Origin of the sequence: Massilimicrobiota sp. SW1139 (assembly GCF_012027715.1) — a bacterium.
Taxonomy (GTDB): domain Bacteria; phylum Bacillota_I; class Bacilli_A; order Erysipelotrichales; family Coprobacillaceae; genus Allocoprobacillus; species Allocoprobacillus merdigallinarum.
Genome location: NZ_SJOR01000008.1, coordinates 1 through 97,145, shown reverse-complemented (window position 1 = coordinate 97,145; position 97,145 = coordinate 1). Strand labels below are relative to the sequence as shown.

The 97,145-nt window shown below is 31.3% G+C and carries 108 protein-coding genes and 3 pseudogenes; 22 read left to right on the top strand and 89 right to left on the bottom strand.

Going from position 1 to position 97,145, the window contains the following annotated elements; all coding sequences use genetic code 11:
• Positions 1-298 precede the first annotated feature (298 nt).
• Positions 299-1,993 carry a phospho-sugar mutase gene (locus E0K96_RS06495; RefSeq protein WP_168082024.1) on the bottom strand — a complete coding sequence of 565 codons (1,695 nt, stop codon included), beginning with the start codon at positions 1,991-1,993 and terminating at the stop codon, positions 299-301.
• A 240-nt stretch (positions 1,994-2,233) separates the two neighbouring features.
• Between E0K96_RS06495 and E0K96_RS12105 the strand changes: the two genes are divergently transcribed.
• Complete coding sequence (locus tag E0K96_RS12105) at positions 2,234-2,953, top strand: metallophosphoesterase (protein WP_206080628.1); 720 nt, start codon at positions 2,234-2,236, stop codon at positions 2,951-2,953.
• 19 nt (positions 2,954-2,972) lie between these two features.
• Here the strand turns inward: E0K96_RS12105 and ybaK are convergent, their stop codons facing one another.
• A complete protein-coding gene (gene ybaK / locus E0K96_RS06485; RefSeq protein WP_168082022.1) occupies positions 2,973-3,446 on the bottom strand; it encodes a Cys-tRNA(Pro) deacylase in 474 nt (157 codons plus the stop codon).
• Positions 3,447-3,456: 10 nt separating this feature from the next.
• Positions 3,457-4,632 (bottom strand): MalY/PatB family protein, encoded by a 1,176-nt coding sequence (locus E0K96_RS06480; RefSeq protein WP_168082020.1) that lies wholly within the window; start codon positions 4,630-4,632, stop codon positions 3,457-3,459.
• A gap of 307 nt (positions 4,633-4,939) precedes the next feature.
• Between E0K96_RS06480 and E0K96_RS06475 the strand changes: the two genes are divergently transcribed.
• The 5 genes from E0K96_RS06475 to E0K96_RS06455 all read left to right on the top strand — a co-directional run bounded on the left by E0K96_RS06475 (position 4,940) and on the right by E0K96_RS06455 (position 9,758).
• Positions 4,940-5,527: an HD domain-containing protein gene (locus tag E0K96_RS06475; protein ID WP_087305473.1), complete on the top strand. Its 588-nt coding sequence runs from the start codon at positions 4,940-4,942 to the stop codon at positions 5,525-5,527.
• 112 nt (positions 5,528-5,639) lie between these two features.
• Positions 5,640-6,329 (top strand): TVP38/TMEM64 family protein, encoded by a 690-nt coding sequence (locus E0K96_RS06470; protein WP_206080626.1) that lies wholly within the window; start codon positions 5,640-5,642, stop codon positions 6,327-6,329.
• 74 nt (positions 6,330-6,403) lie between these two features.
• Positions 6,404-7,111 (top strand): response regulator transcription factor, encoded by a 708-nt coding sequence (locus E0K96_RS06465; protein WP_087244864.1) that lies wholly within the window; start codon positions 6,404-6,406, stop codon positions 7,109-7,111.
• A gap of 2 nt (positions 7,112-7,113) precedes the next feature.
• On the top strand, positions 7,114-9,228 hold the full coding sequence (locus E0K96_RS06460; protein ID WP_168082018.1) for a sensor histidine kinase: 2,115 nt from the start codon (positions 7,114-7,116) through the stop codon (positions 9,226-9,228).
• Between the two features lie 107 nt (positions 9,229-9,335).
• Entirely contained in the window at positions 9,336-9,758 is a 423-nt protein-coding gene (locus E0K96_RS06455) for a DUF2871 domain-containing protein (protein WP_168082016.1), read from the top strand.
• 9 nt (positions 9,759-9,767) lie between these two features.
• On the opposite strand, the gene E0K96_RS06450 is transcribed toward E0K96_RS06455, so the two are convergent.
• Positions 9,768-10,772 carry a YeiH family protein gene (locus E0K96_RS06450; protein WP_168082014.1) on the bottom strand — a complete coding sequence of 335 codons (1,005 nt, stop codon included), beginning with the start codon at positions 10,770-10,772 and terminating at the stop codon, positions 9,768-9,770.
• A 113-nt stretch (positions 10,773-10,885) separates the two neighbouring features.
• Here E0K96_RS06450 and E0K96_RS06445 point away from each other — a divergent pair, with 113 nt between their 5' ends.
• Together E0K96_RS06445 and E0K96_RS06440 are read left to right on the top strand one after the other, a co-directional pair.
• Entirely contained in the window at positions 10,886-11,752 is an 867-nt protein-coding gene (locus E0K96_RS06445; protein ID WP_087304978.1) for a LysR family transcriptional regulator, read from the top strand.
• A gap of 14 nt (positions 11,753-11,766) precedes the next feature.
• The gene (locus E0K96_RS06440) at positions 11,767-12,021 is read left to right on the top strand and encodes a DUF1294 domain-containing protein (RefSeq protein WP_240924455.1); all 255 of its coding nucleotides are present in this window, start codon (positions 11,767-11,769) and stop codon (positions 12,019-12,021) included.
• On the opposite strand, the gene E0K96_RS06435 is transcribed toward E0K96_RS06440, so the two are convergent.
• From E0K96_RS06435 to E0K96_RS06395, 9 genes are all read right to left on the bottom strand, one after another.
• On the bottom strand, positions 12,016-12,360 hold the full coding sequence (locus E0K96_RS06435; RefSeq protein ID WP_168082010.1) for a SpoVG family protein: 345 nt from the start codon (positions 12,358-12,360) through the stop codon (positions 12,016-12,018). The genes E0K96_RS06440 and E0K96_RS06435 overlap by 6 nt on opposite strands.
• Before the next feature lie 27 nt (positions 12,361-12,387).
• Entirely contained in the window at positions 12,388-12,966 is a 579-nt protein-coding gene (locus E0K96_RS06430) for a GrpB family protein (protein WP_168082008.1), read from the bottom strand.
• A gap of 117 nt (positions 12,967-13,083) precedes the next feature.
• Entirely contained in the window at positions 13,084-14,679 is a 1,596-nt protein-coding gene (locus tag E0K96_RS06425; protein ID WP_168082006.1) for a hypothetical protein, read from the bottom strand.
• A complete protein-coding gene (locus E0K96_RS06420) occupies positions 14,660-15,388 on the bottom strand; it encodes an ABC transporter ATP-binding protein (RefSeq protein WP_168082004.1) in 729 nt (242 codons plus the stop codon). The genes E0K96_RS06425 and E0K96_RS06420 overlap by 20 nt, the downstream gene beginning before the upstream one ends.
• Positions 15,389-15,458: 70 nt before the next feature.
• Positions 15,459-16,100, bottom strand: a complete 642-nt coding sequence (locus E0K96_RS06415; RefSeq protein WP_168082002.1) for an SdpI family protein — start codon at positions 16,098-16,100, stop codon at positions 15,459-15,461.
• Entirely contained in the window at positions 16,097-16,366 is a 270-nt protein-coding gene (locus tag E0K96_RS06410; RefSeq protein ID WP_087296879.1) for an autorepressor SdpR family transcription factor, read from the bottom strand. The genes E0K96_RS06415 and E0K96_RS06410 overlap by 4 nt, the downstream gene beginning before the upstream one ends.
• Before the next feature lie 130 nt (positions 16,367-16,496).
• Entirely contained in the window at positions 16,497-16,766 is a 270-nt protein-coding gene (locus tag E0K96_RS06405) for a phosphocarrier protein HPr (protein ID WP_087244851.1), read from the bottom strand.
• A gap of 196 nt (positions 16,767-16,962) precedes the next feature.
• Positions 16,963-18,015 (bottom strand): class I SAM-dependent methyltransferase, encoded by a 1,053-nt coding sequence (locus E0K96_RS06400; RefSeq protein ID WP_240924454.1) that lies wholly within the window; start codon positions 18,013-18,015, stop codon positions 16,963-16,965.
• Between the two features lie 9 nt (positions 18,016-18,024).
• Entirely contained in the window at positions 18,025-19,530 is a 1,506-nt protein-coding gene (locus E0K96_RS06395; RefSeq protein WP_168082000.1) for a WG repeat-containing protein, read from the bottom strand.
• A gap of 104 nt (positions 19,531-19,634) precedes the next feature.
• Between E0K96_RS06395 and E0K96_RS06390 the strand changes: the two genes are divergently transcribed.
• Entirely contained in the window at positions 19,635-20,174 is a 540-nt protein-coding gene (locus E0K96_RS06390) for a nitroreductase family protein (RefSeq protein ID WP_168081998.1), read from the top strand.
• Between the two features lie 77 nt (positions 20,175-20,251).
• Here E0K96_RS06390 and E0K96_RS06385 read toward each other — a convergent pair whose 3' ends face one another.
• From E0K96_RS06385 to E0K96_RS06330, 12 genes are all read right to left on the bottom strand, one after another.
• On the bottom strand, positions 20,252-20,470 hold the full coding sequence (locus tag E0K96_RS06385; protein WP_087244848.1) for a DUF6465 family protein: 219 nt from the start codon (positions 20,468-20,470) through the stop codon (positions 20,252-20,254).
• Positions 20,471-20,820: 350 nt separating this feature from the next.
• Positions 20,821-22,644 carry a translational GTPase TypA gene (gene typA / locus E0K96_RS06380; protein ID WP_168081996.1) on the bottom strand — a complete coding sequence of 608 codons (1,824 nt, stop codon included), beginning with the start codon at positions 22,642-22,644 and terminating at the stop codon, positions 20,821-20,823.
• Between the two features lie 107 nt (positions 22,645-22,751).
• Positions 22,752-23,486 (bottom strand): alpha/beta hydrolase family protein, encoded by a 735-nt coding sequence (locus E0K96_RS06375; protein WP_168081994.1) that lies wholly within the window; start codon positions 23,484-23,486, stop codon positions 22,752-22,754.
• Positions 23,487-23,499: 13 nt separating this feature from the next.
• On the bottom strand, positions 23,500-24,147 hold the full coding sequence (locus tag E0K96_RS06370; protein ID WP_168081992.1) for an SGNH/GDSL hydrolase family protein: 648 nt from the start codon (positions 24,145-24,147) through the stop codon (positions 23,500-23,502).
• A gap of 371 nt (positions 24,148-24,518) precedes the next feature.
• Positions 24,519-24,833, bottom strand: a complete 315-nt coding sequence (locus E0K96_RS06365; RefSeq protein ID WP_168081990.1) for a branched-chain amino acid transporter permease — start codon at positions 24,831-24,833, stop codon at positions 24,519-24,521.
• Positions 24,815-25,501, bottom strand: a complete 687-nt coding sequence (locus E0K96_RS06360) for an AzlC family ABC transporter permease (protein ID WP_168081988.1) — start codon at positions 25,499-25,501, stop codon at positions 24,815-24,817. The genes E0K96_RS06365 and E0K96_RS06360 overlap by 19 nt, the downstream gene beginning before the upstream one ends.
• 208 nt (positions 25,502-25,709) lie before the next feature.
• Positions 25,710-27,350, bottom strand: a complete 1,641-nt coding sequence (gene treC / locus E0K96_RS06355) for an alpha,alpha-phosphotrehalase (RefSeq protein ID WP_479684535.1) — start codon at positions 27,348-27,350, stop codon at positions 25,710-25,712.
• Positions 27,347-29,230 (bottom strand): PTS system trehalose-specific EIIBC component, encoded by a 1,884-nt coding sequence (treP, locus tag E0K96_RS06350; protein WP_168081986.1) that lies wholly within the window; start codon positions 29,228-29,230, stop codon positions 27,347-27,349. The genes treC and treP overlap by 4 nt, the downstream gene beginning before the upstream one ends.
• 150 nt (positions 29,231-29,380) lie before the next feature.
• A complete protein-coding gene (gene treR, locus E0K96_RS06345) occupies positions 29,381-30,094 on the bottom strand; it encodes a trehalose operon repressor (RefSeq protein ID WP_168081984.1) in 714 nt (237 codons plus the stop codon).
• A complete protein-coding gene (locus E0K96_RS06340; RefSeq protein WP_168081983.1) occupies positions 30,084-30,740 on the bottom strand; it encodes an HAD family hydrolase in 657 nt (218 codons plus the stop codon). The genes treR and E0K96_RS06340 overlap by 11 nt, the downstream gene beginning before the upstream one ends.
• A gap of 168 nt (positions 30,741-30,908) precedes the next feature.
• Entirely contained in the window at positions 30,909-31,214 is a 306-nt protein-coding gene (locus E0K96_RS06335) for a pyrimidine dimer DNA glycosylase/endonuclease V (RefSeq protein WP_168081981.1), read from the bottom strand.
• Positions 31,215-31,397: 183 nt separating this feature from the next.
• Positions 31,398-31,988 (bottom strand): thymidine kinase, encoded by a 591-nt coding sequence (locus E0K96_RS06330; protein ID WP_087244838.1) that lies wholly within the window; start codon positions 31,986-31,988, stop codon positions 31,398-31,400.
• A gap of 237 nt (positions 31,989-32,225) precedes the next feature.
• Here E0K96_RS06330 and E0K96_RS06325 point away from each other — a divergent pair, with 237 nt between their 5' ends.
• The gene (locus E0K96_RS06325) at positions 32,226-32,612 is read left to right on the top strand and encodes a hypothetical protein (RefSeq protein WP_087244837.1); all 387 of its coding nucleotides are present in this window, start codon (positions 32,226-32,228) and stop codon (positions 32,610-32,612) included.
• A 207-nt stretch (positions 32,613-32,819) separates the two neighbouring features.
• On the opposite strand, the pseudogene E0K96_RS12170 reads toward E0K96_RS06325, so the two are convergent.
• The 3 genes and pseudogenes from E0K96_RS12170 to E0K96_RS06310 all read right to left on the bottom strand — a co-directional run.
• Positions 32,820-33,119: pseudogene (locus E0K96_RS12170) on the bottom strand (GNAT family N-acetyltransferase); the annotation flags it as partial.
• A gap of 76 nt (positions 33,120-33,195) precedes the next feature.
• Positions 33,196-33,573 carry a DUF3592 domain-containing protein gene (locus tag E0K96_RS06315; RefSeq protein WP_168081979.1) on the bottom strand — a complete coding sequence of 126 codons (378 nt, stop codon included), beginning with the start codon at positions 33,571-33,573 and terminating at the stop codon, positions 33,196-33,198.
• 21 nt (positions 33,574-33,594) lie between these two features.
• Positions 33,595-34,482: a LysR family transcriptional regulator gene (locus tag E0K96_RS06310; RefSeq protein ID WP_168081977.1), complete on the bottom strand. Its 888-nt coding sequence runs from the start codon at positions 34,480-34,482 to the stop codon at positions 33,595-33,597.
• A 130-nt stretch (positions 34,483-34,612) separates the two neighbouring features.
• Between E0K96_RS06310 and E0K96_RS06305 the strand changes: the two genes are divergently transcribed.
• Positions 34,613-35,350: an SDR family oxidoreductase gene (locus E0K96_RS06305; RefSeq protein ID WP_168081975.1), complete on the top strand. Its 738-nt coding sequence runs from the start codon at positions 34,613-34,615 to the stop codon at positions 35,348-35,350.
• 51 nt (positions 35,351-35,401) lie between these two features.
• On the opposite strand, the gene E0K96_RS06300 is transcribed toward E0K96_RS06305, so the two are convergent.
• The 24 genes from E0K96_RS06300 to E0K96_RS06180 all read right to left on the bottom strand — a co-directional run bounded on the left by E0K96_RS06300 (position 35,402) and on the right by E0K96_RS06180 (position 56,386).
• A complete protein-coding gene (locus E0K96_RS06300; RefSeq protein ID WP_168081973.1) occupies positions 35,402-35,683 on the bottom strand; it encodes a hypothetical protein in 282 nt (93 codons plus the stop codon).
• 2 nt (positions 35,684-35,685) lie between these two features.
• Positions 35,686-36,237: a GNAT family N-acetyltransferase gene (locus E0K96_RS06295; protein WP_168081971.1), complete on the bottom strand. Its 552-nt coding sequence runs from the start codon at positions 36,235-36,237 to the stop codon at positions 35,686-35,688.
• A gap of 70 nt (positions 36,238-36,307) precedes the next feature.
• Positions 36,308-37,678, bottom strand: coding sequence for a replicative DNA helicase (gene dnaB / locus E0K96_RS06290; protein WP_087244835.1), 1,371 nt, complete (start codon positions 37,676-37,678; stop codon positions 36,308-36,310).
• A gap of 12 nt (positions 37,679-37,690) precedes the next feature.
• Positions 37,691-38,137 carry a 50S ribosomal protein L9 gene (gene rplI, locus E0K96_RS06285; RefSeq protein ID WP_168081969.1) on the bottom strand — a complete coding sequence of 149 codons (447 nt, stop codon included), beginning with the start codon at positions 38,135-38,137 and terminating at the stop codon, positions 37,691-37,693.
• Complete coding sequence (locus tag E0K96_RS06280; protein WP_168081967.1) at positions 38,137-40,101, bottom strand: GGDEF domain-containing protein; 1,965 nt, start codon at positions 40,099-40,101, stop codon at positions 38,137-38,139. Before E0K96_RS06280 ends, rplI begins: the two co-directional genes overlap by 1 nt.
• A gap of 11 nt (positions 40,102-40,112) precedes the next feature.
• The gene (locus E0K96_RS06275; protein ID WP_168081965.1) at positions 40,113-41,024 is read right to left on the bottom strand and encodes a DUF2232 domain-containing protein; all 912 of its coding nucleotides are present in this window, start codon (positions 41,022-41,024) and stop codon (positions 40,113-40,115) included.
• A gap of 72 nt (positions 41,025-41,096) precedes the next feature.
• Positions 41,097-41,861 (bottom strand): HAD family hydrolase, encoded by a 765-nt coding sequence (locus tag E0K96_RS06270; protein WP_168081963.1) that lies wholly within the window; start codon positions 41,859-41,861, stop codon positions 41,097-41,099.
• A 2-nt stretch (positions 41,862-41,863) separates the two neighbouring features.
• Entirely contained in the window at positions 41,864-42,349 is a 486-nt protein-coding gene (locus tag E0K96_RS06265) for an NAD(+) diphosphatase (RefSeq protein ID WP_168081961.1), read from the bottom strand.
• Between the two features lie 60 nt (positions 42,350-42,409).
• Complete coding sequence (locus E0K96_RS06260) at positions 42,410-42,946, bottom strand: flavodoxin family protein (protein ID WP_168081959.1); 537 nt, start codon at positions 42,944-42,946, stop codon at positions 42,410-42,412.
• 210 nt (positions 42,947-43,156) lie between these two features.
• Complete coding sequence (locus tag E0K96_RS06255) at positions 43,157-43,903, bottom strand: carboxymuconolactone decarboxylase family protein (RefSeq protein WP_168081957.1); 747 nt, start codon at positions 43,901-43,903, stop codon at positions 43,157-43,159.
• Between the two features lie 126 nt (positions 43,904-44,029).
• The gene (locus E0K96_RS06250) at positions 44,030-44,914 is read right to left on the bottom strand and encodes a LysR family transcriptional regulator (protein WP_168081955.1); all 885 of its coding nucleotides are present in this window, start codon (positions 44,912-44,914) and stop codon (positions 44,030-44,032) included.
• A 220-nt stretch (positions 44,915-45,134) separates the two neighbouring features.
• Positions 45,135-45,641, bottom strand: coding sequence for a flavodoxin (locus tag E0K96_RS06240; RefSeq protein WP_168081953.1), 507 nt, complete (start codon positions 45,639-45,641; stop codon positions 45,135-45,137).
• Positions 45,642-45,644: 3 nt separating this feature from the next.
• The gene (locus tag E0K96_RS06235) at positions 45,645-46,625 is read right to left on the bottom strand and encodes an aldo/keto reductase (RefSeq protein ID WP_168081951.1); all 981 of its coding nucleotides are present in this window, start codon (positions 46,623-46,625) and stop codon (positions 45,645-45,647) included.
• Between the two features lie 3 nt (positions 46,626-46,628).
• Positions 46,629-47,462, bottom strand: coding sequence for an SDR family oxidoreductase (locus E0K96_RS06230; RefSeq protein ID WP_087298306.1), 834 nt, complete (start codon positions 47,460-47,462; stop codon positions 46,629-46,631).
• Positions 47,463-47,474: 12 nt separating this feature from the next.
• Complete coding sequence (locus E0K96_RS06225) at positions 47,475-48,656, bottom strand: iron-containing alcohol dehydrogenase (protein ID WP_168081949.1); 1,182 nt, start codon at positions 48,654-48,656, stop codon at positions 47,475-47,477.
• Between the two features lie 114 nt (positions 48,657-48,770).
• Positions 48,771-49,364 carry a recombinase family protein gene (locus E0K96_RS06220; RefSeq protein WP_168081947.1) on the bottom strand — a complete coding sequence of 198 codons (594 nt, stop codon included), beginning with the start codon at positions 49,362-49,364 and terminating at the stop codon, positions 48,771-48,773.
• Between the two features lie 144 nt (positions 49,365-49,508).
• The gene (locus E0K96_RS06215; RefSeq protein ID WP_168081945.1) at positions 49,509-50,309 is read right to left on the bottom strand and encodes an SDR family oxidoreductase; all 801 of its coding nucleotides are present in this window, start codon (positions 50,307-50,309) and stop codon (positions 49,509-49,511) included.
• 12 nt (positions 50,310-50,321) lie between these two features.
• On the bottom strand, positions 50,322-51,047 hold the full coding sequence (locus E0K96_RS06210; protein WP_168081943.1) for a sulfite exporter TauE/SafE family protein: 726 nt from the start codon (positions 51,045-51,047) through the stop codon (positions 50,322-50,324).
• Between the two features lie 129 nt (positions 51,048-51,176).
• A complete protein-coding gene (locus tag E0K96_RS06205) occupies positions 51,177-52,589 on the bottom strand; it encodes a 6-phospho-beta-glucosidase (RefSeq protein WP_168081941.1) in 1,413 nt (470 codons plus the stop codon).
• 101 nt (positions 52,590-52,690) lie between these two features.
• Positions 52,691-53,596 (bottom strand): MurR/RpiR family transcriptional regulator, encoded by a 906-nt coding sequence (locus tag E0K96_RS06200; protein ID WP_168081939.1) that lies wholly within the window; start codon positions 53,594-53,596, stop codon positions 52,691-52,693.
• A 55-nt stretch (positions 53,597-53,651) separates the two neighbouring features.
• The gene (locus E0K96_RS06195; RefSeq protein ID WP_168081937.1) at positions 53,652-54,302 is read right to left on the bottom strand and encodes a YoaK family protein; all 651 of its coding nucleotides are present in this window, start codon (positions 54,300-54,302) and stop codon (positions 53,652-53,654) included.
• Positions 54,303-54,377: 75 nt separating this feature from the next.
• Complete coding sequence (locus E0K96_RS06190) at positions 54,378-55,148, bottom strand: MurR/RpiR family transcriptional regulator (protein ID WP_168081935.1); 771 nt, start codon at positions 55,146-55,148, stop codon at positions 54,378-54,380.
• A gap of 16 nt (positions 55,149-55,164) precedes the next feature.
• Positions 55,165-55,719 (bottom strand): DJ-1 family glyoxalase III, encoded by a 555-nt coding sequence (locus tag E0K96_RS06185; RefSeq protein WP_168081933.1) that lies wholly within the window; start codon positions 55,717-55,719, stop codon positions 55,165-55,167.
• A gap of 1 nt (position 55,720) precedes the next feature.
• Positions 55,721-56,386 (bottom strand): DJ-1 family glyoxalase III, encoded by a 666-nt coding sequence (locus E0K96_RS06180; protein WP_240924451.1) that lies wholly within the window; start codon positions 56,384-56,386, stop codon positions 55,721-55,723.
• 18 nt (positions 56,387-56,404) lie between these two features.
• On the opposite strand from E0K96_RS06180, the gene E0K96_RS06175 reads away from it, so the two are divergent.
• Positions 56,405-57,850 carry an IS91 family transposase gene (locus tag E0K96_RS06175; RefSeq protein WP_370519885.1) on the top strand — a complete coding sequence of 482 codons (1,446 nt, stop codon included), beginning with the start codon at positions 56,405-56,407 and terminating at the stop codon, positions 57,848-57,850.
• Positions 57,771-58,037, top strand: a complete 267-nt coding sequence (locus E0K96_RS06170; RefSeq protein ID WP_168081929.1) for a hypothetical protein — start codon at positions 57,771-57,773, stop codon at positions 58,035-58,037. The genes E0K96_RS06175 and E0K96_RS06170 overlap by 80 nt, the downstream gene beginning before the upstream one ends.
• A gap of 171 nt (positions 58,038-58,208) precedes the next feature.
• On the opposite strand, the gene E0K96_RS06165 is transcribed toward E0K96_RS06170, so the two are convergent.
• Together E0K96_RS06165 and E0K96_RS12340 are read right to left on the bottom strand one after the other, a co-directional pair.
• Entirely contained in the window at positions 58,209-58,616 is a 408-nt protein-coding gene (locus E0K96_RS06165) for a hypothetical protein (protein ID WP_087297525.1), read from the bottom strand.
• A 1-nt stretch (position 58,617) separates the two neighbouring features.
• Positions 58,618-59,406 (bottom strand): annotated as a pseudogene (locus tag E0K96_RS12340) (amidase domain-containing protein).
• A 423-nt stretch (positions 59,407-59,829) separates the two neighbouring features.
• Between E0K96_RS12340 and E0K96_RS06150 the strand changes: the two are divergent.
• Entirely contained in the window at positions 59,830-60,123 is a 294-nt protein-coding gene (locus E0K96_RS06150) for a hypothetical protein (protein WP_087244274.1), read from the top strand.
• A gap of 33 nt (positions 60,124-60,156) precedes the next feature.
• Here E0K96_RS06150 and E0K96_RS06145 read toward each other — a convergent pair whose 3' ends face one another.
• The 8 genes from E0K96_RS06145 to E0K96_RS06110 form a co-directional block, all read right to left on the bottom strand.
• Positions 60,157-61,158: a DUF362 domain-containing protein gene (locus E0K96_RS06145; protein WP_168081925.1), complete on the bottom strand. Its 1,002-nt coding sequence runs from the start codon at positions 61,156-61,158 to the stop codon at positions 60,157-60,159.
• A 112-nt stretch (positions 61,159-61,270) separates the two neighbouring features.
• The gene (locus E0K96_RS06140) at positions 61,271-61,900 is read right to left on the bottom strand and encodes an NAD(P)-dependent oxidoreductase (RefSeq protein ID WP_087297523.1); all 630 of its coding nucleotides are present in this window, start codon (positions 61,898-61,900) and stop codon (positions 61,271-61,273) included.
• Between the two features lie 129 nt (positions 61,901-62,029).
• Positions 62,030-62,836, bottom strand: a complete 807-nt coding sequence (locus E0K96_RS06135; RefSeq protein ID WP_129739082.1) for a Cof-type HAD-IIB family hydrolase — start codon at positions 62,834-62,836, stop codon at positions 62,030-62,032.
• A gap of 45 nt (positions 62,837-62,881) precedes the next feature.
• A complete protein-coding gene (locus E0K96_RS06130) occupies positions 62,882-63,148 on the bottom strand; it encodes a hypothetical protein (protein ID WP_087297521.1) in 267 nt (88 codons plus the stop codon).
• Positions 63,149-63,165: 17 nt separating this feature from the next.
• Positions 63,166-63,999 (bottom strand): PTS system mannose/fructose/sorbose family transporter subunit IID, encoded by an 834-nt coding sequence (locus E0K96_RS06125; RefSeq protein ID WP_168081923.1) that lies wholly within the window; start codon positions 63,997-63,999, stop codon positions 63,166-63,168.
• Position 64,000: 1 nt separating this feature from the next.
• Complete coding sequence (locus E0K96_RS06120) at positions 64,001-64,843, bottom strand: PTS mannose/fructose/sorbose/N-acetylgalactosamine transporter subunit IIC (RefSeq protein ID WP_168081921.1); 843 nt, start codon at positions 64,841-64,843, stop codon at positions 64,001-64,003.
• A gap of 25 nt (positions 64,844-64,868) precedes the next feature.
• The gene (locus tag E0K96_RS06115; RefSeq protein WP_087304355.1) at positions 64,869-65,360 is read right to left on the bottom strand and encodes a PTS sugar transporter subunit IIB; all 492 of its coding nucleotides are present in this window, start codon (positions 65,358-65,360) and stop codon (positions 64,869-64,871) included.
• Positions 65,361-65,374: 14 nt separating this feature from the next.
• Positions 65,375-65,797 (bottom strand): PTS sugar transporter subunit IIA, encoded by a 423-nt coding sequence (locus E0K96_RS06110; protein ID WP_087244266.1) that lies wholly within the window; start codon positions 65,795-65,797, stop codon positions 65,375-65,377.
• A gap of 410 nt (positions 65,798-66,207) precedes the next feature.
• Between E0K96_RS06110 and E0K96_RS06105 the strand changes: the two genes are divergently transcribed.
• The 3 genes from E0K96_RS06105 to E0K96_RS06095 are packed head-to-tail and all read left to right on the top strand — an operon-like array spanning position 66,208 to position 67,279.
• Positions 66,208-66,369 (top strand): DUF3990 domain-containing protein, encoded by a 162-nt coding sequence (locus E0K96_RS06105; RefSeq protein WP_206080620.1) that lies wholly within the window; start codon positions 66,208-66,210, stop codon positions 66,367-66,369.
• Between the two features lie 6 nt (positions 66,370-66,375).
• The gene (locus E0K96_RS06100; protein WP_168081919.1) at positions 66,376-66,792 is read left to right on the top strand and encodes a hypothetical protein; all 417 of its coding nucleotides are present in this window, start codon (positions 66,376-66,378) and stop codon (positions 66,790-66,792) included.
• A gap of 1 nt (position 66,793) precedes the next feature.
• Positions 66,794-67,279: an NADAR family protein gene (locus E0K96_RS06095; RefSeq protein WP_168081917.1), complete on the top strand. Its 486-nt coding sequence runs from the start codon at positions 66,794-66,796 to the stop codon at positions 67,277-67,279.
• A 143-nt stretch (positions 67,280-67,422) separates the two neighbouring features.
• On the opposite strand, the gene E0K96_RS06090 is transcribed toward E0K96_RS06095, so the two are convergent.
• The 7 genes from E0K96_RS06090 to E0K96_RS06060 form a co-directional block, all read right to left on the bottom strand.
• The gene (locus tag E0K96_RS06090; protein ID WP_206080618.1) at positions 67,423-68,709 is read right to left on the bottom strand and encodes an ABC transporter substrate-binding protein; all 1,287 of its coding nucleotides are present in this window, start codon (positions 68,707-68,709) and stop codon (positions 67,423-67,425) included.
• Positions 68,702-69,376, bottom strand: a complete 675-nt coding sequence (locus tag E0K96_RS06085) for a response regulator transcription factor (RefSeq protein WP_087244262.1) — start codon at positions 69,374-69,376, stop codon at positions 68,702-68,704. Before E0K96_RS06085 ends, E0K96_RS06090 begins: the two co-directional genes overlap by 8 nt.
• Positions 69,377-69,396: 20 nt before the next feature.
• Positions 69,397-70,686 carry a sensor histidine kinase gene (locus tag E0K96_RS06080; RefSeq protein ID WP_168081915.1) on the bottom strand — a complete coding sequence of 430 codons (1,290 nt, stop codon included), beginning with the start codon at positions 70,684-70,686 and terminating at the stop codon, positions 69,397-69,399.
• A complete protein-coding gene (locus E0K96_RS06075) occupies positions 70,686-71,639 on the bottom strand; it encodes a sugar ABC transporter substrate-binding protein (protein WP_168081913.1) in 954 nt (317 codons plus the stop codon). Before E0K96_RS06075 ends, E0K96_RS06080 begins: the two co-directional genes overlap by 1 nt.
• A gap of 144 nt (positions 71,640-71,783) precedes the next feature.
• Positions 71,784-73,220 (bottom strand): 6-phospho-beta-glucosidase, encoded by a 1,437-nt coding sequence (locus E0K96_RS06070; protein WP_168081911.1) that lies wholly within the window; start codon positions 73,218-73,220, stop codon positions 71,784-71,786.
• A gap of 222 nt (positions 73,221-73,442) precedes the next feature.
• Complete coding sequence (locus tag E0K96_RS06065; RefSeq protein ID WP_168081909.1) at positions 73,443-74,024, bottom strand: PTS sugar transporter subunit IIB; 582 nt, start codon at positions 74,022-74,024, stop codon at positions 73,443-73,445.
• A gap of 16 nt (positions 74,025-74,040) precedes the next feature.
• Entirely contained in the window at positions 74,041-75,147 is a 1,107-nt protein-coding gene (locus E0K96_RS06060) for an aldo/keto reductase (protein WP_168081907.1), read from the bottom strand.
• 199 nt (positions 75,148-75,346) lie between these two features.
• Between E0K96_RS06060 and E0K96_RS06055 the strand changes: the two genes are divergently transcribed.
• Entirely contained in the window at positions 75,347-76,231 is an 885-nt protein-coding gene (locus E0K96_RS06055; RefSeq protein WP_168081905.1) for a MurR/RpiR family transcriptional regulator, read from the top strand.
• A gap of 32 nt (positions 76,232-76,263) precedes the next feature.
• On the opposite strand, the gene E0K96_RS06050 is transcribed toward E0K96_RS06055, so the two are convergent.
• The 5 genes and pseudogenes from E0K96_RS06050 to E0K96_RS06030 form a co-directional block, all read right to left on the bottom strand.
• Positions 76,264-76,977 carry an SDR family NAD(P)-dependent oxidoreductase gene (locus E0K96_RS06050; protein WP_168081903.1) on the bottom strand — a complete coding sequence of 238 codons (714 nt, stop codon included), beginning with the start codon at positions 76,975-76,977 and terminating at the stop codon, positions 76,264-76,266.
• A gap of 10 nt (positions 76,978-76,987) precedes the next feature.
• Positions 76,988-78,136: an MFS transporter gene (locus E0K96_RS06045; RefSeq protein ID WP_206080616.1), complete on the bottom strand. Its 1,149-nt coding sequence runs from the start codon at positions 78,134-78,136 to the stop codon at positions 76,988-76,990.
• A gap of 12 nt (positions 78,137-78,148) precedes the next feature.
• Complete coding sequence (locus E0K96_RS06040; RefSeq protein WP_168081901.1) at positions 78,149-78,964, bottom strand: aldo/keto reductase; 816 nt, start codon at positions 78,962-78,964, stop codon at positions 78,149-78,151.
• Positions 78,965-79,000: 36 nt separating this feature from the next.
• Positions 79,001-79,942, bottom strand: a pseudogene (locus E0K96_RS06035) (MFS transporter); the annotation flags it as partial.
• 21 nt (positions 79,943-79,963) lie between these two features.
• A complete protein-coding gene (locus tag E0K96_RS06030) occupies positions 79,964-80,191 on the bottom strand; it encodes an MFS transporter (RefSeq protein WP_168081897.1) in 228 nt (75 codons plus the stop codon).
• Positions 80,192-80,440: 249 nt separating this feature from the next.
• Here E0K96_RS06030 and E0K96_RS06025 point away from each other — a divergent pair, with 249 nt between their 5' ends.
• A complete protein-coding gene (locus tag E0K96_RS06025; protein WP_168081895.1) occupies positions 80,441-81,271 on the top strand; it encodes a histidinol-phosphatase HisJ family protein in 831 nt (276 codons plus the stop codon).
• 32 nt (positions 81,272-81,303) lie between these two features.
• On the opposite strand, the gene E0K96_RS06020 is transcribed toward E0K96_RS06025, so the two are convergent.
• Positions 81,304-81,918 carry a hypothetical protein gene (locus tag E0K96_RS06020; protein WP_206080614.1) on the bottom strand — a complete coding sequence of 205 codons (615 nt, stop codon included), beginning with the start codon at positions 81,916-81,918 and terminating at the stop codon, positions 81,304-81,306.
• 305 nt (positions 81,919-82,223) lie between these two features.
• Between E0K96_RS06020 and E0K96_RS06015 the strand changes: the two genes are divergently transcribed.
• Complete coding sequence (locus E0K96_RS06015) at positions 82,224-83,408, top strand: IS110 family RNA-guided transposase (RefSeq protein ID WP_168081893.1); 1,185 nt, start codon at positions 82,224-82,226, stop codon at positions 83,406-83,408.
• Positions 83,409-83,691: 283 nt separating this feature from the next.
• Here the strand turns inward: E0K96_RS06015 and E0K96_RS06010 are convergent, their stop codons facing one another.
• The 6 genes from E0K96_RS06010 to E0K96_RS05985 all read right to left on the bottom strand — a co-directional run bounded on the left by E0K96_RS06010 (position 83,692) and on the right by E0K96_RS05985 (position 88,711).
• Complete coding sequence (locus E0K96_RS06010; RefSeq protein ID WP_206080612.1) at positions 83,692-83,907, bottom strand: hypothetical protein; 216 nt, start codon at positions 83,905-83,907, stop codon at positions 83,692-83,694.
• Complete coding sequence (locus E0K96_RS06005) at positions 83,904-84,086, bottom strand: hypothetical protein (protein WP_168081891.1); 183 nt, start codon at positions 84,084-84,086, stop codon at positions 83,904-83,906. Before E0K96_RS06005 ends, E0K96_RS06010 begins: the two co-directional genes overlap by 4 nt.
• Positions 84,087-84,366: 280 nt before the next feature.
• Positions 84,367-85,380, bottom strand: coding sequence for an alpha-hydroxy-acid oxidizing protein (locus tag E0K96_RS06000; protein ID WP_022425736.1), 1,014 nt, complete (start codon positions 85,378-85,380; stop codon positions 84,367-84,369).
• 60 nt (positions 85,381-85,440) lie between these two features.
• Complete coding sequence (locus E0K96_RS05995) at positions 85,441-86,916, bottom strand: glycoside hydrolase family 1 protein (RefSeq protein WP_168081889.1); 1,476 nt, start codon at positions 86,914-86,916, stop codon at positions 85,441-85,443.
• Positions 86,917-86,928: 12 nt separating this feature from the next.
• Positions 86,929-87,582 carry a GntR family transcriptional regulator gene (locus E0K96_RS05990; RefSeq protein ID WP_168081887.1) on the bottom strand — a complete coding sequence of 218 codons (654 nt, stop codon included), beginning with the start codon at positions 87,580-87,582 and terminating at the stop codon, positions 86,929-86,931.
• 97 nt (positions 87,583-87,679) lie between these two features.
• Positions 87,680-88,711, bottom strand: coding sequence for an aldo/keto reductase (locus tag E0K96_RS05985; protein WP_206080610.1), 1,032 nt, complete (start codon positions 88,709-88,711; stop codon positions 87,680-87,682).
• Between the two features lie 274 nt (positions 88,712-88,985).
• Here E0K96_RS05985 and E0K96_RS05980 point away from each other — a divergent pair, with 274 nt between their 5' ends.
• On the top strand, positions 88,986-89,219 hold the full coding sequence (locus E0K96_RS05980; protein ID WP_168082026.1) for a tyrosine-type recombinase/integrase: 234 nt from the start codon (positions 88,986-88,988) through the stop codon (positions 89,217-89,219).
• A 204-nt stretch (positions 89,220-89,423) separates the two neighbouring features.
• Here the strand turns inward: E0K96_RS05980 and E0K96_RS05975 are convergent, their stop codons facing one another.
• From E0K96_RS05975 to E0K96_RS05940, 8 genes are all read right to left on the bottom strand, one after another.
• Complete coding sequence (locus E0K96_RS05975; protein WP_168081883.1) at positions 89,424-89,873, bottom strand: hypothetical protein; 450 nt, start codon at positions 89,871-89,873, stop codon at positions 89,424-89,426.
• Positions 89,874-89,934: 61 nt separating this feature from the next.
• Positions 89,935-90,753 carry a hypothetical protein gene (locus tag E0K96_RS05970; protein WP_168081881.1) on the bottom strand — a complete coding sequence of 273 codons (819 nt, stop codon included), beginning with the start codon at positions 90,751-90,753 and terminating at the stop codon, positions 89,935-89,937.
• Positions 90,754-90,909: 156 nt separating this feature from the next.
• Complete coding sequence (locus tag E0K96_RS05965) at positions 90,910-91,137, bottom strand: DUF2188 domain-containing protein (protein WP_168081879.1); 228 nt, start codon at positions 91,135-91,137, stop codon at positions 90,910-90,912.
• 356 nt (positions 91,138-91,493) lie between these two features.
• Complete coding sequence (locus E0K96_RS05960; protein WP_168081877.1) at positions 91,494-92,570, bottom strand: Fic family protein; 1,077 nt, start codon at positions 92,568-92,570, stop codon at positions 91,494-91,496.
• A 163-nt stretch (positions 92,571-92,733) separates the two neighbouring features.
• The gene (locus E0K96_RS05955) at positions 92,734-93,597 is read right to left on the bottom strand and encodes a tyrosine-type recombinase/integrase (protein ID WP_206080608.1); all 864 of its coding nucleotides are present in this window, start codon (positions 93,595-93,597) and stop codon (positions 92,734-92,736) included.
• A 5-nt stretch (positions 93,598-93,602) separates the two neighbouring features.
• The gene (locus E0K96_RS05950; RefSeq protein ID WP_168081873.1) at positions 93,603-93,911 is read right to left on the bottom strand and encodes an integrase DNA-binding domain-containing protein; all 309 of its coding nucleotides are present in this window, start codon (positions 93,909-93,911) and stop codon (positions 93,603-93,605) included.
• A gap of 67 nt (positions 93,912-93,978) precedes the next feature.
• On the bottom strand, positions 93,979-94,191 hold the full coding sequence (locus tag E0K96_RS05945; RefSeq protein WP_168081871.1) for a MerR family transcriptional regulator: 213 nt from the start codon (positions 94,189-94,191) through the stop codon (positions 93,979-93,981).
• 6 nt (positions 94,192-94,197) lie between these two features.
• Positions 94,198-95,910, bottom strand: a complete 1,713-nt coding sequence (locus E0K96_RS05940) for a DEAD/DEAH box helicase family protein (RefSeq protein WP_168081869.1) — start codon at positions 95,908-95,910, stop codon at positions 94,198-94,200.
• Between the two features lie 112 nt (positions 95,911-96,022).
• Here E0K96_RS05940 and E0K96_RS05935 point away from each other — a divergent pair.
• A partial coding sequence (locus E0K96_RS05935) for a hypothetical protein (RefSeq protein ID WP_168081867.1) occupies positions 96,023-97,145 on the top strand: 1,123 nt, incomplete at its 3' end.

The window sequence follows — 97,145 nt, the reverse complement described above, 5'->3', positions numbered from 1 at the left end:
ACATACTATACAGACTCAATATGATATACGAATATGCAGATGAACTGGATGACTTGACTCAGGAAATCAATCTGAAGTTAGATAAACTGATAGAAAAAGCAGAAAAAAAGAACCATGACCCATCATCAGATCATGATTCTCCTATACAGTTTTAAAATTGTGGGAAGGCTGTTCTTCCCACAATTTCTTATAATCCAAAACCCCACAACCCCGTGTTATTTTAGATTACCAAAAAATAAAAAGAGGCTGTAACGAAATAGAGTGATTTTACTCTAGCGATTACATGCCTCTTTTTTTATTATTCACCAATAATATTCATCATATCTTTTTGGAAGACTTCTGTTTTGCTTGCAGCATCATCAACAGTTGCACCTTTGATTGAGAAATAGAATTTACATTTTGGTTCAGTTCCACTAGGTCTAGCAGCAATCCAAGAACCATCTTCTAAATAATATTTCAATACATTTGATTTTGGTAAATCAATAGTTGTTTCATTTCCATTTTCAGTTCTTACACTTGTCTGATAATCTTCAACAGCAACAACTTTAACACCACCAATTTCAGTAGGTGCATCTTTTCTTAAATTATCCATGATTTCTTTAATTCTTGCAGCTCCAGCAGCACCTGCTTTAGATAAAGCAATTTGACTTTCTTTAAATGCACCATGTTTCTCATATAATTCATTTAATACATCAATTAAATCTTTACCTTGTTTTTTATAATAGTTACCAGCTTCAGCAGCAGTTAAGACAGCTTGTACTGCATCTTTATCTCTAACGAAATCTTTAACAACACATCCATAAGATTCTTCATAACCAAAGACAAATTGTTTTTCTCCAGTTTTTTCGTATTTACGAATCTTATCTCCAATGAATTTAAATCCAGTTAATGTTTTTTCTACATCAACACCATAGCTTCTTGCTACTAATTCACCTAAATCAGAAGTTACAATGGTATTATACATAACAGCATTATCAGGTAATGTTCCTTTTTCTTTCATTTGACTTAAAATATATTCAAGATAAACGGCAGCTGATTGGTTACCACTCATCAATACATATTTTCCATCATGTTTAGCAACAACACCTAATCTATCACCATCAGGATCACAAATAACTACAACATCAGCATCAACTTCTTTAGCTTTAATGATAGCTAATTCATAAGCCATATCCACTTCAGGGTTAGGAGATTTTGTATTTGTATAATCTGGATCAGGAGCACATTGTGCTAATACTGGCACAACATCATATCCTAAACGTCCTAAACAAGTTCTCACAGGGATATTGCTTGTTCCATGTTGTGGAGAGAAGACAATTTTAAATCCACTCTTATCCATACCAGGATTAATTTCAATACCCATAACAGCTTTATAATAAGCTTCATCAACTTCTTCACCAATCCATGTCATATATGGATAAGCTTCTTCATCGCTGCATACATGAATATCTAATTCATCTTCAACTTCATTAACATATTTAACAACTTCATCTGCCCATTCTGGAATTAGCTGACATCCTGTATCATCATAAACTTTATAACCATTATATTCTTTTGGGTTATGTGATGCAGTAATCATAATTCCACCAGCACATTTTAAATATCTCACCGCAAAAGATAATTCTGGTGTAGGTCTTAAACTTTCAAAAATAAATGATTTAATACCATAAGTTGCTAAAACTTTAGCACTTTCAATCGCAAAACGGTAAGACATATGACGGTTATCATAACCGATAGCTACGCCTCTTTCCTTTCCATTTTCTAATCCCAATACATATTTTGCAAAACCAACATTTGCTTTTCTAATAGTATAGATGTTCATTCTATTTGTTCCAGGTCCCAAAATACCTCTCATACCAGCAGTACCAAATTCAACATTTGTATAGAATGCATCTTCCTTTTCTTTTTCTCCCATGTTTGTTAATTCCATTTTTGTGGCTGCATCCATTGCAGGATGATTCAACCATCTTTCATAATTTGCTTTATAATCCATTATTGTTTCACCTCTGTTTCTATTATAACAAATCTTAAAAACCAACGCCATAAAAACCCACTTTGAAATGTAAACATTTTCATTAAAAAATAATAGTTTTCACAAATTTATGTAACCACTATCATTTTTTGTTTTATTTATGTGTTTTTTCACTTTTCATAATAGATATTCAAACATAAAAAAATAAAATCAATCATATAAAATGATGATATAATAATGAAAAGAAAGCGAGGTTATAATATGTCAAGAATTTTTATAACTGGTGATACACATGGCTCATATGATATTCAAAAACTTGCAAGAAAGAACTTTCCTGAAGGAAAAACCTTAACCAAAGATGACTATGTGATAATTTGTGGCGATTTTGGCTGTGTCTGGGGTGGTGAGTTAGCTGGATCTGATCGCTGGTGGCAAAACTGGCTCGATGAGCAGCCTTGGACAACATTATGGGTTGATGGCAATCATGAAAATCATGATTTATTAAAAACATATCCCATAGAAAACTGGAATGGTGGACGTATTCATAAAATCAATAATAGTATTTTTCATTTGATGCGTGGTGAAATCTTTACACTTAATAATCAAACTTTCTTAGCTTTTGGTGGTGGCTATTCAACTGATCGTGTTTATAGAAAAGAAGGTGTTTCATGGTGGAAAGGAGAATTGCCAACACATGAAGAAGTCAACCATGCCCTCACTAATCTCAAGAAATATCATAATCAGGTTAATTATATTTTAAGTCACGATGCCCCTCGTGACATTAAAGAATATTTAGGATTTTATGATAGCTGTGATATGACTGTTTATGGTGATGAATATGAAGATATTCATAGTGTCTTATATTTCTTTAAAAAGACCATACAATTTCAAGACTGGTATCTAGGTCATTACCATATAGATAAAGATATAGGAAGTATGCATATTCTTTATCATCAAATCATTGAAATCACTCATAAATAAAAAGCAAGGATTTGCTTTTTTATCTTATCACATCTACACATTGACCATTGACATATTGGATTAAATCTTGAGGTTTTAAAATCACCTGTAAACCTCTTTTTCCTGCACTGATTGCGACTCTATCTAACAGCAAGATATCTTCCTGAAAATAAGTAGGAAACTTTTTCTTCATGCCAATAGGAGAACACCCACCACGCATATATCCTGTTAATGGTAATAAATCTTTCTGATGAAGCATTTCAACACTTTTATGTCCACTGGCTTTCGCCAGCTTTTTTAAATCAATTTCTTCCATGACTGGTATACAACAAACCAAATATTCATGATGATCATGTAATACAAGCGTCTTATAGATTGCATCTGCTTCTAAATCTACCTGATGAACAATATGTTCACCAGATAAATGATTGTCATCATACTCATATTCTCTTGTTTTATAATCTATGTGCTGTTGATCTAATAACCTTAATACATTTGTTTTAATCTTTTTCATTTTTACACCATTACTTATATGATTTATAGAATTCAATAAATCGCGTCATTGCTTCTTTTAATAAATCTGAATTTGTTGCTGTATTAATACGTACCCATCCCTCATAATTATCAATAAAACGGCTTCCTGTTTCCAATAACACATGTGTTTCATTAGCCAAGTCAATAACAAACTGATCAATATTGGCTATTTTTGGTAAATAAACCCATATTAAATATCCTGTATCTGGTTTCATGATTTTCATATCTGTTGTTTCTAGTAATTCCATTGTTATATTGATATTTTGACGAAGATATTCTAATAAATCATAATACCATTGTTTCCCCTCATTATAAACAGTTTCAATCATATAAATACCAATACGTTGTGGACCTATATGAAGCTTTGAGAGATAATCATTAAATTGTTTATTGAAATCTTCATTTTTACAGATTGTAAAAGATGTTGATAATCCTGAAATATTAAATGTTTTATTTGGTGATGATGATACAATAATCTGATCATAAATATCAAAAAATTGGATAAGAGAAACAAATTTTTTATCTGATATAAGGATATCGCCATGAATTTCATCAGAGATAATCATGACTTGATATTTTTTACATAATTGAACTAATTGGTTAAGTTCTTCAAATGACCAGGCTTTACCTCCAGGATTATGTGGATTACAAAACAACAGGACATCAATTTGATGTAATTTTAACATCTTTTCCAATTCATCATAATCTATCAAATATTCCTGATTTTTATTTTTTAATGGCATCTTATAAGCATGACCAATTTGAGCACAATTATAAAATGGTCCATAGACAGGTGTCATAATTAAAATGTTTTGATCTCTTGCGAATAAATCAGTTAATAAATGTAGTGATGTAATTGTTCCAATAGATGGAATAATCCAATCCTTGTTGATATGAATATGATGAATTTCATCATACCATTGAATAATACTTTCATAAAAACCATTCTGGACATGAAAATATCCTAAATCTCCCTCACTGACAAATTGCATTAATTTCTTTTGTACATTTTCATCCATCTTAAAATCCATATCCGCAATAAATAATGGATAAAACTGATCTTCAGCTTGAAAATGAGTATGGAATCTCTTGTTGATATATGGGGTTTCCCATTTCATAGAACCATTATGTCTTCTTTCTAATATTGATCCAAAATCGTTTTTCATTCTTTTATCTCCCTTCATAATCAATATCTTTCCACAAAAAATACATCGGCCTATATGTTATTATAAGCCGTTTTCATGTGACAAGCAATAAACAGTTCTCACTTGAATCTTTATCATCTTTTTTTGTTTAAAACTTCAAATTGATTTTCTCAAAAGATTATACCACTATTTTATTTTTTGAAAACACTGATATTTATCATTACAATCATTTCAATGATAACTATTCTTGAAGAAATCATAAAAAATCTATTTAAATCATCAAATTTATGATGATTATTTGTTATAATGTAAACAAGGATGTGAGAAAATGACAAACAAAGAAAGATTTATTGAAATTTATAAAACAAAAATTCATCGTGATGGAAGTGAAAAATTATTAGAATTTTTATTGTCACGTAATTCTGATTTTTTTGAAGCCCCTGCCAGTTCAAGATATCACGGTAATTATGAAGGTGGTCTACTTGAACACAGCCTCAATGTTTATGATTGTCTAAAAGACTATTTATCACGTGAACGTGTTCAAAAAACATACCATTTGAATTATAATGAAGAAACTATCGCTATTGTTGCTTTACTTCATGATTTATGTAAAATTAACTGTTATAAACAAAGTATGAGAAATGTCAAAGAAAATGGACAATGGATTCAAGTGCCTTTTTATGAATTTCAAGATACATTGCCTTATGGTCATGGAGAAAAAAGTGTTTATATGATTAGTGGCTATATGCGTTTAACAAGAGAAGAAGCCTTTGCGATTCGTTATCATATGGGGTTTGCTGGTAATGAAGATGCCAGAAATGTAGGTGCTGCTTTTGAAATGTTTCCACTCGCTTTTGCCTTATCTACTGCCGATATGGAAGCCACTTATTTTATGGAAGGAAAAAATCATTCTTAATCAAAACAAGCTTAGCTTGTTTTTTTATTTTCTTTAGAAAATCTTTATCTTTTTACTGGTTTCCTTTTTCGCTTTTTCGTTCATACTATCAATGTCGATAGGAGTGACCTTTATGATCAATAAAATCAAACAACATAAAAAAGAAATTCAATTTATAATCAAGTGTCTACTTATCATGGGTTTGATATGTTTATGCTTATATCAACCTATGATGAAGATCTTTGAAAATCCTCAGTTACTAAGAAATCAGCTTCAAAGTTTTGGTTTATTTGGACAAATCATTTTTGTTGGTATTGTTATTTTACAAGTTGTTTTTGTTTTTCTTCCAGGTGAAATTGTAGAAATTATGGCTGGATTTATTTATGGTCCATTTGTAGGACTCCTCTTATGTTTAATAGGGAGTGCTATGGGTTCGTTACTGATTTATACTTTTGTTAAGAAATGGGGACAAAATTTTATTCAACGTTTTATCAGTTTAGATCTGATAAATCAGGTTCATTTTTTACATAATTCAAAAAAAAGAAATATTTTATGTTTTATTATTTTCTTTATACCTGGTACACCTAAAGATATTCTCACTTATCTCATTCCATTAACAGATATGAAACTTTCAACATTTCTTTTCATTACAACTCTCGCAAGAACACCTTCAATTATCACATCTACCATTGGTGGTCATGCATTAGGAATTGAAGATTATCTGTTTTCTATCATTATTTTTGTCGTGACAGGTATTATTTCTTTAATTGGTATTTACATCTATAAAAAAATAAACAAACGAAAATTATCATATCATCTTTAGAAAATCTTTCGTTTTATCCTCTACTTTTCTTTTTTAAATTCAAGTATAATGTAGAAAAGTCGGGAGGGGTTTTTATGGATTATAATATATTAATTGTAGAAGATGAAATTGAAATCTGTGATGCGATTGAGATTTATTTAAAAACACAAAACTATCATGTTTTTAAAGCGCATAATGGTATTGAAGGATTAGACATTGTTGAAAAAGAAACTATTCATCTCGCTATTGTGGATATCATGATGCCGGTGATGGATGGCATTCAAATGACAATGAAAATGAGAGAAAAATATGATTTTCCTATTATTATGCTTTCAGCCAAATCAGAAGATATTGATAAAGTCACTGGTCTAAACATCGGAGCAGATGATTATGTCACAAAGCCTTTTGTGCCAATTGAATTACTTGCCAGAGTCTCATCACAGCTTAGACGTTATCGCAAATATCTTGATGCAACTGCAAAGAAAACATCACAGAATGTCTATACTGTTGGTGGTTTAGAGCTTAATTTAGATACAAAAACAGTGAGTGTAGATAATCGTCAAATCAAGGTCACACCTATTGAATTTAAAATCTTACAATTACTCATGGAGTATCCTGGAAAAGTTTTTTCAGCTGAAAACATTTATGAAAGTGTCTGGAAAGAAGATGCTATTAACACGGATACAGTAATGGTTCATGTCCGTAATTTAAGAGAAAAAATAGAATTAGATCCAAAACATCCTCAATATTTAAAAGTTGTGTGGGGCGTTGGATATAAAATTGAAAAACAAGGCAGGGATTAACTATGAAAATCAATAAACATATCGCAAGTATTATTATCTTAATAACACTGATAATAACAAGTATAGGAACTTATTTATGTTATCCTTTTATAAATCAAGCTACTCAAAAATCTAGTTTTGAAAGCCGTGATATTTCGGATTATATGTCTTCTTATCTGATTGAATACAGTTATGCATCTGATTTTCTACTCAAGGAAAGTCAAGATCCATCTGCTTCCATTTATGATTATTATCAATCTTCACAAGATGAAACCAATGCAGATTATTATTATGACTTCCAGTCAGCTGTAGAAGATAAAGTGAATGAACTCCATCAAAAAGAAGATATTTTCTTCCATATCACTGATCATCAATCACAAAAACAATTCTCTAATACCAATGATCCCATTTCTCAAATCTCACAAAACAAGGATTTACAAGACAAATATCAATGGTATATGCAAATTGAATTTGATAATCAAGGAGTTCCAAAAGTTATCCATACAAATGATGAGCATATCAATATTTATTCTCTAGAATCACTCTTCTCTTATAGCACCACATTTTATGATGATTATAGTCAAGAAGATATCACAATTCGCTATCAACCTTTACAAAATATCACCATAACCTTTGCGATTAGTGATCAATTGCATATGACCAGTCAAATTGGTTCTTATCTGATGAATATATCACGTAGTCAATTATATCTCTACTCACTTCCATATATTTTCACTGCGATTGTGGTTTGTTGTATTGTCACATTATGTATTCCTATGAAATATCTTGAACAAAGTCGTTTCTTATCCTTTGTCATGCGTATTAAATTTGCCTTTCTGGCACTCATATGGGGAACATTAGCTATTATGATGTATGCTGGTACGGCAATTATGATTGCAGGTACTATCCAAGATCAGTTCCAATATATTTACCAGCAATTTGCGATTGAAGCTATTGGTCCATATCTGACTCCAGCCATCAATATCGCTTATTACTTTATTTTCTATCTCCTCTTTATCATCTTGGCTTACTTTGTTAAATATCTTTTCCATAAGGGACTCAAAAAATACTTTTGGGAAAATACATGTCTTGGATGGCTAATAACTCATGGCTATCAGATAATGAATAAAGTCATTGATTTTGATCTAAATGATTCTTTAAACAAAACTGTCTTAAAAATCGTTTTATTCAATCTTTTGATTATAGCAGGATGTTCAATATTCTTTGTCTTTGGTATATTCTTTGCAGTGATTTATTCTATTATTATCTTTGTTTTAATAAGAAAGAAATTTCAAGATATTCAAAATGATTATCATACATTATTAAAAGCGACTCAACAATTATCTAATGGTCATTTTGATGTACAGATTAATCAGGATATTGGTATCTTCAATCCTTTAAAAGATGAATTTGTTCATATCAAGGATGGATTTGAAAAAGCTGTGAAGGAAGAAGTCAAATCTCAAAGAATGAAAACGGAATTGATTTCTAATGTTTCTCACGATTTAAAAACACCATTAACTTCTATTATCACTTATGTAGATTTATTAAAGAATAACAATCTTAGCAGTGATGATCGTCAACATTATTTAGACATCTTAGAAAGAAATTCTTTAAGACTGAAAAATTTAATTGAAGATTTATTTGAAGTCAGCAAAGCCAATAGTGGTGATGTCAAATTAAATCTTGTGGATATAGATATCATTTCGCTTATTAAGCAATCTCAATTAGAGTGTCAGGATAATTTAGATGAAAAATCTTTATCTATGAAATGGAATTCATCCCAAGACAAGATGATGTGTCATCTAGATAGTTCTAAAACTTATCGTATTTTTGAAAATCTATTTATGAACATTAGTAAATATGCTTTACCACATACACGTGTTTATATTGATATTCATGATCATGATGACCATGTAGAAATTATCTTTAAAAATATATCTGAAGAAGAAATGACATTTAACGAAAATGAAATCGTAGAAAGATTTGTTCAGGGAGATAAATCAAGAAATACGCATGGTTCTGGTTTAGGACTAGCCATTGTCAAAAGTTTTACTGAAATACAAGGTGGGCAATTCCATGTAGAGCTAGACGGTGATTTATTTAAGACTATTGTCATCTTCCCTAAATGTTCATAAAACAAAGAAGTTTTCGATTTGAAAACTTCTTTTTATTTGCATATTCATTGACAAGATTCTCTCTACGCATTAAGATATCCAAAGAATAGAATGGGGAGGTTCATTCAATGAAAAAATTAATAAATGTTTCAATGATTTATATGATAGCAGCTCTTGTGGCGGGTGTTTTTTATAGAGAATTGACTAAATTTAATCAATTCACAGGAAAAACAACATTAAGTGTTACACATACTCATTTATTTATTTTGGGTGTCTTTGTTTTCTTGTTGTTGGCACTCTTTATTAAAAATGATAAAGATATATTAGAAAGCTCATTATTTAAGAAATTCTTCATTTTATATAATATAGCTTTACCATTTTTTATTATCATGTTGATGACAAGAGGAGTTGTTCAAGTCTTGAATATTCAATTGTCAACTGCAATGAATGCGATGATTTCTGGTATTGCTGGAATCTCACATATACTTTTAGCTATATCTTTTGTTTTATTCTTTATCATTCTACGAAAAAAATCTATTCAAGCCGAATAGATTTTTTTACTAAAACAATAAAGCAATCAAAATGAATGCAAAGATGATTTGTGATGTTCCTGTTAAACATCCATATAACATAGCTTTAGGTCCTTCCTTAATAAGATCAGCAAATTTAACACGCATCCCTATGGCTGCTAAAGCAATAATCTCAAATTGAGAACTTACCATTTTTGCAGATGTAGAAATGATGGCTGGTAAAATACCTGTACTATTGATAATACTAAAAATAAAGAATCCAATAACAAACCATGGAACTTTAGCTTTAACCTTAGCTGCTACTCCTTCTTTTTTGGCAAACAATGGCTGATTTTCATCAAGATTCATCTTGGCATATGTTAAAGCAACGACAACCACAAAAATGATTCTGACAATCTTAAAGATTGTCGCAAATTCAACAACCTCCTGATTCACAAGTGATGCTGATGCAATGACCTGTCCAATAGATTGCAGTGTTCCACCAATCATCGCTGAAGTTTGAAGTGTTTCATGATGATATAATAAGCTTGTTAAAATAGGTAAGACAACCATTAAAATTGTTCCCGTTACATTCACAATTGTAATTGAAATACCTTTATCTTTACTGTCAGCTTCCACAATTGGAGAAACTGTTCCAATGGCTGAAGATCCACAAACGGCATTTCCTGCACACATTAACAATGAAAACTTCTTTGTGAATTTTAATCTTCTTCCAATAAAATAACACATAGCGATAGTCAATATCATTTGTAAAGCAATAAAGGCAACACCTTGTATACCAATTCCCATAATATCTGTTAATTGTAATGTTAAACCTGTTAAAACAATAGAATATTCTAATAAACGACTTTCTGAAAATTTCGTTCCCACATTAAAAATATCTTTATTTAAAAATGTATTGCCTGCAAGCATTCCAATCCCAATCGCAAAAAGTGCAGCACCAATACTTGGAAAAAACTTCGCAATCTGCTGAGCTATAAGTCCAATAGCCAAGCAAACTATAAATCCTGGTAATATATCTTTGATTTTATTCACTTTGTCATCTCCCCTTATCAACCAGGGTTATATTACCACAATTTTTCTATAAATAAAAATTATGATATTTTATTTATTATAACAATATATTATAATGAAGATGAGGTGATTTTATGATAGATGATAAAATGAGAACATTTGTAGAAGTTGTTGAATGTCAAAACTATACTCAGGCAGCTAAAAATTTACATATTACTCAGCCTGCCGTTACACAACATATCAAAGCTCTAGAAGAACATTATCAACAAAAATTTATTGATAGCACTCATAAATCTTTCCATCTCACCAAAATGGGTGAACTTTTATATCACTATGCCAAAACACAGATTCATAATGAAGATCTTTTCCAAAAACAGCTTCAAACAGTTTATCCACCTTTAACCATTGGCTCAACACTATCCATTGCCGATTATTATATTCCTCATATGATTGCGAAAAAATTCATTCAAACTTCTCGTCCATGTGAAATTGTTGTCGCTAATACGCATACTTTAATTCAAAAACTCATTAATGGTGAAGTTGAATGTGCTTTTGTAGAAGGACAGTTTGATACACAATTATTTGATTATCATTTATTAAAACAGGAAAGATTTATTGCTGTTGCAAGTATTCATCATCCTTTAGCTCATCAAAAAATAACATTTGAACAGCTTTTTGCATATCCATTACTCATTAGAGAAAAAGGTTCTGGAACAAGAGATATCCTAGAAAATTATTTACAACAGACAATCTATCCTCTTTCACGTTTCTCACATTTTATTGAAGTGGGTAGTTTATCTATGATAAAAACATTGCTTATGGACAGTCAGGCAGTTACTTTTTTATATGCTGGTGTTGTGAAGGAGGAAATACAAAATCAACAATTAATTGAATTACAGATTGAAAACTTTCATATTTCTCGTCCTATGCACTTCATTTATCTCAAATCACATATTCATAAAGATGAGTATCAGCAACTATTTCATATGATGACAGAATGAGAAAGGAGTTTTCTATGATTTATTTCCTTATTATCAATTGTATTGGCTTTATAATAATGAAAATAGATAAATCCAAAGCCAAGCATCACTTATATCGTATAAGTGAAAAAGCACTTTTTACAGTTGCCATTATCGGTGGCAGCTTAGGCGTATGGCTAGGGATGTATCTATTTCATCATAAAACTAAACATTGGTATTTTGTATGGGGTATTCCTATGATTGTCATCATACAGATGATGATCATATATAAACTGTATTTTCATCTATGATTGATTCACAATTTGAAAATCATCATAAGTTAAATCGAGAAATGGAATATTTGTATTTTGACATTGATAAAAGAGTGAACTTTCTTGAGATTGCATTAAATCTTCAACGCATCTTAAAAGAAGATTTTCAAAGACTTGGCGAGCAGGTGCAGAAATAGGATGATAAATATCTCTATATTTACCTTTGATTAACTGACTTGGCATGGCAATAAAATATCCATTTTCTTTTTCTATAATTTTAATATCATGTAAAGCAAGAACGCCTCCTATTGTTAAAGTAGCAGAGGCTTTTAAACTTCCACCATGATAAACCTTTGTTATTTTTATTGTATCTATCATATGATCTTTCCTTTCTGTATTTTCTTTTTATTCTTGATTTGTCTTGTTCTCTTGAATGGCATCACTGAGAATTTTTTGAACAACTTCACTTTTGGCATCAGCATAGTTCTGTACATATTTCCATGTTTTCTTTGCTAACTCTTTTTTCGTATTCTCATAAAGTTTCCTCGCATCTGCATGATAACGTAAATAATTTCTAAACAAGAGATACTTTTCAATTTCTTTTGACCCTTTTGAAAAAACATGTAAATGAATATCAGTATCTGGCCCTTTAAACATATGATGATTTTCAAAATCTGGTTCCCTCACTCTTAAAATATAACCATGCCGACATAAATCATCCATATAATCTTCTTCTTTGCCTGCATCTTCAACAACGAGTAAAATATCAATAATAGGCTTAGCCATTAATCCTGGCACAGATGTTGAACCTATATGTTCAATCATCAGAGCTTTATCTTTTAATATTTTTAAAATTCTTTCCTTCTCTCTTTCAAATAAAGCAGGCCATTTTTCATCATATGGGTTTAATTGAATGGTCTGATTATGCTCAACATTACCATTGACAATCACTTTTTGAATATATTCATCGCTTAATTTCACCATATAACATCAACCTCCTTTCAACATATCAATGAACTTCTTATAAATCCTAATCATATTATACATGGATTCAAGCTAAATAAAAATAAGATTCAATCTCGAATCTTATTTTTAAAAACTCTAAATACTATCAAACTGTTGAACACCCCATGTATGAATCATATAATAAAGAATAATGTCTAATAGAACCATCACAATAATCACACTATACATATACATAGACACAGACATAAGATTGATCAACCATAATCCATAAACCATTGCGATAACAATCGCAACCCCCATTGAAATAAACATTGTTAAAACAACGGGCATACTTTGTTTGACACAGACTGTTTCATTAATCCAATCAAATTTTGGTTTCCATAAATTTAATATCAATCCTAAACAATCAATCAGTAAAGTAAATAAAACAGGAACAAGAAGCACTAATAAACTTTCAAAAATGCTGATTTGAGTTACGTAAATCAGTGCTAATGATAAAATAAATCCTGCAGGAATACATAACAAAGCATGAACAGCTAATTTTGAGTTTAAAATATCTTTTGTTGTGAGTGGTAAAGTTTTAATAATCCAGAAACGATCTCCTTCTAATGATATAGATGAAGCACTCATCATATTCAAAGATGAAACACTGATGACAATTAAACAAAGAACCGGTGTTATCCATTCCTGAATTTGAGGAATCTGGATAATCATATGAATTTCATCTTGATAGAAAAGTACAGCTACAGAGACAATAATGCATAAAACAATACCCATTGCTCCATTTAACATAACCATGGCATTTGACGTAAAATGTTTAAATTCTCTGATAACCAATGCTTTAAATATTGTATTTTGTTTCATAGGTTTTGCTTTATAGATGGCTTTTTTCACTTTTGGTTTTGATGTTGCCATCTTTGTAAAGTTGACTGACAATAAGTAAATAACCAAAGCAAATGGCAAAACTGCACATAACAAGTAAATCACAAAACTTATCACATTACCATCTGTCAATGCAATACTTAAATGATAAAGTGGAAAGACTGTACTCTCAATCGCTTGAGCAATCGTTTTTCCATTTGCAACAAGCCAAGCCATATATGTCTGAATGGAGTTTACAGCATACATATAAAGTCCAAAAATAGCAACAAATAAAACCACTGAAATCATTGTTTTAAAACGATGAATCTTGACTAAAATATGTGCTAAGATCCAACTAAAGAAACAAGATAAAGCCAATACAAATAAAGGAAGTGTTAAAAAGACACCAATAAACATGATGATTTCAATCACATTCATTCCTACATTTGTGATATAAACATAAAAAGCAGGTAATGCAATAAGAGCTTCATAGACATAATTTAAAATAAGAATTGTAAATATACGACTTAATAAGACATCACTATTTTTAATTGGCATAGATAACAATAATTCATTATCTTTAGCTTCATAGATTTCATGATGTGTTAAAAAGATACTTCCAATAAAACAAATCACAATAATAAATAAAGCCATTAATGCAAAATAAAACCATTCAATACCTAACATTTGGAGTGGTTCAATCAAAGCATGGAACATCATTCCAAACATTCCAATAAAGACAACTCCAATATATGCAAATAACAAACCATATAAAATCAGTTTACCGACACTATTGCCTTTTTTCTTGGAACTTGTTGTCTGTCTTAATAAAATACCCTGTAATCTAATTTTAATGAGTGTCTTCAGCATTGTCATCATCCTCCAACTCCAAGAATACATCTTCGAGTGATTCATCACCTACCACATCTTGAGTTTTTCCACTGACAATCAATTTTCCTTGTTTAATAATCGCAATGCGATCACATAATTTTTCAGCGACTTCCAAGACATGTGTTGAAAAGAAAATAGCTCCACCCAAATCACAATGTTCTCTCATTAATTGCTTTAATAAATGCGAAGCTTTTGGATCCAATCCAACAAAAGGTTCATCCATGAGAATCAACTGTGGCTGATGAATAAAAGCTGAGATAATAGCCAACTTTTGTTTCATACCATGTGAATAAGCACTAATAGGTTGTGCTAAGTCACTTGTTAATTCAAATAAATCAGCATATTTTAATATACGTTCTTCTCTTTGTGTTTTTGATACCTGATAAACATCTGCCACAAAATTTAAATATTGAATTCCTGTGAGATATTCATACAAATCTGGATTATCTGGTATATAAGCCATGATTTGCTTACATTCTAAAGCATGACTTTTCATTGATTTTCCATTAATAATGATTTCCCCTTCATCAAAAGGCATAATACCAGCAACAGCTTTCAATGTTGTTGTTTTTCCTGCCCCATTATGACCAATAAAGCCATAAATATGTCCTCTTTCAATATGCAATGATAAATCATCAACAGCTTTATATTGATCATATTTCTTTGTTAAATGTTCAATCTTTAACATCTTATATATCCTCTCTTTCTATAAATAATTATTAAAATTATTTATATTATATATTTTATATCTTTAATATTTAATCGTCAATACTTTGGCTACACTTTCTAAATAAAAAATAAGAATACACATAAATAAATACAGTCATACCTATAATACCAATCATCAATACCAGATAAGTGTATGAAAAATGAACTAATGCACTTATACCATTTATTAATCCAATCACCACAAAACAATATCCACTAATTTTATGTGTCTTTTTCCAAACATATTCACTTGCTAGTGTCCATGGTGTTTTGACACCAAAGAAGTAATTTTGTGGTATTTTAGGTAAATAATTACCCATTCCTATTAATAAGACAGACACTAACAATAACACAAACTGTTCACCATCTTGTTGGGGATTAAAAGCTGAATATTCAAAAAAAGCAGCAAGAATCAAAAAGAATACTGTTAAACCATATTGAAAAAGGCGATATGTTTTCTTTCTTTTTTCCAAATTCATTCTTTTAGGATCAATATGCTTTGTAAGTGACATCCCATAATAGATGACCATTGGTATAAAAGCCAGAATCAAAAACATATAACGACTGCCATAACCATCAATTTGCCAGTTTTCATCCCAATGTAAAGGGACTGTATCCGGCATCAAAAAGACAGTCACTACCAAAAGAAAAGTCACTCCCCACAAGATTCCATCAAAAACTTTTATTCTCATTTTTCATCCCCCATATCAATAAAATTCATAAACCACTTCATTACTTCTTGAAAAACAGACATATCAATACTATAAACAATATTCTGCCCCTGTCTTTCATCAATGATCAAACCACTTGATTTCAAAATAGATAAATGATGTGATATAGATGGTTTCGTCATTTGAAAACAATCTGCAATTTCTCCAGCATTTAAAGGTCTATCCTGTAACAACTCTAAGATTCTTCTTCTCGTTGGATCACTTAACGCTTTAAATGCATCACCCATATCTCTCCCTCCTTTAATATTTAGATATTTATCTAAATATCTAAATATATTGTATCACATCTTCTATTCATGTCAAATAAAAGAAAAGAACTATACAAAATGTATAGTTCCATGTATTTGAAGCCTTATATTATTCAGCAACTTTTTGTTCTTTAATAACTTTAGCAATTGATGCAATCACGTCTTTTTCATCTTCACCTTCAGCTACGATTTCTACAGTAGCTTTAGTAGGAACACCTAAAGACATAACACCCATAATTGACTTCAAATTAACTTCTTTACCATTGTAACATAATTTGATATTGCTAGTGAATTTACTAGCTTGGTTGACTAAGATAGTTGCAGGTCTAGCATGTAATCCAACTGGATCTGAAACTACAAAAGATAATTTTTCTGCCATCTTATTGACTCCTCCTTAATAATTTATAGTCTTATTATAACACATTTCAATTACTTTTCCATACATTTTCAAAAGTTTTTAATACGCTTTCATAATATTTTTTTGTCAAGTATTTTAACTCTTTTTTTCTATTCCAAAAAGCATTGATATAATGAATAAAACTTCATATAAAAAGGAGAATTGACTCAAAATTCTCCTAAAAAGCTTTTTGTGCTACAACCAAAAATTGATGTGTTGTCATTTCAAAATATGAATGATCTTTCATTTCTTTTAAGGCCTGTAAATAGAAAACCTGATATCTATTGACATTCGCAAAGTCTGGTGACACTTTTGTAAAATATTGATATAACGACTGAATACTATGAAAACGAATTGTTCCATAATCTTCAAATTTATCAACAACACGCATACCAATACTTTCTAAAGTCTGTGCACAGCTTTCGGCATCCCACTTTCCTTTCATTTGGAAAGGCATATATAAACGAACAAATTCTTTTAAATTCTCTGTTCCATGCTGATTGACAATGAAATATCCACCTTTTTTCAAAACTCTTTGGATTTCATTTTTATCATAATTACATTCCTGGCACATAATAATATCTATTTTTTCATCTTTAAAAGGCATTTTTCCAGTTGGTGTCAATGTTGTGACTTTGACTGATGAATCATCTTCAAACTGACTCTGTACTCTTTGTGTATCAGTATAAGGTTCAACAACAAACATCGCTTCCGTATCATCTTTAAATTGACTGGCAAACTTTCCTGAATCCACACTCATGACAGCCAAATGATCTTCAGGTGTCATGTATTGTCTTAAAATTGAAGTTTCATCATAATTTTGAGGTGTTAATGTATAATCTTTTTCAAAATCAGCATTTGGTGTAAAATGTTGTAATTCATTTTGTAATAAATGCGCATCTTCAATTTGTCTACGACATCTTTTTTTACTATATATCAAAATAGCATATTGAACAACTGCATCAGCAACAATACCCATTGCTAAAAACAAGACAAAGTAAATAAACCACTCTAGACTAAACAATGGTGCTGGTGACGAAATCAAATAACAGATAAAGCAAAGAAAGACCATATATCCAACACGATTATAATTAAATGGTTTATCTAGAGATAAAAACCAGTTTATATTGTTCATCTTTTCCATTTTACTTTTTGTTATTTCAAAAAAGACGACCTGCATTAAAAATAACACTGCTATAAAAATTAATAATAATATCATTAAATATTCCATATAAACTCCTTATTCTATACTTTCTCCCTCAATTGTATAATAATGATATCCGTCTGAAAAATATCCTTCATTATGGAATGTTAAATCTCCTTCAATAGAAAACAATTCTTCCATATCATCATCTATACTATAGACATAACTTCTTCCATTTTTATTCAATAACAAATAATTTTCATCATTATATTCAATTAAAGGTGTTTCTGGTAAAGATGTATATTCAACAGGGAAGACTTCTTCTCCTGTTATATCAATAATACCATACATACCATTTTCATTATAAACCGCATAATATGAACTGCCTATGTACTCCATACGATAATATGCTTTTTCTGTCAATTTTTCACCTTTATCGTCGATTAATGAATAACCTTGATCATCAATTTTCACAATGGCTCTACCACAAGCATCAAATGGATTCGCTTCAAGATATGTTTGGTCAAACACCTGTTTATTGTCAAAATTATAATAGACATATCCTTTTTCTTGTACATAAACTGGATACATTTCAAAATTTAATTCCTGCACATTAGGATATAATTGAGAATTTTCAAGTGTTCCTTTTGACTTTCCATCTTTATATATATAATGTGGTCCATAAACCTTTTCTTCACGTATTAAATATGTCTGTGTATCATAGTAATAAGTATTAATTAAAGTTGGAACACCACCAATAGAATAAAGATATGTTTTATCATCAGAAGTTAAAATAATATTATCTTTATTATCAAAATAAGCATCTTTAATCGCAATGTTGTTTTGATAAACCTTTTGATTTTGAAAATCAATATATATCATACTTTTTAACTTCTCATCATTAATGATACATCCAGCATCATTTTGAAGTAAAAATGTATAAGTTCCTTTTTCTACTTCAAGATCAAAATCTTCATCTTCATTGCCAGTCACATAATAAAAGTGATTCTTATCTTTAAATCCAACAACCATAGATTTTCCATTTTGATATTGTGAAACATATGTCACAGCATCTTTTCCTCTATAAAGTTCTTCACCATTTTGATATAAAACAATATATTCTTTATCCTGATAAATCACTGGTAAATCAGTTTTCATAATACTTGTTTTGTCATTGGCCTGATATAAAATTTCGCCTTCACTATTTAAAACATAAAGATTATCTTTAACCAATTGATTTTGAGAAGTTTCTTCTTGTTTTTGATCATCTTGTTTTTGATCATCTTTTTTCTTTTCTACTTTTTTAGTCGCAAAAAACATCTGATCCACACTTTCTAGTGTTTCATATTCACCCATTGGGATCATTTCATCACCTTCCAATGAAATCAATCCAACTTGTTTTTGACTATTAGTGACAATATATCCTAAGTTCCCAACACGTTCAAATGATTGATATTGATATTCTGTTATTTGTTCACCTTCAGAATTATATAAAGCACCTAATTCTTTATCATTTGTTAACATAAAGTAGTTTAGCTTTTGATTTTGACTACATCCCACCAATAATAAAAGTGTTATGAGCCCAACGAATATTTTTTTCATCGTTCAATCCTCCTTTAGTTGCCCCTAGTATACCATAAAATACACTTTTTAGCATTGTTTTTTCAAACAATCAGACTATAATAGAAAACAAGAGGTGATATGAAATGAATGAAACATTACAAACAATCGCAAAAAGAAAAAGTTGTCGCAGTTATCAAAATCAAATGATTAAAGAAGAAGAACTTCAAGCTATTTTAAAAGCTGGAATTCAAGCCCCTAGTGCTATGAATAGACAATTATGTGAAATCTATGCCATTACCAATTTGGCTTATATTGATGAATTAACGAATGCTATTAAAAAAGTAAGTGAAGAACGTGGTGAAAAGAAACCTGATTCTTATCATTTTTCTTATCATGCTCCTGTCTTATGTATTGTCAGTGGTCCTGAATATGATTCAAGACGAGTAGAAGATGGAAGCTGTATATTAGAAAATATCTTTTTAGCCGCAGCAAGCTTAAATATCGGATCATGCTGGATTAATCAATTACGTGATACACAAAATGTTGATGAAGTGAGAAATGTCTTAAATAAACTTGGTATTCCTCCTAATCATCAAGTTGTTGGTTGTGCAGCTATTGGATACGCCAATCAAGAAGGTGCTGCAAAAGAAAAGAATGAAAGTCGAATTCATATCATTAGATAATCATTGATCTTAAATAAAGAGGCTATAACGTATAACGTTTAGCCTCTTTATTTGGGTATATGTTTGTAATATTAAGATTAACCGATGTATAATGGTTGGTCATTACCAACGACTTCACCAGTTTTTGTTGTCGCAACATAATATACAGAAGAATCTTCTGGTTTATAATAAACCTCTAATGTATCAATAGTTGTCATTTTAACACCTTTTGATTTAACATCCTCTTTTACTAACTTCTCAATAGATGTTGTTTCAACATTTTTATTATGAAATTGTACTTGTAATTTAATTTTCACTGCGTCCCCTCCTTAATTCATATTATAAATGAAAGCGTTTTACATTTCAATAAATTACTTCATTTACTTCCAACAATATACCACTTTTTTAAGAAATACTCAAATTTTTATTGAATTTTTTATGATTTTCTCATATTTTTTATATCATATTCTCAAAAATATTATCAAATTTTTAATACAAAAACCATATTTTATCAATTTATCTTATCTTTAAAACGATCATTTCTTTGATTGATTCCTTTAACAATTTACCTTATCAGCCATGTTTTCAACTACTATATCACCATTTTTCTCTTTTATTTTACATGAAAAAAGATTCTTACTTGTCCATTCAAGTAAGAACCCTTTCATTATCCATTCATTTTTTTCGTATAAGCTTTTCTTCTTTCATTTTCAGTTAATAAACGTTTTCTTAAACGAATATTCTTTGGTGTCACTTCTACAAGTTCATCATCATTAATATAATCTAAACAAGCTTCTAGGTTGAAAACTCTTGGTTTCTTTAAAACAACAGTTGAATCTTTTGTAGAAGAACGTGTATTTGTTAATTGTTTTCCTTTTGTGACATTGACAACCAAATCATTATCACGACTATGTTCACCCACAATCATACCTTCATAAACTTCTACACCTGGACCAACAAACATAACTCCACGATCTTCAACACCGCCAAGGGCATAAGCTGTTGTTTGTCCTGTATCAATAGAAACAAGAACACCTAACTGTCTTTCTCCAACAGTATCTCCTTCCATTGGACGATAGTCTAAGAATGAATGATTGATAATTCCATATCCTTTTGTCATTGTTAAGAAGTTTGTCATGAATCCAATTAAACCACGTGATGGAATGATATAATGCACTTTTGTCATACCGTTATCAGATTCCATATTTTCTAATGTTCCACGTCTAAATCCTAAAGATTCAATAATACTTCCAATACATTCATCTGGTGCTTCAATAAAGACTTCTTCATAAGGTTCACATTTAACACCATCAATTTCTTTAATAATAACTTTTGGTTTAGAAACCTGTAATTCAAATCCTTCACGACGCATATTTTCAATTAAGATAGATAAATGTAATTCTCCACGTCCTGAAACAATCCATTCTTCAGCATTTGGCACTCTTTCAATCTTTAAAGAGACATCTCTATTTGTTTCTTTAAATAATCTTTCTTCTACTTTACTTGCTGTGACAAACTTACCTTCTTTACCTGCAAATGGTGAAGTATTTGTACCAAAAACCATTTGAATTGTTGGTTCATCAATACGTAATAATGGTAAAGGATCTTCATGTCCCATTGTACAGACAGTTTCACCAACACCAATATCCGCAAGTCCTGCAATAGCAACAATATCCCCTGCACTAGCTTCTTCAATTTCAATTCTATGTAATCCTAAAAAACCAAATAATTTTTGAACTCTAAACTGTGTTTTTGTTCCATCTGCTCGTAAACAAACAACAGTTTCATTAACTTTGACTTTTCCTCTTTGAATACGTCCAATACCAATACGTCCTACATATTCATTATAGTCAAGTAAAGCAGGCTGGAACTGTAATCCACCTTCTTCATCTACTAATGGAGCTGGAATTTCATTGATAATCATATCAAATAAACAATCCATATTAGGAACCTGAGTTGCAATATCAGGATCTAAACTTGATGTTCCCATTAAAGCTGAAACAAAAACAGTTGGGAAATCTAACTGATTATCATCAGCACCTAATTCCATAAATAATTCTAAAACTTCATCCATAACTTCATTAATACGAACAACTGGACGATCGACTTTATTAATCACGACAATTGGTTTCACTTTAGCTTCTAGAGCCTTCTTTAATACAAAACGTGTTTGTGGCATTGTTCCTTCATAAGCATCAACAACCAATAAAACACCATCAACCATATTCATGATACGTTCTACTTCACCACCAAAGTCAGCATGACCAGGTGTATCCATAATATTAATACGATAATCTTTATAATTAATAGCAGTATTTTTTGCTAAAATAGTAATTCCACGTTCTCTTTCAATGGCATTTGAATCCATTGCTCTTTCAGCAATCTGTTCATTATCCTTTAATGTTCCAGATAATTTTAATAACTGATCAACAAGAGTTGTTTTTCCATGGTCAACGTGAGCAATAATTGCTATATTTCTAATGTTATTCATGTTTTTCACTCCTCCTTTTTGCCTTTTTGATTATAACACAATTCATTGAAAAGACAATACAAAAAGCTTGACTCTTCATTGAATTTATTATGAAAAATACAGGGAGTTTAGCCCTGTATGAAAAAATCATATGTCAGTTGAATCACCTGACGAATATGTTCTAAATTATCATAATTGTGTGTCGCACCTTCTATTGAATGAAAAACTGGATTGACAAAACCTTTTAAATATTTCTGAGATATCGCATAAGGAACTGTTGTATCTTCAGTTCCATGAATAATCATAAGATCATTTTGATAAGTATCTAAATCCTGATATAAATCTCTCGATGTTATATCTTCAACAAATTCATGAGAGATTTCAAAACCACTATGATCATAATAAGGAGCTTCTTCAACATGCCCTTTTAAATATTCAATCGCTTCAGGAAGATTGAATGCAGGTGCCCATAAACACATTTTAGAAATATCTTGAGGATACATTTTAGCAACCTCACTTGCGATAGCACCACCCATAGAATGACCAAGCAAATAAATATCTGTCACACAATCCATCTGCTTGACTTCCTCTAAGATTTTGATAGCTGAATCTAATTCATTTTGAAAAGTCATATCTTTAAAATCTAAATCAGATTGTCCACTGCCTAAAAAATCCATACGAACAGTTCCAATATTTTGTTTTTCCAGCATTCTTGATAATTGTACATAAGAAAATTTTGTTCCTGTATTTTGACCTGTAAAACCATGAAAAATAATACATACTGGATATTGATTTCCATCAGGTTTATGAAAGAATCCACGCATAACTCCTTGTTTTGTCTTGATTTCATAATATTCTTGCATGTCTTTATCCCCCTTATAACTGATTGAAAATAGCTTCTGTCAATAAAGCATAACCATCTTCGTTAATATGTAAACCATCAATAAAAACATCTTCTCTTAAAACATTATCTTGATATAAAGACTGATAAATATCTATAAAGTGAACATAGTCATAAGGTATCATACGTTTATATTCTTGCATGATCATCTGTAAAATATCATGACTTCTTAAACCTTGATGCATAGCCTGATAACCATGAACCTTTTCAATACAAGGTATTGGACTCAACAAATGAATTTGACATTCTGGTAAATTATAATGAATAATTTCTACCATTTCTTTAATATTTAAAGCAATATCTCTTGGACTTGCCATCACTGTATTTCCTAAATCATTTGTTCCTACTAAAATAAAGACTTGGCTTGGATGATATTTAATAACCCCTTCATCTATAAAATGAAGCAACATATCAGATGTTATACCACCAATTCCACAATTATAGACTGGTCCTAAATGTCTAAAAATATGTTCAACATCATAATATTCAATGATGGAATCTCCATAAAAAACAATACTGTTTTCTTCTATATATCTTTGTTGTTGAATAATCTGTATCATTCTTTTTAAAACAGACTCTCTTAACTGATAAATATTTGTATCATATTTCATATTTTGACGCATACAATCTTCACCTCATTTTCATTATAACATATGTTATATGAAAATAATTTGAACAACGAATTCATTTCTAGTTATTGTTAAAACATCAGACTAGGAGAACTAGCGTCGATGTAGTTTAATGGAGGAATTTTGATGGAGTATTTAATTATACTCTATTTAATTCTTGTAGTTACATACAAGTTTTTTGATAGAAACAAGTAAGTAACTCATTCATTAAACATACTTTCGTTAGTTCCCAAAGTAGCGAAAAGGAAGAGTTCTAGCTCTTCCTTTTCTTGATCCGTTAAACACATTCTCGTTAGTCCTATCTACACTTTATAGTATAACATAAACAATAAAAATGTAAACTTATCCTTTCTATCATTAACCTCTTATATGAAAATAATTTGAACACATAACATGTAAATCAAAGTTCCACCAATAATAGATAACAATGTATTGCGTTTTATAAGATGTAAAAGAATAACGCTCCCAATCCCAATTATCTCACATATTCCATGATTTCCACTGAATAAATCAACACTTCTTAAACAATAAACAACAAGCATTGCCATAATGGCATAAGGCAATACATCTCCAAGATATTCAATAATGGGATAAGATTTATTTTTAAAGATGAAGAAAGGCAAAACTCTGGTTAAAAAGGTTATACAAGCCATAACACTAATCAATATGATTTCATGCATTTTTCCTTTCCTCCATTTTGATAAACATAAATCAAACTTAAAATAATCCCAATCATTGAAGGAATAATAAAAGCTTCACTTCCAAAAATCACTAAACAGGCAATACTGATTCCAAAACCAATATATGTATAAAGATGTTTATCTGTCGTTAAATATTGATCTAAGACAATCACAATAAATAAAGCTGTCATTGCAAAGTCTAAACCTGTTGTGTTGATTGTTAATAATGAGCCTATAATACTTCCTGCTAAACTTCCTAATATCCAATAACATTGATCAAATAAAGAAATAAAAAAAAGATAATATTTTTGACTGCATCCCTCTGGAGTTTTAGCACTGACCAATAAAGAGTAGGTTTCATCAGTCAAAGAAAAAATCATATAGGGTTTGAGTTTCCCCATATCTTCAAACTTTTTAATCATGGATAGACCATAAACCAGATGTCTGGCATTAATCAATAGTGTCATAATTATTGTATTAATAACAGTTGCCCCTGATGTTAAAAGATTGATTGCGACAAACTGCATACTTCCAGCATAAATAAATACACTCATAGCTAATGCATATAAAAAAGAATATCCTTCACTTTCTAGTAACATACCAAATGCCATCCCCAATACAATATATCCCATCATGACTGGTATGGAAGCAATAAAAGCTTCTCGCATTGTTTTTTCATGATTTCACCTCAAATCTATATGGATAATATTTTAACATTATTTATGTGTTTTGTGAAACATGAATATGTATTTTAATACAGAAAAATAGAAAATATATCATTATTTTTGTTATTTCCATAAAAAAAGATACATAGTATTTAATTATGTATCCCTTATAAACAATTCAATAATGATATGTTTTTATTGATATAATTATCTATTTTTTAATCAGTACAAGTGACTCATATGGTTTTAACATCATTTCATTTTGTAATGTCTGGCGATTGACATTTGATAACAGAATATCATATTGAGTTGCATCTATGCTTATAGATGTTGTCTGATCACCATAGAAATGATTATAAACAATGATTTCCTGATCTTGATATTGGCGTTTATAGGCATATAGTGTTGGATGATCTGATAGTAGCGGTTCATATGTTCCTAAACTAATGACTTGATATTGTTTTCTTAATTGAATCAACTTTTGATAATAATAGAAAACTGAATCTTGATCTTCTAGATTTTTTTCTACATTAATATCTTTATAATTATAAATCGGTTCTATCCATGATTCCACATCACTAAATCCTGCATATGCCTGATTATTCCATTGCATAGGTGTACGTGCATTATCTCTTGATTTACTCAATAGAATCTGGTAAATCTCTTTTTCTGGTACACCTTTATCTTTAAGAATCTGATAGGCATTTAAACTTTCAACATCACGATATTGATGAATATCTGTAAAATAGGCATTAGTCATTCCTATTTCTTCACCCTGATAAATATAAGGTGTTCCTCTTAGCATATGGATTGTTGTGGCTAGCATTTTAGCTGATTCTTTTGGATAATTCTTGTCATCTCCAAAACGTGATAAAACACGTGGCTGATCATGGCAGCACCAAAATACAGCATTCCAGCCATTCCCATTTTGCATACCTAATTGCCAATCGTTTAATAATTGTTTTAATTCCTGAAAGTCAAAAGGCATAAGTGTCCATTTTTCTTTGTTTTGATAATCAACCTTTAAATGATGGAAACTAAATACCATAGAAAGTTCCTGATTATCAGGATTAGTATATCCTACACAGTTTTCTAGAGAAGTCGCTGACATTTCTCCAACAGTAATAATATCATCATATTTTCCAAAAGAATTTTGAGAAAGTTCATGAAGATAAGTATGAACTAATGGTCGATCTGTATAAAATCTCTTTCCTACACCTTCAAAGTCATCTTCAAAAGATTCCTTATCAATCAAGTTAATAACATCAAATCTAAATCCTTTAACACCTTTTTCAATCCAGAAATTCACAATATTGGCCATTTCTTTTCTGACTTCTGGATTCTTCCAATTCAAGTCAGCTTGTGTTTCATCAAAAAGATGGAGATAGTATTCATCAAATTCTTCGACATATGTCCAGGCATTGCCACCAAATTTAGATTCCCAATTGGTTGGTGGATTTCCATTCTTACCTTTTTTAAAGAAATAATAATCTTTATATTTTTGATCTCCTGTTAAAGCTTTTTGAAACCATTCATGATAAGTCGATGTATGATTAAAAACCATATCAAACATCAAATAAATATGTCTCTTTTTTGCTTCTGCAATAAGTAATTCCAAATCTTCCATTGTTCCATAACGAGGATCAATGGCATAATAATCTGCAATATCATAACCATTATCATTTTGTGGTGATACAAAGATAGGATTCATCCAAATATAATCCACACCCAATGTTTGTAAATAATCTAAACGCTGAATAATCCCTTGAATATCTCCTAGTCCATCATGATTACTATCTTGAAAAGATTTAGGATAAATCTGATAAACAACTTTATCTTGAAATGTCATCATTGTTCGTTTTCCCCTTTCCACTTGAAAATATTTTCCTGATGATATTGAATATCCTGCTCTTGACATTCAATATGCTGACCACTTGTAAAGACAACTGGTGAAACAACAGACTTTCCTTGTGATAAGACATAATCTATATTGACTTTTGCTAAAACTTGGCCTTGAGTGACATGATCACCCTGTTGAACATATGATTCAAATCCTTCTCCATTCAACTGAACTGTATCCATACCAATATGAATCAAAACTTCCAATCCATCTTCTCGTCTTAATCCGTAAGCATGTTTTGTAGGGAATGTCATCACAACCTCACCACTAAATGGCGCAAGAACTTCTCCATCTTTTAATTCAACCGCAAAACCATCACCCATTAAACCTTGTGAGAAAACCTGATCTTCTACTTCACTTAATGGCATTAAACGTCCTTGCATTGGAGAGATGAAATCTTTTTCTTCTTGTTTTGTTGGAAAAGACAATTTCTTTTTACCAACAATCATTGTTAAAGTAAATGGAATCACAATGGCTACAGCCATAGCTAATAAGAAATAAATCCAATATTCTGGTTTAATAGAAATAATTCCAGGTAAACCACCAACACCTATACTAAATGCCTGTACGCCAAAACCAACAGAAATCACTGCTGCAATTGCTGAACCGATCATTCCGCAAACAAGCGGGAAACCATATTTCATATTAACTCCAAATAACGCTGGTTCAGTCACACCTAAATAACAAGAAATACATGCTGGCACATTGATTTGTTGTGCTCTTTCATCATGTCTTTGTAAAATAGACATAGCTAAAACACTTGAACCTTGAGCAATATTAGATAAAGCAATCATTGGCCATAAGATTGTTCCGCCAAACATATTCGCTAAAGTTGTATCAATGGCATTTGTCATATGATGTAAACCAGTCATGACAATAGGTGCGTAAATCAACCCAAAAACAGCTGCAAATAAAACACCAAAACTTGAAGTTAAACCACCATAAACAATATCGGCAATGGCATTTCCTATCGTCCATCCAATTGTTCCTACAATTGTATGAGCAATAATAACTGCAGGTACCAATGAACAAAATGGAACAACAATCATACTAATGACATTTGGTGTCACTTTTCTAAAGAATTTTTCTAAATAAACCAAAACAAATCCAGCCATCATCGCTGCAATGACCTGTCCCTGATAACCAATCATTTGCACTTGCGCAAATCCAAAATCCCATACTGGAATTTGATCAGCTGGTGTACTAGCAACACTAAATCCATTCAATAATTGTGGTGATACAAGTGTTAATCCTAGCACAATTCCTAACATTTCTGTTGTTCCCATCTTTTTTGTGATAGACCATACAATACCAACTGGCAACAAATGAAAAACTGCTTCACCAATCAACCATAAAAAACTATAAGTTCCTGCCCAAAACTGTGAAATGTCAGCTAAACTTTGTGTTCCATTATTAAAGAAATTAATTTCTCCAATAATATTTCTAAATCCTAAAATCAAACCTCCACAAATCAATGCTGGAATCAATGGAGCGAAGATTTCTCCTAATGCTCCCATCATCTTTTGTAACCATGTCTGATTTGTTTGAGAAGCATTTTTGACAGCTTCTTTACTTACACCTTCAATACCACTCACTTTCACAAAATCATTATAAAATTCAGAAACTTCATTTCCAATAATGACCTGAAATTGTCCTGATTGTGTAAATGTTCCTTTTGCGGAAGGGAGTGCTTCAATTTTATCAATATCAGCTTTTTTAGAATCAACCAAAACAAAACGCATTCTTGTCACACAATGCGAAACGGCATTGATATTCTCTTTGCCACCTACATATTCTAATAAATCCTTTGCATCTTTTTCAAACTTTCCCATTTTCTCTCTCCTTATCTTGTACGTACATGTTTTGTTTTCGCTTACATTTTAACTTGTACGTATATGTTTGTCAACGATTAAATGTTCTTTTTAAACAAAAAAAAGCATAGACACATTACAACTGCATCTATACTTGACTTATATTTTATATTACATATGACTTCTTCTGGCAAATTCTACAAATCTAAACTTATCTGGTCGATGTTTCGATTCAGTATATTGAAATAAAGTTGCGTCTTCTAAATAGGTATAACTCTTCACACATACTAGTAAATCATAATTGTGCATATCTAATAATTCTTTTTCTTTTTCAGTTGCCTGGACAACTGTAATTTCTTTTTTCGCAAAAGAAACTTTTAATCCTAATTTTTTTTCTATATATTCATATACAGAATCTTCAACAATCTCCTCAGTCAATCCATTAATAACCTCAGCATTAATATAATCCGTATCCAGGATGATTTTTTCTCCATCAATATCTCGAATTCTTTCAATATGATAGACGTCTCCTTCCTGCATATAGAGTTCTTTCTTTAAAGAAGAGGTCACAGGCATTTTTTCAAAACAATGCACAATTGTTTTCACACTTCCTGGTAATGTATGTGATAGTTCTTTAAAACTCGTTAAACCTGAAACAGGAAAAGCAATTTTATCATGATCTAAGACAAAAGAGCCTTTTCCTTTATTTGTCTGGATATATCCATTTTGTTGTAATAAGGATAGTGATTTACGAATAGTATCTCGAGATGAATGATAAATATTCATCAGTTCATTTTCACTTGGCAAGAGTGTATTAGCCTGAATTTCATTTTTTTCAATCTTCTGTTTCAAATCTTCATAAATCTGTTGATATTTACTTAACATCTTTCCATTCCTCTATTATCTTTTTTAATTCTATCAAGTCTTTAGCTATATAATCGCAATGATACTCCTGAAATTCTTCTAAACTTCCATAACCATATAAGACACCAATACAAGGTATTTGATTTTGATGCGCTCCGACAATATCATGTTGACGATCACCAACCATCATACAGTCTTGAATATTGAGCTGTTCCTGCTTTATACAATGAGCAATCACATCACCTTTATGTTTAAGACTTCCATCTAAGGTTGCACCATAAATACCTGTAAAATATGGTGTTAAAGAGAAATGATCAAGAATCTCTTTTGCAAACACTTCAGGCTTACTGGTACATACATATAATTTCATATCCATATTCAGTAATGATTGTAAAAAGCCTTCCATACCCTCATAAACTTTATTTTCAAATAATCCTTTTTTTGAAAAATACTCACGATATTTTTCAACAGCTTTCCAGCTTTGTGCTTCATCCATATGATAATACTCTCTAAAAGACACATCTAGTGGTGGACCAATAAATGGTTTTAATGTTTCTAAATCATCAACTTCAATGCCAAAAGATTTTAAACTATACGCTACAGAACGTGTAATACCTAAAAATGGATCTGTCAATGTCCCATCTAAATCAAATAGTATTCCTTTCATTTTTCATCACCTATCTTTATTATACATGATTTAGAAAAAGAAAAAAGAATCAGAAACCTGATTCTTTCTAGAATACATATTCTAAAGGGAGTTTTTATGAATTCTATTATCTTTACACCTATAATATACTTTGTCAATATGAATTAGATATGAACATTTCATTTTTCTTTAATTTTCTTTATATAAATGTGTTGGTATATCCAAATCATCATATGTGAGCATTGAAATTTCATATCCGCGATGAATCCCTCTAAAGCATGAATCTTTCCATAAAGGATCTACACCATATCCTCTTTGTTCTATCTCCTTTATAACATGCATATGAAAAGCATAGAGGTATAAATAAGGATAGTCAAAAACATAATGTTGTTCTTTTTTCCATCCATCTCCCCTTAAATAACAAATATAATTATGTTGTTGAAAAAGTTCTTGAGTCGTTAATTTTTGTATATCTTCCTGATGACATAAGTTCATATAAAATCCTCCATATATATGATTATGTCAAAATAATTAAAATATACCAAAAAATGAAAGAGATGCTTTGGGGTTGCATCTCTTTCTTAGGGATATATGATAGATTTGAGGGGAATCAATACTATCGTATTTGTCTTTCGACACTATTAATATATATGAGAAATATGTCTTGAGTGTGAACTTTTAAAATTTATGTGGTTTATTTAAAATCTCATGACAATGTCGACAACGTGGTTCATAATGATCAACAGCACCTACTAAAACAATCGGATCTTCAAATGAAGCTGGAGACCCATCCACAAGTCTTTGTGTACGTGTTGCTGGTGCACCACATTTTGCACATACAGCAGTCAACTTTGTGACAAATTCAGCACGTGTTAATAATTCTGGTAAAACACCAAATGGTTCACCTCTAAAGTCTTTATCAAGACCAGCAACCATCACACGTAATCCTTTATCAGCCAAGTATTCACAAACATCAACAATATCTCTATCAAAAAATTGAACTTCATCTACAGCAATTACTTCTGTATCAGGTTTAATATATCTTAAAATCTCTTTAGAATCCTTTACAACAATACAAGGAACTTTCGTTCCTGCATGTGAAACGATTTCTTTATCAGAATAACGATTATCAATTTCAGGTTTAAATACAATTATTTTCTTTTTAGCATAAGATAAAACATTAATACGACGAATGAGTTCTTCTGTCTTTCCAGCAAACATACATCCACATATCACTTCAAGCCATCCTTCTCGATATTGATTATACATAAATTCAACCTCCACGAATATCCATTATACTACAAACACTATGAGTTTTGAATATATTTTGACATAATCAATCAAGATTCGATTATTAGTTATTTCTATCTTTCATCAATAAAAGTCTCATTATCAATAGGAAGTATTCCAATTATTTCTTCAAATAAAATGAATTTAAAAGATAAAGAATTCAAAAAGTCATATTTCATTCATAATTCGTCTTTATAATAGAGGTCGGTGATAAAAATGAATTGGTTAAGAAACTTTATGTATGGCAGATATGGTGTTGATCAGTTTGGAAATTTCTTATTTATAAGTTATATTATTTTATTTGTGATTTCTTTATTTGTTCCATTTGTTTCATTCTTGTGTTATGCGGTTATCATTTATTCTTTATATAGAATGTTTTCTAAACAGATTTATAAACGTAATATGGAAAATGAATGGTTTTTAGCTAAAACATCTGGAATAAGAAAATTCTTTAATCGTCAAAAAAATAAATGGAAATATCGTAAAACACATAAATATTTAAAATGTCCTCACTGCCACCAATATTTAAGAGTTCCAAAAGGAAAAGGTGATATTACAATTACCTGCCCAACATGCCATCAACAATTTGATAAACGCACATAAAAAAATGATATTCATCTTTTGATGTCTATCATTTTTTTATTAATTTTATTTTGTACGTTCAATTGTATATAAATAATGAAGTGTCTCTCCGTTATAATATCCTGTCATCAACTCATCTACCTTTTTCATACCAAGACTCTCTGCTACCTTGATAGATGAAACATTATCTGCCTTAATGATGGCATATAACTGATCTGCCTGTAAATTTTAAAAAGCATATTTTTGACAGCCTAATGCAATTTCTTTGGCATATCCATGATGCCAGAACTCCTCTCTTAACAGATAACCCACTTCCAATATCTGGGTATTCTGATAAGGCTGCATTGTCAGCCCTGCCTGACCAATCATTTCATTTGTCTCTTTTAAAATCATGGCCCATAATCCAAAACCATATTCCTTATATCTTTTTCTTTGACGATCTAGCCATGTCTGAACATCTTCTTTTGAAAAATCATGTTCATAAGCATACATCACATGTGGATTCTGTAATATTTGAGCTAAATCATCAAAATCACTTTGTTCTCATTCTCTTAAAAACAAACGTTCTGTTTCTAAAATCATGATATTCCCCCTTATCTTTTATCTATAATATGCTTTGAAAAAAGAAACCTAAACAAAGCACAATCACTCCCACAATTACAAATAATGTCCCTACAAGACAACGTATCCATTGTCCACTCTTCTTGATATATGAAAGATGAGGTTTTTTCTGATTATAGATAACATCACATGTTTTTCCAACAATAAACACACCATTTGATGTCCATTGCGTTTTTTGTGTATAGTGATGTCCATCCACATCATACTCAAATATAGCTCTGGCATTTTGTCCATTATCCTCTATTTTTGTTATTGTTCCTATGGCACGACCATGATACCTTAATAATCTCACATATTCAGGTACACAACATAAAAGCCCAACTATCAAAAATAAAATGCCTATAATCCAAAAAACAATCATAATATAACTTTCCTTGTGTTTTTATATAATTTCAAAATCTTCATTACGATAATGTATCCAGTCTACTTCATTGATATGCGCTTGTACCTTTTTGATTTTATCAAAATGATTTTGATGACATATCAAATAGAAAGTCAGTGTCGCTTCTGGATCCGTAATAGGAATATAAACTCTATCTTCATAGAGATGAAATCTTGGTATTGTCAAACTTGTTCTAAAAGTCAACAAAGAAGATTGTCTTTGAAGAATCCCATACAATTCCAAATCATCCTGTACAATAAAACGTGAATCAGGCATATTGTCTACACACACTTTATGCCAATAACCTGTATTATTATATTCCAAAAAGTTTTCACCATTTAATTCTTCAAAAGTTATGGTTTTTTTGTTTGCTAAGGGGTGATGGGATGTTGTTGAAATGTTTAAAACTTCCTGGCATATTTGAAAACAAACAACATCTTCTTTATTTATTGGATAGTCTAAAATAATAGCTGAATAATCATGCTCATTGAAACCTTGAATCAATTCTTCAGCGTCAGCCTTTGTTTCATATCCAAAAGACATATCAGGGTATTGACGTTTCATCGTATATCTCAAAGCCCATAATGGTGCCGGTGCACAAGAACCAATGAACATATTCATATTGCGATTATATTGATTCTTGACTTTCTCCTGTAGCTTATCAACATGATTGAGTATATCTTTTCCTTCTTCCACAACTGTTTTTCCATATTCGTTTAATATGAGTCGATTGTTGATACGATCAAATAATTCCATCCCAAGTTCTTTTTCCAATGTTTTTAAAGAACGTGTTAAACCCGATTGTGATATATATAACTCTTGCGCCGCCTTGAGCATTGTGCCACATTCTGCTATTTTGATAATGTACTGTAATTGTCTTAATTCCATATAACATCTTCTCCTTATGCCTTGTAATCATATTATACTATGATTTATAGTCATATATCTATGATTTCTAACAATTATTTTTTTATTGATTTCCTTGATAAAATAATGTTGTCAAAAGGAGGAAAATCAAATGGAAAATGTAGAAAACAAAGTGATTATTATTACAGGAGCCACTTCTGGTATTGGTGAAGCCACAGCTAGAGTTTTAGCTAAACACGGCGCTAAAGTTGTATTAAGTGGCAGAAGAGAAGAACGTTTAGAAAAATTAGCTGGTGAGTTAGGTGATAGTGCTATTTATTTAAAATCAGATGTGACAAATGTAGAAGATATGAAAGCTATTGTAAAATTAGCTAAAGAAAAATTTGGAAAGGTCGATGTCTTATTTGCGAATGCAGGTATTATGCCAGCTGGAAATATGTCTGAATTAGATCTCAAAGGATGGATGGATATGATTGATATCAACATCAAAGGTGTCCTCAATTCCATGTACGCTGTTATTCCAGAATTCTATCAGCAAAATTCTGGTCATATCATTATTACCTCATCAAGAGCAGGAACGACATTGGTTCCAGGAAATGCAGTCTATTGTGGAACAAAACATTTTGTCAAAGTGATGTTACAATCTTTTAACAGTGAAACAAATCAAGAAGGTAAAAATATTCGTACAACAACAATTTATCCTGGAGCTATCAAGACAGAATTATTAAATCATGTCGTTGAAAATGATCATAAGAAGATGGTCGAAGGATTTTATGAACAATTTGGACTTCAACCAGAAACAATTGCGAATGCTGTCCTATATGCCATTTCTCAACCAGATGGTGTTGATGTTTCTGATTTAGTTGTTCGTCCTACATTTGAAGGATAGATGATATATTGAAAACACACCCACAGGTGTGTTTTTATTTTGTCTTTCATATCATGATTTTTTACTTATGATCCAATTCTCGTATTTTGACTTTCTTTGTGCATAATAGCCACAGGGCATATCTTTTAAAGCCGCAATGGAAGGATCTAAATGGAATACATATTCAAGAGAAACTAACCTTGCCTCATCACTACTATGTTGTTGATCACATAAAAATTGCCACATTCCATCATCTTCATCATGAAAAACATATAAAATGGAAGCATTTTGATCAAGAATATGACAACAGCTCAGCGTTGCTGTATTGGGTGCATCTTCAAAAGGAAATAACATTATCAATTCCCTTCTTTCATCTTTTCCCAAGATTCTTTTGTCATATAATTTGTATGACCAATTCTTACTTCATTCAACAAAGGCACAGGCACCTCATCACAACTATGATGATAAATAAATCCTAGCTTTTCTTGTACTCTTAAAGATTTCGTATTCCCATCGTAATACCCACACCAGATAGTCTTCATATCTAAATCTTCAAAGGCATGTCGAATCAATTCTCTACCAGCTTCTGGCATATAGCCTCTTCCCCAATAGGGTTTGGCCAGCCAGTATCCAAGCTCACATTCATCATCACGTTCAGTCATATCTGTATGCCCATTGAGTTTTAGTTCTATAGCCCCAATAGCTTCATGACTATCCCTTTTGCAAATCGCATAACATTCATCACCATTAAAGACATGACGTATCACATCTAAACTTTGTTCCACACTTTGATGAGGTGGCCATCCTGCAATCGGTCCAACATCAGGATCACTGGCATATCGAAAAAGACTTTGCGCATCACTTTCTTCCCACGGTCTAAGAATTAACCTTTTGGTTGTGAAAATCATAAACGTTTCTCCTTTATAAAATCATTTTTAAATAAAGAGGAGTTCAAAACTCCTTCATTTTGTCAGATATTTATGTTCTTAAATCTTTAACACCTTCTAATGGATTAATTTGCTGATCTGATCTTGCTGGATTGGCAAACTTACTAAATTGTTTTAAGAAAACAAGACGTATATCAGCCAAAGCCCCATTACGGTGTTTTGCAATAATAATATCGGTAGCTCCTTGTGTTTCAGCTTCTTTTTTAGGATCCTGATAATCTTCACGATGAATAAATGAAACGATATCGGCATCCTGTTCAATAGCTCCTGATTCTCTTAAATCTGATAAAACAGGTCGCTTATTATCACGTTTTTCAACGGAACGAGATAACTGACTTAAAGCTAAAACTGGAACTTCTAATTCTCTGGCAATCATTTTTAATTGTCGTGAAATATCTGATACTTCCTGTTGTCTAGATTCACGACTATTCGCAGGTCCTGAAATCAACTGCAAGTAGTCAATAACAATCATCTTTAAACCTTGTTCACGTTTTAAACGACGACATTTCGCAGCAATTTCTCCAACACGAATACCAGGAGTATCATCAATATATAAATTACATTTAGAGACTTTATCTGCAGCCGCATAATATCTTTCACTGCTTTCTTTTAAAATAGAACCTGAACGCAAAGATTCAGCTTTTAAACTTCCTGCTGAACAGATAATACGTTGAATCAACTGCTCAGCTGGCATTTCCAGTGAAAAGATAGCGACTGCTTCATCTGACTTATAAGAAACATTATAAGCCACATTCAATGCAAAAGCTGTTTTCCCAACAGATGGACGTGCAGCCAAAATAATCAAATCACCTTTTTGAAAGCCAGATGTTAATTTATCTAAATCATAATATCCAGTTTTAACACCAGATATTTTCCCATCTGCTTTTTGTAACATCACCAAACGGTCTGTCACTTTTTGAATCACCGATTTAACATTTTGGAATTCACCAGCATTACGATCTCTTGTGACATTTAAGAAATCTTTTTCAACTTCACCAATAAAATCATTGATATTTTCGACATCACCATAAGCTTTTTCAATAATTTCTGTTGATTCTTTAATCAATCTTCTCAACAAAGCTTTTTCATTTAATCTTTTTAAATAATGTTCACTATGAGATGTTGTTGGCACTGATTCACTTAATTCTAAAAGATATTCAACACCACCTGTTTTATCTAACAATTTTTTATCTATTAAATAAGATGTTAATGTTGTGACATCAACAGGGCTATTATCAGCATAAATATTTTGCATAGCCTCGAAAAGAATACGATGGCTATCCAAATAAAAATCATCTTTTGAAGCTAATGATAAAACAGTCTGACAGACATCACTTGATATCAACATAGATCCTAGCAATGATCTTTCGGCTACCAAATCATGGGGATATTCTCTAGCCATCTTTTTCCCTCCTTATTTTTCAGATAAATGAACTTTTATTGTCGCAATAACTCCTTTATGCAATTCAATTTTTAAATTTGTATATCCTAAAGCTTGTATGGGTCTAGCATTAATGAACTTTCTTTTATCCACTTTAATTCCATGTGTTTTCATTAATTCTTCAACAACATTTTTCGTTGAAATACTTCCAAAAGTTTTACCATCTTTACCAGATGATAACTTAAATTCTAATGTTAGACTTTCAATTTTTTCTTTTAATTCTTCAGCTTTCTTTTTATTTTCTAACTCTTCCAATCTTTCTTTTTCTTTTGTTTGAGCAACCATTTTTTTACCATATTCAGTTGCTAAAACAGCTAAATTGTTTTTAATCAAAAAGTTTTGTCCATATCCATCAGCAACATTGACAATATCGTTTTTCTTTCCTACTTTCTTAACATCTTGTAATAAAATCACTTTCATTATACTTCACCTCTATCATCTAAATATTCTTGTATTTTTTCTTCTAATAAAAGACGTACTTCTTCAATCGTTTTATTTTCAAACTGTGCTGCAGCCATACTAAAATGACCACCACCATCCAAGGCTTCCATAATGACCTGTACATTCATATCCTTGGTACTTCTCGCACTGATAGCGACCTTTGTTTTAGAAATTCTACCAATGGAAAAACTTGCCTTAATACCACTAATTTCAAGCAATGCATTACTTGATTTAGCTAATAAACTAGAATTATATTCCTCACCTTCTTGACCACAGGCAATCAAAATATCAGGACGATATTGATAGGCTGTCTGGGCAATAGAAAGACGCTGTAACGTTTCTTCATAAGAATCTTTAATAAATTCATAAGCCATTGGCACATTGGCCTGTAATTCTTTCAAATGCGCTGCTGACTGGAAAGTACGCACACCCACTCGCTGTTTAAAGTTATTTGTATCAACCAGCATTCCAGCATACATTATTGTAGCATCCAGTTCGTTGATTTTCAAATCTACATTTTGATAATCACAAAGCTCTATAACTAATTCCACAGTACTTGAAGACGCTGGCTCGAGATATGTTAAAACTGGAGCTTCAATAAATTCTTCACCACGACGATGATGATCAATAATAACCTTATTTTTGACACGTTCCAACAAAGCTTTAGAAAGCGCCAGACTGGATTTATGATTATCCACAACAATTAACAAGGTGTTTTTATCAACACGCTCAATTGCTTCACTAGCTGATTGAATCATTCCTTTATAGCGTGGATCAGCCTTAACCAAAACAGCAACTTCTTTGGTTTTCTTTTCAATGGATTCAAAATCAACAATGACTGTTGTTTTCTTTCCATAAGCCATAGCTATCTTAGCCACACCGAGTGATGCTCCAAATGAATCCAAATCTGAATTCTTATGCCCCATCACGATTACTTGACTGGCATTTTTGATAAGCCCTGCTAGAGATTGTGCAATGACACGTGCACGGACTTTACTGCTCTTTTCAAAAGTATCACTATTACCACCAAAGAATCTGACTTTCTTATCTTCTCCAGATTTAACAGCCACCTGGTCTCCACCACGTGAATACGTTAAGTTCAATGCAGCAGAAGCCATCTCATCAAGTTCTCTTAAAACACGAGAATCTTTACCAATACCAATACTTAAAGTCATCACTTCATCTAACTCTTTTGACATTTCTTTAAATGTATCTAATATTGCAAATTTATTTTCAACTTGTTTACGATAAATACGTTCATTAAAAAATGCTAAGTAACCACCTGATTTAAAACGTCTAATAATAATCCCATTGGAATATGCCCAATCTACGATAACTTGTCTAGAACGTGATTGTATCAAAGCCATCTTAGGTTCATCAGCATTTTCCAATGTTTCTTCATAATTATCAATTGTAATATAAGCCATACAAACCTGCTGATCTAAGTAATCTTGTTGTAAAGACATGAGTTGTGTCACATCTTTTAAATAAATCAGCTTAGTTCCCTGATTAATATAAGCTTCAAACTTTTTACCTTTAATATCAATCACTTTGACATCTTCATCATCAAAAAGGCTTGCCAAATGGGGTTGCCATTCCAAAAGCTTAACCCCTACAATATTAATATTCATGGCCTTCAATAAATCACTTGTCCATATAATATTTCTATTTTCATCATACTGAATTAAAGCAATACCACCAAATATGAATGCATTTTTAGCATCTTTATTTAAAACTTCTTCAACACTTAATTGATTATTTTCTAAAACATAGGAAATATAAACTACAATCAAGAAAATAATAACATTTTTAATAAGCGCATATACACTAAAAGCTAACAATATCGGAGTATTCAATAAAAGATATAAGCCAAATAATATACCACATTCTCCAACCAATAAAGCCATTAATAGATTCCTGATTTGTAATATCTTTCTGATCATTGTATCCCTCCTTATTGTTCATTATGTTTATTATACAATAGTTTTGTTCTTAAATCACTAAATATATCTACGATTCCTATGACAACATACATTTGATTGATAAATGGAATAAGCATACCCAAAAAAGCCAGGATGATAAGGCGAGGTTTATTTTCCAAAATAGCCAGCCATGACAAAAAGGCAAGGCCTTCAACAGCCAAAGTTAACAAAGAAATCAAATATATATAAGTGATATAAATATTATTCATCACATAAATATGTTCTAGTACATAGATGACAACCAGCATTATAATCAAAATACATCCTATTGGACGACTTAAATGCATATAAGCAATGTGGAAAGAATTGGGAAAAGGAATATGAAAACGGGAGAAAACCATTTGACATAACAAAATAATCACATACATTTCCAGAAATGACATAATCAATAAAAGAAGGGGTGCTAATGAAAGAAATGATGTTAAAGGAAAAGTCTGTGTGATGGAAGGAAAAACATTGTCCATCATCATATACATCTCTTTCATTTCTGCAATCAGATCCATATTTAATAATCCTGCAAAAACTTCATAAAGCAAGATATTATTAAAAAATGTAAGAGATAATGTTCCCAAAAACAAAACACCTCGAGAAGCCTGACGTTTTAAAGCTTCACCTAAAAAAACACCAATCAGACATGAAGAAAATGATGAAATCGCAAAAAAAGGTAATCCTGTTATCATAATCACAATCATCGCAATTAAACTGACTAACAGACCATCCTGTAAACGATATGTATAACTATACCAGACAAGTGGCATCACCATGCCATAACAAATAAATATATCAAACATACTGCCTGTATACGTATTGAAAATAGACAAAGCACCAAAGATAGCTGCAATCATAGCGCCTTGGACCATTTTTCTTATTTTTACATTTCCCATATAAAGATCCTTTCCTTTGAAGTATCGCTATTATAACATAAATCAAACTTCATGTACAAAAAAGGAATAACTTTAAGCTATTCCTTCATGTTGTAGTGCCTTTAATATACCATCCTGATCAATAGAATCTGTAATATATGTCGCTTTTTGTTTTAAAACATCTACAGCATTTCCCATCGCTATACCATGTCCTACTTCTCTAAACATTGCTTGATCATTATAACCATCTCCAAAAGCATAGGCATTCTCTTTATCAATATGAAAATATTTCAATAAATAAGCAATACCATCACCCTTATCAAAACCAATGGTTGAACAGTCACATGAGCCATGACCACCATGATCATTAATAACCAATTCTTTATCAAAAGCCTGTATCAGTGTATCACGTTGTTGAAGATCATGATAAAACAAATCAAATGTATAAAATGACAATAAAGAAGCATTTGTCTGAATACGCTGTAAACCATATTCATCTTTAATACCTTCAATCTGTGCATCATCCAATAAATAAGGAACGGCAACCTCATCAGAAACAAACATAGCTCCTGCATTGAATGATTTTATTTTTTCATAATAATATGACAGTTCTTCTGGTAAGAAAGCTTTTCCATACAATTTCTTTCCTTGATATATAATATATCTTCCATTACATGTAATAAGACCACTGACAAGATTTCCAAAAAGATTTTGGGCATAAAATGGTGCTCTCCCTGTACATATAAATGTGAAATGTCCCTGATCCTGAAGTAATTTTAAAGCTTTGAGATTCCCTTCAGGAATCACACCATGTATCGCTAATGTTCCATCAATATCAAAGAAAAATATTTTCTTCATAATCAACCCCTCTTTTCTAAATATCTTTTCACAAAGGATTGGGCTAATGATCCTTGTTTCATAACATTGAAGACTTCATCAATAGGAATCCATTTGGCATGATCCACTTCATTTGTTAAATGAAAATCTTCTGAATCAACCACCGCAATATAATTATGCATCAACGTATTTGTTTTTGCATAATACTCATTATCATTATACATATAATCTACAACTTTCAAATTGACTTCTTCTTGAATCTCTCTGATTAATGTCTCTTTTGCATTTTCACCTTTATTTATATATCCTGCTACCAAAATATAGTCTACCTGTCCATATTGTTGTATTAACAATACCTTATCTTTTTGTGGATTGAATATAATAGCAGAAATAGCGCTATTAAACATTGGAAATTTAAACTTCTGACAATGTTCACAATAAGGCATTGTCCCATCAATTCCACATGGTTTTTCAATCAATTCATGTCCACATTCATCACAATATTTCATACTCTTCAGCCCCTTTATTAAATTTATTATAAAGAAAAAGCTCCTGATATTTCAAGAGCCTTATCGGATACTTTTTCCTAATTGATATGCTTTTTCCATAAAAGGTGAACGCAAAGTCATAGATGGTGTTCCACATCCAGTTGCTAAAATGCTTCCTACATCTTGAAAATGCATATAGTCAACCAATGCCTCATAATGCATCTTAACAGCATCCATTGTTCCCTGAGAACTATTCCATGCAGCGCATATAAAAGCTGTCTTTTTATGCATAGATGATAATTCCATTGTAAAACTATACATACGGTCAATAGCCGCTTTTAGTTGTGCTGATATTCCAAAGTAATAAAGTGGTGTGACAAAAACAATCATGTCATGATCAAGCATGTCTTTTCTTAACTGACCCATATCATCATTTTGAATACATGGACCATTCATTCCACAATGGTCACATCCTAGACAGGGTGCAATATGACGATGAGCTACATCAAAAACCTTGACTTCATGGTGACTTTCCTGAACTCCTTTGATAAATTCATTTGCTAATAAATATGAAGAACCCTTCTTATGTGGACTTCCATATATAACCAATATCTTCATTATTCATCATCCTTTCTTTATCCCTATTTTAATGTGTATATTCTTTTTCGTCCAATACCTCAAAACAATCTCACAGCATAGCTAAAAAGCATATTGACAATATATCTTTTCTGCTTACAACATCAACATGAAACAATAACCTAACATTTCTCACAATAATCAAAATCACAAAAAAAGATGAACATTTCTATCCATCTTTTTGATTCATATTTATTCAGCTAAATCTTTAATTGCATTAAAAGCATTAAACACACATGGGAAACCTAAATAAGGTAAGCATTGAATCAATGCATAATAAAGTGTATGTAAAGAGTTTCCAACTTTGATATTTCCTAAAGCATGTGCATAAAGTTGTCCAGAGGCATTGAGTGCTGTTAAAATACAAAAGATCAATAATTCTCTTGTTGGAATATCTAATACCTTTCTTGTATAACAGTCACCAAAACACCATTCTGTTAAAAATCTTGGTAAAGCGTCACCGACATCATCTGGTAAATAACGATATCTGTCTTTAATTTCATCACCATATAACTCTTTTTGAATTTCTAATCCTTTTTCATATCTTTCTTCATCTTTTATACTTGTCTGATTATCTAGTGGTAATGAAATATGTCTGCCTTCTAAAACTTCATTCAATACATTCACTGCATTCAATGTTCTCGGATAACCAATAAATGGAGCACATTGATACAATGATTCTTTTAATTCTAATGGGGAAACACCTACATTCAAGGCAGCATTCAAATGTGCCTTTAATTGTGGTAAAGTCTGTAAAACTGTTAAAACACTACATGTGATGAGTTCTCTTTGTCTATCTGTCAAATCTCCAACATAAAAAACTTCACCAAATATCAATCTTTGTAGCTGTGTCATGAATTCAGGATCTTTTAAATCTAATGTTTGTGGATTTAAAAATAATTCTTCATATTTCTTTTGACTTCTTTCTATTCTATTCATAAGATAGCCTCCTCTTTATTATAGCATATTTAAAAACACGTTATAAAATAAACTATAAAAGATTGACCATTTCATCAAAAAAATATCATTCTTGTTCATATAAACAATGAATGATATTTTGTATGTTTATTGAAATACTGTCCTTAACATTTGGGCAAATTCTTCAATGTAATAATTTGTATGTTGTTTATGCCAGCAGGCAAAGTAGTTTCTTTGAATGGGTTTTCCATTTTTATATAAAGGTACTCTTTTGATGCCTTGAATAGGTGTCATCATTTCCCCAAGTACATCAATAGGAAGATAACCACGATTTCCTGCTACCATTAAACGGGCTTGTTCTAAAGAATCAACATATAAAAATTGATGTGATATAGATAAATCTTTTTCATAAAAACTCTTTTCAGAGTCTTCATATCCTTTAGACACAACTAATATACAAGATAATGTTTTTAAGTCTTCTACTGTTAAAATATCTTTTTGACTTAAAGGATTTCCCATTGCTATTTCTACATAAGAATCACTATACTTCAATTCATAATTATAATAGTCTTCATTATAGGCTCTTCTTTGTTCACTCACTTTTAAATCAATATGTCCATTAACCAGTAATTCAAATAATTCTTCATGTGTTCCACTCACAATAGAAATTTTTACTTCGGGATATAGTTCACAAAATTGTGTAATAGCCTGTTGAAGCTCAAATAAGTTAAAATTCTTAGGATAACCGATGCGTAATGTTAATTCATGATCTTCTCCTAGTCTTTGTGTTTGTGCAACGATCTGGTCGATTTCTTCCAATACAGCCTTTGCATGTCGATAAAAATATTGACCTGCTTCAGTTAATTCAAAATGTCTTTTCTGACGAACCATTAATTGAACTTGTAACTGTGATTCTAATGATTGAATTTGTTGAGAGATAGCTGATTGTGAAATAAAACAATGCTCGGCAGCTTCTGTAAAGCTTCCATAGTCTACTATAGCTATAAAATATTTCATTTGCTTTAATAGCATAAGCTATCACCCTCCTTGTTTCCATTTTATCAAAAAGAGATTTTATAAACAACAGTGATTATGATTGTATCTCTTGAATACACTTTAAAGCATTGAAAGTTCTTGGAAAACCAATAATATGTGAAGATAACTGAGCTTCACATCCACCTTGTGCCACTAAAAAACAAAATGTGATGAGTTCTCTTTGTCGATAATCAAGTGCTTTTTTTGTTATTATGATTTATTCACCTACCCAACTTTTTATTTTGTCTTCACTTTCATATACCTGGTGACCAAAAATAGCGAGTCCTTCATGAATATAAGCATGAGGAATGATTGTTTTTAAATCCTGTAAACTTCTTCCAAAGCCACTTCCTTCATGAGTTATAAAAGGATAAACATCTTTTCCATCAAACTGATAACTTTCTAAAAAAGTCCAGACACACATTGGCATAGTTCCCCACCAGTTAGGAAAACCTAAATAAATATTTTGATATTGTTCAAAATGGGGAATGATGTTTTTAATCTTAGGTCTTTTTTGATTTTCTATCTCTTCTTTAGCGACTTGAGTACATTGATGATATTGTACAGGATAATCATGTAAAGGTTTTATTTCAAATAAATCAGCATCTATATATTGACTTATCTTTTGAGCAACCACTTGTGTATTTCCTTTTTCTAAATCAACAATATCCCCATTCACATAGTTTTCATGACAATGAGAAAAATAAACGATTAAAGATTTCATATTTTAATGCCCTCCAAAGACTTCAAATTCCATCTGTTCTAATTGATGATCAATCATTTGAATATCTGTTTCTAAAAGCTGTATATTCCCTGCCTGAAAGTTAGAAGATAATCTGTCTACTTTGCGTGAACCAGGGATAGGAATAAGATGTGGAAATTTATAAAGCATCCAAGCTAAAGATATTTGAGCATTTGTCGCATGATATTTCTTTGCAACTTGACTGACAATTTCCAATAAAGCATTTGTTTTGATCATGCCTGTTTGACTATATTGAGGCATGTTTCTTCTAAAATCCTGTTGATCATCTTTAAAATCTGCTTGAGAATGATAAGCTCCTGTCAATGCACCATTTGCTAGTGGTGAAAAAGCTATATATGTTATTCCAAGTTCTTGACAGACATCAATCAAATGTTCATGCCATCTTGCCATCATAGAATATCTATTTTGAATGACTGTCACAGGACAGATAGCATGTGCTCTTCTTAAATAATCTTCATTCACTTCACTAATGCCCCAAGCTTTGATTTTTCCTTCTTGAATCAAATCCTTCATCACTCCAGCCACAACTTCTGGTTCTACTTGAGGATCAATTCTATGTTGATAATAAATATCAATATGATCTGTCTGTAATCTTTTTAAAGAACCTTCAATAGATTCTCTAATCTTCTGTGGTGAACTATCAAATTCAAGATGGTCACCTTTATGCATCACACCAAACTTTGTACAAAGAACAATGTCATCTCTAAAATCTTTAATAGCTTCACCTACAATTTCTTCATTATTGCTGATACTTCCATCAGGATAAACACCTGTATAACACTCAGCAGTATCATATAAATCATAACCAATACGATGTGCTTCTTTTAAGACTTGCAAGGCTTCTTCTTTTGGAAGAGGTGTTCCACTGGCGTGAGATAATCCCATGCACCCTAGCCCAATCATATTGACATACATATCAGTTTGTCCTAATCTTCTTTTTTTCATTGTTTATTTCTCCTTTGGTTGTAATGGTCCATAGTAATATGATGCTGTTGCGCCACCATCAATCAAGAATGTTGAACCTGTAATAAAAGCACCTTTATCACTCATCAATAATTCTGCTACATTGGCAATTTCGTCTGCTGTTGCTGGTCTACCAGCTGGACAAGATGCAAACATATTCTTGTAAAAATCTCCTCTTGGTCCATTAAATTCATCAATGGCTAATGGAGTAACGACAATCCCTGGCGCAATTGCATTAATACGAGCACCTTTTTCTCCCCATTTCACTGACTGGGCCATGACTCTTTTTTCATTACATCTTTTAGCCAACTGATAAGCATGTAAAGTATCCTGAATATTTTCAACTTTTAATAAATCTAAATTTAATAATTCTTCTGTTGGTGTACAAGCCAACTGTTCATCTTCCTTAGGTGTTAATTGTTTCATTCTAAATCCTGATTGACTAGAAATAGTCACACCCACACCACCTGGTTCAATCACTTTTCCAACTTCCTCCAATAAAACTGCTGTTCCATATAAATCAACATTGAGAATAGCTTCAATAGGTGCCTGACTTGGCGAAACCCCAGCACCATTGACCAGCATCGTAATAGGTCCATATTTTTTCGCTTCATCTATCATATTGAATATAGATTCTCTAGAAGATAAATCCATTTCAAATGGGACAACATCAAATCCTGCATTATTCATTACTTCTGCAATAGTCTTTGCATTTTCAATTCTTTTATCTCCCATTATAATCTTTTTACCATAACCAATTCTTCTGGCAATAGCCATACTGATTTGGCCTGCACCCGTTACAATCATTACATCTTTCATTGTTTTGACCTCCTATAAACACATTTTATAAATATTGAAACAATCTTCCTGCGTTAATGGTCGATATGCTCTTGGCAGGGATTCTTGCCCATAACATGCTTTTACTTTCATTTTTTCAAATTGACTATCATCTATTCCTAACTCGGATAAATGAACTGGTAATCCTAATTCATCTTTGATAAAAGATTGTAAGGCTTCAATAGCTTGATATGCGACAGCTTTTTTATCTTCACTCTCTTCAACACCCATCACATTGACTCCAAATCTTGCAAAATCATCAGCGACAGTTTCATCTCGATCTAATAAATACTTCATCCACTTAGGCATAAGGATTGCTAGTGCTAAACCATGTGTTAAATCATAAGATGAAGAGAATTGTTCCAAGGCATGTAAAGAAGCCTGTGTCTGAAATCCAGATGTACAAAAACTATTCAATGCCCAGCTTGCTGCCCATAACATAGTAGCTCTCGCTTCATAATTCTCTGGTTCTTGAATGGCAATTGGTAACTGCTGTCTCACTGTTTTTAACAATGTTTCAACAACGTTAAACTGTAATGGATATTTTTTAGCATTCACAAAATAGTTCATATCAAACATGTGTGCCATAATATCAAATCCCCCACATGCTGTCTGAAAAGCAGAAACAGTCAATGTATTCGTTGGATCTAGAAATGCAGCTTTGGGTCTAATCGGTTCCCCATTAATACCACTCTTAATTCCTAATTTGACATTTGCAATCACGCATGACTTATCCATTTCACTTCCAGTAGAAGCAATTGTTGGCATTGCAATCACGGCTAAAGCATCTTTCCAAGTTGCTTTACCTTCTACCAAATCCCAAATATCATCTGTATTTGATAACGTTGTCGCCGCAATGGCTTTACAACAATCAATGGTTGAACCACCACCAATAGCTAAGACTGTTTGAATTCCATGTTCTTTACATATTTTGACACCACGATTGACAGTTGTATGTCTAGGATTCGGTTCAACTGCACCTAACTCATAAACTGTAATCTTATGCGATTCTAGCTCTTTGATAACACGACTATATAATGGAGAGTTTTGAATAAAATCTCCTCCATGTGCAATTAAGACTTTATCACCATATTTCAAAACTTCTTCATGTAAATGTTGTAATTGGTTTTGACCAAAATAGACTTTGGTTGTATTTTGAAATTGAAAATCGTTCATAAAATGCATCCTCCTTTGTTAGTTTTATTGTATGATTTTTACTCTTTTGGAACAATTCCAATTTCTAATCCAATCCATAAGTTTTACTTATCAATAAACATTTCTTTTGAAGGGTTATACAATTTCCTGTACCCATCTTAAAAACGTACTTTGCGCAATTCCTAATGCTTTAGCCGCCTGTCGAGATGTGATTTGATTTTGAAGCCATTGATTTTTAATCTCTTTGAAATTTTGTGGAACATCTTTTTTAGGTCTACCAAAAATAACACCTCTACTTTTTGCAGCATAAATACCTTCCTTTTGTCTTTGCTTAATATTCTCACGCTCTATTTGTGCAACATATGCCAATATCTGCAATACCATATCCGCAATAAATGTCCCTGTTAAATCTTGATCTCCTTTCTTTCTTGTATCCAATAAAGGCATATCTAAAACAACAATATCGACTTGTTTCACTTTTGTGATGATTCTCCATTGATTTTGTATTTCATTATAATTTCTTCCTAGTCTATCAATAGATAAAACAATCAAAACATCCCCTTTCTTTAACCTCTTTACCAAACGATTATACTCTGGTCGATCAAAATTCTTTCCACTCACCTTATCTACATAAATATTTTTTCTTGGAATATCAAATTGTTTTAATGCCAACCATTGTCTATCTTCGCATTGATCTTTTGATGATACTCTTATATACCCACAGTTCATTTTTATTCCTCCTTTTCTTATGAGTCAAATAACAGTATACAAAAAAAGATAAGAATTCATTTTTGACATAATCATACAAACGATATATATTTTGACTTTCAAACAAAAAAACTTTTAAGATTTTCATCCTAAAAGTTTGTTCGATTACCAGACATGATATCCGCCATCAATCATTATATCAATGCCTGTTGTATAAGTTGAAGCATCAGATAATAAATATAAGACTGCACCAATTAATTCCGTAGGTTTGCCTACACGATTCATAGGTGTATTGTTCATTGAGTTTTCAAACACTCTTGGATCATTTAATTTAATAAAGTTTTTCACATTGCTCATCCCTTTTTCTAGAAAACCTGGAGATACGCTATTGACTCTGACATTATATTCTCCATATTCACTGGCAACACTTCTTGTTAAATGTAAAACTCCACCTTTTGATGTACAATATCCTGACATATTAAATGGTGGTTTATTCACAATTGTTCCTGTAAAAGAGGCAATATTCACAATAGACCCCTGTTTTTGTTTAACCATATATTGTCCAAAATATTTACAACATAAAAATGTTCCAACAATATTAATATTCATTAATCTTGCATAATCTTCACCGGTATAATCTTGAATGCTGCCATGCTGATTGACACCTGCTGCATTAATCAAACCATCAATATGCCCAAAATCCTGTATGATCTGTTCACTGACTTTTTGAATATCAGCTTCCTTTGAATTATCTGCCATATAATAACGAACTTCAATACCATATTGATTCTTTAATGATTGTGCTAATTCTTTAAGTTTGTCAACATTTGATGGAATATCAATCATAGCCAAACTTCCACCTGCCTGTGCTACAGCTTCCACAAAATGTGAACATAAATACCCAGTCGCTCCTGTTGCGACAATGACTTTACCATCTAAACGAAACAAATCCATCACATTAACCATTTTTCATTCCTCCTATAATAATGTTGTGATGACATTGGATAAACCACATAATCCAATGACAACATAAGTTAATTTTCTAATGAGGTTAGCATCTAATTTATCTACAATCTTATTGGCAATCCATAAACCTAGTAAAATACCAACCATTCCTAAACCAATGCCACCAAACAAATCAACTGTCAAAATACCATTAATGACTCTAAAAGCTGTTGAATAAACAACATTGATTAAAAAGAAACATTGTATTGTTCCTAAATATTCTTCTTTTCCTTTTGTTTTTGATAAGAAATAGATAACCATCAATGGTCCTCCAATACCAAACAATCCATCACAGGCACCTGAAATGATAATGCATAATAAAGCAACGATACCTTTAGGTTCAATATCATTTTTAGAAAAGAAAAGGAAATAAAGAGATAAAACAATTAAGAAAATACCTAAAATGATTTTCATGATATTTTGATCAATCATTTTTGCAAATAAAATAGAAACACTGCTGACAAATAAATATAAAACGGCTGGACCAATAATCTTTTTAAAATTAATTGTATGACGATAACGATAAACCATGGCCGCACATAAAATCATACAAATAGCACTTGAAACTCCCGCACTTTGTACAACACTAAACTGTAAAGGCAAAAACATCATCATGACAACGCCAGCCCCAAAACCTGTCACTCCCTGAATAATGCCAGCGACAAATGCTGGTAATAAAATATAACCTATCATTTCCATCTATGATTCCTCCTAACGACTATCAATTTATCAGGGAATTCATCATGAAACAATGACACCAATCAATAAAAAAACGTTGTTTTCAAAAAGCCTGTTTTAAGACTTTTCATTTGAAAACAACGTTTCTTCTTATAATTCTTTACCATTTGTTTCAATGACTTTTTTATACCAATAGAAAGAATCTTTTCGACTTCTTTTTAAAGTTCCTCTTCCATCATCATGTTTATCAACATAAATAAAACCATATCTTTTACGCATTTCTCCAGTACCAGCAGAAACAAGATCAATACATCCCCAAGGTGTATATCCCATTAAATCTACATCATCCTCTTCTACTGCTTTGATCATTTCTTTGATATGTTCTCTTAAATATTCAATTCTATATGGATCATGAATAGAATCGTCTTCTTCAACCGTATCCAATGCTCCCATACCATTTTCTACAATAAATAATGGGACCTGATATCTGTCATATAATTTATTCAATGTATTACGAAGCCCAACAGGATCAATTTGCCATCCCCAATCTGTTATCTTTAAATATGGGTTACGTCCACCACTGATGACATTTCCTTCTATCTGCTCGGCATTGCCACCTTCGATAGATGAGAAATAATAACTAAATCCAATATAGTCTACTTTCCCTGCCAGCATCAGTTCTTCATCACCTGGTTCCATTTCTGGTGCTTTGGCATTTAATCTTTTCCACATAGATGTACAAGTATTAGAATAATATCCTCTGACATGGGCATCACCATAATAATATAATGACAGCATTTTTTCTCTAGCAGCAACCTGATCATCAGGAGAACATGTTGCGGCATATGTTTCAGGGAATAACAACATACATCCAATCTTATTTTCTGGATCAATCTTATGTCCTTCAATCACAGCTTTAGCACTGGCAACAAACATATAATGTGATGCCTGAACAACAGTTTGGTTGGCATCTTCACCTTCTTTAAAAATCAAACCTGCCTGATGATAAGGTCTTGGAATTCTCATTGTGGCATTAATTTCATTAAATGTCATCCAGTATTTAACTTTTCCTTTATAACGTTTAAAGCATGTTATTGCATATCTGACAAAAAAGTCAACAAGCTTACGATTACGCCATGAACCATATTTTTGAACAAGATATAATGGTGTTTCATAATGTGATAAAGTCACAACAGGTTCAATACCATATTTATGCAATTCATCAAAAACATCATCATAGAATTTTAAACCTTCTTCATTAGGTTCTTCTTCATCTCCATTTGGAAAAATTCTTGTCCATGCGATAGACATTCTAAAACATTTGAATCCCATTTCGGCAAACAAGGCAATATCTTCCTTATAATGATGATAGAAATCTGTTGCTTCATGACTCGGATATAAAACATCTTCATGTACATAATCATCAATCTGGCGTTGAACGCCATGTCGTGCTCCTCTTTCTACATCGGCAATACTTAAACCTTTTCCACCTTCTAAATAGGCTCCTTCATACTGGTTAGCAGCTGTCGCTCCACCCCATAAAAAATCTTCTCTTAGTTTCATTCTTTCTCCTCCTTGTTTCTAACATAATCAAATTCACATTGATAGACAATACAATCATTTGATAAAAAAACATCGTTTTCAAAAAATAAGATCATGCATTATTATTTTGAAAACAAGATTTCATTTTGATCTTCTTCCATAACCTTCTGACTGGCTTTACGAAGGGGTTCATAAGATAAAGCAACTTCTTTTTTATGTTGAAAAGCTTCATCATAATGTTTATGAAAATAACAGCTATATAACATATCAAGAATTAACATAATAGACACTGTTGATGTATAGGAAGCAATATGAGAATAGAGTTTCTCTCTTGTAGTCATAGGCAAAATAATATCCACTTTATCCCGCCATTGACTTTCTCCCCTACTTGTAATCAAAATAGAATGAGCTTTTCTTTTCAAAATATTTTCAATATATTGTTTTGTTTTTAATGTTGTTCCTGAATAAGAAATCAATATAAAAGTATCATCTTGGGTTGCATTATAAGATTGATAGAACTGTTCATTGACATTTTCACTGACAATAACATTTTTTCCGATACGCATCATACGATCTGCAAAGATTTTTCCTAATTCAATCGCAACACCAATACATAAAACATAGATATTTTGACTACGATCTATCATTTTTGTCGCTTCGATATAATCAAAATAATCAACTAATGATAAGGTATCTTTAGCCGTTTCCTGATATAGCTCACTGACACTGCCTAAAACTTTCGCCAGATTATCATCTTTTAAAAAAGGAATATTGGCATCAATATTTTCAAAATGTTCATGTAAATATTTCATTTCTTCTAAATATTTTTCTTTAAAATCATGATAACCTCTAAATCCCATTTTATGACATAAGCGTGTAACTGCTGAAGTTGATGTATAAGAGTCAGAGGCCAGCTCACGAATAGACATATCTTTGATCTGTCCTTTGAGTTCTATAACCTTTTTCGCAACTTCTTTTTCTGCTTCAGATAACTGTTCCATTCTTTCTAACTTTTCGATAATTAACATTTTGATCAACTCTCTTTATCTTTTATTTTACATTGATATGAGAATAAAGACAATCTTATTCAAACATTGATACTAAGGAAATCATAACAGGAATAAGACAAAATAAAGTTGCATTTTCATGAAATAAAAGAGTCAACCATACACCAACAATAACACCTAATATAAAGAAACAGATGATAGTTATATAACAAAAACATTTTTGAATGGCCTGTTTATCATTTTGAAAAATACCACGATATAGATTTTCAACTCCACTTCTTAAATTTCCAGTACACATTGTTGAAGAAAAAGAACTTCCTAAAACCTTTTTAAAACATTCTGCCTGCATTGCACATAAAAAAGAAATCAATATATGGACAATACGATTGTATGATCCAATAGGAATAAAACTGACTATAACCAAAATCATCATTTCAATCATTAAAATAATTTGTCGCCAATGCCATTTTTGATACATACATTGATATCGCAAAAACATGGTTATAAAGACACCTAAGAAAAATGCGAGAATGGGTATAAGATATTTAACCGTTTGAAAAGAGTCACCTTGAGCTATTGACATACCTAACTTGACGATATTTCCAGTTTGTGCATTTGCGAAAACATGATCTCTACAAACATAACTGTATGCATCTAAAAATCCTCCCACAATCGCTAATAAAGACGCTAATAAAAATGATTCAGACATCTGATAATTTTTTTCCATTTTCTTCACCTCCTTGTCACTATAATTCATCTCAAATAAAAAACATATCAATTTCCAAAAATAAAAAATACAAGCCTAAGACTTGTATCTTCTAAAATATTCTTGAGCAATAAGACTGGCAATAAACTGTAACTGATAAGGGTGACTGCCTTGATCTTGTAAAGATTGGAAAGTTAAAACTTCATCTACAAAATAAGGATATTCCTGTTGAGTACTTGTAATCATCCAAATTTTAGGAGCTTCTAATTTCTTTTGGAGAGCCCTTAAATTTTCATAATCAAAATAAGAACCTGTATAAGAAAAAACAATAATCAAATCATTTTCATCTGCACTTAAAATATGTTCCATCTGTTGAAAATAAGAAACATAAGAATCTACTTGTTTTCCTAACATTAATAAATCTGTCTGTAAATTCATAGCCGCTGTTTGTGCTTTTAATAAACCAAATATGCCGACTTTTTGATAATGATATAAATCCTGACAAAGATGAATAAGTTGTTGTTGATGCAATGTTGATTGCACCATTTGAATACTTTCACAAACTTTTTGTCCATAATCATCTATTCTTTTTTGCATTGAAGAAGATTGTGACTGTTCTTCAAAATAAAAGTCAGGATCCGCTAATAATTCTTTAAGTTCGGCAAAGTCTTTCAGTCCAATTTCTTTACAAAAACGAGAAATGGAACTCATCGCAACATGACAATCCTGAGCCAATTCTCTAATACTGACATCTTGCATCTGATCAATATGTTCTAAAATATAAGTCGCTATTTGACTATTGGTTGAATCTTTCTTTTCTGTTGCGATAGTGCTTAAAAAAACAACAGGTAACTTTCCATAAATCATCCTTATCACTCTCTTTCTATGATTTCCCTCCAGCAAAATTATACATCAATCTTTCTTTCATTTCAGTAGTATCTTTTCCTAATGCTTCAATGATTTGAAAAGCAAATGGATATGGTGTTGCTGGTCCTTGACTTGTGATAATATTTTGGTCATAGACAACAACACGATCTACAAAAATACCTCCATGTAATTTTTCTTGATACCCTGTATATCCAGTCACCTTTTTTCCATCAATAACCTGTGCATCAGATAAAACAATTGTCCCTGAACACATCGCCGCAATCATTTTATTTTGTTGATTAAAATATTGTACCATCTGAATCACTTCATTATTTTTTCTTAAATTCTCTCCACCAGGTCTACCTCCAGGTAATACCAGAACATCATAATCTTTAATTTCATCATTAAAAACTTTATCAGCTTTGACTTTTATATGATGCATCCCATCAACAAATTCTTCTCCAAATCCAAATGTATGACATTCTATATTGGCTCTTCTCAATAAATCTACAATAGTTAATGTTTCTCCTTCTTCATAACCTTGTGCCATCAATACTGCAACACGTTTCATATTATTCATCCTCCTTGACATCAAATGCATTGAAATAAACCATACGTTTTTTGACAGTCAAAGCATCCCCACCTAACAACTCCACTAACTTATATGCAAATGCATATGCTGTAGCGGGACCTCGACTCGTCACTATATTTCCATCAATCACAACCTTATCCTCTAAATATGTTCCTTGATGAATTTTTTGATTATATCCCATATATGCTGTATATTTTTTATCTTTTAATAATCCAGCTTTTTCTAACACAATAGGCGCTGCACACATGGCACAGATATATTTTCCCTGATTGTTCATTTGATGCAAAATATCTATCACTTGATTGCAACTACGCATTGCATCTGCGCCACCATAACCTCCGGGTAAAACAACCATATCATAGTCAATGATATCTTCATTTAAAACTTGATCACATTGAACTTCTATATCATGACCACCTTTCACAACTTTTTCAAAACCGACCATATCACACTGGATTTGAGCTCTACGTAAAATATCAACAATCGTTAATGTTTCTCCTTCTTCAAATCCTGGCGCAACGATAACTGCTGCTTTTTTCATATATATCAACTTCCTTTCTAACCATACAATAACCTTCTTTTCTTTTATATCCAATTGATTTCCTAAAGCTGGAAATAAAAAAAGGACAAAATAAATTTTGTCCATGGCGATTAATCATCTTTGATGATTATCGCTTTTTTGTATTGTATAATCATCTTAGGTGGTGTTCTTATGATTGATCTCTCTACTCCTGATACTCTTTTATACGATTCTGCTGTCTTATCTTCTTATATAAGAAAGAATACTAAAGAATCTTTTGGTTATATATTTTTTGATAATATCGATTATATTACCAAGCTTTACAATGACAATAGAATGCGTGATGTGACTTATAAGAATGTTCTCGATACTATCCTCTGTGGTTTCATCTATCTTGGTTTTGATACGTATGAATGTCCTGACTGCGGTTTTGAAACGACCATCCCTCATACCTGCAAATCCAGGTTCTGCTCTAAGTGTGCCTCTAAATCTGCTAAACAGCGTTCCATTTCCATCTCTGCCATGACTTTCTCCTGCAAGCATCGCCATATCGTTTTTACTGTCGCCCAAGAGCTCCGTGATTATTTCATCAGAGATCGTTCTCTCCTCGACCTTTTATTCATCGCTTCCAGAAATACCATCAGCGCTCTTGCCAACGATGCAAAGTTCAGAAAAAACAAAAGACTCGAAAAACACAGAAAGCTCCGAAAATCCTCTTCCCCCTATCTCTATAAGGATACAAAGGATAATGTTGTTTTTGGTGCCATCTCTACCCTTCATACTTTTGGCAGACCCCTTGAATTCAATCCTCATATCCATATGCTTGTCTGTCAGGATGCCCTCAATCTCAGGAAGGACTCCATCAAAAGCCTTTCCTATATGGATTTCAACAAGCTCAGAAAAACCTGGATGTTTCAGATCCTTGACCTTCTTGACAGGAAAATCAACACAAGACAATTCCATGCACTTAAAAATTCTCTGTATAAAAACTATCCCGATGGTTTCTATGTCTATGCCAAAGAACCAAAAAAAGACCAGAGCGAAGATGATGTTGATGATACCGTCGCATATATAACACGCTATACCAACAGACCTGTCATGGCAGAAAGCAGAATTGTAGAATATAACGACACGACCAAAATGATTCATTGGTTCTATAATCGTCATGAGGATGACAAAAGAATCGATGTCACTGAAAGAGTTGAGAGATTCATCCAAAAAGTCATCAGACACTGTCCGGATGAAAACTTCAAGATGACTCGCTACTATGGATTCTATTCCAACAGGTCGACTAGACATTACAATAGAATGGCTGAGCTTCTGGCTCATAAGCAGAAAAAGGAAACACAGTACAAAAAGGAAAGACAGGCCATCGCAAAAATTCAAATCCAGAAGACACATTTCCGTTATTTTATGATACAATCATTTCAGAGGGATCCCATCAAATGCAGATGTGGAATGATCATGAATTATGCTGAAACATATAATCCCTTCGAAGGAGGACGGAAGAATGACATCCCGTACAAAGAAAGATGCATCTACACATCAAAATATCTCAGAAGTCAAACCATTAACGCCAGAAGAAGTTGATGAAATGCTTCTCCATGATGACACATATGAGTCATATAAGGTACTTATGAAATGTGACAGATGCGGATGTGAAATGGAACTTGACGGATACATATTAAGTGAAATAGCGGAGGCTGATGAAGAAGATGAACTGTCATGCATCTGCATGAAATGTGGAAAAGGAACAATGCACCAGGTCAAGAAATGATATATCTGGTTACGTTTTTGCATGCAGAAAAATAGAGTAATGCTGGTGCATTACTTTTTATTTTGCTCATTGTTAATATTTGCTTTAAGCGTTTATCAACCAAACGAAACCAAATTCCTATAATATAAAAAAGGTAGTTAGAAATAACTACCAATTGATTTTTTGAAACTATTAAACATATCCTCCATCAATCCATTCCCAAGTCGCCTCTGCAGTCTTTCCGGCTATATACATATAATCAAAATAATAGTGATTATTGCCTAATTGCTCAGGAGCATTGAAAAACGAAGTCTTAAATTCCACATAGACGATTATCACTTCTCGATAACTGCCTTTTTTGACATACTCAGCTTCCATTTCTTTGCTTTTATTCTCGTCATAATACACGCTATAGACTTTTGAATTATCGTTCTTATAACTTTTGATGGCGTCGTCCATAATCATATGGACATCTTCTTCTTTATGTGTTTCGTTATAACGAATTTCTTTTTTTGTTTTGATGGGTTGATTCAAAAACATAGCAACAAGTGATATAGCGACAATCAGTCCTAATATGATTCCTTTTGTTTTATTTTTCATACTATATTCTTAATCTTACATATAATCCTTTCTTTAAATCCTTCCAACCTTTCTGAGAAGCTTTTGCAACATAATTTGGAGTATGTTGTGCAATCGTCACATCATAATATCCGGCTGATGTTTTAGGTCCGTCAGCAACAACATATGCACAATGGTCATAATGGCCATCTCCACCCCAATCAGCTCCTATAATATCTCCTGCTTTAAGACTCTTAGATATTGAAGCAAAGTTAGGATATCCATTTTTAGCTCCTGTTTTCATATACCAGTATAAAACAAAAGCATGTGCATTTACTCAGGTTCTTGTATAAGGTTTCCATGTGTTATTTGTTTTTATTCCTCCAGCAACTAAAATCTGTGAAACAAAGTTTGTACAATCTCCCCTATTATCTCCTTGATAATACTTATACTTTTTTGTATTTGGTTTATCGCCATATACCCTTGCGTATCTATTTTGCTGCATGATTCTTCTATCTCTTGCACTTATACTTCTTGGAGCCATTCTTAAAGTTGCATTTGAATTTATAATCTTTTCAATGACTGGACTCGTGTATGGTAACAATATCACTAATTCATCAAATTGATAATCTTTTTGATTATATAGACTTAATATTTCTTTGTTCATAATATGATTTCTACAGACTGTAAAAAATTGACTTAAAATCTTAAGCTGTTTATCTTGAGCCACTTCATCTATTGTATATAACTTTTCGAATTCCTCTGCATATTTTTCACAATTTTGAATCGTTAATTCTGATAAGTCGATTTTATCCTGATTATAGGATTTCATGATATCAATAGCATTATCAAAATTCTTAAACTCCCAATATAACGGATTCGTCGTTCCCTTCAATTCAATACTTTTTTCATTGATTACAGGAATAATCTCATTCAATTCTAAATATGGATTATTTATGGTGTTTTCTGTATACTGTATGGCAGGATTTTCATTTGAAGCCATAACGTTTCCGATTGTTATTGAAAACACCATGATACCTGATAAAATCATCGTAAATACTTTCTTCATTGTTTTTCTCCTTTCCACTTTATAAATTCATATTATTATAAAAATGTGGATAATAGATGGAAAAAATATGAAAGTTTTATGAACAATTTTTTTGATAAATTTCATCCAACAAGCATTTAATGTGATATACTATTCCTTGCCACAGGAGTCTCATAGACTCCTTTTGTTGTTGGCGGAGGGAAAATATTGTCAGTTAAACTTATTAATTCTATTATGGTAGAAAAGAATAATATCAATCTAGGACTTTCATTATATTTACATACAGATAAAGACAATAAACAGCACTTTGTCTATTATACAGACTATCTAGGATATGGAACCGATGAAGGAAAATATAGTCCTGTCATAGAGAAGACTATACACTTGGATAATCCGGATAATATGAGCGAAGAAGATTATGCTCAACGTATGGAAAGATATGTCAACGATATGAATAATATGTCCTTTGATGATGTTCTGTCATTGATTGCCTGTGCATAAAAAAAGTTCAAGGAAAAACTCCCTGAACTTATATTACTTTGTAAAAGGAACAACATCTTTAACAGCATCTTCTAAAGAGATTTGTTGATCATCATGATCTACATCAATAAGAAGATATTTATCATTTCCCATGTGTAATTCTTTCATATATGATAATTGACGTAAACCATGACGTGTTTCTATTCTTTCAACCAAATCATGATGGTCTTCTTCTTTCATGGCGTAAACTAAATCTACTGATGCCTGATCAATCGCAAGGATATCTAATGAAGCTAAGATACCAACATTTGGTGTCACAACTGGTGCTGCAGCTGTTCCTTCACAGTCGCAAGAAACAGACATATTACGCATCACATTGATAAAGACAATCTGATCTCCAAAGTGATCAACAATAGCTTTTGCTGATTCTGTCATACGTTCCATAAATTCTTCTTTCGCAATATCCCACATATCATCAGAACCAGGTGTGGTATGAATCATAGCTTTTCCAACACGTCCATCAGCACAGCCAATACCAATATTTTTATTGGATCCTCCAAAACCTCCTTGTGTATGTCCTTTAAAATGCGTTAAAACAAGCATAGAATCATAGTTCACAATGTTCTTTCCCATTGTCATATGATCAAACCATTTTCCATCTTTCACTGGTAAATCGACTGTTCCATCAGCATCCATAATATCAACTGGACAGAATGTCCATCCATTCACTTTTAATGTTTCAAGATGCTGATCTGTTGTATAACGATCTCCTTCATAATACGTATTTGTTTCCACAATTGTCGCATCTGGTAACTGTGTTTTGATTAGCTCTTCTACCCACGGACGAGGAATAATATTAGGTCCATGTTGTTCTCCTGTATGAAGCTTCACTGCAACTTTTCCATTTAAATGTTCCTGTATACGATTATAAACTTTTAATAATCCTTTTGCTGAAAGATCTCTTGTAAAATAAACGATAGATTCTTTTCCACTTCTTTCATTGTAAGGTACATAATGATTTCCATTTGTTCCTGGAATAGGTTTTTGATTTGACATCTTTTTTCCTCCTCTCAATATGGATATTCTTAAAATTCTATTTCCATTAATCAAATTATAGCACTCATAAAAAAGATAAACAAGATACGAAAAAAGTCCGAAATGATCGGACTTATTTTCTCACAACACTGATTCTTTGTTGGATATGATTTCCTTTTGTGATTTCATCTACCATTGCAATAGCATAGTCAGCATATGAAATAATGCTTTCTCCTTTTTCATTCAATGTCAATTCTTCTCCACCTAAAATATATTGACCAGTTCTTTCTCCTTCAGCCTGGAAATCTCCAGCTGGACTGATAAATGTCCATTTGACATCATATCTTTCTCTTAATTCATCTAAAGCTTTTCCTTGTGCAGAAGCTAATGGTTTGAATTCTGCAGGGAAATCTTCACCATCCATAACCTGTAATGTATGCTCTTTATTCACATATAAACTTCCTGCGCCACCAACAATACATAATCTGATGTCTGTTCCAGATAAAATATCACATAAATGTTTTAATGACGTACTATGTCCTGGAAGTTCTTCTGGAGCCCATGCACCAAATGCATCTACCACAACATCAAAACTTGCTAAATCTTCCTTTGTAAGATCATATAAATCTTTCTTGATCACATGAGGGGCAACACTTTGATTATCTTCTCTAACAACGGCTGTTACATCCAACCCTCTTTCTACCGCTTCCTTAACAACTAATCTTCCAACTCTTCCGTTGGCACAAACAACTGCAATTTTCATAAGTTTTCCTCCTTTGTTTTGTTGTAACCTTTCTTATTACAACTTCATTATATATCCCTTCTGTTGTAATGCCAATAGTTACAATGTAATTATTTTATTATTTTTCCCGTCAAAAAAACATGAAATGTATTACATCCCATGTTCTTCCTTTTTATCTAAACTTTTTAAAGCATGATAAATGCCATCATGATTATTATCCTGAGTGACTCTTCCGACTTTCTTTTGAATATCTACAGGAGCATTCCCCATTGCCCAACCATAACCAACTTCCATCAACATATCTAAATCATTATACTGGTCGCCAAATGCAACAACATTTTTTAATGGTATATGCCATAATTGACAAAGCTTTTGAACTGCTTTGGCTTTATTAATTCCTAAATCTACAATTTCAATCAGAATATCAGAAGATCGAACAATCGTACATTGAGGAAAAGCTTGTTGGAGATGTTGTTCGATGGTGAAAATATCTGATGAATGACAAATGCAAAGAATTTTATGAACTGTTGATAATGTCTGTAAGTCTTCTAGAGTGGCTTCTAAAGATTGTGCTTTCACTATACTTTCTTCTCTTAAAATACGCTCATCATGACGACTTTTAACAAACCATTGATCAAAAGAATAAACACACCATGCGACATCAAATGTTTCCAGTTCTTTTAAAACTTGTAATGCTGTTGTCGTGACCATACCTTTTTCTGCTAAAATATGTCGCTGCTGATCCATAACCAAAGCTCCATTATAGGCAATAATTGATGCTTTCAATTGATAATCTTTAAGTATAGGGAAAATACCTGATGGACTACGTGCTGAAACCACAACAAAAGGAATATTTCTTTCCATCAATTGATGAAGTGCTTTTTGTGTCAATGGTGTGACTTGATGATTTTGATTTAAAAGTGTTCCATCAACATCACTAAAAATAACCTGATACATAATATTTCTCCTTTATACAAAAAGGGATTGTTTAATAACAATCCACTATTTGATCTGATTAATGATTTTTTGAACGTTATCATATCCGTTTTTATAGCCAAGTCCTACAAGAGCACAAGAGAGGATGCTGATAATCAAAAGTATAACTCCTAGAACTTGTATAAATGGATGAATGGATGAACCAAATAGAACAAGAACGAAAGAAATTGAAGAAAATATAATAAGATTTCTTAACCATTTTTTTAAATGATTTAACATTTTTGTTTGATATTGTACTTCTGCTATATATGCTTTTTTCAGTTTGGCATCCATGATATCGTCTCCTTTGATTAATATTGTAAACCTGGATTAAAGAATCCAACTAATACACCAACAAATGCAATCACAACAAGTAATAACATAACTTTGATTGGTGACATTTTTCTTTTAGCAAGTAAATACCAGCAAAGCATAACAAATGCAGCTGTTAAAAATCCTGGATAAACACTATCTAATGTTTTTTGTAAATTCAAGTATGGTTCTGTTGCTCCTTTAGCTATTAAAGTAAAACTTGTTTCCACTGATACCCAAGTAGCTGCAACAGCCCCAATAACAATACCACCTAACATTGTAATTGATTCTCTTAAAGCCTCTCCTTGAGGTCCAACTAAGAAATCAACAGCTTTACCACCTAATTCATATCCTTTGAAATATAAGAATTTCATTCCAAAGTAAGCAAATAAGTTCCAAACAATGATATAGAAGATAGCTCCTAAAGGTGATCCTCCACCAGACATTCCTAATGCAACACCTAATAAAATAGGAATGACTGTACCAACAACTAATGAATCTCCAATTCCGGCTAGAGGTCCCATTAACCCAGCACGTAAACCATTAATTGTTTCATCATCTACATCATCACCATTGGCACGCGCTTCTTCCAAACCAGCTGTCATACCAACAATGACTGAACCAATTTGTGGTTCTGTATTAAAGAAAGCTGTATAAGTTTGCATAGCTTTGGCTTTATCTTCCTGCTTGTCATACAATTCATTAACAATAGGAAGCATTGAACATAAATATCCAAAAGTTTGCATATGTTCCTGAGAGAAACATGTTAAGTTTCCATAATACCAATTATGAAATGACTTTGTCAGAGTCTTTTTTGTTAATTTCTTTTCCATCTTAAATATCCTCCTCGTCATCATCATCAGCTTCTGATGCAGCTGCTGGCTTATTGATTGCTAACATTTTAATACGATAGTTAATTAAAGCAAACATTCCGGCAATCACTGTTGCAGATACAAGGTTAATACCTAATGCTGCTGCTAGAGTAAATCCAAAGAAGAATGGAATAAAGTCAACTGCTTTTGTTGCAATCTGTTTCAATAAAATCGCAATTCCAACACATGGAAGTAATGATCCAACAGTAAATAATGTCATCATTGCAATACCATCCATTGGTAAATAATTTTTAATTAATTCTACCATTGGAGCTCCCATCTTACACATAATCAAAGTTGGGATAAATGAACAAAGAATATGTGAAATCCAAGGTAATCCCATATTGACAACATATAATTTATTGAAATTACCTTTTTCTACAGCACGCCATCCCATATGTTGCCATACAAGATTGATTGTTGCTGTTCCATAAAACAAAACAGTTCCTAAAGTTCCAACCATTGTTCCAAATGAAGTTGCCATAGCTTGTCCATCTGCACTTCCGGCATCTATACCATAGCTCTTTAATGCAATCATAGCTAGTGGAATTCCAATGTAACTTACAGCACGAACGTCAGCTGAAACAGTTCCTCCAGGTGTAACTAAAGCAATATAAACGACTTGCATCGCTACCCCAACTAAAATACCTGAATAAATATCTCCTAAAATAATACCACATACCAATCCACCAATTAATGGTCTACCTAAAGTGTAGTTACCAATTGATGTTCCACCTAAACCTGGCATACTTGATAAACAGGCAAAGAGTCCAAGTAAGGCAGCTTGAATCCAACTAATTTCCATAATAATGAAACCTCCCCTTTATTTTTTAATATCCAAATTTTCCTTTAAAATCATCCCATGTTCCAATAGAAACATCTGGTAATAAGGCAAATTTGATTTTATAACCAGCTTTAGCCATTTTCTCGAAAGCATCTGCTTCTTCTTGTGTAATAGACTGGTTATTTCCTAATTTGACTGCCCCTTCTCGATCATTACATGGTCCAACAATGACTGTATCAATACCACATTTGAACCCTTGATCCACTAAAATTTTACACATATCAACTGGGTTTTTAGTAATCAAGAAATATCTTGTATCACTATCTAAAACCTTTTGTGCCTTTTTTTGAAAGTCATCCAATGTCCAGACAAATGTTTTCTTTCCACTGGCAGCTTTATAAGCAGCTTTTAACACATCATTTTTAGCTGCTTTATCATTCACAGCAATCAATCCATCACATGGATATTCACGAGCCCAACGTGTGCATGTTTGCCCATGAATCATACGATCATCAATACGAATAAATGAAACTGACATATTATTCTCCTCCTTTAAATATCATCTTCATCATCATTAACAACTTTAAATTCTTTTAAAGCACTTTGTGCTTCATTTAAAACTTGTACAACAAGGTCATCACGTGCCATTGTATCTTTCATCAATACTGTTGTTAAAGCAAGTGGTAAATTCATTCCACCTATTGTTGTACAATGTTCACTTAATCCTTTTTCAGCGATTACATTCATAGCTGTTGTCAGTGGAGATCCACCAATCAAATCACCTAATAAAATGATTTCATCATCTTGATGAATACCCTCAATAACATGTGAAAATTCTTCAGCGAATTCATCAGCACTTTTTCCATTTTTTAAACCAGCTGATAAAACATCATCACGTTCTCCTGCTAACATGGAAAGTGCATCTTTTAATCCATCAGCAAATTGTCCATGACTTACCAAGACTAAGTATTTCATTTCTTTTTTCCCCTCCTCTTTTTGACACCATTATTGTATCAATTAAGCCCTTTCATTCCATCTGTCTATTGTCACATTTTTATCATGACAGATGATAGAAACAAATATGACATTTGTCATGCTTTTTTAATAAATTTCTTTTCTTAACAATTAACTCTTGTACTCAATAAAAACATATAGCAAAATTATCCATAAGAAGAATGAATTGTTATTATAGAATGGGATATTTTATCAATATAAATCTCATCATGAAATATTCAAAGTAATTAACAAGAAAGATGAGAAAACACTCATATTTATACAACAAGATGGAGCTATGTTATTGCTGTCATAAATGACTTTCCACATGGATAAGTTTTCAGTATAGTTTTATCATTATTAACTCAGTTGAAAAGAAAGGAACAGATCATATGACGAAAATTATTTTATATCATGGAAGTCCTCATAAAATGATTAAGCCTACTTATGGCTATGGAGAAGATAAGCATGATTATGGTAGAGGATTTTACCTAACTGATAATTTAGAATTAGCTAAAGAATGGGCTGTATGTAGGCCAAATGACAAGAGGTGATGAATAATGCATGCATATTCGGAAGCTTATGTAGATGATGTTGTTGAAAATCAAGGAAGATTATTTGACTACTTTGCTCAAACATATCCAAATAAAAGTACGGAAGATTTTATAGTCACTTATATGAAAAGTAAAACAAGAAAAAGTATTGACGATTCAAAAGCATATGTTATGACTATGGATTTTGAAGAATTATGGAATTATTTTTATACTACAGAAGATGTTGACATAAAAGATGGTGAAACTATCCCAGGATTTATTCCTGATTGGATTGGCGAGTTTTATGCCTATTATCAATGGTTTTATAATATCCCTAGTTCTTTAATCGTAGAAAAGATTCACGTAAATTATCTCATTCACGCATATCCTGGTCTTCATGATTTAGATTTAGAATTAGCAGTTAAGAAAGTGGGTGAATACTAATATGGATTTTGTTTTCTTTCATAACCCAGATGAAGAAAATGGATATTTAAGCAATTGGTACATATCACAGTTTACTATACATGATATGTCCTTTTCTTCTATGGAACAATACATGATGTATATGAAAGCTAAATATTTTCATGATCATGAAATAGCTGAAAAAATACTATCTACTGATAATCCTGCCACTATCAAAGCGTTAGGAAGAGAAGTTTCCAATTATAATGAATCTTATTGGAATGGTATCAGGCAAATTATTATTTATGAAGGTTTATTAGCTAAATTTTCACAAAATGAACAATTAAAAATAGAATTATTAAACACACAAGAAACTATATTGGCTGAATGCGCTGTTGGCGATAAAATCTGGGGTATTGGTTTGTCAATGAATGATAAAAAAAGATATGATATGTCTTATTGGAAGGGTAAAAATTTACTAGGATATAGTCTTATGATGGTGAGAAACAAAATAAGAGAAAGCCTCTAATTACAGATATAAAAGAATATAATAACGAAATATAAAAAGAGATTTCTTAAATGATAGCGTAAAATCATTGTTGAAATCTCTTATTTTTTCATGACTCATTATAAATCATAAACAAGTTAGAAAAATATACAATTTTTGATGCTTTATTCTCTTAAATATTCATTAACTTCATTTTGTAAAGACATTAATGATAAATCTAAATCTTCATTATTTTGTATCATCTGTTGTATCTGTGTATCCATCATTGTTAGAGTGGCATTATATTTTCGAAATTGATTTTGATTCATAGCATTTTCCATAACATCATTCAACAAGCTTAAATCAACTTGCGTATCTCCTAAGGATTCTTCGTTGAGTAGACTTAATGCTTCAGTTGATTGAATAACAGTTTTTAAAGATGATATTCCCTGTGAATAGCGAAAAAGACTTTCTTGCGTTTCTTGATCATATGTTAGTAGTTTTAAAAAATCCCAGGCCTGCTGTCCATAAGATGTACGAGCAGAAATACCCATCAATAATGAAGACACTTCACTACGACTTTCTGTCATCCCAGGCATAGGAACACAATCCCATTCAAACTGAGAATATTTTTGAACACGATAAGGATAAGGCTTATAAGTACGATATTGTGCAAAAGGCATCGGAGAAAATGCCACCTTCCCTGTATCAAAATCCTGAGAAGTCACTGTATAGCCTTTATTCAATTGATTCAATCTCTGAATGAAAGCAATCGCATTTTTTACAGGTTCCTGGTTTAAATAACATGTCTGACCTGTTTCATCAAACAAACTAACTTCATGACTATAAACAGAGTCTAACCAATCATAATTATAACAACCATATTGATCAATCTGTCCATCATTATTCGTATCTTTTGTTACTTGTTGACAGATATTATAAAAATCATCTAAAGTCCAGTCATTACTTGGAAGATCTATATTTTCTTTTTGCAGTAATGTTTGATTCACAAACATTAATGTTGGATTACTTTCATAAGGCAAAGCATACTGATGATGCTGATATTGCCCTGCAAGCAAGGCATTTTCATAGTAATCATCGCTATGAAACTGACTATCTTTTTGCATAAAATCATCTAAGTTCTTTAATGCACCTAGCGCACTTAAAGTATTAAAATCTTCACTTAAGACCATAAAGATGTCTGGTTCTTCTCCTTTTAAATATTGAGCAGATAACCATTCTGAATAATCATCTTTTAAAATACCACTTTCATATTCAATATGAATATCAGGATTTTCCTCTTCATATCTTTCAATAGCCTGATCAATAATTTTATAACAATCACCATTAGGTACATCCCAGTTACTTCCAGCAAAAATAACAACTTTTAAAGTTATGCGTTGAGGGCGCCAAACAACACATAAAAGACATCCCAATACAACCAGTATACAGACTATCTTTTTTCTACTCATCGCTAAAATCCTTTGTCGTAATACCTGTTTGTACCGCCCATATTGCCAGTTGTGTTCGATCTCTTAAATTTAATTTAGATAAAATCGAACTTAAATAATTTCTTACTGTTCCTTCTGATAGGAAAAGCTTTTGTGCTATTTCTTTATTGGATAATCCAAATGCAACTTGTTGAATCACTCGCCATTCAGGATGACTAATATCTTGAATAGCCTCTTCATCAACCTGAATTGCATAATTATTTTGTGTCATTTTAGAAAACATGCTGAAAACTTTCGTGGCAATATCGGGATTAATCATAGCTCCACCACTATTCACAGTGACAATAGCCTGATAAAGCTCATCCATTCCTACACCTTTCAATAAATAACCACTCGCTCCATATTTAAGCGCACTAAATACGAAATCGTCATCATCAAATGTTGTCAAAATAATAATTTTTGTTTGAGGATATTTTTCCTTCACAATTTTTGTACAGTGAACACCATCCATTCCTGGCATACGAATATCCATCAAAATGACATCAGCTGTTTCTTGTTCAAGAATATGAATCACTTCAAACCCATCCGATGCAACATCTACAACCTGGATATCTTCATGTGTCCCTAATACAATTTTTAAAGATTCTCTAATCAATTCCTGATCATCTGCAATAATCACTTTAATCATTATCTGTCCTCTCCTCTTACTTATACTGGTATTTTAGCGATTGTCAAAAAGCCATGATGACCATCAAACTCTACCTGACCATTAATAACCGCAAGACGTTCTCTCATTTGTGTTAAGCCAAATCCATAATGGACATGATCACAACCAATTCCATTATCTTGTATTTTGAGATATAAGAAATGATTTTCCTGATAAAGATGAATATAAACTTCTGTCGCATGTCCATGACGCAAAGCATTCGTAATAGATTCCTGTATAATTCTAAATAAAATATCTTCTTTTGTTTTTTCCAGATCTATATTTTCTAGTTCATACTCTAATGCAATCGTCAGATCACTTACACTGGAAAATTCACCTATCATACGTTCTATAGCTTCTTTTAAACTATGTTCTTCTAAAGCTCCTGGTCTTAACTTATTTAAAGAATTACGAACATCTTTAATGCCCTGCCTGACAACTTTTGAAATAACTTGTAGCTGTGCTTTCGTTGCTTTAGGATTTTGATCAATCATCGCAATACAAGCATCCACTCCTGCTGCTATTCCCGTCAAGGCATGACCTAAAGTATCATGGATTTCTCTAGCCAGACGTTTTCTTTCATTGTTTTCTCCAATTTTTTCGGTAATGGCTGCATAATTTTCTAATTCTTTATTCACCTGATGCACCATATCCAATTCTTGAGAAATATGCTGATTCTTTTGTATTTCATCTACCAGATAAACAATCATAAAAGCAATAAACAATATCATATTGAGCGTTTCTAAACATGACTTACTCATCATAAAGATACCATTAATTTGTGATCCATAGATTTGAAAATATTCATTTATACTTGTCAATGGAAAAATAGCCGAAAAAACATCATAACTAGATATTAAATAAGCCACAACCAAAACCCAAATAAACCACTTAGAATATCTTCCATCTCTTAAATGAAATATACAATCACAAAAAACAAGCAACAAGATACCATTATATCCCATATACAAAAAATAAATCAAAGTAAAACTCACAATCATTTCAATAAAACTATAAATAAAATTGAGTCTTTTATGCGCAATTACTTTTTCACTACGACTATACATAATAAAGATAAATATACCATACAACATCAATGAACCAAAAAATGCAACAATGGGCTGATGTGGAAGATGCGTAATCCGATCTAAAAAATCCCTAGCCAAACGTGTGGAAACAATATATTGCGTTGTCAAAAGAATAACACTGCCATAAAAAACAACAATCAACATATTCAATATCGTCATTGCATTTCTTAAAAATGATAATAAACGCTGATAAGAATATTGCATTATTGCCACCCCGTTTCATCATATATTTCAATATTATCTTCATTAATCAGTTGAACAGGTATGACAACTTCATTTTCAATATCTTTTCCTGCTAAGTATTCATACATTTTTTCTGCTGCCAGATTCCCAATAGAAATAGGTGATTGAGCGACTGTTCCAGCTATCATTGCATGATCACCTATAAGTGTTTTCATATCAGGTGTTCCATCGACTCCATAAACAACTGTATTTTCCTGATGATGTGCTTCCAATGCAGCCAAAGCTCCTAAAGCACTTGGATCATTCAATGCCATGACAACATCAATATTTGATTGACGCTGTAATATATCTTCCATTAAAGGCATCGCCAGTTCTACCTGTCCTTCACACTCACCTTCATCTACAACTTGATATTGTGATAATCCGTCTATTGTATCTAAAAAACCATCTATACGATCTTTCGCAGATTTGACATTTGTATGTTTCAACAAAACAATGCGCGCAGAATCAAATCTTTTCATCATATCATTGGCACATTGTACCCCTGCATCATAATTATCTGAAACAATTGTACAATTCACAAGTTCTTCATTTTTAACAGGTGCATCCACAACAATAACAGGTATTCCAGCTTGATGAGCCGCTTCTAATGCTGGTGTAATTTTCTCAGAATCAATGGGATTAATAAAAATACCATCTACATGATAATCAATAAATGAGTATATCTGTTCTATTTGTTTATCCACATCTAAAGCAGGATCTCTGACAAGAAGCTGATCGCCATTGTCTTCTATTGCTTTCAATAACTCATTGTTGATAACTTCATAAAAAGGATTATTCATTGTCATGTATGTCACACCAAATATGCGATTTTGTGTATTGGGATATTGATAATGATAATAAATAATGCCTATCATCAATGCTCCAATGATGCCTAAAATCACTATTAATGATTTTAAATTGTTTTTAACCATGATTTCACCACTTTTCCCATAATTCTATCTTATCTATTTTTTTAAATATTCTCAATAATAAATATTTTCAAGTCAAAGATTTTTTACAAAAAAAGCTCCAAGAAAATCTTGGAACCTCTTTTTAATATTGTATTCTCTTTTTGATTAATCTAAATCTTCACCATTAGAAGCAATGACTTTCTTATACCAATCATAAGAATCTTTTTTACTTCTTTCTAATGTTCCATGTCCTTCATTATCTCTATCTACATAAATAAATCCATAACGTTTTTTCATTTCTCCTGTTGTAAATGAAACACAGTCAATACATCCCCATGGTGTATATCCCATTAAATCTACGCCATCTTCTTCTACTGCTTTCTTCATTTCTTCAATATGCGCTCTTAAATAAGCAATACGATATGGATCATGGCATGAACCATCTGCTTCTTTAACATCTATTGCGCCAAATCCATTTTCTACAATGAATAATGGTTTTTCATATCTTTCATAGAAAATATTCAAGGCATATCTTAATCCTTCTGGATCAATAGCCCATCCCCAGTCAGAAACTTTGACATATGGATTTTCTACACTGTATTCACTAGAACCATCTGTTGCCTTAGAAACATCTTTGTGCGCTGTTGAATCTACAGTGTTTGTCATATAATAACTGAATCCAATATAATCCACTGTTCCCTCTGCTAAGATTTTTTTATCTTCTTCTGTAATATTAATATCAAATCCTTTTCTTTCAAACATCTTTAAAGCATAAGCTGGATAATGTCCACGACATTGTACATCACAGAAGAACCAGCGATCATGCATCATTTGAACTGATAACACCATATCTGCAGGACGACATGAATATGGATAAATTGGTACCATGGCTATCATATTTCCAATTTGAAAATTAGGATTAATTTCTTTTCCAGCTTTAACCGCTAGAGCACTGGCAACTAGGGTATGATGAGCGCATTTATACATGGCTTCCTCTGGATTATCATAATCTCCAAAATGAACTCCACTGTTTGTCCATCCGAAGATATCATTCTTATAATTCATCTGATTGTTGATTTCATTGAAAGTCATCCAATATTTGACTTTATCTTTATATCTTTCAAAGCAGACCTTTGCGAATTTCACAAAGAAATCAATTGTCTTTCTGTTCATGAATCCACCATATTCTTTGGCTAAATGATATGGCATTTCAAAATGAGATAAAGTAATAACGGGTTCAATACCATATTTTAATAATTCATCAAAAACATCATCATAAAACTGTAATCCTTCTTCATTAGGTTCTTCTTCATCACCTAATGGAAAGATACGTGTCCAAGCAATAGATGTTCTAAAACATTTAAAGCCCATATCAGCAAACATGGCAATATCTTCTTTATAATGATGATAGAAATCAATCCCAACATGATTAGGATAGTATTTTCCTTCAATCACACCATCCGTAATTTCTCTAGGCACACCATGTGCTCCTGCCGTCATGACATCTGCCACACTCAAACCTTTTGATGTTTCTAAAACACCACCTTCAAATTGATGGGCAGCTAAAGCTCCACCCCATAAAAAATCTTTACTTAATACCATCTTCTTTCTCCTTTCCTCATATAAAATATAAGCTTATAATTTTATTATAAGTATATTTTTATTGATATCAATATCTTTTCATCTTATTGGTTTTTTTAAGCCCAACAAAACCATCTATAATGGAAATATTTGATAAGATGAACACATAATTTTAACAAAATAACAGAAGAAAATCATATAAACATATATTAAATTATGATTATTACGCATCGTTAAAAACATCTATACAAATATACTTTCTAAAGTATGATTAACATTTCCTGTCGCAAAATCCATGGCTTCTACTTCCATAACCTTTTTGCCAAACTTTCTTTTTAAACTTGGATACATATAAGCCACTTGAGGTGCTAATAAGATGATATCATAATCATTTGCTACCTCTTCTACATTCATTATTGGATAAGCATCCACAATGATATTTTGTTGAGCCTGCTGCATTAAAGAGGCATAATAATGACTTGTTAAACCTGATGTACAACAGATTAATATTTTTAAAGAAGAAAGTTTTAAAGAGGAATTTACTTTATTGTGATGATTTTCATCTTTTAGAAATTGGAAGAAAGAGAGAATGTTTTTTCTGGTTGATAAAATATCCATCATTTCAAAATGTAAATAAAACATATTCTTTTCAGTCCATTTATCCTCAATAGATAATTCCATCATGTTAAACTCTTTATAAAATATGATATGAGCATGATATTTATCATTACAAAAACACACAATATTCTTGTCATGACAGATATGTGCATTTTTCATTGTGCTCACCCAGCGATAAAAATAACGAAATAAATAATCACGACTCATGATTCCATCTCCTTTTCTATGAATCAAAAACTTCTGATACTTCTTTGAGTAAAGATATAATCTCTAAGTGCTGTGGACAGACACTTTCACATTGTCCACATGCAATGCAAGCTTTAGCGGGTTGATAATCTCCTGTGCTATGATCTTTATAGTATGTATCATAGCGTCTATTTTCACCATACATTTTGGCACTGTTGTAAGCTGTAAATAAATCTGGTATTTGAATATGCATTGGACATCCTGGTGTACAGTAACGACATTTTGTACATGGAATGGTTGGATATGATAAGACCTGATCTGTAACTTGTTTGATCAATTTGGCTTCTTCATTATTGATTTTTTCAAAATGAGTCATCGTATCCAAATTATCATTCATCTGTTGTGCATTGGACATACCTGATAAAATTGTCATAACACCATCTAAGGATGCGACATAACGCAAAGCCCATGATGCTATAGATTTTTCAGGAGCGTAATCTTTATATATTTTTTCAATATCATCAGAAAAGCTTGCCAGTGTTCCACCTTTGATAGGTTCCATCACAACAATGGGTTTATGATGTTTTCTAGCTACTTCATAATTTTTTCTTGATTGAATGACTCCATTTTCCCAATCTAAATAGTTAAGTTGTAACTGTACAAAATCTATTTCAGAATGCTCTGTTAAAACTTTGTCTAAAAAATCAGCATCATCATGAAATGAGAATCCTATATATTTGATTTTTCCCTGCTTTTTCATTTCTTGAATAAAATCAAAACACTGATATTTTTCATATGTTGGATAATGACTCTTTTCAACACTATGCAATAGATAGAAATCAAAATAATCAACACCCGTTCTCTTTAATGATTCTTGAAAGATCCTTTTAACATCTTCCTGACAAGTTAATTTCCATGCAGGAAGCTTATCTGCTAATGTATAAACATCTCTTGGATACTTTTCAACTAAAGTTTGACGAATAGCTTCTTCACTTCCCGCATATACATAAGCTGTATCAAAATAGTTAAATCCTCTTTCCATATAAGAATCAACCATTCTTTGGACTTCATCTAACTTGATTTGACCTTGCTTGTCTTTTGGTAATCTCATTAACCCAAAACCTAATTTTGAATTTGATAACATACGATTCCTCCTTATCATTTTTATAAGCACTTTTATCATATTGATTTTTGATTCATTAAACAATGATATTTCATTGAAATAAAACCCCATTTACAAATAAGTTGTTTTTTATATACAATTCTGTAAATTCATTTTGAATCTTTGGGTGATTCTAGAGTCCTTAAAAAAATTATGCTATGATAAAAATGAGGTGATATCCATGTTAATTAGAGAACGATTAGAAAGATGTGACTTTTCTCATAGTGAAAGAGTCATTATTGATTTTATTTTAAAAGAAAAAATGAAAATTAAGGATATGACAACCAAGGATATAGCAAACGCTACATATACTTCACCTTCTACTTTAATCAGAATTGCACATAAGATGAAATTCAAAGGATGGAATGAATTAAAAGAAGCTTATTTAAAAGAGGAAGAATATCTGGAAACACATTTTTTAGATGTAGATGCAAACTTTCCATTTACCAATGATGATACAATTATGTCTATTGCTTCCAAACTTGCGACTTTAAAGAAAGAAGCCATTGATGATACATTATCACTTGTGACTCATGATGATTTACAAAAAGCTGTTCAAATCATTCGTAAAGCGTCTTCTATTTATGTTTTTGCAGTCAGTAACAATGGTCTGATTTCACAGGAGTTTGCACATAATATGTCTAGAATCCAAAAGAAAGTCACGATCTGTCATCTGCAAGGAGAACTGGTTTATAGTGCTATGAATGCTGAACCTCAATCTTGTGCTATTATTGTTTCTTATTCAGGTGAAACACCCATTCTTTCAAGAGTCATTCAAGCTTTAAAAGCCAATGGCATTCCCATCATCGCTTTAACAAACATTGGTGAAAACACTGTTTCTAAACATGCAGATGTGGTTTTAAGAATTTGTACAAGAGAAAAGCTTTATTCAAAGATTGCAACTTTTTCTACTGATATTTCTTTTGAATATATATTAGATTTACTTTATTCCTGCATCTTTGCATTAAACTATGATCAAAACGTAGAAAGAAAAACAAAGATTTCTTCAATGATTGAAAAAGGACGCTTTTCAACTATTGATATTATGAAAGAAGATGAATTTTAAAAAAAGATATAGTCATTGCGCTATATCTTTTTCTATCCCTTATATTCCCATCCATGTTCTCCATGATAAATCATCTGTTTTGTCATACCACCATCAATACAGATGTTTTCACCTGTGATAAAACTAGCTTTATCACTACATAAAAATAAAACCATATGAGCAATATCTTCAACTTTTCCAATACGTTTGACAGGATGTTGTAAAACGTCTGCTCCCTGATAAACTGTCTGGTCTGATTCTGTTTGAATCCATCCAGGTGAAATAGAATTCACACGTACTTTTCCAGCCAAAGACATAGCTAAACTATGCGTTAAAGCATGAATACCACCTTTGGCAGCACTATAGCTTTCACTTTGAGGCTGACTCATCCCATCTCTTGATGAAGAAATATTGATAATACAAGCTCCTTTATGAAAATCATCTTGAAATAATTTCGTCAAATAAAACGGAGCAGTGACACCAACAGATAAAGCATATTGAAATTCATCATAACTACATTCATCAATTCCTTTAAACAGTGGTTTTGCGTTATGAATCAAATAATCTATATGCCCATAATCATCAATCACTTTTTGATGAAACTGTTTTAAAATATCTTGACTGCCAACGTCACCCTGAAAATAATCATTCTTTTCAGTATCTATAATGCAAACATGCGCTCCTTCTTTTTGAAACATTTCAGCAATGCATTTTCCAATACCTTTAGCGCCACCTATCACAACCACAACCTTATCTTGAAATTCCATAAAAAACCCCCTAATCAAATAAATGTTGATGATTTCCACTTGGTATCCTGTAAAAGATACAAATCACCATACCCACTATAGATAATAAACATAGAATTAAGTAAAATATATCATATGAATAAAAATCAATCAAATATCCAGCAACAAACTGAAATACAATAGAGCCAAAATTACGACATGTCTGAACAAGTGCTAAGGCACTCATCTGATGTTTCATATCCACAATCGTTGCGACAATTTTTAAATTCAACATGATAAATAACATTGTGGAAACTGCTTTTGTACATATTGATACAATGATCACAATCATTGCTTGTTTTACAAAGGAATAAGTAAAAAACTGTATCGTTAGTAATAAAAATATACCGATAAGCAATTGTTTATTAGTTAATCTATTCATATAATACTGTGAAAAATAAATAATCGGTAGTTCTGAAAAAGTCAAAATAAAAATCACTGTCGATATTGTATTCATTGATAATCCCAGATTTTGAAACATAGCTGGTAAATAGGTTGTATTGGTATTTGTTATAGCATAGAACAGGCATACAATGATTAAATAGATGATAAAATTCTTTTGAAATAAACCTATTGTTTTTTCTTTCTTTTGGGTTTTGATCTGTTTTACATTTTGTGTGCCATAAATGCCTATGACACATAAAATCAATCCTATCGTAAAGAATGCATACATGGCTTCTGGTGAAACATAATCATAAATAACACCTGATATCTTAGATGCAACCGCATAACCAATCGTTCCCCAAATTCTAATCTTTCCATAGGAAAAACGTGATAATGTTGCCATATTCTCAATAACAGGATTAGCCGCATTAAATAATCCTAAAGCTAAGCTATAAATCAAAGCAATCATATAAATATTTTGAGCATCAATAAATATAATTCCTAAAACTGCTGCTAATAATAAAATCAACATATTTAATCTTTTTTGAGAATAATGATCATTGAAATAACCGACAATAGGTTGAATGATCATGGATAAAATAAATGAACATGAGACAACCATAGAAACTTGTGAAGCATGATAACCTTTATCCATCAAATAGACAGATATATATCCAGAAAAAACAGCTAGTGAAAAGAAATAAAAGAAATACATGAGTAAATAACTGAAATAACTATTTTTATAATGTATACGCATAGACATTCTTCCTTAAAAATCAAAATGGTCTGGATCTGGTCCGGTTCTTTTATTTTGATTCAGTGCATTCATGAAGTCCATTTCTTCTTTCGTTAATTCAAAATCAAACAAATCAATATTTTCTTCAATACGTTCTTTATGAACTGATTTAGGTAATACCACAATATGTCTTTGCAGTAACCATCTTAAAATAATCTGTGCCGTTGATTTATGATATTTATCAGCAATCATTTGAATACCTGGCATATGTAAACAGGCTCCACTTCCTAGTGGTGACCAGGCTTCCAAAACAATTTTATTATCCTGACAAAACTGTATAGTTTCTTCATCCTGCATTTGTGGATTGATTTCTATTTGGTTCACTGCTGGAATCTTATGAACCTGAGATAATAAATTTTGTAAATGTGATTTTCTAAAATTAGATACACCTATACTTTTGACAAGTCCTTTTTCTTTCACTTTCTCCATTTCTAAATAAGCTTCAACATAACCTTCTACAGGCCAATGAATTAAATATAAATCTACATAATCCATCTGTAATTTCTGTAAACTTGTTAATAAAGCCTTGCGTGTATTTCCAACTCTGATATCATCATTCCATAATTTTGTCGTAATAAAGATATCTTCTCTTGGTATTCCACTTTCTTTGACAGCCTCTCCAACAGCTTTTTCATTACCATAACAGGCTGCAGTATCAATATGACGATAACCCGCTTTTAAAGCATCTAAAACAGCCTGTTTTGTATCTTTTCCACTTTGCCATACACCTAAAGCAATAATAGGCATCTTTTGACAACAACATAATTTGACTTTTGTATTCTGATTCATTTTCATCTCTCCTTATTCTTCTCTCATTCCCAATTTCTAACTAAATAATCTTTTTTCATTTCCTCGATCAATCTTAAAGAAAATAACTAATAATAAACTGATCACCATACAAATCAGACAAATCATATAAAGATAAGAATATGAACTCATATCCAGTATGTATCCAGCTGCATTTTGAAAGATAATCGAAACTAGATTTTTTAATGTCGCAACAATAGCTAAAGCAGTCATTTGATGTTTTTCATCAATTAATGTGTTCACAACTTTAAGATTAATCATTATAAATAACATCCCAGCAGGATGCTTGACTAAAAAAGTGACGATAACAGTCATCCACATAGGCATGTCCAATCCATATACAGCACATTGAGCACAGACCATTGTCGTCGCAATCATTAATAATGTTTTATTAGATAAACGATCCATAAAATGACTAGACAATAATACAAGTGGTGCTTCACAAAAAACAGCAATAGATAAGACTGTCGATGTTATTCCTACATCTAATCCTTTATCTGTCAACATGGATGGAATAAATGTATTGGACATATAAGTCACACCATAAAACAGACCACAAATCAGTAAATAATATAAGAATTTTTTATTTTTTAATATATCTCTTGTTTTGACTTTCTCTACATTTTGAGATTGTTTTTGCATTTGAGGTTGTGTTCCTAACAAACCAAGAATACATAAAAACATGGTGAAAACAAAAACAATAAAAATAGCTTGTGGTGAAATACGTTCGTATAGAAGCCCAGCTAATTGTGAACCTAAAGCATAACCAATTGTTCCCCAAATCCTTATTTTTCCATATTGATAAGGGGATGCAGTCGCAATTTTTTCCATGATAGGATTGACCCCATTAATGCTCATCAAGACAACACTGTAACTGATCATAATCATGATAAGATGACATGATAACATAAAAACAAGACCACCCACAATCGCAATGACAAATAAAATAGTATTCACCTTTTTGAGATTATACTGATCATTTCATTTACCAATGATGGGTTGTGTGATTAAAGATATTAAAAATGACGCAGACACAACCAATGAAACCTCACTGGCTTTAAATCCCATGCCGATCAAATAAACTGAAATCAAAGCACTAAATAATGCCCATGATAAATAATAAAAATTATACATGAAAAAGTAACTTAAATAACTATTCTGATAACGTTGCCAAAGACTTACACTTTTATAATTTCTGATACTTTCCATAACTTTTCTCCTTTCTGTTTTTTAATTTAACAAAAAGGATTTCATGATAAAAGACTTGAACGAAAGTTTCAAAACCTGTTTTAAAAAATAAAATGTATAGGCTTATATTTTGTAAATAAGATTTACAAAATATACTCTTAAAATAAAGAAATGATCTTGTTTTATTGAAAAATATTTGTCAGGAAGATGTTTTTAGCTTTCTATTTTATGTTTTTTTGATAAACTAGAAATAAAGATAGGAGGAATATTATGCTTTGTGATTATCATGTACATACTCACTATAGTGATGATAGTGAATATCTCATGGAAGATGTTGTGAAAGATGGAATTAATAAAGGATTATCAGAAATCTGTTTTACTGATCATGTGGATTATGGAATCAAGTATGACTGGGATGATCCACGTGCTTTTCAAAAAAGATATGAAACACTTTTAGCAAATGTCAATTATCCTGAATATGAAAAAGAAATTGATGAGTTAAAAGAAAAATATAAAGATCAGATAACATTAAAAATGGGATTGGAATTTGGTATTCAAACACATACAATTGAAAAATATCAGAAACTATTTCATGAATATCCTTTTGATTTTATTATTCTTTCTATTCATCAGGTAGAAGATCAAGAATTTTGGACACAGGATTTTCAAAAAGGCAAAACACAGCTTGAATATAATATGCGCTATTATCAGGAAATGCTTGAAGTTGTAAAAACATATAAAGATTATAGTGTTTTAGGACACATGGATTTGATTACACGCTATGATTTGAATGGTGCTATTGACTTCACTTATATACAAGATATTGTGAAAGATATTTTAGAGATTGTTATCAAAGATGGTAAAGGCATTGAAATCAATACTTCATATCATCGTTATGGCTTAAAAGATATGACCCCATCTCGAAATATTTTAAAGCTTTATAAAGAACTGGGTGGTCAAATTATTACAATTGGTAGTGATTCACATCAACCCGATCATCTCGGTGCTTATATTGAAGAAGCCAGAGAAGAACTAAAAAAATTAGGCTTTGAATATTATTGTACTTTTGATAAGATGCAACCTATATTTCATGAACTTTAAAAGCTAACCCTGAGGTTAGCTTTTTAAAATGACTATTTGATATCAATTTTTAAATCTTTAAAAAAAGCTTCTGTTCCAATATCTACAAAAAATCCTACTGAACCTTTTAAATCTTTTCCATGTTTCATATCCTCAACAACAAGAATCAGCTTATCATTGATATAAAATGAAGCATGTTCATCTTCAATAACTGCTTTTAATTGAATCCATTCATTCAAATCAATATCAACAGGTGCTTCATATTGTGTAATCTGATGATTTCTAAAATATTCAAAAGTATATTTTGGATATGAAAAATACTGACATCCATGCGTTTTTCTCATAGGATCTTGACATTGTTTACCATTTGTTGGTCGTACATAAAATGACTCAAATTGCTTGTCATCATCTGTAATACGATAAGCAATACCTATAAATCCTCTTGCGAAATCTGGTGCATCAGGCAATAGACGACTTAACATTTTCACTTCGATTGTTCCATTGTGAAATGAAAAATCTTTTAATTTTGCATAAGTATTTTCATCAAATTCCATGATTTTTTCAGCTTTGACAACTCTTATTACTTTTTCACCATCAAGTTCTACATTTTCAATATTTGTATGAACAGGTATAAAAGACTTTTTATTTAAATCCATTTGTTTTTCCATTGTTCTTCTCTGGTATATTATAATTGACTCATTTATCAGTCATTAAAATATACCTTCTCCTTTCTATCAACTTTATTAATACGTAGTTGATGACGTTTAGGTTTATATGTAAAATTGAAATATGTGTTTGTGGATTTGTATTTTTCCGTGTGGCTTTGACTACTTCAAGGGGGTTTGGACCACTCACTTATTCCTCAATAACGATGAGTTAGATGAGTCTTTGAATTCGCATTTTGAACCAGGTTTTATGGTCTAAGTGTTGTGGGTACCACATCACATGAAATTTATTTGAAAGGATGGTTTTTATGAAATTAGTTGGTATTGATATTGGAAAGCACAAGCATTTCGTCAGTATCGTTGACAAGTTGACTGGTGAAATTATTCTTCAGCCTGTCGCTTTCTCTAATAATGCTCAGGGTTTTGAATTCCTTATCTCTCAGATCGCTCTCTATCCTGTTGATAGCGTTCTTATCGGTATGGAAGATACTGGTCATTATCATTTCGCTTTATTGCGCTTTCTTTTACAGAAGAACTACAACGTCGCTTTGATCAATCCTAAAACTACCGATCTCAATCGTAGAATGGATGGTGGCATCACTAAAAACGATAAACTTGATACTCTTAATATATGCGATATATTAAGCTCAAACAAACTCAAGAAACCTTATCGTTTGACGTCATCTAAGAAATTTGACCTTTATGAACAGAAGCAGCTGACTAGGTTGCATCATTCCCTCAAGGAACAGATTAATGTTCTTTCCAATCGTCTGCAGAAATGCATAGATCTTGTTTTCCCTGAATATAACGCACTTTTTAAATCCAAGTATGGAAAAGTCTATATGTCTATTCTTAAACAGTTTGGCAGTGCAAAGGCCATTGCACAGGCTGACATCAGAACTTTACGCAAATGCTTTGATATTACCGGCAGAGGCAATCGCATTTCTCTGACTGCTGAAAAGCTAAAGGAAAGTGCAAAAACATCTGTTGGCATTTCTCCGTTGGCAGATGAAATGCAGATCAAACATCTGATAGCTCATATCGAACTGCTTAATGATCAGCTCAAAGAAATAGATAAAAAAATAGAAGAGTTTTCCACTGACTTAAACTCTCCTATCATCTCCGTACCAGGAATTTCGCATTTCTCTGGTACATCAATTCTAGCAGAATATGGAGATATTTTCAACTATTCTAAGCCTTCAAAGATAATAAAGGCAGCGGGTGTCGCCCCATTTCACTACGAATCAAGTCAGTACGAAGCCAAGCATAGTGCCATAACCAAGCAAGGATCGAGCTATTTAAGAAAGACGTTATATCAGGTCATTGTGCCAGTCATCAGGTTCAACAAGGTCTTCAAGGATTACTATGACCTTAAACGCTCACAGGGAAAAAGTCATCGCTGTGCGCAGGGACATTGCATCAGGAAGCTGTTGAGAGTCATCTATCATCTGGTAACGACAAATCAGCAGTTTGATGCATCGTTACTGAGATAGAAATAGAATGAAACCGTATTCAAAAAAGTCTATTCCATAGGCTGTTTTCGTCATGCCCAAAAACACAAATCGTATTCACATTTCAAAGATCTTACATATTGATGAGCTACCATAATCAAATCATTTAACATTTTCAAACTTTTTCATCAAATGACTTGAATTTTATATAGTTAGCTCCTCTATCATAATATACTCCAAATTTGATAAATTTGTAAGTAGGCACCTTTTTGTATGAATTGAATTCATCATATGACTGATTCTTATAAAATTATATAAATGCTTTTTACTCTTTGATGTTGGCGCCACTAAAATCACAGGAAGATAACTGTTCTTCTGGCAAATGACACATACGGCGTTCTTTTTTGACAAGCTTTTTTACAAATTCTGTTGCCGGATGACGAAGTAAGTTTTCAGGTGTAGCAAATTGTTCTATTTGACCATGATCCATCACAAGAACCTTTGTTCCTAATTTTAATGCTTCTGAAATATCATGCGTCACAAATAATTTTTCTTGGCGAAAGCAGCCTTCAGAAAAGGAACGGATTCCTCATCAACCTGCCCAAAGTTGATAAGGACACGATGTTTAGGAACGCCAGAAGAATCACGATAGGATTCAACGAGTGCGCAAAAACAGGTATTTTTCTTACCCTTATTATTTTTGATAACTCTAACGAACATAGAAGCACCTTCTTTCTTAACTACATTATACAACAAAAGTAAAGAAAATAAGATAATAAATAGATAATTATACTTAACTACAAGTAAAAAAGACACTCTTTTATTTCCAAAAAAATAAAAAAGAGCCAACTTACTAAGTTGACTCCATTGACCTTGGTTTCCCAAGGTTAATTTAGACTTAATTATTCACCAACATAAGGTAAAACGTTTATTTATCGCTTTATCTGGAATAATATCGTTAATTTAAATTGAATAACTATATTTTTGGACTTAACCCTAATTATTTAACTTTGTCTCTTGTGATTTCTAATAATGTAGTGGCTCCACACATTTCCATTGTATCTTTTAATTCAGCACCAAGCTTTTCAGTTAAAGCTTTAATTCCTTCTTCTTTACCACCAAATACCATATTGACATATGGTCTTGCGATAATCACTGCATCAGCTCCTAAAGCTAACGCTTTGAAAATATCAGTCCCACTTCTGATACCACCATCTACGAAGATCTTCATACTTCCATCAACAGCTTTTACAATTTCTTCTAAGACATCAGCTGTTGCAGGAGTCCCATCTAATACTCTTCCACCATGGTTTGATACAACAATACCTTTAGCACCAGCTTCTTTGGCTTTTAAAGCACCATTTACTGTCATAACACCTTTTACGATAAAAGGTACAGGTGTTTTATCAATAATACGTTTTAATTCTTCTTGTGATTTTCTACCAGCTGGAGGAGTCTGTCCTTTTAAGAAAGGAAGTCCTGCTGCATCAATATCCATCGCAACTGCGAAGGCATTAGATTCAATCGCAAGTTTTAATTTTTCATCATAGACTTCTTCACCCCAAGGTTTGATTGTTGGTACACCAATACCATCATTTTCTTTGATATATTGAGTTGAAGCTTGCATGATGGCTGGATTAACACCATCACCAGTAAAGGCTGCAATTCCTGCTTCTTTACATCCTCTGACTAAGATATCATTATATGAATTATCATCTAATGAATCTCCATAGTGTAATTGAATCGCTCCTACAGGTCCTGCAAAGATTGGATATTTAAATGTCTTCCCAAATAATTCTAAAGTTGTATCAACAGGTGCATTACTTGTGAGTGTATCCATGTTGACATAGATATTTTGCCAGGCATCATAGTTTCTGATAGCGACAGTGCCTGTCCCTTTCGCACCAGGTCCTGGTACTTTATTACCACATGCCTTACCATTACATACTGGGCATGATTTACATACTTTCCCCATTAAAGGTCTACTTTGATCTAATATTTCTTGATAATTCATTATTCACCTCTCCAATCAAAGAATACTCGCTCAATACTTACATATCAAGCGAGTTACATTTTATTCTAAATTTTCACCATTAGATTCTAAAACTTTCTTAAACCAGAAATAATAATCTTTTTTAGATCTTGAAAAATCTCCAGTGCCATCATCATGACGATTTACATAGATAAATCCATAACGTTTTGCATATTGACCAGTTCCAGCTGAAACAAGATCAATTGGTCCCCAAGTTGTATAACCAATTAATGGTACACCATCTTCAATGGCTTCTTTCATTGCAATAATATGAGGTCTAAAGTAATCTAATCTATATGGATCATGAATTGACCCATCTTCTTCTACATTATCAAATGCACCAAAACCATTTTCTACAATCATTAATGGTACTTCAGGATATCTATCATGTAATTTATTTAATGTAAATCTTAATCCATCAGGATCAATCTGCCAGCCCCAGTCTGATGCTTTAAGATATGGATTTTTAGCACCACCATGTAAATTTCCTTCAACAATTTCTGCATCTTTACTTGTAGTAACACAGTTTGTCTGATAGTAAGATAAAGTATAGAAATCAACTTTGCCTTTATATAAGATGTCTTCATCTTCTTTTGTAATGAATGAAGGATCTACACCAACCTCTCTAAAGAAGCTATAAGCAAATTCTGGATATTTCCCTCTGACTTGCACATCACCACATAAGTTATTATTGATATTATCTTCTTTTTGCCATAAAAGAACATCTTTTGGATTTGGTGTTAAAGGATATCCTGTAACCTGTGCTATCATTGTTCCTATCATAAAATCAGGATTGATTTTATGTGCTTCAATAGTTGCAAGTGCACTTGCAACAAATTGATTATGCATTGCATTGAAAGTGACTTGTGGGTTTGTTTTAAGTTTAGATAATGGAATACGTTCAGTAGATTTAACATCTTCTCTGTCCATCACACCTAAGCCATATAAATCACCCATGCCACCATGACCCATTGTTACAATGGCACAGTTAATTTCGTTAAATGTAATCCAGTATTTAACTCTATCTTTAAAACGAGTAAAACATGTCTTTGCGTAATTAACATAGAAGTTAACCACTTCTCTGCTATAGAAACCATTATATTTTTGAACTAATGCAAATGGCATTTCATAATGTGATAATGTAATCAATGGTTCAATACCATATTTTAAACATTCATCAACAACATTTTCATAAAATTGTAAACCTAATTCATTAGGCATTATATCATCTCCATTAGGAAAGATTCTTGCCCAGTTAATAGAAAATCTAAAGCACTTGAATCCCATGTCTGCAAATAAAGCAATATCTTCTTTATAATGATCATAAAATTCAATAGCTTGATGTGATGGATAAAAAGCTGTTTCATCAATCACACTACAGAATGTTCTTGGTGTATATCTATCTCCACCTAATAACATATCTGGTACTGATAAGCCTTTTCCATCTCTTAAATAAGCACCTTCACATTGGTTAGCAGCTACTGCTCCACCCCATAAAAAACCTTTCGGAAATGTCATTTTGTTCTCCTTTTATTTATTTGATTGTTCTATATAAATGTTGTAAACATAATCAGCATTTTCAATCATACATTTATATCCATCTTCATAGTTACCTGTTTTGATTGCATTAAGTGTTCTTTTATTAAACGCTAACATAACTTTCATATCTAGACATTTTGCATAGATATGTAATTCTGGTATATTAATAAATCCATGATCCTTTAAAGAAAGATATTCAGGAAAGTTATCATCTAGTGATTCAACTAAAGTATTATGAAAAACGTTGTCATAATTATACTTTTCTTTAAATGTATGTTCTTCATTTAAACCATTTTCCATTAAATCTACGCATTCTTCTAATTTCATAATATATGGATTCTTTGGATTTTCCTTATATTTTTCAATTAAACGTACAATACTATATCCTTCTAGAGAGATTGTAAGATGATATCTCTGTTTAATTTCTTCTTCTGTGAATTTATGTAAACAGAATCCCCTGCTAGGTAAGATATCAATACGTTTTTCATCACTTAATCTTTGAATTGCGTCTCTTAAAGGCGTTCTAGAAATATTTAAATCTTGTGCGATTTTTGTAAGTGAATAGATTTCTCCTGCCTCTAAATTTCCTGACCATATCATTTCTAATAATGCCTGATATGCTTGATCTTTTAATAATAATTGCATCTTTATTCTCCTAAATCCGGTATACCGGTACTATTTATACTCTAACATTCATTACGTATAATGTCGAGTTAGATATAAAATAAGATGCGAATGCATCTTATTTTCTCCAAGATTTTTCTACTTCGTATCCTTCTTCTTTTAACATTCCTCTTAATTGGTCAACACGCCATTCAGCACCGTCACCATAGATTGTTAGTGTAGCTAAAGTTTCATCGATTTCTTTCATTTCTTCATCAGTTAAAACAATATTGCATGCTTCTAAGTTTGAATCAATGAATTCTTGTTTGTACATACCAGGAATTGGAATCATCATATCGTATTTAGCCATTACCCATGCTAAAGCTAATTGTGCATATGTACATCCTTTTTTAGTTGAAAATTTTTCTAACATTTCAAATAATGGTTGATTTTTTTCTAAGTTTTCTTCCGTAAACCAAGAGAATGTTCTATGAATATCATCATTCTTGAATTCTAATTTCATACCTGGTCTATAAGCACCAGTTAATAAACCTGAAGCTAAAGGCATATAAGGAGTCATAGCAATTCCTAATTCTTTACATGCTTGTAAAGAACCGTCAGTTTCAATATTTCTAACAACCATAGAAAATTCATTTTGTACGATTGCTACTGGACATACAGCATGTGCTTTTCTGATTTGATCTTCTCTTGCTCTTGACATAGCCCAAGCCTTAATTTTACCTTTTTCAATCAAATTTTTCATAGCTTCTGCATATGTTTCAATTGGTAAATCATCAGGAACTCTGTGCATCATATAGATATCAATATAATCAGTTCCTAATCGTTTTAATGAAGCATCACATCTTGCTTCAATTTGTTGAGCAACTGTACCATTAGCTGGATCATTTACAGGTGCTACCTCTGGATTGAACTTAGTTAAGATTTGTACTTCTGATCGAATTGGTGCTAAAGCTTCACCTACTAAGATTTCATTATGGCCATTAGCGTATACATCAGCTGTATCATATAATGTAACACCCATTTCATGAGCCTTACGCATCATGGAAATACATTCTTCTCTAGGAGCTGGATCACCGTGCGCATGAGAGAATCCCATACATCCCATTCCCATTACTCCAATTTCCATACCTTGAACATTAACTTTTCTCATCATAACTCCTTCTTTCTTATCATTATACCGGTATACCGGTGTATCTATATCTATAATAACTCAATATTTTTAAAAGTCAATAAATAAATACTATATTCAACAAATCTCATCATGTAAAAAATGCTTATGTAACCTTCTTACGAATACTATTTCTTGTAATACATATTGACATGAAAAAGGCCATGATTTCTAAATGTAATGTATATGAAGATCATAATCTAGTCTTTGCAGGTAATACTGCTAATTACATTAATCGTCATACTGCATCATCTAGATTAGCTTCAATAAAAAAGGAACAGACTATGAATCTATATCTGTTCACTTCTTACGTCACGCTAATGCGACTTTATTATTAATGAATGATGTCGATCTAAAAATTGTATCTGCTCATCTTGGTCATAGTGATATCAATATAACCGCTGATACCTATACAGACGTATTACATGCTCGTCAGAAATTCGTTGCTGACTTAGTTGACCTCAATTTAGAGGATGAAAACGACAAATAATACGCACTTCTCCGTTCAAAATCACGTATAAAACGCTATTTCGCAAAAAAACCTCGATTTTATCGAGGTTTTTCCTTCATTTTAACTATTCACCAATGTATAGCATATTAAATAAATAATGTTATAATCAATAGTTTTTATCTAAGTAATACATTTACACCATTTTTACACCATTATTTTTTTAATAAACAAAGATTTCGTTATCTACTTATTATTCACAATTTTGTTATAAAGAGCCGTTTGCTGTGGTGATATACTTTTCTTATTTATCAACTCTAATCCTTTTAAAAATCTGTCTTTACAATTTTTATAGTTATTTACTAAATATTTGATATGTTCATTCTCTTCATGAAGTGTTAAAAGACATCCTATCTCCATAGGTGAAAAATTTTTAATCATTTCTTGATAATAGTAAACCGCATCATTAGAAACACCATAGCAATTGCCAACATAACAAATTGTAACAATTTCCACAAAATATTTTTTAATAGTTTTTGGAATTTCAGTATCCTTTGTTATATTATATAATTCTTCTGCTAATGGAGGTTCATTATAAAAATTATTATATCCATAATGTATATTCTCTAACAACTTACACGCCTTATATATAATTGCATGCTTTTCCCTCTCATCTAATAAATCGATTATTCCCAATCTTCTAAAAAAAGTTCTAGATGTACCAATTTTTTCTTCCTTGTTTTTACTAATATAATTATTATATTTTGTTTATTAGTTCTATTTTAACCTTATCATCAAAAGCTAATTTTACATTTTCGCAAATATCTAAACAATTTATCCTTACCTCTTCTTTAGAATCAGATGAGCAATATAATCCATGAAGTGTTTTTATTATCATTGCTCTTTGGTCAGAAAATGTTTCCTTAATTCGATTCGCCCACTCAATAGTAGCATCACTTGATAATGGTCCAGTCTTGATAACATCTATTAATTCAGAAATGTTAATTCCTTTTCTTAAATAATCTTCACTTATACCATATTTACAACATCTACTAATAAACATAATAAGCTCTCTATCATCAATTAGAGCAATACTAGGATGTGCAGACGAAAAATTATTTCTCATTTCTCTACATTGATTTAACAAAAAATATCCTTCTTCAGATATCAATTCTAATTTATAACATAGATTTAATAATTCTTTGTCTGTCATTTCATTTAGTTGACGTTCTTCAAATTCTTTATCATATATCTGACCAACATACTTCAATCCATAATTTTTCACTCTTGTCCTCATATTTAATATTACTGCATTCCAAATATAATTAATTGCACCATCAAATAATCCTACTGATATAGCCACACACATTCGAGCTATTAAACCATCTCTTAACTCTTCTGGTATTCTCACAAGCTCTCTAGGTAACTCACGCCACGCATATATAATTTCTTCATTATCAGCCAATATTTCGCGTGGTAAGTGAAAAGTTTCTAAAATCTTGCCAATACTATTTAAATTTTCATCAATAACCTCAGGTAACTGAGGACGTGTTTTTGTAACCACTTGATTATTCATATTTTCTCCTTCTTTCTTTATATTATTTTTTTGTAAAGTAATCTACCTAATAATTATTATATGCTTTTTATTCTATCTCTTCTCTTTAACAAAAAAGCTTATTATTCTTTAATAAATGTAAGATGTAGTGATATTTTCTTTACACTACATCTTCACTTATTTATTATCTTTGGGTGGACAAGGATCATTTCCATAACTATTGCACATACGAAATTTTCCATCTCTTCCTTGCACACGTAATTCAGACATTTGGTTTTTTGCTATTTCTTGAGCGATTTTTATTGCTTCTTTTTGTGTTTCCACAATTACAGTCGCTTTAGAATTATTTTCACCTTTAACCGCCCATTTACCGTTTCTATGTACTACATATTGATTTTTTCCCATTTTAAGCCTCCTTTCATCATTATTTTGAAGGTATCGCTCAAAACCCCTTCAAGCAATTTATCATTTATTAAACTGGAATTTTAAAAGCTTTAGCTTTTTTTGGATAAATTTTTTTTCCATTTTTTGTAATATATTTTCGAAAAATATATTTTCTTTTCATACTAACTTCTCCTTTCAAAAAATTAAAAGGCATTGAAATCATCAAGAAGTTTTGCTATACTGAATTTGGAAACTATATTGTATAGCGAGCGATTTCTCACTATTCAATGCTAATAAGTGAATTTTAATTTGCCCTTTAAAATTCACTTTTTATTTTTTAATCTTAACCACCTCCTTTAATAAATATATATTAATAATTATATAATTAAATCTATCAAATTACCAAAAAAGTAAGATGTATTTCGTTTCTTATCATCTGGGAAAAGTATTTTCTCATTTACAAGTGCTTTTAAATATCGATTAGCCTGTTGAGTAGAAATACCTAATTCTGAAGATAAAGTTTTTACATTAATTTGTGGATAATGAAATAGTGCTTTGGTAATTTCTTTAGTACAACCTTTTATTATTTTACTGACTTTGTCATCAGTCTGAATATATAAACTATTAATACTATCTATGTATTTAATATGCATTTTAGCCTGATCTACACATTTAGATAAAAAATACTTAATCCATTCATTATAATCACCTTCTCTACTTTCCGTAAGTTTTCTATAATATAACATTTTATCCTGTTGTAACGCTTCACTTATATAAAATAAAGGTAGCTCTACAATTTTATGATAATATAAATATAAAGTTATTAACATTCTTCCAACTCGTCCATTACCATCTCCAAAAGGATGAATAGACTCAAACTGTGCATGCATTACAGCCGCTCGAATTAACGGATGTATTCCTTTATAATCAGTATCATTCATAAAATCAATTAAATCATTCATATATTCTTCAGTTTCTGTAAATTCAGGTGGTATAAAAACTTTTGTCCCCACACTATTTACGATAAAATTATTTTCTGTTTTATATTCTCCTAAAGAAACTCCAGCATTTTTTTTACGTACATTTGTTAACAATGTTTTATGAATCATTTTAATAATTTCATCAGTAAATCCCTCAAACTTAATTGCTTTAGCCCCATTTACAAGTGCAATTTGATGATTTTTTATTTCTAACAAATCTAAATTTTTTTCATCTGGAATAACTAGATCGGCAATAACGTCATTCATTGTGGTCTGAGTACCTTCTATTTTCAAAGAAGATAATGCTTCAATTCGTTGCATAGCTGGAAGAAATAAACCATCTTCAGTTCTACAATCTCTAACTTTCGTTTCATAAATAGCCAAGTATTTAACAGCTTCTGTTAATTCATTCAAAAATTTGTTTATATCAATTCTTGTTAATTGATCAGAAATTTTTAATAATTTTTCTCCCATAGCATAACCTCCTTAATTACATACATAAGTATTATATAACTCTATTTTTGAAAAATCAACATTTTAGATTCATTTTTAACGCTTTTTTGATTCTATATATTTAATTTTGTTATTATAGACTCATTTTTTATCAAATATTTTATATAAAAACATCATATAAAAGTTATTTTTTTAACCCTTCAATATCCATCTCAGGAACATTATGATTATAATACTCTGTCATCTCTTTGTTATTATGGCCTACATATGGTTGAATCGTTTCATAAGAAACGCCATATTTCTTACACCTCGTAACGAATGTATGACGAAAACAATGCGGTGAAAAAGGCCTTAACAAAAACGGCTCTCTACATTCTCTTTTAGCAATTTCTTTTTCTATCATATTCGCTTTCATAACAACTGTTTTTATTGTTCTATTTACATCCCCATAACGAATTGGTTTTCCAAATTGAGTAGTAAACACCATGTCTATAAACGGTTCTTCTTGCTTCCATTTATTTGCATATAAAATTTTATTTTTTATTTGTTTCTCTTTCACTATTTTTAAAGTTGCTTCTGTTTCAGGAAGAAGTGGTATTTTTCTTATGCTTGTTCCTGTTTTAGGTGAAGTGAAAAAAAAGTGGCATACTTCGTTGTCATTTAATCTTGAGTAATGTAGTGTTCTTTCAATATTGATTGTTTTTTCATCAAAATTGACATCTTCCCATTTTAAACCCAACAATTCTCCAATTCTTAGTCCACTACTTAAGTTAGCTAAAAATATATCATAATGTGCATAATCTTTAGCAACTTTTAAAAACATAACTTGTTCTCTTTCAGTAAGATATCTAGACTCCTTTTTTTCATTTTTAGGTAAAACTACTGAATCGCAAGGATTTATTATCGCCAAGCCATTTCCTATTGCTTTCTTAAACATTTCATTTAATAATGATTTTAACAAACTTAATGTCCCATAGCTATATCCTCTTATACTTAATTCATTAAATAGTTTTTGTATATGTATCCCCCTAATATCGATTAACTTCATCATTCCTATATTATTTTTTTACATGGTGAAAAAGTTTGATATATACGATAAACGGTTGTATTTTTTACTCTACCTTTCTTATAAAGAATAATAAATTCGTCAAACCATTCTTGTAAAGTCACACCATTCTCTAGAGTTGTTCCATACTTCGAATTATATTTTTCTTTCTCCAATTTTATCTTTAACATTTTTAAATTCTTATCATAAAACGTCCTTCTTTTTCTATATTTATCAACATATCTTGCCATATATGTCCCATCTTTTCTTTGAGTAATACCTTTTCCTAATTCTTTTCCTTTTAAATCTTTTCCCATATATATTCTCCTTTATCTTAAATTTAATAAATAGAGTAGCTGAAATAAACAGCTACTCCTTCTCTTGTTAAACACCAGAGATACTATCTAAATATTTATCTAGCAATCTTCTATTTGCATAAAGTCTATTTCCTTTTCTAACTACATAGTTGCATCTTGGATGATTCAATTCATTTCTAACTGTATTTTCTCCCCAACCGGTGTATAACATCATTTCTTTCACATTTAAAAGAGCTTTACTTTCTAACACAAAATCGATTTCTATCTTTTGTCTATCCATATGTTTTTATCCTTTCGTTTTTATAATCTTAATTTTGTTATCATTTAATTCAAATTGAAGTGGAATTTGATATACAGTGAATTTATAAACCAATTTGTCTACACCCATTGGTCGATCTGCTCTTTCACCTTTTTCTTTTTTGTACCATGTCCAAAAATGTTCAGAAACCAAAGAATGAAAAAATATTTTCTCCTTTTTTGTTTTATAAGGAAATTCTTTATTGATTAAACCTTTAATTGAATGAAGAAATCTTTCAGCATTTAACTGATTTGATGACAAGATATCTCCTTGTATACTACCACCAACTTTTTCTAAAACCCATTTCACTTTTACTTCAAATGGATTTTCAGCCATTCTTAATTGATTTAAATTAGTTATTTCTGTATATACTTTTGAAAACCCTAAATAATTGAATCTATATCCAAATACGTATGGATCATAATGGCTCATATTACGATATTCAATACCTTCCTTTGTATTAAGATAATGGACTGGCTTCAATTCTTTATACACTTCAATGTCTTGTTTAACTGATTTAAATTTTTTCTTTTTAGTATAGCAATTTCCTATAGATACAGCTAAAGATTGATTCGATTCACATATTAAATACAAATCAAAGTAATCATTTTCTGTAATTATAGATCTTTTACGACCAATCATCTGAACTATTTCTACTGGATCATCATCAAAACAAACAATATTTCTTAATTGAATTGAGCGGAGATTAACGCCATTATCCAATAGGCATGTGCTTATCATCACTTTTTGATAGAAAGTTTCTTCTTGAATCAAAATTTCAAATGTTCTTTTTTGAACATCAGTTCCCTCATCAACTGATTCTCTATCCAAAAACACCACTTCACTTTCTCCTAACACTTTGACAAGTTGATTATAAATTTCTTTTCCTTGTGGGATTGACTTTACAAAGATAAGCCACTTATCTTTCGATTCAATAACTTGTGCTAGTAAATCACGTTCAAATGACTCAAAACTAAATATATTTCGAATTTTTGTCGCATTATTTTTCATAGTATAAATAAATATTTTTTGCGCGACTAAAAGTTCATTTTTATACTTTCTTTTTAATCTCTCAACTATTCGCACCTGTATATATTGATTTGTAGCACTCATGAAAAGCTTGATTGCTCTTGTTGTTCCCATGATTTTCATGAGACTGAGATTAGTCAAAGAATTAAAATCAGAATCAGCTAGAAAATAATGAGATTCATCACATACAATAAAATCAAATTGATCTAGCATGTCTGATGTCATGTCTATATCTTTCTCCAATTCTTGATATGATAAAACCTTAACAAGCATATAATTTCCATTCAAACAGCTATTCTTTAAATGATTTTCTATTTGTTTCCTATTTGCTTTTCTATTAGTCAAAACTAAAATACGATATTGACCTAGTTGTGCTAATTTTTCAATAAAAGTTGTCTTTCCGGTACCTGTTCCTGTATTTATGAATACGTAAGAATCACAGTACCATTTCGGAAATTCTTTCATCAAATACTCACTTATATAAATATAATTTTCTGGTATAATAACTTCCTTCCATTTTAACATCACATTTAAACTGTTTTGTTTATCATTTACTAGATAATTCTGATTTATTTCAGTTTCTTTTACACTTATTGAATTTTCTACCTCCATTCTTCTAACAACATCATTACGTAATTTTTTTACTGGATTTGTTAAATCTTTTTTCATCATATTTTATTCCTCCTTTAATGACAAAAATATGATAATATATTTCTATAAAATAAGAATTGGACTTTCTTACAATTTATTTTGTATAGAATGGAACTTCTTGGAGGATTATTTTATGAATAAAAATATAGAAAAACAATTTGCAAATCATATTATAGATGAGATAAACGATACAATATTAAATATAATGGAAAACAGCTACAATACCGTTATTAAAAATTTTCAATTAGAGAGTGTTAAACTTAGTTACACACTTGACGGTTTACCTCATATAAATCTTTCTAATCCACTATCTTTAACTGAGTACCTTTTTATAAAAAGTAAATGTTATACTTTAGAGCATCTATTAACTTTGATATTGCAATTAAATGATATGAAAGCACTTAATTATCAAAAATTAGATATCAAATTGCTTGCTCCAATATTTTTTGTTTTAAACGACTTGACTTTAGACACAGAAAAATCATTTGACAAAAATTTAAAATCTCATGATCTATATAAAAAATACAACAACCTAAAAAAAAGAACTCAAGATGTTATCAGCTCATTTCATATTTATCCTACTATAAAATTAATGGATAGAAGCTCTCCCTATCTTTACTATAAAAGTATTTTTGAATACCAATTTAATTATGACTTTTTTCATAAAGATATTATTTTTTACACGACATTCAAAGAAAACACAAATATTAATTATATGACAAATAGTTTTGCAGAGTACATTGAGTTATTAATACATTTAATGTACAAAAATACAAAAATGAAAATAAAAAATAGTTCAAATTTGATAAAGCTTTCCAATACAATATTAGCTTATATAACAAACGAAAATAATTTTTCTGAGTATAGTAAAATTGAAAATCTCATTGATAAAATGGATAATGATATTAAATATATTAATTCAATATACAAAAGTATATGGGATGAAAAAAATAAATCTAAGTTATACTCTTTTCATCACTTAATAAACACTTATTATCACAATAATTTCATCACTTCAATACACCATCCATTTATTAAAGTATTATTTAAAAGAATAGATATGAAAGAACTATATAATGTGATATGCACTGATAACTCTTCTTATCTAAAATCAAATAAATCATGGTCTAATATATCTGAAAGTTACACACTAATAGAGAATTTTTCAGTTAAAGATAGTGCATACAATTTACGATTATTAGAACTAATGATGAAATTTGATATCAATCTATATCAAATAACTTTTGATGATTTAT

What these genes read in the sequence shown, in the direction of transcription:
- E0K96_RS06460 (WP_168082018.1), top strand. Translation starts at nt 7,114, where the DNA reads ATGAAAATCAATAAACATATCGCAAGTATTATTATCTTAATAACACTG.
- E0K96_RS06260 (WP_168081959.1), bottom strand. Translation starts at nt 42,946, where the DNA reads ATGAAGATATTGGTTATATATGGAAGTCCACATAAGAAGGGTTCTTCA.
- E0K96_RS06060 (WP_168081907.1), bottom strand. Translation starts at nt 75,147, where the DNA reads ATGTTATCAAATTCAAAATTAGGTTTTGGGTTAATGAGATTACCAAAA.
- E0K96_RS06090 (WP_206080618.1), bottom strand. Translation starts at nt 68,709, where the DNA reads ATGAGTAGAAAAAAGATAGTCTGTATACTGGTTGTATTGGGATGTCTT.
- E0K96_RS06045 (WP_206080616.1), bottom strand. Translation starts at nt 78,136, where the DNA reads ATGCGTATACATTATAAAAATAGTTATTTCAGTTATTTACTCATGTAT.
- ybaK (WP_168082022.1), bottom strand. Translation starts at nt 3,446, where the DNA reads ATGAAAAAGATTAAAACAAATGTATTAAGGTTATTAGATCAACAGCAC.
- E0K96_RS06125 (WP_168081923.1), bottom strand. Translation starts at nt 63,999, where the DNA reads ATGGAAAAGAAATTAACAAAAAAGACTCTGACAAAGTCATTTCATAAT.
- E0K96_RS06435 (WP_168082010.1), bottom strand. Translation starts at nt 12,360, where the DNA reads ATGATAGATACAATAAAAATAACAAAGGTTTATCATGGTGGAAGTTTA.
- E0K96_RS06130 (WP_087297521.1), bottom strand. Translation starts at nt 63,148, where the DNA reads ATGGATGCCAAACTGAAAAAAGCATATATAGCAGAAGTACAATATCAA.
- E0K96_RS05970 (WP_168081881.1), bottom strand. Translation starts at nt 90,753, where the DNA reads ATGAATAATCAAGTGGTTACAAAAACACGTCCTCAGTTACCTGAGGTT.
- E0K96_RS06405 (WP_087244851.1), bottom strand. Translation starts at nt 16,766, where the DNA reads ATGGCAGAAAAATTATCTTTTGTAGTTTCAGATCCAGTTGGATTACAT.
- E0K96_RS06455 (WP_168082016.1), top strand. Translation starts at nt 9,336, where the DNA reads ATGAAAAAATTAATAAATGTTTCAATGATTTATATGATAGCAGCTCTT.
- E0K96_RS06440 (WP_240924455.1), top strand. Translation starts at nt 11,767, where the DNA reads ATGATTTATTTCCTTATTATCAATTGTATTGGCTTTATAATAATGAAA.
- E0K96_RS06070 (WP_168081911.1), bottom strand. Translation starts at nt 73,220, where the DNA reads ATGGTATTAAGTAAAGATTTTTTATGGGGTGGAGCTTTAGCTGCCCAT.
- E0K96_RS06020 (WP_206080614.1), bottom strand. Translation starts at nt 81,918, where the DNA reads ATGGAAAAACAAATGGATTTAAATAAAAAGTCTTTTATACCTGTTCAT.
- E0K96_RS06030 (WP_168081897.1), bottom strand. Translation starts at nt 80,191, where the DNA reads ATGGAAAGTATCAGAAATTATAAAAGTGTAAGTCTTTGGCAACGTTAT.
- E0K96_RS06225 (WP_168081949.1), bottom strand. Translation starts at nt 48,656, where the DNA reads ATGAACGATTTTCAATTTCAAAATACAACCAAAGTCTATTTTGGTCAA.
- E0K96_RS06095 (WP_168081917.1), top strand. Translation starts at nt 66,794, where the DNA reads ATGGATTTTGTTTTCTTTCATAACCCAGATGAAGAAAATGGATATTTA.
- E0K96_RS06250 (WP_168081955.1), bottom strand. Translation starts at nt 44,914, where the DNA reads ATGCTATTAAAGCAAATGAAATATTTTATAGCTATAGTAGACTATGGA.
- E0K96_RS06135 (WP_129739082.1), bottom strand. Translation starts at nt 62,836, where the DNA reads ATGTATCAGGTTATTTTTAGTGATGTTGATGGAACACTTTTAAATCAA.
- E0K96_RS06335 (WP_168081981.1), bottom strand. Translation starts at nt 31,214, where the DNA reads ATGAACTTATGTCATCAGGAAGATATACAAAAATTAACGACTCAAGAA.
- E0K96_RS06165 (WP_087297525.1), bottom strand. Translation starts at nt 58,616, where the DNA reads ATGAAAAATAAAACAAAAGGAATCATATTAGGACTGATTGTCGCTATA.
- E0K96_RS06375 (WP_168081994.1), bottom strand. Translation starts at nt 23,486, where the DNA reads ATGCAAGAATATTATGAAATCAAGACAAAACAAGGAGTTATGCGTGGA.
- E0K96_RS05945 (WP_168081871.1), bottom strand. Translation starts at nt 94,191, where the DNA reads ATGGATAGACAAAAGATAGAAATCGATTTTGTGTTAGAAAGTAAAGCT.
- E0K96_RS06025 (WP_168081895.1), top strand. Translation starts at nt 80,441, where the DNA reads ATGCTTTGTGATTATCATGTACATACTCACTATAGTGATGATAGTGAA.
- E0K96_RS06390 (WP_168081998.1), top strand. Translation starts at nt 19,635, where the DNA reads ATGAATGAAACATTACAAACAATCGCAAAAAGAAAAAGTTGTCGCAGT.
- E0K96_RS06120 (WP_168081921.1), bottom strand. Translation starts at nt 64,843, where the DNA reads ATGGAAATTAGTTGGATTCAAGCTGCCTTACTTGGACTCTTTGCCTGT.
- E0K96_RS05965 (WP_168081879.1), bottom strand. Translation starts at nt 91,137, where the DNA reads ATGGGAAAAAATCAATATGTAGTACATAGAAACGGTAAATGGGCGGTT.
- E0K96_RS06410 (WP_087296879.1), bottom strand. Translation starts at nt 16,366, where the DNA reads ATGGGTGATGCATTTAAAGCGTTAAGTGATCCAACGAGAAGAAGAATC.
- E0K96_RS06040 (WP_168081901.1), bottom strand. Translation starts at nt 78,964, where the DNA reads ATGAATCAGAATACAAAAGTCAAATTATGTTGTTGTCAAAAGATGCCT.
- typA (WP_168081996.1), bottom strand. Translation starts at nt 22,644, where the DNA reads ATGAATAACATTAGAAATATAGCAATTATTGCTCACGTTGACCATGGA.
- E0K96_RS06065 (WP_168081909.1), bottom strand. Translation starts at nt 74,024, where the DNA reads ATGAGTCGTGATTATTTATTTCGTTATTTTTATCGCTGGGTGAGCACA.
- treC (WP_479684535.1), bottom strand. Translation starts at nt 27,350, where the DNA reads ATGATGACATTTCAAGATAAAGTTGTTTATCAGATTTATCCTAAATCT.
- E0K96_RS06215 (WP_168081945.1), bottom strand. Translation starts at nt 50,309, where the DNA reads ATGGTTAATGTGATGGATTTGTTTCGTTTAGATGGTAAAGTCATTGTC.
- E0K96_RS06340 (WP_168081983.1), bottom strand. Translation starts at nt 30,740, where the DNA reads ATGAAAGGAATACTATTTGATTTAGATGGGACATTGACAGATCCATTT.
- E0K96_RS06105 (WP_206080620.1), top strand. Translation starts at nt 66,208, where the DNA reads ATGACGAAAATTATTTTATATCATGGAAGTCCTCATAAAATGATTAAG.
- E0K96_RS12105 (WP_206080628.1), top strand. Translation starts at nt 2,234, where the DNA reads ATGTCAAGAATTTTTATAACTGGTGATACACATGGCTCATATGATATT.
- E0K96_RS06200 (WP_168081939.1), bottom strand. Translation starts at nt 53,596, where the DNA reads ATGTTAATTATCGAAAAGTTAGAAAGAATGGAACAGTTATCTGAAGCA.
- E0K96_RS06000 (WP_022425736.1), bottom strand. Translation starts at nt 85,380, where the DNA reads ATGAATTATCAAGAAATATTAGATCAAAGTAGACCTTTAATGGGGAAA.
- E0K96_RS06360 (WP_168081988.1), bottom strand. Translation starts at nt 25,501, where the DNA reads ATGCGAGAAGCTTTTATTGCTTCCATACCAGTCATGATGGGATATATT.
- E0K96_RS06325 (WP_087244837.1), top strand. Translation starts at nt 32,226, where the DNA reads ATGAATTGGTTAAGAAACTTTATGTATGGCAGATATGGTGTTGATCAG.
- E0K96_RS06400 (WP_240924454.1), bottom strand. Translation starts at nt 18,015, where the DNA reads ATGGAATATTTAATGATATTATTATTAATTTTTATAGCAGTGTTATTT.
- E0K96_RS06270 (WP_168081963.1), bottom strand. Translation starts at nt 41,861, where the DNA reads ATGAAGAAAATATTTTTCTTTGATATTGATGGAACATTAGCGATACAT.
- E0K96_RS05990 (WP_168081887.1), bottom strand. Translation starts at nt 87,582, where the DNA reads ATGCAATTATTATTAAAAGATCAAGCATATCAGGCATTATTAGAAATG.
- E0K96_RS06370 (WP_168081992.1), bottom strand. Translation starts at nt 24,147, where the DNA reads ATGCGTCAAAATATGAAATATGATACAAATATTTATCAGTTAAGAGAG.
- E0K96_RS06055 (WP_168081905.1), top strand. Translation starts at nt 75,347, where the DNA reads ATGTTAATTAGAGAACGATTAGAAAGATGTGACTTTTCTCATAGTGAA.
- E0K96_RS05940 (WP_168081869.1), bottom strand. Translation starts at nt 95,910, where the DNA reads ATGATGAAAAAAGATTTAACAAATCCAGTAAAAAAATTACGTAATGAT.
- E0K96_RS06110 (WP_087244266.1), bottom strand. Translation starts at nt 65,797, where the DNA reads ATGAAATACTTAGTCTTGGTAAGTCATGGACAATTTGCTGATGGATTA.
- E0K96_RS05955 (WP_206080608.1), bottom strand. Translation starts at nt 93,597, where the DNA reads ATGAAGTTAATCGATATTAGGGGGATACATATACAAAAACTATTTAAT.
- E0K96_RS06305 (WP_168081975.1), top strand. Translation starts at nt 34,613, where the DNA reads ATGGAAAATGTAGAAAACAAAGTGATTATTATTACAGGAGCCACTTCT.
- E0K96_RS06140 (WP_087297523.1), bottom strand. Translation starts at nt 61,900, where the DNA reads ATGAAAATTGCAGTTGTTTGTGCCAACGGAAGAGTTGGAAGATTAGTT.
- E0K96_RS06265 (WP_168081961.1), bottom strand. Translation starts at nt 42,349, where the DNA reads ATGAAATATTGTGATGAATGTGGACATGAATTGATTGAAAAACCATGT.
- E0K96_RS06295 (WP_168081971.1), bottom strand. Translation starts at nt 36,237, where the DNA reads ATGATTTTCACAACCAAAAGGTTAATTCTTAGACCGTGGGAAGAAAGT.
- E0K96_RS06180 (WP_240924451.1), bottom strand. Translation starts at nt 56,386, where the DNA reads ATGGACAAAATTTATTTTGTCCTTTTTTTATTTCCAGCTTTAGGAAAT.
- E0K96_RS06395 (WP_168082000.1), bottom strand. Translation starts at nt 19,530, where the DNA reads ATGAAAAAAATATTCGTTGGGCTCATAACACTTTTATTATTGGTGGGA.
- E0K96_RS06425 (WP_168082006.1), bottom strand. Translation starts at nt 14,679, where the DNA reads ATGCTGAAGACACTCATTAAAATTAGATTACAGGGTATTTTATTAAGA.
- E0K96_RS06495 (WP_168082024.1), bottom strand. Translation starts at nt 1,993, where the DNA reads ATGGATTATAAAGCAAATTATGAAAGATGGTTGAATCATCCTGCAATG.
- E0K96_RS05950 (WP_168081873.1), bottom strand. Translation starts at nt 93,911, where the DNA reads ATGGGAAAAGATTTAAAAGGAAAAGAATTAGGAAAAGGTATTACTCAA.
- E0K96_RS06465 (WP_087244864.1), top strand. Translation starts at nt 6,404, where the DNA reads ATGGATTATAATATATTAATTGTAGAAGATGAAATTGAAATCTGTGAT.
- E0K96_RS06330 (WP_087244838.1), bottom strand. Translation starts at nt 31,988, where the DNA reads ATGTATAATCAATATCGAGAAGGATGGCTTGAAGTGATATGTGGATGT.
- E0K96_RS06480 (WP_168082020.1), bottom strand. Translation starts at nt 4,632, where the DNA reads ATGAAAAACGATTTTGGATCAATATTAGAAAGAAGACATAATGGTTCT.
- E0K96_RS06190 (WP_168081935.1), bottom strand. Translation starts at nt 55,148, where the DNA reads ATGATTTATGGAAAGTTACCTGTTGTTTTTTTAAGCACTATCGCAACA.
- E0K96_RS06185 (WP_168081933.1), bottom strand. Translation starts at nt 55,719, where the DNA reads ATGAAACGTGTTGCAGTATTGATGGCACAAGGTTATGAAGAAGGAGAA.
- treR (WP_168081984.1), bottom strand. Translation starts at nt 30,094, where the DNA reads ATGTTAAGTAAATATCAACAGATTTATGAAGATTTGAAACAGAAGATT.
- E0K96_RS06310 (WP_168081977.1), bottom strand. Translation starts at nt 34,482, where the DNA reads ATGGAATTAAGACAATTACAGTACATTATCAAAATAGCAGAATGTGGC.
- E0K96_RS06195 (WP_168081937.1), bottom strand. Translation starts at nt 54,302, where the DNA reads ATGGAAAAAAATTATCAGATGTCTGAATCATTTTTATTAGCGTCTTTA.
- E0K96_RS06080 (WP_168081915.1), bottom strand. Translation starts at nt 70,686, where the DNA reads ATGCAATATTCTTATCAGCGTTTATTATCATTTTTAAGAAATGCAATG.
- E0K96_RS06280 (WP_168081967.1), bottom strand. Translation starts at nt 40,101, where the DNA reads ATGATCAGAAAGATATTACAAATCAGGAATCTATTAATGGCTTTATTG.
- E0K96_RS06145 (WP_168081925.1), bottom strand. Translation starts at nt 61,158, where the DNA reads ATGTCAAATCAAAAACCTATTCCAGGAACAAATGGAAATCATTATGTA.
- E0K96_RS06230 (WP_087298306.1), bottom strand. Translation starts at nt 47,462, where the DNA reads ATGAAAGATGTAATGATTGTAACGGGTGCAGGCCAAATCAGTATGGCT.
- E0K96_RS06445 (WP_087304978.1), top strand. Translation starts at nt 10,886, where the DNA reads ATGATAGATGATAAAATGAGAACATTTGTAGAAGTTGTTGAATGTCAA.
- dnaB (WP_087244835.1), bottom strand. Translation starts at nt 37,678, where the DNA reads ATGGCTAGAGAATATCCCCATGATTTGGTAGCCGAAAGATCATTGCTA.
- E0K96_RS06005 (WP_168081891.1), bottom strand. Translation starts at nt 84,086, where the DNA reads ATGTTCGTTAGAGTTATCAAAAATAATAAGGGTAAGAAAAATACCTGT.
- E0K96_RS05985 (WP_206080610.1), bottom strand. Translation starts at nt 88,711, where the DNA reads ATGAGAAAAGTTAATGTTCAAGGTATGGAAATTGGAGTAATGGGAATG.
- E0K96_RS06315 (WP_168081979.1), bottom strand. Translation starts at nt 33,573, where the DNA reads ATGATTGTTTTTTGGATTATAGGCATTTTATTTTTGATAGTTGGGCTT.
- E0K96_RS06220 (WP_168081947.1), bottom strand. Translation starts at nt 49,364, where the DNA reads ATGAACTGTGGGTATATAAGAGTATCATCAAAAGATCAATGCGAAGAT.
- E0K96_RS06015 (WP_168081893.1), top strand. Translation starts at nt 82,224, where the DNA reads ATGAAATTAGTTGGTATTGATATTGGAAAGCACAAGCATTTCGTCAGT.
- E0K96_RS06365 (WP_168081990.1), bottom strand. Translation starts at nt 24,833, where the DNA reads ATGCATGAAATCATATTGATTAGTGTTATGGCTTGTATAACCTTTTTA.
- rplI (WP_168081969.1), bottom strand. Translation starts at nt 38,137, where the DNA reads ATGAAAGTGATTTTATTACAAGATGTTAAGAAAGTAGGAAAGAAAAAC.
- E0K96_RS06430 (WP_168082008.1), bottom strand. Translation starts at nt 12,966, where the DNA reads ATGGTGAAATTAAGCGATGAATATATTCAAAAAGTGATTGTCAATGGT.
- treP (WP_168081986.1), bottom strand. Translation starts at nt 29,230, where the DNA reads ATGGGAAAGTTTGAAAAAGATGCAAAGGATTTATTAGAATATGTAGGT.
- E0K96_RS06470 (WP_206080626.1), top strand. Translation starts at nt 5,640, where the DNA reads ATGATCAATAAAATCAAACAACATAAAAAAGAAATTCAATTTATAATC.
- E0K96_RS05960 (WP_168081877.1), bottom strand. Translation starts at nt 92,570, where the DNA reads ATGGGAGAAAAATTATTAAAAATTTCTGATCAATTAACAAGAATTGAT.
- E0K96_RS06085 (WP_087244262.1), bottom strand. Translation starts at nt 69,376, where the DNA reads ATGATTAAAGTGATTATTGCAGATGATCAGGAATTGATTAGAGAATCT.
- E0K96_RS06115 (WP_087304355.1), bottom strand. Translation starts at nt 65,360, where the DNA reads ATGTCAGTTTCATTTATTCGTATTGATGATCGTATGATTCATGGGCAA.
- E0K96_RS06420 (WP_168082004.1), bottom strand. Translation starts at nt 15,388, where the DNA reads ATGTTAAAGATTGAACATTTAACAAAGAAATATGATCAATATAAAGCT.
- E0K96_RS06240 (WP_168081953.1), bottom strand. Translation starts at nt 45,641, where the DNA reads ATGAAATCTTTAATCGTTTATTTTTCTCATTGTCATGAAAACTATGTG.
- E0K96_RS06100 (WP_168081919.1), top strand. Translation starts at nt 66,376, where the DNA reads ATGCATGCATATTCGGAAGCTTATGTAGATGATGTTGTTGAAAATCAA.
- E0K96_RS06210 (WP_168081943.1), bottom strand. Translation starts at nt 51,047, where the DNA reads ATGGAAATGATAGGTTATATTTTATTACCAGCATTTGTCGCTGGCATT.
- E0K96_RS06255 (WP_168081957.1), bottom strand. Translation starts at nt 43,903, where the DNA reads ATGAATAGAATAGAAAGAAGTCAAAAGAAATATGAAGAATTATTTTTA.
- E0K96_RS06235 (WP_168081951.1), bottom strand. Translation starts at nt 46,625, where the DNA reads ATGAAAAAAAGAAGATTAGGACAAACTGATATGTATGTCAATATGATT.
- E0K96_RS06170 (WP_168081929.1), top strand. Translation starts at nt 57,771, where the DNA reads ATGACATCCCGTACAAAGAAAGATGCATCTACACATCAAAATATCTCA.
- E0K96_RS06075 (WP_168081913.1), bottom strand. Translation starts at nt 71,639, where the DNA reads ATGGTTAAAAACAATTTAAAATCATTAATAGTGATTTTAGGCATCATT.
- E0K96_RS06300 (WP_168081973.1), bottom strand. Translation starts at nt 35,683, where the DNA reads ATGTTATTTCCTTTTGAAGATGCACCCAATACAGCAACGCTGAGCTGT.
- E0K96_RS06415 (WP_168082002.1), bottom strand. Translation starts at nt 16,100, where the DNA reads ATGAGAATAAAAGTTTTTGATGGAATCTTGTGGGGAGTGACTTTTCTT.
- E0K96_RS06050 (WP_168081903.1), bottom strand. Translation starts at nt 76,977, where the DNA reads ATGGAATTTCAAGATAAGGTTGTGGTTGTGATAGGTGGCGCTAAAGGT.
- E0K96_RS06205 (WP_168081941.1), bottom strand. Translation starts at nt 52,589, where the DNA reads ATGAAACTAAGAGAAGATTTTTTATGGGGTGGAGCGACAGCTGCTAAC.
- E0K96_RS06175 (WP_370519885.1), top strand. Translation starts at nt 56,405, where the DNA reads ATGATTATCGCTTTTTTGTATTGTATAATCATCTTAGGTGGTGTTCTT.
- E0K96_RS06475 (WP_087305473.1), top strand. Translation starts at nt 4,940, where the DNA reads ATGACAAACAAAGAAAGATTTATTGAAATTTATAAAACAAAAATTCAT.
- E0K96_RS05995 (WP_168081889.1), bottom strand. Translation starts at nt 86,916, where the DNA reads ATGACATTTCCGAAAGGTTTTTTATGGGGTGGAGCAGTAGCTGCTAAC.
- E0K96_RS06275 (WP_168081965.1), bottom strand. Translation starts at nt 41,024, where the DNA reads ATGGGAAATGTAAAAATAAGAAAAATGGTCCAAGGCGCTATGATTGCA.